This window comes from Actinomycetota bacterium (assembly GCA_041658565.1).
GTDB lineage: Bacteria > Actinomycetota > AC-67 > AC-67 > AC-67 > JBAZZY01.
Genome location: JBAZZY010000011.1, coordinates 1 through 83,371, shown reverse-complemented (window position 1 = coordinate 83,371; position 83,371 = coordinate 1). Strand labels below are relative to the sequence as shown.

General features: G+C 64.2%; 65 protein-coding genes and 1 riboswitch. Of the genes, 34 read left to right on the top strand and 31 right to left on the bottom strand.

Annotated features, from left to right (window positions below):
• Positions 1–308: 308 nt before the first annotated feature.
• Complete coding sequence (locus WDA27_07895; GenBank protein ID MFA5890858.1) at positions 309–794, top strand: cytochrome c3 family protein; 486 nt, start codon at positions 309–311, stop codon at positions 792–794.
• Between the two features lie 66 nt (positions 795–860).
• Complete coding sequence (locus WDA27_07890) at positions 861–1,427, top strand: CocE/NonD family hydrolase C-terminal non-catalytic domain-containing protein (GenBank protein MFA5890857.1); 567 nt, start codon at positions 861–863, stop codon at positions 1,425–1,427.
• Between the two features lie 124 nt (positions 1,428–1,551).
• Here the strand turns inward: WDA27_07890 and WDA27_07885 are convergent, their stop codons facing one another.
• The 5 genes from WDA27_07885 to WDA27_07865 form a co-directional block, all read right to left on the bottom strand.
• Positions 1,552–3,438 carry a CocE/NonD family hydrolase gene (locus WDA27_07885; protein MFA5890856.1) on the bottom strand — a complete coding sequence of 629 codons (1,887 nt, stop codon included), beginning with the start codon at positions 3,436–3,438 and terminating at the stop codon, positions 1,552–1,554.
• A gap of 42 nt (positions 3,439–3,480) precedes the next feature.
• A complete protein-coding gene (locus WDA27_07880; protein ID MFA5890855.1) occupies positions 3,481–5,484 on the bottom strand; it encodes a PKD domain-containing protein in 2,004 nt (667 codons plus the stop codon).
• Positions 5,485–5,576: 92 nt separating this feature from the next.
• Positions 5,577–7,799 carry a neutral/alkaline non-lysosomal ceramidase N-terminal domain-containing protein gene (locus WDA27_07875; GenBank protein MFA5890854.1) on the bottom strand — a complete coding sequence of 741 codons (2,223 nt, stop codon included), beginning with the start codon at positions 7,797–7,799 and terminating at the stop codon, positions 5,577–5,579.
• Positions 7,800–7,908: 109 nt separating this feature from the next.
• Positions 7,909–10,041 carry a hypothetical protein gene (locus WDA27_07870; GenBank protein MFA5890853.1) on the bottom strand — a complete coding sequence of 711 codons (2,133 nt, stop codon included), beginning with the start codon at positions 10,039–10,041 and terminating at the stop codon, positions 7,909–7,911.
• Between the two features lie 244 nt (positions 10,042–10,285).
• On the bottom strand, positions 10,286–10,726 hold the full coding sequence (locus WDA27_07865) for a hypothetical protein (protein ID MFA5890852.1): 441 nt from the start codon (positions 10,724–10,726) through the stop codon (positions 10,286–10,288).
• Between the two features lie 312 nt (positions 10,727–11,038).
• Here WDA27_07865 and WDA27_07860 point away from each other — a divergent pair, with 312 nt between their 5' ends.
• On the top strand, positions 11,039–11,416 hold the full coding sequence (locus WDA27_07860) for a hypothetical protein (GenBank protein ID MFA5890851.1): 378 nt from the start codon (positions 11,039–11,041) through the stop codon (positions 11,414–11,416).
• 158 nt (positions 11,417–11,574) lie between these two features.
• Here the strand turns inward: WDA27_07860 and WDA27_07855 are convergent, their stop codons facing one another.
• The 4 genes from WDA27_07855 to WDA27_07840 are packed head-to-tail and all read right to left on the bottom strand — an operon-like array spanning position 11,575 to position 13,925.
• Positions 11,575–11,907: a DUF433 domain-containing protein gene (locus WDA27_07855; protein ID MFA5890850.1), complete on the bottom strand. Its 333-nt coding sequence runs from the start codon at positions 11,905–11,907 to the stop codon at positions 11,575–11,577.
• Positions 11,908–11,935: 28 nt separating this feature from the next.
• Entirely contained in the window at positions 11,936–13,030 is a 1,095-nt protein-coding gene (locus WDA27_07850) for a HigA family addiction module antitoxin (protein MFA5890849.1), read from the bottom strand.
• A gap of 15 nt (positions 13,031–13,045) precedes the next feature.
• Complete coding sequence (locus WDA27_07845) at positions 13,046–13,345, bottom strand: type II toxin-antitoxin system RelE/ParE family toxin (protein MFA5890848.1); 300 nt, start codon at positions 13,343–13,345, stop codon at positions 13,046–13,048.
• A 40-nt stretch (positions 13,346–13,385) separates the two neighbouring features.
• Entirely contained in the window at positions 13,386–13,925 is a 540-nt protein-coding gene (locus WDA27_07840; protein MFA5890847.1) for an ADP-ribosylglycohydrolase family protein, read from the bottom strand.
• Positions 13,926–13,997: 72 nt separating this feature from the next.
• Between WDA27_07840 and WDA27_07835 the strand changes: the two genes are divergently transcribed.
• Complete coding sequence (locus WDA27_07835) at positions 13,998–14,399, top strand: hypothetical protein (protein ID MFA5890846.1); 402 nt, start codon at positions 13,998–14,000, stop codon at positions 14,397–14,399.
• Positions 14,400–14,588: 189 nt separating this feature from the next.
• Here WDA27_07835 and WDA27_07830 read toward each other — a convergent pair whose 3' ends face one another.
• Positions 14,589–14,849: a hypothetical protein gene (locus tag WDA27_07830; protein ID MFA5890845.1), complete on the bottom strand. Its 261-nt coding sequence runs from the start codon at positions 14,847–14,849 to the stop codon at positions 14,589–14,591.
• Positions 14,850–15,198: 349 nt separating this feature from the next.
• Here WDA27_07830 and WDA27_07825 point away from each other — a divergent pair, with 349 nt between their 5' ends.
• The 7 genes from WDA27_07825 (at position 15,199) to WDA27_07795 (ending at position 29,091) form a co-directional block, all read left to right on the top strand.
• A complete protein-coding gene (locus WDA27_07825) occupies positions 15,199–18,618 on the top strand; it encodes a helicase-related protein (protein ID MFA5890844.1) in 3,420 nt (1,139 codons plus the stop codon).
• Positions 18,590–21,280, top strand: a complete 2,691-nt coding sequence (locus WDA27_07820) for a DUF1156 domain-containing protein (protein MFA5890843.1) — start codon at positions 18,590–18,592, stop codon at positions 21,278–21,280. The genes WDA27_07825 and WDA27_07820 overlap by 29 nt, the downstream gene beginning before the upstream one ends.
• A 1-nt stretch (position 21,281) precedes the next feature.
• Entirely contained in the window at positions 21,282–24,107 is a 2,826-nt protein-coding gene (locus tag WDA27_07815; protein ID MFA5890842.1) for a DUF499 domain-containing protein, read from the top strand.
• A gap of 179 nt (positions 24,108–24,286) precedes the next feature.
• Complete coding sequence (locus WDA27_07810; GenBank protein MFA5890841.1) at positions 24,287–25,504, top strand: hypothetical protein; 1,218 nt, start codon at positions 24,287–24,289, stop codon at positions 25,502–25,504.
• The gene (locus tag WDA27_07805) at positions 25,505–26,110 is read left to right on the top strand and encodes a hypothetical protein (GenBank protein ID MFA5890840.1); all 606 of its coding nucleotides are present in this window, start codon (positions 25,505–25,507) and stop codon (positions 26,108–26,110) included.
• The gene (locus tag WDA27_07800) at positions 26,107–28,248 is read left to right on the top strand and encodes an AAA family ATPase (GenBank protein ID MFA5890839.1); all 2,142 of its coding nucleotides are present in this window, start codon (positions 26,107–26,109) and stop codon (positions 28,246–28,248) included. The genes WDA27_07805 and WDA27_07800 overlap by 4 nt, the downstream gene beginning before the upstream one ends.
• Positions 28,249–28,809: 561 nt before the next feature.
• Entirely contained in the window at positions 28,810–29,091 is a 282-nt protein-coding gene (locus WDA27_07795) for a hypothetical protein (GenBank protein ID MFA5890838.1), read from the top strand.
• Positions 29,092–29,503: 412 nt separating this feature from the next.
• On the opposite strand, the gene WDA27_07790 is transcribed toward WDA27_07795, so the two are convergent.
• The 3 genes from WDA27_07790 to WDA27_07780 form a co-directional block, all read right to left on the bottom strand.
• Positions 29,504–30,706, bottom strand: a complete 1,203-nt coding sequence (locus WDA27_07790; protein ID MFA5890837.1) for a Fic family protein — start codon at positions 30,704–30,706, stop codon at positions 29,504–29,506.
• A 283-nt stretch (positions 30,707–30,989) separates the two neighbouring features.
• Positions 30,990–32,888, bottom strand: a complete 1,899-nt coding sequence (locus WDA27_07785; protein MFA5890836.1) for a CocE/NonD family hydrolase — start codon at positions 32,886–32,888, stop codon at positions 30,990–30,992.
• A gap of 57 nt (positions 32,889–32,945) precedes the next feature.
• Entirely contained in the window at positions 32,946–33,098 is a 153-nt protein-coding gene (locus WDA27_07780; GenBank protein MFA5890835.1) for a hypothetical protein, read from the bottom strand.
• 71 nt (positions 33,099–33,169) lie between these two features.
• Here WDA27_07780 and WDA27_07775 point away from each other — a divergent pair, with 71 nt between their 5' ends.
• From WDA27_07775 to WDA27_07755, 5 genes are all read left to right on the top strand, one after another.
• Positions 33,170–34,249, top strand: coding sequence for a saccharopine dehydrogenase C-terminal domain-containing protein (locus WDA27_07775; protein ID MFA5890834.1), 1,080 nt, complete (start codon positions 33,170–33,172; stop codon positions 34,247–34,249).
• A gap of 3 nt (positions 34,250–34,252) precedes the next feature.
• Positions 34,253–34,363, top strand: a riboswitch (SAM riboswitch).
• Positions 34,364–34,399: 36 nt separating this feature from the next.
• Positions 34,400–34,765 (top strand): hypothetical protein, encoded by a 366-nt coding sequence (locus tag WDA27_07770; GenBank protein MFA5890833.1) that lies wholly within the window; start codon positions 34,400–34,402, stop codon positions 34,763–34,765.
• Entirely contained in the window at positions 34,755–34,997 is a 243-nt protein-coding gene (locus WDA27_07765) for a hypothetical protein (GenBank protein MFA5890832.1), read from the top strand. Before WDA27_07770 ends, WDA27_07765 begins: the two co-directional genes overlap by 11 nt.
• 75 nt (positions 34,998–35,072) lie before the next feature.
• Complete coding sequence (locus WDA27_07760; protein ID MFA5890831.1) at positions 35,073–36,128, top strand: winged helix-turn-helix domain-containing protein; 1,056 nt, start codon at positions 35,073–35,075, stop codon at positions 36,126–36,128.
• Between the two features lie 31 nt (positions 36,129–36,159).
• Positions 36,160–36,888: a nucleotidyl transferase AbiEii/AbiGii toxin family protein gene (locus WDA27_07755; GenBank protein MFA5890830.1), complete on the top strand. Its 729-nt coding sequence runs from the start codon at positions 36,160–36,162 to the stop codon at positions 36,886–36,888.
• Positions 36,889–37,012: 124 nt separating this feature from the next.
• On the opposite strand, the gene WDA27_07750 is transcribed toward WDA27_07755, so the two are convergent.
• Positions 37,013–37,150: a hypothetical protein gene (locus tag WDA27_07750; protein MFA5890829.1), complete on the bottom strand. Its 138-nt coding sequence runs from the start codon at positions 37,148–37,150 to the stop codon at positions 37,013–37,015.
• 39 nt (positions 37,151–37,189) lie between these two features.
• On the opposite strand from WDA27_07750, the gene WDA27_07745 reads away from it, so the two are divergent.
• Together WDA27_07745 and WDA27_07740 are read left to right on the top strand one after the other, a co-directional pair.
• Positions 37,190–37,408 carry a type II toxin-antitoxin system prevent-host-death family antitoxin gene (locus WDA27_07745; GenBank protein MFA5890828.1) on the top strand — a complete coding sequence of 73 codons (219 nt, stop codon included), beginning with the start codon at positions 37,190–37,192 and terminating at the stop codon, positions 37,406–37,408.
• Complete coding sequence (locus WDA27_07740; protein MFA5890827.1) at positions 37,395–37,769, top strand: type II toxin-antitoxin system VapC family toxin; 375 nt, start codon at positions 37,395–37,397, stop codon at positions 37,767–37,769. Before WDA27_07745 ends, WDA27_07740 begins: the two co-directional genes overlap by 14 nt.
• Positions 37,770–37,781: 12 nt before the next feature.
• Here the strand turns inward: WDA27_07740 and WDA27_07735 are convergent, their stop codons facing one another.
• The 3 genes from WDA27_07735 to WDA27_07725 form a co-directional block, all read right to left on the bottom strand.
• Positions 37,782–39,002: a hypothetical protein gene (locus tag WDA27_07735; GenBank protein MFA5890826.1), complete on the bottom strand. Its 1,221-nt coding sequence runs from the start codon at positions 39,000–39,002 to the stop codon at positions 37,782–37,784.
• A gap of 77 nt (positions 39,003–39,079) precedes the next feature.
• The gene (locus tag WDA27_07730) at positions 39,080–40,285 is read right to left on the bottom strand and encodes a Fic family protein (protein MFA5890825.1); all 1,206 of its coding nucleotides are present in this window, start codon (positions 40,283–40,285) and stop codon (positions 39,080–39,082) included.
• A gap of 175 nt (positions 40,286–40,460) precedes the next feature.
• Positions 40,461–41,399 carry a hypothetical protein gene (locus WDA27_07725; protein ID MFA5890824.1) on the bottom strand — a complete coding sequence of 313 codons (939 nt, stop codon included), beginning with the start codon at positions 41,397–41,399 and terminating at the stop codon, positions 40,461–40,463.
• On the opposite strand from WDA27_07725, the gene WDA27_07720 reads away from it, so the two are divergent.
• Positions 41,389–41,679 carry a hypothetical protein gene (locus tag WDA27_07720; protein ID MFA5890823.1) on the top strand — a complete coding sequence of 97 codons (291 nt, stop codon included), beginning with the start codon at positions 41,389–41,391 and terminating at the stop codon, positions 41,677–41,679. The genes WDA27_07725 and WDA27_07720 overlap by 11 nt on opposite strands.
• Before the next feature lie 68 nt (positions 41,680–41,747).
• On the opposite strand, the gene WDA27_07715 is transcribed toward WDA27_07720, so the two are convergent.
• The 4 genes from WDA27_07715 to WDA27_07700 all read right to left on the bottom strand — a co-directional run bounded on the left by WDA27_07715 (position 41,748) and on the right by WDA27_07700 (position 46,417).
• Positions 41,748–43,616 (bottom strand): hypothetical protein, encoded by a 1,869-nt coding sequence (locus WDA27_07715; protein ID MFA5890822.1) that lies wholly within the window; start codon positions 43,614–43,616, stop codon positions 41,748–41,750.
• Positions 43,613–44,938, bottom strand: a complete 1,326-nt coding sequence (locus WDA27_07710) for a hypothetical protein (GenBank protein MFA5890821.1) — start codon at positions 44,936–44,938, stop codon at positions 43,613–43,615. The genes WDA27_07715 and WDA27_07710 overlap by 4 nt, the downstream gene beginning before the upstream one ends.
• Before the next feature lie 90 nt (positions 44,939–45,028).
• Positions 45,029–46,012 carry a hypothetical protein gene (locus WDA27_07705; GenBank protein ID MFA5890820.1) on the bottom strand — a complete coding sequence of 328 codons (984 nt, stop codon included), beginning with the start codon at positions 46,010–46,012 and terminating at the stop codon, positions 45,029–45,031.
• Between the two features lie 219 nt (positions 46,013–46,231).
• Entirely contained in the window at positions 46,232–46,417 is a 186-nt protein-coding gene (locus WDA27_07700) for a hypothetical protein (GenBank protein MFA5890819.1), read from the bottom strand.
• Between the two features lie 361 nt (positions 46,418–46,778).
• On the opposite strand from WDA27_07700, the gene WDA27_07695 reads away from it, so the two are divergent.
• Entirely contained in the window at positions 46,779–54,968 is an 8,190-nt protein-coding gene (locus WDA27_07695) for an Ig-like domain-containing protein (protein MFA5890818.1), read from the top strand.
• A 74-nt stretch (positions 54,969–55,042) separates the two neighbouring features.
• Here the strand turns inward: WDA27_07695 and WDA27_07690 are convergent, their stop codons facing one another.
• From WDA27_07690 to WDA27_07680, 3 genes are all read right to left on the bottom strand, one after another.
• Positions 55,043–55,780: a hypothetical protein gene (locus tag WDA27_07690; GenBank protein ID MFA5890817.1), complete on the bottom strand. Its 738-nt coding sequence runs from the start codon at positions 55,778–55,780 to the stop codon at positions 55,043–55,045.
• A 35-nt stretch (positions 55,781–55,815) separates the two neighbouring features.
• Positions 55,816–56,064: a hypothetical protein gene (locus WDA27_07685; GenBank protein ID MFA5890816.1), complete on the bottom strand. Its 249-nt coding sequence runs from the start codon at positions 56,062–56,064 to the stop codon at positions 55,816–55,818.
• A 208-nt stretch (positions 56,065–56,272) separates the two neighbouring features.
• The gene (locus WDA27_07680) at positions 56,273–59,530 is read right to left on the bottom strand and encodes an FG-GAP-like repeat-containing protein (protein MFA5890815.1); all 3,258 of its coding nucleotides are present in this window, start codon (positions 59,528–59,530) and stop codon (positions 56,273–56,275) included.
• 230 nt (positions 59,531–59,760) lie between these two features.
• Between WDA27_07680 and WDA27_07675 the strand changes: the two genes are divergently transcribed.
• The 7 genes from WDA27_07675 to WDA27_07645 all read left to right on the top strand — a co-directional run bounded on the left by WDA27_07675 (position 59,761) and on the right by WDA27_07645 (position 67,992).
• Positions 59,761–61,590 carry an SEC-C metal-binding domain-containing protein gene (locus WDA27_07675; GenBank protein ID MFA5890814.1) on the top strand — a complete coding sequence of 610 codons (1,830 nt, stop codon included), beginning with the start codon at positions 59,761–59,763 and terminating at the stop codon, positions 61,588–61,590.
• Positions 61,559–61,771, top strand: coding sequence for a hypothetical protein (locus tag WDA27_07670; GenBank protein ID MFA5890813.1), 213 nt, complete (start codon positions 61,559–61,561; stop codon positions 61,769–61,771). Before WDA27_07675 ends, WDA27_07670 begins: the two co-directional genes overlap by 32 nt.
• A 214-nt stretch (positions 61,772–61,985) precedes the next feature.
• Positions 61,986–62,612 carry a TetR/AcrR family transcriptional regulator gene (locus WDA27_07665; protein MFA5890812.1) on the top strand — a complete coding sequence of 209 codons (627 nt, stop codon included), beginning with the start codon at positions 61,986–61,988 and terminating at the stop codon, positions 62,610–62,612.
• On the top strand, positions 62,609–63,907 hold the full coding sequence (locus tag WDA27_07660; GenBank protein ID MFA5890811.1) for an aspartate aminotransferase family protein: 1,299 nt from the start codon (positions 62,609–62,611) through the stop codon (positions 63,905–63,907). The genes WDA27_07665 and WDA27_07660 overlap by 4 nt, the downstream gene beginning before the upstream one ends.
• 36 nt (positions 63,908–63,943) lie before the next feature.
• Positions 63,944–64,303 carry an SCP2 sterol-binding domain-containing protein gene (locus tag WDA27_07655; GenBank protein MFA5890810.1) on the top strand — a complete coding sequence of 120 codons (360 nt, stop codon included), beginning with the start codon at positions 63,944–63,946 and terminating at the stop codon, positions 64,301–64,303.
• Positions 64,303–65,712 carry an APC family permease gene (locus tag WDA27_07650; protein MFA5890809.1) on the top strand — a complete coding sequence of 470 codons (1,410 nt, stop codon included), beginning with the start codon at positions 64,303–64,305 and terminating at the stop codon, positions 65,710–65,712. Before WDA27_07655 ends, WDA27_07650 begins: the two co-directional genes overlap by 1 nt.
• A gap of 87 nt (positions 65,713–65,799) precedes the next feature.
• Positions 65,800–67,992 (top strand): DUF6351 family protein, encoded by a 2,193-nt coding sequence (locus tag WDA27_07645; GenBank protein MFA5890808.1) that lies wholly within the window; start codon positions 65,800–65,802, stop codon positions 67,990–67,992.
• Between the two features lie 87 nt (positions 67,993–68,079).
• Here the strand turns inward: WDA27_07645 and WDA27_07640 are convergent, their stop codons facing one another.
• Positions 68,080–68,445, bottom strand: coding sequence for an SHOCT domain-containing protein (locus tag WDA27_07640; protein MFA5890807.1), 366 nt, complete (start codon positions 68,443–68,445; stop codon positions 68,080–68,082).
• Between the two features lie 34 nt (positions 68,446–68,479).
• Positions 68,480–70,048, bottom strand: a complete 1,569-nt coding sequence (locus tag WDA27_07635; GenBank protein MFA5890806.1) for an aldehyde dehydrogenase family protein — start codon at positions 70,046–70,048, stop codon at positions 68,480–68,482.
• Positions 70,049–70,167: 119 nt separating this feature from the next.
• On the opposite strand from WDA27_07635, the gene WDA27_07630 reads away from it, so the two are divergent.
• Positions 70,168–70,350, top strand: coding sequence for a hypothetical protein (locus WDA27_07630; protein MFA5890805.1), 183 nt, complete (start codon positions 70,168–70,170; stop codon positions 70,348–70,350).
• Between the two features lie 8 nt (positions 70,351–70,358).
• On the opposite strand, the gene WDA27_07625 is transcribed toward WDA27_07630, so the two are convergent.
• From WDA27_07625 to WDA27_07610, 4 genes are all read right to left on the bottom strand, one after another.
• Positions 70,359–71,801: a hypothetical protein gene (locus WDA27_07625; GenBank protein MFA5890804.1), complete on the bottom strand. Its 1,443-nt coding sequence runs from the start codon at positions 71,799–71,801 to the stop codon at positions 70,359–70,361.
• Positions 71,798–74,722 (bottom strand): hypothetical protein, encoded by a 2,925-nt coding sequence (locus tag WDA27_07620; GenBank protein ID MFA5890803.1) that lies wholly within the window; start codon positions 74,720–74,722, stop codon positions 71,798–71,800. The genes WDA27_07625 and WDA27_07620 overlap by 4 nt, the downstream gene beginning before the upstream one ends.
• Before the next feature lie 115 nt (positions 74,723–74,837).
• Positions 74,838–77,189, bottom strand: coding sequence for an APC family permease (locus WDA27_07615; protein MFA5890802.1), 2,352 nt, complete (start codon positions 77,187–77,189; stop codon positions 74,838–74,840).
• The gene (locus WDA27_07610; protein ID MFA5890801.1) at positions 77,186–77,395 is read right to left on the bottom strand and encodes a hypothetical protein; all 210 of its coding nucleotides are present in this window, start codon (positions 77,393–77,395) and stop codon (positions 77,186–77,188) included. Before WDA27_07610 ends, WDA27_07615 begins: the two co-directional genes overlap by 4 nt.
• Before the next feature lie 147 nt (positions 77,396–77,542).
• Between WDA27_07610 and WDA27_07605 the strand changes: the two genes are divergently transcribed.
• From WDA27_07605 to WDA27_07580, 6 genes are all read left to right on the top strand, one after another.
• The gene (locus WDA27_07605) at positions 77,543–78,955 is read left to right on the top strand and encodes an ATP-binding protein (protein MFA5890800.1); all 1,413 of its coding nucleotides are present in this window, start codon (positions 77,543–77,545) and stop codon (positions 78,953–78,955) included.
• 3 nt (positions 78,956–78,958) lie between these two features.
• Positions 78,959–79,648 (top strand): response regulator transcription factor, encoded by a 690-nt coding sequence (locus tag WDA27_07600; protein ID MFA5890799.1) that lies wholly within the window; start codon positions 78,959–78,961, stop codon positions 79,646–79,648.
• A gap of 67 nt (positions 79,649–79,715) precedes the next feature.
• Complete coding sequence (locus tag WDA27_07595) at positions 79,716–81,659, top strand: GMC family oxidoreductase N-terminal domain-containing protein (protein MFA5890798.1); 1,944 nt, start codon at positions 79,716–79,718, stop codon at positions 81,657–81,659.
• 79 nt (positions 81,660–81,738) lie between these two features.
• A complete protein-coding gene (locus WDA27_07590) occupies positions 81,739–82,230 on the top strand; it encodes a hypothetical protein (protein ID MFA5890797.1) in 492 nt (163 codons plus the stop codon).
• A 14-nt stretch (positions 82,231–82,244) separates the two neighbouring features.
• Positions 82,245–82,691, top strand: coding sequence for a hypothetical protein (locus WDA27_07585; GenBank protein ID MFA5890796.1), 447 nt, complete (start codon positions 82,245–82,247; stop codon positions 82,689–82,691).
• A gap of 85 nt (positions 82,692–82,776) precedes the next feature.
• A complete protein-coding gene (locus tag WDA27_07580) occupies positions 82,777–83,067 on the top strand; it encodes a DUF2933 domain-containing protein (protein ID MFA5890795.1) in 291 nt (96 codons plus the stop codon).
• 1 nt (position 83,068) lies between these two features.
• Here the strand turns inward: WDA27_07580 and WDA27_07575 are convergent.
• Positions 83,069–83,371 (bottom strand): cytochrome c biogenesis protein CcdA (locus WDA27_07575; protein MFA5890794.1); only part of this gene is annotated, 303 nt, incomplete at its 5' end.

Genomic DNA, 83,371 nt, shown 5'->3' with positions numbered 1-83,371 from the left:
CTTGAGCACTGGCGTACTCCTTCCTGCCGGTGTTCGAGCACCGGCCTCCGACATCGCTTTCAGTCGAAGGAAGGGTACGCCGCGTCTTTGTTCAAACCACGCATCCACAACTTCCGGTTATATCTCGCGAGGGCTACGGGATATGGACACGTCAGCACACGCTGACCCACGAAGGGCCCCTGAAGCCGAGAAACTGGTCCACGTCGAACAACGCGGACTGTCAGAGCACGTGCCACAGCGCAAACATCGAAGCGCTGCGGGCGCCCATTTCATCCCCTGGGTTCACGAACGCCCTGGGCGAGACCCCGGTGTACGAGGGCAACCAGTACCCGTGGGATCTGTTGAACAACCCAGAGAACACCACGGCGCACGCCACGATGTTCAAGGCGGAGTCGGGCGACACGGCAAGCGAGGGCTGCGGGGTCTGTCACAGCCTTAAGGTCGCAGTCGACCGCGGCTTGCCGGTCACGAGCCACATCGACCCCGTCTCGGGCAAAGAGAAGATCGACGGAGGCGGCATCGTCGGCTGCTCGAGCTGCCACAACTTCAAGTTCATCGCAGCCGCCTCGGCGGGTGACGTTGCCACAGCGACCACCGGCAACCTCCACTCGATCCACGCGACTCTGCTGGGCGCGGAGATCCCGCTCGGCGACGCCGAAGGCGTCGGCAAGACCTCGTGTAACTACTGCCATGACGGAGAGACGGCGGACGAGAAGGGCTCTTGCTGGAACTGCCACCTGTCCGGCCACTGGCCGAAGGCGCAAGGGGCTTACTGGAAGCCGCTACCCCTGTAAGGAAGAAGGAAAGTCGAGAGGGGGGCACAAGCCCACGGCCCCCCTCTCTTCTTTTTTCCCGGTGGGCTGACGCCCAGCCAATCCGGTGCAATCGGCCGTGCTGGGAAGGCAACCTCAACCACGACCGACGCAGAGTTCGTGGTGACGCTCGACGACGTCTCGACGGACGGCTCCTCCCGGCCGCTTGCCACCGGCGCGCTGTTGGGCTCCATGCGAGAGGTCGATGGCTCCCGGAGCTGGGTGGTGGACGGCAAACTCATCGCCCCCTACCACCCGATGACAAAGGCCGCCGAGAAGGCGCTCGTGCCGGGACAGGTCACGCGCTTGGACATCGAGATCCCCGCAACGCTCGCGCGCGTCCGCGCCGGGCACCGGATCCGGATCACGATCTCCGGCTCGCGCGCGCCGTATCTGGTCCCGCCCGCCTACAAGACCGGCGACCTCGCGGGAGGCGTCTACGAAGTCCAGCGGACGGCGATTCACGCGTCGCGCGTGAACATCCCGCTGGTGGACCCGGATGGTCTCGCGACCAGCCCAGTCAACTGGGGAGACTGGCATGGAAAGGATGAGTTCGCCGTGGATCCCGGCATGATCGTCCAGCCGTCGAGGGTTCCGCTCTCGAAGCTCCAGTGAATGGGGTTCGACTCCGAGGCCGGAGCGTATGCGGCCGGCAGAATAGCCACCACCGTCGCGAGAACGGTCGCACCGCCGATTGCACGAAGAGACCTCACAGAGCCGGTCGTCTTCGTGAGACGGCTCACCGTCCCACTCCGCGCGGCGCACCGTCCTTCGCTCCATGTCGCGTTGAGATCGAGGGCTGGGGAAAGTCCGGGATCTGTCCCGGGATGCCGCACTTGACGGCAACCTGCTCTCCGCACGCCACCGGCGGACCAAGATCTGCGGGCGTCGGTACGATCGGCACGAGGAGGTTGGTCGGGTGCTCTGGGTCGTGCGCAACGATCACGAGTCCGGGAGCAGTGCGCGGCTGGTACGTGTCGTAGCCCTCCTGCACGGGAGGTGCCGAGACGATCATCACCACGCGGTGGCCGGGACGGAAGATGTTCTCGATCGGCCAGACCTCGATATCGTAGCGATTGACTTGGCCTGGGGTGACCAGCGCCGTGGTCGTGTTGGTGTGCGGATGCCACGGGCGATACATCACGTCGCCGTCAAAGAACGATCGTTCGGCATCGAGCGCGCGGTGCGAGGCTTTCAGGAAGCCTCGATTGAGCAAGCTCAACGACCCATCGGGCCCTTCGTCGGCGACGCGTACGTAGAACTCGGCATCGGGCGCCGTAAGCGTGGCCCATACCGTCGCAACCAGCGGCCCGGCGACGGCAGTCGACTGCTCGAACGGTGCCGAGCGGTACACGACCTGATCGGGACCGTCTGCCGTCGCAACTTCTTGACCCTGGTAGTGGCCGTTCGGGCTGTCGAGCGACATGACGTCGTACTCATTGCGGTGCGTGCCCGAGAGATATGTGTCGCTGCCGGAGGCAGTGGGCGTGGTAGTGGTGAGCGCACCTTCGTCGTTTGCGTAGTACCGGCGCCACTCGGTCTGCGGCAACGGGAAGTCGTCGCCACCGACCCATCCGGTGTGTGCTGTCCCGCCGGTCACCCGGTGCCCCTCGAAGAAGAAGCGCACGCGGGGTTGAGACTCAATCCCATTGTCGACACCGCGGACGTAGTGGTCGAGCCAGGCCTGACGCGCGGCGAGGATGTCGTGATCACGCAAGAGCCAAAACGAGTTGTGATCGCCGTTCGTCAGCAGCAGTTGCTTGGCGGCCGGCTGCGCCTGCTGGAACATGATCGCCGGCCCCCGAGAGAGCGTTTGCTCGTCCTGGGTTCCTCCGGTGATCTGCAATGGAACCTCGATGTTGCCCACGATGGAACGGATCGCGTGGTTGTGCCACCAAGAGTTGTCCTCGTATCCGAGCTCGCCTTGAACGTACGCCGACTCCTGCGGCTGACCTGCCAGCAGCTCGGGGACAGGGTTTCGTTGGAGCACATGCTGAAGGCAGCGATAGTCGCCCCATTGCGTGTCGTTGTACGTCGCGCCCTGGTGCTCCTGCTGCGGCCGCGAAACGCCAAGCCAGAGGATCGGGAAGCCCGAGTTGGCCACGCCGCCGGGATACACGAGGTCGCGGTAGAGATCGTCCATGACGCCGTCCACCGTCAGAGCGCGAAGGTGTGGTGGGCGTTGCGCAGCGACGAGCAAGCCCATCGTCGCGGAATAGGAGTGGCCGTAGATCCCGACATCCCCGTTGGACCAAGACTGCCGGGCGATCCACTCCACCAGCGTTGCTCCGTCCTGGGCCTGCTGCTCGCTGAACAGCGAGAAGTCGCCGTTCGAACAGCCCGCTCCTCGCACGCCCGCGTGAACCGTGACGTATGAACTCGTGTCGATGAACTGCCCGTAGTACGAAGGTTGACCACCACCGTCGTACCCGTCGTACTCGAAGATCGCGGGCAGTTGCGAACTCCCGTCGTAGCCCTTCGGGAAGTTCACCCAGACGGCAAGTTCGGTACCGTCGGCCATCGCCACGTACTGCTGGCCGCCCGCGGCTGCGGCAGCGGACGATGGGAGCGAGACGAGCGCATACAAAAGAAGAGCAAGAGCCGCAACACGTTGACGAGTCTTCATGGGAACTCCCTAAGTCAAAAGCGGTTCACCAGCGAGGCCGATTCAGTTCGCCCAGTCGTCTGCGGCTTGTGTTCCCGTTCCGTCAGTGACGGTGAGCGTCGCGGAAGGATCGACACCCGCCTCGAACGTGTGCGTCACGACCTCGCCCTCCGCCGTCGCGCCATCGGGGAAGAGCCAACGCATAGCCAGGATGTTGCCGTCGCCGCCTTCCCCCTCCCCGCGCAACTCGAAGGTGTGCGGACCAATCGCCTTCACGTGGATCCTTGCGTCGAGCCGCGGGTGGACGCGCACGACAAGCTCCCATCGCGCTGGGTTGCCCTTTGTGTCCTTCGCGGAGAGTCGCACCGTGTACGTGCCGGGCGCAAAGGTGTGCGTGAAGAGTTGCGGAAGGCCGGTTCCGTCGCCGTCCCGGATCATCGCTGGGGTATCGGCGGTGGTTCCGTCGCCGAAGTCCCAGTGAACGGTGCCGTCCAGCGGGTTGCCGTTCACGACCGCCGGCGCATACATGGCTTGCAGCGTCGTCGTGAACGTGCCATCGGGTCCGGCCGAACCGGCCGGCGGTGATGCGATCCCCTGCAAGGCCGGTCGCAGAATCTGCGTCGGCCGGAAGCGCGCGGGCATTCCGAAGCCCATGTCGGTAATGAAGCCGAGCTTGGAGATGTTAGAGAGCTGCTCGTTGATGACCTGATCCCCCATCTGCGGACCGACGTTGAATAGGGAAGTATCGGTCTGGTAGACCCAGCCGGCCGGATAGGCCCACGACGGATAGAAGTAGCCGAGATCATCTTGGCCCTTGGAAAGACTGACGATCGTTTCGTCGTCGTGCGTCGCGGCCTCCATCGCGAAACGGATTTCGGGGAACGGCTCGCCGGGCATACTCGTGAACACAAGTCCGCCGAGCCGTACTGCGGTAAGCCACGTGCCAAGAACCGGTCCGGTCCGGTACGGCGCTGTGTTGTCGCGATCGAGGGGGTAGATACCGCTCGCGTCGAACAAGGCCTGCTTCTGCTCGTCCGGAAGTGCCCACGCGTCGTTGTAGGCGAGCAAGGCATTGACCACGGGGTTCGTGGCTGGAATCTGAATGAAGGACTCCGCACTTGCGATCGTCGAGTCGGTAATCCAGCGCGCGCCTGCGAGCGCCTGTGTCGCCATGCCGGTCAGCGCGCGCGCGTACCATTCCGTGTTCGCGAAGTGAGCGAGCGTCTTGCCGTTCTCGACCGGCGCTTGCCCACGCCCGAGCGTCGCCGGCCCGACGACTGCCACGCCGCCGAGCTTGGACTCAAGGGCATCGCGCATGTCGCCGTAGATGTCCGCGCTCAACACCTTGGCCGAAGCGCCGAGAACGGTTGCGGGGTGCAGCGGCACGTTCACGAACGACGCGGTTGTCGTGCCGGTTTCGGGGTCGAGCGCGCGCAGCACCGACATTTGCCCGTCCTGCTCCCACCCCGGGAAGTTGTTCTGCGGGATGTCGATCGCGGCCATCTGCTCGACGTCGATCGTGCCCCACTGCAGATACGCGGAGCGCGCGGCAGCGGCCGCATCCACGATCGCGGCAAGCGTCTCGTCGTGCAGCTGCCTCAGGTACGGCAAGGGAACCGGTCCCCAGATCCCCTCCGCAGTCGGCGCTGCGTGGGAATGCGTTCCCTGGATGATGATGTCCGCCTGGGTCATCGCGGGAAGTCCTGCGGCAGTGATCGCGGCGGCTGCTTCGCTGCGGATGTTCGTGAGCCCGAACGGCCCCTCCTGGTACGAGGCAAACATCGCTTGCGAATCGATGACGGCGAAGGCGATCGAGCGCGTGCCATTGGATACATACAAGGCGCGCGCCGACAGCGGATCGTGCACGTCGGTAATCGGCGGCGAGGGATCGGAACCACCGGCGAACGTCGCGACGGTCGGCGTGACCGAACGAACAGCCGCGCCAACCCGAAAGAGCGCAGGTCGCGCGCCTCCAGCGAACCCGGGGGTGGCGTCGGCGACGGCAAGACCGGTGACGGACAAGACGGCCGCAAGCGCGGCAAGTGTAGGGCGCAGGCCTCGACGCATGGTGCTTCGTCCTCCTCCTCGGTTGCTACCCGCCCGGTCTATTCACCGTCGGGGCGGATGATCCTGCTTGGAACTTGCGTCACCACCGTCGCTTAGTTCGAGTTGCCGTCCTCGTCTTCGATGCGCACCAGCCGGAAGCTCACGTCCTCGGGCCCCGTCCACTCACCCGCATAGGAGCCAACTTGCGTCGGCTCCGTGATTGCCACGGGGAGATCCTCGCCGGATACATCATGAACCATCACCGTGCGATCGACGGGTTCGATGCGCGAGACGAACGGGAGACTCAGCGTGTCGATGCCGACACCGTCTCGGATCACGTCCACGATTGCGCGCCCACTCGCGACGCGCGGCACAATGAGCCGGAACCCACCAACCACGTTCGGATACGAGGCCGTCACAGAAAGGCGATGGCGGCCGTCGACACGCTCGGCCTGAACGGCTCCAGGCTCCAGGCACGCGCACGCCGACACCTCGAAGGTCTGCGACACAAGCGTGTACGAAACATCGGCCCCCGAACCCTGGCGGCGACCCTCCACGAATACCCGGTACACGCCCGCCGGGGTGTCGGGGAGCGCCTCCCACACCGCTCTCCAATGATGGTCGCCGGGAGCGGGAGTGGATTGATACAGGAGCAGGTCGCCCGTCCCCTCCCGCGACACCGTCACGAACCCGGTGTCGGTTCGGCGCTGCACCTCGACCTTCGGTATCCACCCCCTGGCAACCTCGGGCGAGGCTCCATTCCATTCGAAGGTGGTCACACCGGGGCGCGCGACCGAGGATGGCTGCGTCACGACGGTCACTTCACCGTCGGGCGGAGGCGCCTCAGTCGAAGCGAGCGGCCCGCCGGCCGCCAGCGCCGCTGTCGCAATCGCGGAGATGAACACCCGATCTGCTTGGGCGGACGGCGGCAACGGAACCTGCTCGATCGGCGTACCCAGTGCGAGCGATCGCACCAAGTCGATCAGATGATGCTGGATGTACGGCCCCGCTTCGCGTCCGTAGAAGCTGAATGTCTCCGCTTCGTATCCGCCCCGGTCGTACTCCTCCGGGGTCGTGAAATAGCCTCCCCAATCGTTGGCGAGACCGAGGACGAACGCCTTGTCGAACCCGAGGTTGCGCGCCGCGGTCTTCAGAGAGATTCCGATATCGCGGATGGGCTCCCCCGGCCACGACATGAACACGGTCGAGGCGGACGCCGTCGAGAGCGTGATGGCCTCGAGCCGCACAGAGGTGGGAATGAGCAGCGACGAGGGACCGGCCGCAGGAACTCGCGGTCCGGCCGGCTGCCACGAGGCGACCGGCGTTCCCGGCGGCGGCACCGGAATGATCTTCGCGGCAACCGCCGCGCGCAGGATCGGCTCGGGGACGAGGCTGCGCGCGACGCGCGTTGCCTCGTGCGCAAACACCCGACCCGTCCACTCCGCCTCGGGGTAGGAATATCGAACATAGATCGGATCCTGATCGCCCTGGGCGCCGTTGAACCACATGGCCAACGGGGAGCCGTTCTCACCGGCAAGACCTTCTTCAACACCCCGCTCGGCGAACGCAACGAAGTCGGCCGAGACGAGCGGGTTGTCGATCAGAACCACCGGGTGGAGGCCGTAATTCATCACGATCGCGATAGGCGCGCCGGTGCGCGCGTCGTCGAATCTCAGCACCCCGAGTTCCGGGTCGATTCGCTCGAGATCGTTGGCATAGGGGCGCGCGCCGAGTTTCTCGCGATTCGTGTAGCGCCGGTTGAGGCCGGGAAGCGTGACATTCCCGGAGCCGACCGCAAGCGTTGCCGGGCGCAAGTTGCGAACAGCCGTGGCGACCGCATCCGCGATGCGGTTCGCGAGGAAGCTGTACTCGCGTGGATCGGACGACCGGTAGAAGGCGCCGTGCGCCGGATGCGGGAACATCCCGTTATTGGACACATGGGTGTGCGTCGCTGCGAGCATGAGGTGGTCTGGGGCGATGCCGAGCGCGGCAACGCGCTGAGCGACGGCCTCGTGCATATCCCCGGTGATGAGAATCGTGTCGGTCCGCACCATGGCGATGCGCTCGGGCCCGTCGATCACGATGGCCTTGGCGTGCGGCGTCGTATGCAGACCCGCGAACCTCGTCGGGTCCGACGGGAGGTCCGGCTGGACCTGACGCAGTCGGTCGCCGCCCACGTGCCAGGTGATGTCTGTCTGCCCCACGCCCACCCGAAGCGTCGGCGCGTCGGAGCGACCCGCCGTCGGGACAAGCATGGGAAGCGCGACTGCGAACAGGAGCAACCCGCTCCGTGAAGCCCGCGCGCGGATGCCTCCGGTCCTGCATGATCTGGTCATCGCAACCCCCTAGCATCACCTTCAGGTCAACATCCTTGCGGTCGGATCCCGTTCACGTGCCGCGTACAACCGGCCGCACGACTCGTGTCCGGCCGGGCTTCATCGTCCGCTATGGGCCCGACCAGCCGTCGAGGTAACACGGCCCCTCTCCGCACACGGCCGGCAGGTAGCCGTCGGGGCTCAGGAACGTCCCGATCGCAAGGTATCCGTCCTCTTGCTCGCTCCAGTCCGGACCATGCGGATCGACGCCGGCGCGGTTGGCGTTGTTGTCCACCGGTGGTGGCGTGGTGCCCTTCGTCCGTCCGCTCTCCGTGCGCAAGGGTCCGATCTCCCCAACCACCATGGCGCTGCCGGCGAACGGATACTCCCCGATGGCCGGGATCCCCCAGTAGGCGTTGACACCGGCCGGGTGACGGCCGGGGTCGGTCGCCGGAACGCGCATCGCGACTCCCAGTGTGCGCGCCATCACATCGGTCGCCCAGTTCGTCACTTGATGATCGCCGAAGGCCGGCGTCATCAGCACGTGATGCTGCGGCGTATTGGGAAGTGGATCGCGTGTGATGTGACCCGCGTATCCGTTGGACTCCCCGCGATCCCACAGCGTCTGGATCAGTGCGAACAGGAGCTGGCGCTCCAGGCGGCTCGGGTACGTGCGGTACATGACCTCGGCGAAGGTGTCAAAGTCCGAGCTGCGCTGCAACAAGGTGGAGTAGTTCATTCCCGGAACGCCCAGGTGCGCGCGCGTGAAGTCCGGCGCAACCGCAGCGAGCGCGCCCCCCACGATGCCGCCCTGGCTCCCGCCGTTGTAGTACAGGTGCGATGTGTCCATCACGCACTCACTGTTCGACTGGAACGCCGTATCGGCGCAGAAGCCGTCCGGGTGGATCATGGCGCGCCCCAGGTACAGGAAGTTCAGCATTCCCTGCTGCATGCGGTCGGCGAGCGTCGAGAACCGGCCGATGTCGGCAAGAACGGACACTCCGTTGGGGACGTCTTCGGACGCCATGCCGGCCCAATCGGTGGCGCAGAACATCAACCCGTACTGCGCCAGGTCGTAGAGCTTGCCGGAGTTGACCTCGTCGGCCGATCCGAACAGTCCGTGACCGTACAAGGATGGGCGGAACCGCGTGCCGGTTGCCGCGTCTTTGGGGATGTTGCACTGGAACGGCGCGGCGGCCATGCTGCCGGGAATGCGTATGGGAAGCGTCGCATCCGGCGTGGTGTAGAGGAACCGCGATCCGGTGGGGCAGCCGGGTTGGTTCAGATAGCACGGGACGAGAATGCGTCCCTCAACATGGCGGTACAGGCGCGCGTCGAGGTCGCCCTGCGCGTCGCAGCTCACCGGCGGCACGTCGACGTCCACCGACGGGGTGCAGGGGAGTTCTTGCGTGACGCTATCGACGACAAACCGCGGTGAAGCACCTTGCACCAGGCCATCCGCGAGGGTCGTGTCCCCGAGCTGCGCGAAGGCGTCGTCGCGGATCGAGAGCATCCGCTCGGTGAGGTTCGTGCCGCTCGCCACCGTGAAGTCCCAGGCGAGATAGAGGTCGTCGCGCTCGATGCTCGCCGCGCCGAGGGTCGCGAACAGCTCGTTGAAATGGGCCTGGCGCGCGCCCGGCCCCGTCCCGTCACGAAAGGCCTTGAACTCCGGCTGCGCGGAAAGGACCGCGTTGTTCGCGTCGCGCAGATCTCGCAGCGCGACGATGTAGCGGTGACCCTCGGCGAAGTTGACCGCCGGTCGAATGATGAGGGTTGTGTCGGCCGGCGAGGGCAGGGTTCCGTCGAGTTCTTCGGAGCGATCGAGCTCCGTCCAGATCGGCCGGCGCTCGCCCGTGGCAGCATCGATCACAACGATCGGCGTCGCGGCGTCCGCGTAGCGGGTCAGATTCAGCAGCGTCACGGGGTTGGTGTTCGCGAAGGCTTCCGGCGTGTCGAGTCCGGGAACCCTGGTCACGATCGGCGTACCGGGGGAGAAGCCGTCGTTGCGGTTGTAGTCCGTAGGGTCGATGGGAACGCCGGCAACGTTGCGTGGCATCTGCGCCGCTGCGAGGTGAAGCCGTACGCCGGTCGGCATCACCGGATCCGGCCTGGTGAAGAAGTCATTCGGCCACGGCATCAAGCACGCAGCGGGGTCGATGGGATCGCAGCCGGCCGCGTCTTCGACGGGGGTCGCGCGCGCGCCGGGAGAACCCGCCGCAACGACCGCAGAAACCAGCAGAGCCAAGCGCAGACGACGACGCACGGTGCCTCCTCCGGGAATGGTCCGGCGAGACTTCGCCGGAGGTGGGGCCTGTTCCTGTTGAGAAACCCCCAACGAAAACGTCCCCGGACTGGTGGATCGGGGTTCCCGCAGGCGACGCGGCGCGTCGAGCGGTGTTCGGAGTTGGAGCGCACGTCGGGTAGGAGCGCCCATTCGTCGAACCAACCGCGAAGGCCACGCCTGAGGAAGACACGGAGAGTCGGCCGTTCAGGTGTTACAGCGTCAATCACTTCACGACGAAGCTGTAGCTGCGCATCTTCTGGTCGTCACGGTTGACGCGGCAGACGACCCGATATCCGCCGCGAGTGGGGAACTGCGTGTTGATGTTGAGCGCGAGCACGGCCCTCTGATCGCTTCCCGGCTTCACCGTCGGCGCCCGGCCGACATTAACTTCGCCCTCTACCTTGGCAAGTTCGAGTTGACCGTCCTCCCCTTCCAGCCGGAGCTCGACGGGGATAGGGCGGTTCGTGTCGTTCCATCCCACTAGGATCGAAACTCCGATCCCGAAGTGGTGCAGGATCGGTTGGTCCGCGGGGGCATTCACGGAGACCTCGTTCCAGCCGACGCCGGTTAGATAGAGAAGTCCGTTGACCGCCTCGGCATGGTTTGCCAGGGCCAGAAATTCGATCTCCATCGCGGCCTCCAGGATTGCTCGCTTGTCTGTCATACGCTAGTATACAACCGTCATACACGAGGTCAAGGGACATGCAGATCGATGGCTGGGACTGGGACGATCACAACCCTCCCACCTCGGCGGCCGAGGCCTCGGAAGGCAGGCGGTCCTTCAGGTGGCGCAGGAGGCACCGAAGTTCAGAGAGAATCTGAAGGGAAGGGCGGCGACTCACCAGATGATCGGTCCCGATAGCGGTGGCGCGATTTGGGTGGTCTGTATCGTGCAGACTCCACGCGAAGGAATCTGGCGAGCGATAACTGGTTGGAGAGCCGAGCCCGAAGACGAGGCTTGGTACCGGAGGCAATCATGAGCAAGACGCGAAAGAAGCCGAGCGCGGAGCAAGAGCTTTACGAACATCGCCGCAACGCGGGCGAGTGGAGCGAAGAAGCATCCGCGATCACCGTGGCCAAGACGACCACGGAAGTCGTCTCGTTCCGCCTATCCACCGCAGAGCTCGATGAACTCGAATCGTCGGCGCGTGTCACCGGCGAATCGCTATCAGCGTTCATACGAAAGGCGATCGCGATCAGGATTCACGGCGAACCCATCGGGCCTGCTGTCCAAATCAGCTTCGGGGCGCAGTCTCTGTATGTGCAGAGTCATGTCGTCACTGGACCGCGGAACATCAACAACGCTGACCTTTTCCCGAGCGAAGCTCCAGGGACAGTCGCCGCCGGCTTCTAAAGCACGCAAGCTCGAAATCCGACGCCGCCACTTAGATCCGCGGCCAACTCGTCGTGCCCGGCACGACGATAGCGATACGTGTACGCACTCGTGACTTCGTGGTGCGACAGATGGTTCCGCAAGGGCGACGGCGTACCTTGATCGAAAAGGACGCGCACTCAGGCCGGGGTGAGGGCGCTACGCGCCGCGTGTTCAAGCACGGCGCGCACCTGGGCAAGAGTCACGCCGGGGAACCATTCGAGAAACCGGCCAACCGGCGCGCCGTCTTCGAGGTTCTCGAAGAGAGCGGCGATGGGAACACGAGTACCTCGGAACACCCATGCGCCACTAACGCGCTCGGCATCACGCTCCACCTCAGGGCACGAAGACCAGTCGATCACGTGACTGACGGTAGCACGGCCTTTCGAGACCTCCCAGGGCGATTCTGCGCGCGCGAAGCGCCAACGCAAGTCCCGGCAGACCGAGCGAAACGGCGCGATCACGCCGGTCACTCGGGGTTCGCACGGAAAGGCGTGTTCATTACCCTGACACCGCCGATGGGTCGAGGTGAAGGTGCGGTCGCACCTTTGGGATAGACCGTCGGAAGTCACTCCACGCCAGGACACCCAACCGCTGAAGGCGCCCGATGACAAAACTCGGATGAACGTTGTGCTCGCGCGCGGCGTTTTGGATCTGCGTCATCGTAGGTTTGGTCGTTCCCATGTCCAGACCATCTGGGAAGATCCACGAGGCAGCCAACTCGTTCGCTGCACCCTCTCGACCTCCGTTGGTCTCCGGCGAAAGATCCTCGTCGAGCTGCACCTCGCCGGGATTCACATGCCCGAGGACGATATGAGCGAGTTCGTGAAGAACCGTGAAGACGAAGCTGTCGAGCCGGTCCCCGCGCGTGGAGAGTCCAACGATTGGGTTTGCTCCCTTCGGAAACAGCGAGACCCCATCAATCTTGCTGCCTTTGAGCGGGAGTTCAACTGCCATTGCAACTCCGCAATCCGCCAGCCAGTTGTCAAGGTCCCCCAGATCAGCGGGGTCGTGGATTCGACCAACTATCTGCAAAGCGAGCCTCTCGATTCCCTTGCGATTGAACGGTTTCATCCCCGTCCGGGAGCCCCGGCGCTTCACTTGAGCGATCCACGCGGTCTGCACGGGGCTGAACGGGTAATCAAGATTGGAGCGTCGCGCCGCGGCCGTGAAGTTCGGCTGCTCGTCGATGCTTGAAAGACCGAGGAAGTCGCAGACCGCATCTTCAAGGGTGTCCAAGTCTTCGGTGTCCGGCAACCATCCGCGCTTCTGCGCCTCTCGCACAGGGATTAGCGAGCGAAGACGAGAGCGACGTGCGATCCGATCGTCGCCGGACAGTCGAGACCTGGCGACGTGGAGTCGGTAGGCGGCCTGCAGGTTCAACCACAGTTCCGCACTCGTGCCCAACGCCTCGCTCAGCGCCACTGCCGTTTCCGCTGTGATCTCCTTCTTTCCGTTAAGGATCTCAGAGACAGCCTGAGCGGGACGGTCGATGATCCGAGCGAATTCGCTCTCGGTCCAACCCCGCTCGTTCAACTCATCCCTCAGGTACTCGCCGGGCGGAAATACCTCAGAAGACCTCGGGATTGCAATCATGTCGGTACCTCCTCCCTAGTGGTAGTCAACGATCTCAACGACAACGATGAGCCTGCCCTGCTCGTCCTCCTTGATCCGCAAGATGAGCCGCCATTGGTCGTTGAGCCGAATGGAACTCTGACCGGTTCTGGACCCAGCCAACTTCTCGAAGTGGAGGGCCTTGTAGTTGCGGAGGTCTCGTTCATCATGAGCTGCGATGAGGAAGTTGACCTTCTTGCGAAACTGCTTCGTGACATCGGGGCCGAGTTTGGGGTCATGGAATGCAGGCTCCTCGTAGAGCCGACGTAAACCGTCGTCCGCGAACTCGACCCGCAACGGCTTGGCATCTCCTCTTCACCCCTAGGGTGAAGCAAGCCTACCAGACCGACGCGTCGAGTTCAAGGGATTGGCGGCTCACGCGACGCCGGGCCATGAAACGGCTCCGTCCTCCATCGCAGCGCGGACGGGAGCACAACGCATCACCGCGCCGTTTCCCGCGCTCTGGCGCCCCGATTCTCCCCACACGATGCGCGCTGCGTCGGATGGTGGCGTCCCCGCGCGCAGTTTGCGGAGAACCTCCGCGGTGAGCGCCCCGATCCCATGACCGTTCTCGTCCTGCCATCGCAGGACGCGTCGAGCCAGCGTGTCGGGCGCCAGGCTCTCCGTCTTCAACGATCGCCTCGGCAAGGACGATCGCCTGTGCGAGGTCGTCGCCCCACGGCTCGTCGCGCAGTGATGAGGCGATCTCGCGCAGACCGTCGGGGTATCGCGCGGCGAGGCGCGCCTTGGTGTCGAACTCCACCGGGACGCCGAGGAGGTTGCCGACGGCCAGGCCGAGCATCGCTCCCTCATGTCGCGCGGCCAGATCCGGCGGAGTGATGCCGGCGTACCGGTCAACGAGTGCTTGCAGCGTCATGCGTCCTCCTCGCCGTCGTCAGGGTATCGACCGCGCGGCGGCGGCGAATCGCCGCGCGCGCGCCTGGTGCCCGTGAACGCGATCAAGAAGGTGGACCTGGCTTTCGATCATGCCGCGATCCTGTCCGACGGTGTTGCTCGCGCGCGCTCGTCGGTCGAGCGCAGCGCGCAGGCGATGGCCTTCCTGAAAGAGCTGTTCCGGTTGTCCGAACTCCGCGAGATCGCCGAAGCGGTGTGGGGACAGACCTTGGATCCTGCGAACTTCAGACAGAAGGTGCCTGGGACGGAAGACTTCGTGCGGTCGGCCGGCAAGCGGGTCGTCCCGTCCGAGACCGGCGGGAGGCCGGCCGAGCTGTATCGCCGGGGGAAGGCGACTGCGTTGCGCCCGCCGATGACGTGGTCGAGGCAGGAAGGGTCGTGGCGACGCGCGGACTGGACTCGCAAACGCAGACCCGTCATCACCATCGAGGCGTAGCCGCGCAGACGTCGGGGCTCGTGAACGAGGCTTTCCGCGCGCGCGAGGGAGAGGGCGATCTCTTGGTGACGCGCGCCGCGAAGCGTTGTGCGTACACGATTTCTTGCGCGCCGGGAAGAAGTGGCCACTCGACGGAAGCATGCAATCGCGACCGCCGTCTCGCCTCCCGGCGAAGGAATCACATCGAGATCAAGGATCATCCGCCTGTGCACATCGGCGCTGCGCGCTGCGACGGGTACGAACCTCCTGCCCCAGGCTGTTTCGCCCGTGCCTTCGAAAACGCAGAATGCCGTCAGGTTCGGCGCGCGTCTCGCGCAGTTCCCCCGTATCGCGGTCAAGCACGGCCACGCTCGGCCTGACCTCATAGAGCGGCGCGAGGACCTTGCGGCTGGTGCACAGGATCCGGTCAAGATGTGGATGGCTCCATGCGCTCGCATCACCCGGATCCATCAAGCCCAGCGTCTCGCGACCCGGCCCACAACGGCCACGCAGCAGATCGGGTCATATTTCATGAACACAAGACGACCGGGACCTCGACCCATTGCGTGCGAGGCGAAGAGCTCGGGCTGCGAGGTCGAAGGCTCTTTCCTCGATGTCGTCCTTGGGTGTTAGCCTGTTGCGAACGGCGTCGAACGCCTTCTGGCCTGCGGGATCGGCTTCTCGGCCCAACTCGCCCAGGTACCTAAGGTAGGCGACCGCGAGCCGAGGTGGGCTTGGGGTCGACATGGCACACTCCTCCCATCGCGGGAAGGGTTGAGGACGATAGCGGGGACCTGGGATTTGTCTAGAACGGGAACAGATGGCAGTTGATCTCGAACGACTTAAGCCGGGCGCGCAGGTCCGCTTCCGAGGGCGCCCGGAAGTCGTATCGCTCATCGCGGTCTCCCCCGGCCCGTACTGGGAGTTCGTCTATAAGGCCGCCTCCGGACTTGGGGGGCTGACGCTCGCGGAGTCTGAGCTCGACGGCATCGAAATCGTCGAGCAGCGAACTGAGCTCCTCTTCGACGGCGACCCCAACGAGTTCCGGCTAGGGATTGAAGCGCATCGAATTCAGATCGCCTTTGCTTACGAGATGGCTGCCCTGGCGGTTTCGAACGTGCAGCCACTGCCGCACCAGCTCGAAGCCGTCTACGACCACTTCCTTCGCGAGCCGCGGCTTCGGTATCTACTCGCCGACGACCCCGGCGCGGGCAAGACGATCATGGCCGGCCTGTACATGAAGGAGTTGATCCTGCGCCGCGCCGGCGACCGGATCTTGATCGTCACGCCAGCTAACCTTCGCCCACAGTGGGCGCGCGAGCTTGCGGACCGATTTCAACTCAACTTCCAGCAACTCGAAGCCGTTCACTTCGACGCTTCCGCCACTGAGAACCCATGGGATCTCTACGACCGCATCATCGTTAGTCGCGATTTCCTTCGCACGGAGCGCGCGCTCGAAGCGTTCGAGTCATCTCAGCGCGATTGGGACCTCGCTGTCATCGATGAGGCGCATGGGTTCACGGCGTACGTGGACGGCAAGGGATTCATCAATCGAAAGAGTCAGCGATATCAGGCCGCAGAGGTGGTTAGTCGCCGAAGCCACCGTCTCGTTCTCATGACCGCAACGCCGCACAAGGGCGATGACGGAAGCTTCTGGGCCTTGCTCAGGCTCTTGGATCTCGACGCGTTTGGCGATCGGTGCCCTAAGAAGGTGGAGATTCCTCCGCGTACCTTCCGCAAGGTACCCAAGGAAGAGATGAAGGACATGTCGGGGAACGATCTCTTCAAGCCCCGGCATCCGCAGACAGTCGCGTACGAGCTTGAGGGTGCGGAGTGGGATCTCTACGAGGCGGTCACGGATTTCGTCTCGACCAAACTGGCGGCGATCCGTGGCGACTCAGGACGGACGACCGCAGGTTTCGCTCTCACAACGATGCAGCGTCGCGTCGCCTCGAGCGTTCGAGCCATCCGCCGCACGCTGGAGCGTCGCATCGAGCGCATCGAAAAAGCCCTTGCCGATCCCGAGGAGTATCTGAAGAAGAAGAAGGTCTTTCAGACTTCAGTTCTTCCCGAAGGTGAAGACATCGAAGACTACGACGAGGAAGACCTATGGAAGTTGGAGGAGAAGGCTCTTGAGGAATGGCTTCCCGATACGATCGCGGAGCTCGAAGCGGAGCGCGAGGCTCTCGGACCGCTGCTGAGTCTTGCAGAAGAGGTTGAAGGGAAGCGTGTTGAACGCAAGTTGACGGAACTCCTTGACGTTGTCCAAACGCAGGGCTTGAAGGAAGATCGACGCAAGCAACTTCTGATCTTCACCGAGCACAAAGACACCCTCGAATATCTCGTCGAGAACTTACAGAAAGACTTCGAAGTCGCAGTTATCCACGGTGGCTTGAAACTCGCGGATCGCATCGCTCAGGAGCGCTACTTCCGCGAGAAGGCACAGATCATGGTCGCCACCGAGGCCGCCGGAGAAGGTATCAACCTTCAGTTCTGCCATTTGATGGTCAACTACGACATCCCCTGGAACCCGAATCGACTCGAGCAGCGCATGGGTCGCATCCACCGGATCGGTCAAACGGAAGACGTGTACATCTTCAACTTGGTCGCCAGCAATACGCGTGAGGGCTACGTCCTCAAGATCCTCCTCGACAAGATGGTGCGCATGGGGTATCTCCTCGGCGACAAGGTCTTCGACGTCATCGGGGGCACCTTCGCCGGCTACAAGTTGCGCGACCTACTTGAAGCGGTTCTTGCTCGAGAGATCACTCGCGAGGAGGCTGCAGAACGGCTCGGTGGAAGCGAGGCCGACCCTGCCTCTCTAGCGCGCGCCCAAGAACTTCTTCAAGATGCGTTGGCGCAGCACCATCTCGACTGGCAGATGGAGCGCGCCCGGCATGCAAGAGCTGAGGAGCGTCGCCTGCCTCCCAGTTACTTCGAGCGGTTCCTGACCGATGCGATTGCATTCGCTGGCGGCAGGGTCTCAAAGAGACTCGACGGAACACTCCGAGTCGAGCGAACTCCCGACATTCTCGTCGCGCAGAGCCGAACAGCCGGTGCCACGCGACAGATCGCTAGCACGTACGAGAGGTTAACGTTCGACAAGTCTCTCGCTCTAAAGCCGCGATTAGAGGACGAGGCCGCCTTGCCTCAGGCTGAGTTGTGTGGGCCCGGCCATCCGCTCTTTGATGCTCTTGTCGACTTCGTGATTCAGCGAACGCAATCGGCCGTGGCGAAAGGAGCTGTTTTCTTCGACCCGGACGCTACGGAACCGTCCGTAATCCGGATGCTGGTCTCGGACGTTATCGATGGAAACGGCGAGGTCGTGCGGCGCAGTCTCACTTCCGCTCGAGTGACCAGGGAGGGTGGTTTCGAGAGAGCTCCGAGCCGGCCCTTATTCGACTACGTCCCTACGACCGAAGAGGTTCGGCCTGCAAGTAATGAAGTGACCACCGCGATCTCGCCGGACGCACCCGAGTTGGTGATGTGGTCGCGCCAACATCTCTTCGAAGACGTCTACCAAGAAACCGCCGAAGAGCGCACGAGAGTCGCATCCATTCAGGAGGACTTCCTTAGGAGATCCTTCAATGCCTTGCTTGCGCAGGCGGAAACGGCTCTGATCGCTGGGGAGGAAGAGGTAGAACGAGGCGTGTCCGGTGCAGAGGGACGACTACGCAAGGTGGAACTGACGAAGGCGCAGCACGAGCTGCGCAGACGGCAGCGATTGGAAGAGGCGGAACGAACAAGGACCGTGAACCGCGGACCTGTTGTGGTCGTCGGTGGAATGCTTCTTCTGCCGCTCCCCCGTGATGGAGAGGTGCAGAAACCAGTTGGCAAGCCCCGCCAAACCGACGACGAGATCGAACGAATCGCCGTTGACGTGTCCATGCGCTACGAGCGGAAGGAACGTCATGCCGACTGCATCAGCGTTGAGGCCGACAACGTCGGATTCGACTTGCTTTCGACGCGCAGCCTAGAGAGACGTTGTATCGAAGTGAAGGGAAGGGCAGGCGTTGCGCGCGTTGAGTTGACTTGGAGCGAGTTCGCGAAGTCGCAGGAACTCGGGGACGACTACTGGCTGTACGTTGTTCTCGACTGCGGCACCCCGTCGCCGCGTCTCTACCGCGTGCAGAATCCTGCGCAGACCCTTGCTGGGGCTTGGCGACCCTCGCTCGATGTCCGGTATCGGGTCGATCCGGAACCCGTCATTGATGCAGCAGAAGGCGGAATTGATGAGTGACCGTCGTCTCATAGAGGAGGCGCTGCCGCTTGCGGTGATAAACACTGAGTCTGCACGCGAGAAGTCTCTTCGTCACGGGCACATCTCGACGATGCACCTGTGGTGGGCGCGGCGTCCTTTGGTCATGAGTCGCGCTGTGGTTTTCGGCACGCTCATGCCGGATCCAGGAGATGCGGTTCGCCGCAAGGAGATACTTGATCTACTCGCCCATGCCTCTTCCTTCGAGGCTTCGGTGAGCCAGGCGCGTATTGACCCACTTCGGAAGCTGCTCGCCGGTGCCTACCCGGATCGACCACCAAAGGTTCTCGACTGCTTCGCTGGCGGCGGCTCCATACCTCTCGAGGCGCTCCGCCTCGGCTGCGAGACTACTGCCGTCGATCTCAATCCGGTGGCTCATCTAATTGAGCGCTGTGTTCTCGAGTATCCGCAGCGTTTCGGACAGATGGACGAGCGCGGCACTAACACTCTCGTGGATGACTTGGTGCGATGGGCGGCGTGGGTGCGAGCTCATGTGGAGCCACAGCTCAAGGGAGTCTTTCCTGCTGACGAGAAAGGGCGTTCACCCGCAATCTACTTCTGGACCCGCACAATGATATGCGCCAACCCTTCCTGCAAGGTCGCGATTCCACTCCTTTCGTCATATTGGCTCGCCCGCAGTTCCCGGCGCTCTTCGTGGGTCGAAGTGGCAGCCAAGCCGGACGAAATCGATTTGATCGTGCGTTCTGATCCCGCGCCCAAAGATGTCGACCTGTCGATCGGGACCGTTAAGGCGAGTTCCGTAACTTGCCCCGCGTGCGGTTCATCGTCGGAAGCCAAGGCCGTCCGCGATTACGGGAAGAGGGTCGGCTTCGGTCGCCGTCTCTATGCCGTCCTAGAAATCGAAGGTCGCGTCCGGACTTATCGGATGCCGCGACCTTCCGAAATTGAAGGCGCGGAGGCGCTGGCACAGGCCCGGCTCGGCGAGCTCAAGGAGACTCCAGATGGTACGAGCGCCCTGCCGGATGAGCCTATGGTGAAGTCGCAGTACCGGCGCTATGGAAACCTTGTTTACGGTATCGACACCTTCCGCGGTTTGTTCAACGATCGCCAGCTCTACGTTCTTGGTTCCCTCTGTCAAGCTGTCCGCGGCGCGCACGAACAGATGATTGCGGAGGGCATGGACGCGGACCGCGCTGTGGCAGTGTCCACTCTTCTCGCGCTTTGTGTAGATCGAACCGCCGACTACAACTCATCTTTCACTAGTTGGCTTCCGACGCTGGAAGCTGTCGCCCATACCTTTCCGAGGCAGGCGATAGCCATGGTTTGGGATTATGTAGAACCGGATCCTTTCGGGGCAGGCTCCGGAAGTTGGGAAGGCGCGGTCCGCTGGATCCGCTTGGCTCTTGAACACTGTTCCTCGACCGGCTCGACTCCGGCGGTAGTGCAGCGCGGCGACGCTCAGCACCTGCCCTTTCCCAACGGCACGTTCGACGCTGTCGTGGTTGATCCCCCCTACTACGACGCAATCCAGTACGGAGACCTCTCCGACTTCTTCTATGTTTGGCTAAAGCGAAGCGTCGGCCACCTGCATCCTGGCGTCTTCGCCGTTCCGTTGACCCCGAAGCAGCAAGAGGTCATAGAAACCCGAGCAGATAAGAAATCGCCAGAATACATTTCCCACGAAGAGTTTGAGACACGGCTCCAGCGTGCTCTCAACGAGATGGCGCGCGTGGTTAAGCCGGACGGCATCGTCTCCATCGTCTTTGCTCACACTGACGTTGCGGCGTGGGAGCGTCTGCTGCGCGCACTCCGAACCGCCGGCCTCGTGGTGTCAACGTCGTGGCCCATGCGCTCCGAGCGTGCGGCGCGCAGTACGGCGCAAATCAGCGCAGTCCTTGGCTCCTCGGTGGTGCTCGTTTGTCGTCCGCAGCAGGCCCACACCGAAGGGTTCTACGACGACATCGTGCGTGCCCTCGAGACGCGCATCGCGGAACGGCTCGATGCGTTCGAGGAGATGGGATTGGTTGGAGCCGACTACTTCGTTTCTGCCATCGGCCCAGCCTTTGAAGTGTTTGCCCAGTATTCAAGAATCGTGCGACTCTCTGGTGAGGAGGTTGACGTCGCAGACTTGATGGTTCTCTCGCGGCAGGCAGTCGCGCGTCACGCCATGAGACGCCTTCTGGGCGCCGACTCATTGACAGGTCTAGACCCTGAGTCGCTCTTCTATTTGACGTGGCGTTGGGCGTATCTGACGGCGTCAATCCCAGCCGATGAAGCGTACAAACTAGAAAGAGCCTTCGATGTCGATCTGAGTCACCTCTCTCGGCCTGGGGGCATCGTGAAGCAGCTTGGTTCGAACTTTTCGGTACTCGGACCTCATGAGAGAAAGAACATAAGAATCGGCCCATCTCCCACTTTGGTTGATGCGCTACACGCGGCATGCCAGCTCTGGGATACAGGTCGTCGAAAGGAACTGGAAGAGCTCTTGGCAGCGACGGGGATGGGCGCTACGCCGACCTTCTGGAGCGCCGCTCGAGCCCTCGCTCAGTGCCTCCCAGAGAGTGAACGAGAGAGAACCATGCTTCTCGGGCTGGAGGGCAACCGTGACAATCTTGCAGAGGCGGCATCGAAGTTGAATACGCGCGTCGAAGAACTCACTCTATTCGATCCGAAGCGAATCTGAGATGGTAGATAGCCTTCCATCGTGGCGGACGGTCGCCCAGCCACAACCCGATATCGCCAACGGTTCTTTCGACGAGTCTCTCTTCGCGGCCGACCTCGGTCTTGTTGATCGCGGTAGAGGACCGGCAGATTACCTCGATCCTATGACGTTCCTCGAGAAGACGTACCTCACAGAGAACCTCTTAGCGACTCTCGGTGAGCTGGCTCGTAGACTCTCCGGCGACTCATCCGCTGCCGGTGTATTTCGCCTGCAGACTGAGTTTGGCGGAGGGAAGACTCACACCCTCCTGGCCGCCTACCATTTGTTCCGGGATCCACAGCGTGTCGCGCAGACCAAGTTCGTGAAGGACTTGACACAACGCCTCGGACTCTCGGATTTGCCCAAGGCCAAGGTCGTTGTTCTAGATGGAAGCGCCATCGTTGCCGGCAAGGCTGAGAAGGCGGCTGATGGGACCAAATTGCATACGTTCCTTGGGCAGCTCGCCTATCGCTTGGGAGGAACCGACGCGTACGCGCCGTACGCCGAGCAAGATCGCGCACTCTTGGGTTCGGGGACGCACGAGTTAGCAGGACTCCTTGAAGCCAACGCTCCTTGTCTGATTCTCCTTGATGAAACGCTCGAGTATCTAAACAAGGCTCTTGAGGTGAAGGCACATGACGGAAGTCTGGCGACGACGACTCTGACGTTCATCAAGGAGCTGTGCACCGCGGTTTCGAACGTCAAAGGTGCTGCGGTGCTTGCCACGCTCACGAGCTCGCATCTGGAAGATTACTCGACGGCGATCGGGCAGGAGATGCAAGAGCGCTTGTCCCTCGTAGTTGGTCGTCAGGAGAACATCGTTACCCCAGTAGAGGGCGACGATATCTTCCCGATTCTTCAGCGACGCCTCTTTGTTTCGATGGGGGACGAGAACGAGCGCAGGCGCGTTGCTAACGCGTACGCGGACTATTACGAATCTCTTGGCGATGCAGTTCCTGGCGCGTTTCGCGAGACGTCCTACCGGGACCGTCTTGTAGCTGCTTACCCGTTCCATCCGGAGCTCGTTGACATCCTGACCAATCGTTGGGGTTCGCTTTCGGGCTTCCAGCGCACCCGTGGTGCACTCCGTACGCTCTCGCACACGGTCAAAGCTCTGTGTCAGCGGAAACACGCGGCGCCGTTGATCCATCCCGGGGATGTACGGCTGGACGACTCTGGCATCAGAGGTGAGGTGCTTCGTTTCGCCGGCGAGAGCTACAAGGCAGCGCTAAACGCTGACATCATTCGGCGTGACGCGAAGGCCCCCGAAGAGGATCGCAGGAGGGGCGGGCAGGTTGACGCGCTCGGAATCGCGACGGGTCTCGCCACGACGGCCTTCTTGAATTCATTTGGCGCCGACAAGGTTCTCGGGGCCTCAGCCGCGCAGATGCTGCTTGGCGTAGGAAGGCCCGGGCTAAGTCGCGGACTGATCGAGGATGTACGCGACGCCCTCGAAGGCGCGCTCTGGTACATGCGACTCGAAGGCGGCCGGTATCGCTTCACGACTGAACCGAATCTCAACAAGGTGGTTATCGAGAGAGAGGGTGCGATCGACGATGAGCGCATCGAAACTCTCCTGCGTGAGGCGATCGCAAGGGTAGCGCCCGGAAGTGCAACCTTGAGGGTGGAGACTCGGGTGGAATCCTCCGCTGACCTACCTGATGATCCGCGGCTAACGGTAGGGATTCTCGATTTCTCGATGCGGATCGGAGGCGACGAGACCTCTGACACATTGCGAGCGGCGCGCGACATTCTGGAGCATCGCGGCTCAGCCTTTCGGGCGAATCGAAACGCGTCGATGCTGGTCGGCGCCGACGCTCCAACGTTGACTAAGGCGCGAGCATCAACGCGAACACTTGCTGCGCTCCGCGATCTGAAGTCCGACAAGCATCGACTCAATCGATTCAATACAGAGCAGCGAGAGCAGCTCGAGAAGCGGCTTGCGACTATGGAGGAAAGGGTCCCACAACAGGTAGCGATGGCATACCGCCATCTGCTGCTTCTGGGCGAGGGAGACAATGGCGGTGCCGCTCTGGATCACATCGATCTTGGACCGGCGAAGGTCGATGTCAAGATCGATCAGCGAGTCCTCGAATACCTTCGAGGGGCCGACCGGATCGTCGAGGAGACACTTGCGCCCGCCGCCTTGCTGGCGGCGCGATTCGGCCTCCTCCCTGAGGGAACTGAAGCTGTAGAGCTCGATACGCTTCTGTCTTATTTCGCGCGATTCCCCCGACTCCCAAAGCTCGCGAGCCCAGCCGTACTACGAAGCTGCCTCGTCGAAGGAGTTCGCAGTGGTCTTTTCGGTCTTGCGAGCGGATCATCTTGGGATGCGCCCGAAGCCATCCTGAGGTTCGAGCGCTCCATCGACCCGACCGAGATTCAGTTTCAGCCCGGAACGTTCCTCGTGCGCGCTTCGGCAATCAGGGAGATGATCAAGGAGCGGGCACCTACCGATGGCGATGCACCGCAGGCTGAGACGACATCCAGTACTCGAACTGGACTCGTAGATACACCTTCGGCGCCTGCCGAGGCCGACAAGAAGGCGAAAGTCGGCGGCCCGGCCTCAATTCGATCGGTGACGATCCGCATCTCGAACGTGCCTGGAACCAAGGCTCGAGAAGTCGTAAAGGTAGCGGTGCTACCGCTGTCCGCGTCGAGCACGGAACTCGCTGTTGACATGGTCATTCGCGCGGATGGAGGTATGGCCGGGATTCCACAAGAGACCCTGAACCTTGTAGTACTGGAAGGGCTTCGACAACTTGGCCTGAGCGACGTCGAAGTCGAATCTATCGAGGACGACGGCTAATGCCGGAGTCGAGCGCTAACTTGCTTCCGACCGAGTTGCTCGCTGCCATCGTCGCCGATGGTGGTGGGCGTGTCGCGCTCGTCCTCGGTGCAGGCTGTTCCTTTGAGCCGCCGACCGTTCTTCCTCTTGCGCGAGACTGCGCTGAAGACGCTCATCGACGGCTTGTGGCGGATTCTGTCTTGACTGAGGGCGAGTGCGCTGACCCGCGCGATCTCTCGGCCGTTGCCGACGCGGTCTTTGCAAAGACAGGCTCCCAGCAGGAAATCGTCCGACGTCTTCCGGTTGTGAAGTTCCAGAATGCAAGCCCGAATGAGGGGCACAAACTCTTGTGCGCGTTGCTTCGAGAACGTGCCATCGGCTCAACGCTTACGCTAAATTTTGATCTCGCCATCAGCCATGGACTTGCTGCGATGGGCGCGGCTGGAGACATCGCCGTCATTTCCTCTCCGACGCAGTTAGCTGACTTAGGTGCGAGCAACGTCATCCATCTGCATGCGGACGCGAATGCATCACCGGAGACATGGATCCTGCGGACGGATCAGCTTGAGACTCTGTGGAGAGATGGCTGGCAGGACCTTGTCACAACGAGAGTGATTACTGCACCTGTAGTCGTCTTCGCCGGCTTGGGTGCTCCCGCCAGCGTTCTGGTTGAGTCTGTGCGAAGGATCCGTGCTGCACTCCCCAGCCACGTGATCATTCACGTAGATCCGGGCGCGTACGGGAGTTCCGAATTCACTTCGGCGATCGACGTGGTAGAGGAACGATACGTGCGGCTCGGCTGGTGTGAATTCATGCGTCGACTCGGTGATCGGGTAGCCGCTGAGCAGTTAAGCGCGCTGGGGAGCGCCGCCGCCAAATTCCTTGCTGAAGAGGAGTGGGAGGATCCCGGCTGTGAGGACTTGGTCACGCTGCTTGCGGCTCTTGGTCTTCTTGGCCTCGGCCAAACTCGCGCCGCTTGGTTCTTGGATCAGGGGGCCTATCTTCCCGCAATGGATCTTGATCTGGAGGCGATGGCCGTACTCATTTACGCGATCGCTCTTACGGCACGTGTAGGACGATGCGACGTCGTTCCACAGCCGAATGGCAATCTGGAATTAAGGCGTGAGTCTCGGCTTATCGGGCACCTAGTCCCTGCTTCAGGACGTGGTACGAAGAGCCGCACGAGGATTGAAGCAGCCTTGCGCAGCCTCGGTAGGCTCGGATCCCGATACGCGTACGAACCGGTCGTCGTATTGATTGCATCATCCCTCGGGGCCGACGCAATTAGTCCGCCCGATGATCTTGTGGCCCAGTCGTCACCCGAGAGCCTGGTCGCGCCCACACGAGAGGCGGTCGTCTTGAGCATTGAGGAGCTCAGAAATGATCCAACTGCCTTGACAGAAGCCTTGGGGGCGTAGATGGCGACTCTAAGTTCGCTTACTTCTGAGACGATCCTTGCGGAGGCCGCGAGGTTATTGGAAGACGGCGGTTACCACGTGTTGCGCGACGCCGAGCCTCTAATCGGAGTTAGTTCCGACCGGGGGCTAGTCGCAGAAGACAAGTACGGAATCGTTACCCTCGTGGTCTTCGGTACGTGGGCGGATCTCTGGCGTGAGTGGACGGATGTTCAGGGAGCGTTGGTGTCGCTCATCTCGGATCGATTCACTCGTGGCGAGGCGAAAGCATGGGAGGGTTACTTGGTTCTTCTCACGGCTGCGCCGATTGGTCCTGATGCTGTCCAGCAAGCGAACTCGATCCGATACGACACGCACCGGGTGCGGAAGCTCGTAGGAACCGGAGAGGACCTGAAGACGCTCAAGGATATCGATAGAGTTCTCCTTCCTCTCATGCCGCTTGGACCGTCAGAGTTGCCTTCGAGCGACGACGGCTCGTTCCTCGCGACTCTTCCGGAGTTGCTGGCCGGACGTGGCGTCAACCGAGGCGCGGCCGACGCACTTGTGCAAGCCTTTCGTTCACGACAGCCTCTGATGGAGAAGCTTCACGAGTATTTGGGGGAAGAATGAGGCTCCTGTCACTTGAGGTTGCGGGCTTCCGCGCATTCCCGAAGCTGGTGAACTTCAATCTCGACGCCGATGCTGTGGTTGTTACCGGGCCAAACGGAACGGGGAAGACCTCACTGTTCGACGCCATCCTCTGGGGGCTGACAGGCAGAATTCGTCGATTCGGAACCCGCGAGAGCGATGTCCTGTCCCTCTATTCGCAGTCGGGTCAGGCGCAGGTCTCGATTGGGTTGCGCGACGCCAGCACGGAGTTGCGGATTAGCCGCACTTTCGATGGGGACCGCTCCCGCGTCGTTGTCGATACCGGGGAACGCACCTTGGAAGGGCCGAGTGCCGATGTGCGGCTCCTCGAGCTTCTCTGGCCGGCAGCGTTGATAACCTCGGATCCCGGGGACGTCTTCGATACGGCGCTCACTCGGAGTGTCTATCTTCAGCAAGATCTCGTGAGGCAGTTTCTCGAAAGCGATCAAGAGGCACGCTTCCAAGTGGTTAGTGAGCTCGTTGGTGCGGGTCGCCTCAACGAATTGCAGCAGGAACTTGAGAGTGCGCGTAACTCGTGGACAAGAGCCCGCACTGAGTTGGAGAAGCGCACACAAGCCGCCGCGAAGTTAGCGGAAAACCTAAAGGCCCGACTTGAGCGACTTGCGGATCAAGACGCCCACACTACGGCCCAGCTGGAGGATAGTTGGTCGAGTTGGTGGCAAGAGATCCAGACCCTGAGGGCGGACGTCGAAGTTCCGCAACTGGGCTCTGGGAGAGCGGCTGGGGCTCTCGCAGAAACATTGCAGCTTCTTCAAGCCGAACGCCGGTCCGTAGAGCGCCGACGTGGCTCTGCCGAATCTCTACTTTCGGAGGTTCAGCAGCGACCGGCTATTTCTCCCGACGAAAGAGTGGAACTGGAATCGTTGCGGAGCCGATTGCTCGGAGTTGAAGAGACAATCATCGCTGCTAACGAACGACTGGCACAAGCACGAGTGGACGCTGCTGAGCGACGTCAACGACAGATCGAGCTACGTGAAGCACAAGAGGAGCTTCGGACACTTGCGAGCCTGGCGTTGAGGCACCTGGATGAGCGTTGTCCTGTATGCCAGCAAGAGTACGACCAGCTCTCTACTCGCGCACGGTTAGAGGAGCTTGCTCATGCGGGACCGGGAGAGCTCACTGATGACCTCGCGTCCGATGCAACGAAAGCGTTGACGTCCGAGGTCCCAACTCTCGAGCGCGACGCAGCGACTATGCGCGCGCGGATCAACCAGTTGGAGTCCGTCGTTAAGCGCATGGAGGAATGGGAAGCCCAGATTGCGAAAGGCGCGACGGATTTGCGGATAGCAACAGAGTTACCCGAAATCGAGAACTCGGCGCGGGAGCTAGTCGCGCAGTGTCAGCAAGCTACCGATGCAATCGCCCGGCTCTATCAATCTGGAGAGCAACTGGCGATCGAACTTGCGCGCGCTAGCGAACTATCCCAGCGCGAGGACTTGAGTACTCAGCTGCTTACCGCAGAGCGCGAATACGAACAGCTTGAGCGAAGACTCGGAGCTCATACGAGAACGCGCGAGTCGGGGTCCGCGATTCTTGAGGCTCTTCGGGACGTCGGTCACGATGCAGTTGCAATGCAGGTGAAACGGATCGAACCGCTGGTCGAGCGGATCTATTCCCGAGTGGATCCTCATCCTGGCTTCACTGAGGTCAAGCTAACGACCGCACTGTACAGAAGGAAGGGTCAGATTAGCGCACGAGTAGGGGATCCCCACGAGTCATTCACCGATCAGGATCCGCTCCCGGTGCTAAGTAGTTCGCAGCTGAACGCGCTAGCTGTTTCAGTGTTTCTCGGTTTGAACCTGGGCGTGCCGGCGCTGCCTCTCCGCGCCGCGCTGCTTGACGATCCACTCCAAAGCCTCGATGACGTGAATTTACTCGGGCTCGTCGACGCATTGCGTAGAACTAAGGGGCTGAGGCAGTTGATCGTGTCGACGCACGATCCGCGCTTTGCGAGCCTACTTGAGAGAAAGCTCCGTCCTGTGGGAGAGAAAGAACGCACCCTGATGATCAAGTTTGAAGACTGGACAAGAGAGGGCCCGACAGTCTCTCAAGCGTCGCTGTCACCCGAACCCATCGACTTTCGAGTCGCCGCAGCCTGAATTGGCCGGAGGATGCTCCCGGGACATCGCGTTGAAGCGGTCTGGGGTCCCGAAGGTAACCCTAGTATCCTCCGGCGTATGGCGTCGCCCTCGGAGAAGAGCGCCAAGAATATGACGGGCCGGCGCTCTGCCGCTTTCGTCTGCCCGATCGGTTACCGCCTGACGCAACGCGCGCGGCGAGGCGTATGTCCGCTCCCCGGTCACGACCTTCGTCCTCTCGTTCGCGAAGACGTCTCTGCTTGCTCGATGCGCGGGCCATTGTCCTTGGCCGACCGCGCTCAATCCATGTGAGCGCGTGCCGCATCGAGCCACGCCGGAACACCGGGGTCCGGTGCCAGCTCAAGCAGCCGCCGAAGCAGACCGAGTCCGTCGTGCTTGCGCAGTCCGAACCTGGCGGCGAGAGCGACGCAATGGCATCGGCCACCGTCCCCGGATCGTCGGTGGCCTGTGGTCCTCAGCCAGGTCGGCAAGAGTCGGACCCGCCAGACGACCGTCGGTCTCCTGACCGTCCAGCTCAAAGAGCAAATACTTAGTACCGAAGTACCAGGGTAGGAGGTAGGGATGGAGCCGCGCCAGACGAGCCATCAGCCCATCAAGGTCTACGAGAGCACCAAGGAGCAGGTCCGGCTTATGGCGGCCGTGTCAAGCCTGAACCAAGCCGAGATCGTGGAGAGCGCCGTGAACGAATACCTCGAGCGCCACGCGGAGGAGTTCGCGCTTGGTTTGAAGCGTGCCCGCGAGGCCCTGTTCCGCGGCAAGCACGACGCGATCGCGTACCTGCTTGATGAGAATGTCGACGACGTTCGTCGCGTCGCTGGATCTGCTCCCGCTGAACCGCGTTAGACGCTCCGCAGGCCAAGTCGCGCCACCTCGAACCAATGCAGCGGCCCCGTTGGCCAATCAGCGGTGAAGTCCCACTCGGCATCGCCGACCGCGCGGTCGAACACAGCAAAGATGGTGTCGCGGAGACGGGCGTTCACACCGCGTCCGTTCACGTCCCGAGTCGAGACCGCGATCCAGATCTCCTCCATCCCTTCCGTGCGGTCGATGTAGATGCGAACGTCAATGCTCTCGGCCAGGACCCCGGCGACTTCGACGGCGGGCTTTCCACGTGCGTTCTCCAGGTGGGCTTCATCGATCCACGTTGCACCGCGCCGTGTCGCAGCCGAGCTACTCGATCAAGAAGCTTCGCGCGCGCGGAATCACCCTGGGAGGTCTCGCGCGTCGAGCTCGCGTGGCTTCGGTGCTTTCGGCATCAGGTTGAGTGGTCCTCATTGTCGGCCGGCGCGATCGCTGGCAGAAAGGCGGCCATCTGATGCGCGCTCGCCCGGTAGTTGTTTCTGCCGACACGCGTGATCAGATCGGCACCCTCCAACCGATTTAGGTCCCTCGAGAGCGTGCGAGGGCCGGTCTGCGCGTACTGGAGGGCGAGGCGCGGGGTGAGGCCGGTGAGCTCGGAGCGCGGAACCGCGCGATCGACGGGCATCGCGAGCACAAGCTCACGCTGACGATCAGACGCCTTCCCCGTTGGGAACCGGGACATCACCTCGTGGACGAAGTTGATCCAGGCGACGCTGAGCTGCTGCATGCGCACTTCGTCGATCTGGCTTCGGATGCCATCGACGAAGCCTTCGATCGCATATGTGATGAACCCGGTGATGTCACCGCCGGACTTGCCGGCCTTATCGAGTTCTCGGTAGTAGCGGTCGCGGGTGAGGTTGTAGTGGTTCGAAAGCAGGTGCGCGGCCGGAAGTGGCACCTTGCCCGACCTCGCGAGGATCAGGAACTCGACGAGTCGGGCCGTTCGACCGTTGCCATCGCCGAAGGGGTGTATCCACGCGATGTAGAGATGGGCCAGGACAGCGCGGACAAGCATGAGCGCGAAGTCGATGTCGCGGTCGGGTGCTTTGAAGTCGGGGCCCTCCAGCCAATCGCCGAGACGATCGAGCAGGTACTCGCAGTCCTCCGAGGGAGCGCCGCGGTAACGACCCACGACGACAGAGTGCGTGCGAACCTCACCGGCGACCGTTGAGTCGTCGAGCTGGTCCTCGAGCCCGACAAGGACCTGGCGGTTGAAGTCGCAGAGCAGCTCGCGTGTCAGCTTTGGGTACTCGCCGTGCTGCACCTGCGCGTCGATCTTCGTGAGCGCGTCCAGGACGTTGCGAACCTCGATCTCCTGGTACCTCCTCGACGGGGGTGCCTCGAAGCTGCCGTCGAGGATCCCCGCCACCTGCTCCTCGGAAAGCGTGTTGCCCTCGATGGCCGTGGTTGCCTGTGCACCCTTGATCAAGGTCACCCGGTAGAAACGCTTGGCGATCTCCGGTTTGAGCGGAGCCCCGGCGAGGTGCTCGCACTTTGAGCGCGCCTCGCCGAGCAACATCCAGAGCCGCGGGTGGACCTCGTTGAGCGCTCTCGCGTTGAACGCGATCCAGGGATGGGACTCCTCGTAGGGGCGCACGTCGACCACCCTACTTAATCGACCCCCTAGAATGTCAACTGAAGTGTCCATTCAGATGTCCACTCACGGAGCCTTCCACCGGCCGACGAGCGGGCGCATCGCCGTCAAGGTCATCAACCACCCCGGGGACGAGGTCACGGAGGTCTCCAAGGTCTGACTCGCGACCGCACCCCGGCGGTGGTGCGGACCGACCGAAGAGAGGCGGCCGACATCACGGACCTCGGGAGCGAGGTCTACGCGCGCCGGGTTCCGACTCCCTCTTAGATGAGGTTTACGCGCCTCGCTAGTTCGCAGTTGCGGTGAATTCGGCTTTCAGGGCCTGCAGGCCGCCCGGGACGAAACCTGCGTACAGATACGTCGGGGTCTCGGGGCCGGTGAGGACTTGCAGGACGCCGCCGGCCACATCCCGCAACGCGGATGTGTTCACCACCGTGTGGGGGAAGTCGCTTGATTTCAGGGTGAGGCGGAGGCGGTGGCCGGGTTGCAGCACGACGGACATCGGGTTGATCTCCATCCACATCTCGTAGGTGATGTCCGGCTCCAGTTTCGAGATCGATTCCTTCGTGAATGGATGCCAGGGCATCACGTACTCGTCCCCGTCCTTGACCGAGCACGCGTCGATGACCGGTGTCGCGCACGGGGTCGTGGTGAGCGCGCGCAGCGATGCCAGTTGCGCCCCGTAGGTGTAGGCGACGGTGGATCCGTCGGGCGCGACGTCGCTCAGGATCGCCACCAGGTTCGCATCGGGTCTGCTCGAGCGAATCCAGGTGCGCATGCTGATCGGCCCGTTGACCACGTAAGGCTCGTCGAACGCGGGCGTCGTGAACGTGATCCCCTCGGCTTCGGCAACGGTGTTGTCGGTGCTGCACGGGATGTCGGGGACCGCGCCGTACAGGTACTGAATCGTGTTGCGAGAACACGCGCCCTGGGTGGGCTGGAACACGATGTTGGTGGAGCCGTCCTCGGTCGGCGCCGCGCGCGACAACGTCCCCTCGCCCAGAGGCATCGCGGATGCGTCCAAGTACCAGCGCTCGTGCTGAATGGCGGCGGGCGGGTCTTGGCGCTGGGCGACGTAGCCGTCGGCTCCGTAGTACCAGCGTTCCACCGGAGGAGAATCCTCGATGCCGTTCTGGATTCCTCTCGCCCACCGGTCAAACCACGCGAGCGCCAGTTCCTCGAGAGTCGGGACGGGACGACCGTGATCGTCCACGGTCCCGGGAGGCACTTCGGCGACGTGGTAGCCGGGCATCATCAACAGTTTCTTTTGCCCGGGCGGCAGGTTCAGCGCGTTGAACAGCAGTGGCTGCGAGCGTTGGAAGATGTCGAGTTCCGCTCCGGCGATGAAGACCGGAACCTTCACGTCACCGATGCGATCCAGAGGCGAACGCAGGTTGTAGAACTCGCCGTCGTAGCCGGAGGCCGCGGTCAAGGACTCGGGATCGCCTTCGCCGAAGACAGCGTCTCGGTCGGTGCCCATGTTGTAGCCAAGCGTGGTGACCGGGATGACCGTCGCGAGTTGAATCGCGTGCGCGGTGGCGGCGTTGATCGCGATCTCGGGGTTGCGCTGCGCGGTGATGAGCGGCTGCACGGTGCTCGGCCCTGCGACGAGTCCCCCGGACCAGGCGCCGAGGAACTCGATGTCCGACGAGCCACCCGACGACAAGATGTCACGGTACGCGTCGGCCATCGGCACGAGCGAGAACACCGCCTTCAACTGCGGGAGATCCTGCTCCTCGGCGGCCATCAGCGCGGTGATGCCCCCGTAACTGATGCCGGCGGTCACGACCGATCCATCGGACCATTCCTCCACTGCGATCCGGCGGACGACGTCGCCGAGATCCTTGCGCTCGCGGGTGTTCAGGACACCCCACATCCCCTCGCTCTGACCGGTGCCGCGCACATCCACGACGACGACCGCGTAGCCGGCCTGTAGAAACGGCTCGCGCTTGAGCGAAGTCGTGGCGACCGAGGCCTCGAACTCATTGGTGCCGTAGGGGCTGAACGTGAGCACGGTGGGGCACGGGCACCGGTCGTAGGGAATCCAGCGATCGGCGAGGAGCCGAACTCCGTCATCCATGGTGTAGACGAAATCGTTCTCGCGTTCGGGCTCGTCGGCTGACGCGACTCCGATCACTTGTGCGACGAGTACTGCAAGGACGATCGAAACCCAGCGACGACCCATGGCCCCTCCTCCGCGTGCTCTCGTGTCCTGGTTCGACGCCGCCGGAGGTGTCCCTGCCTAGGGGTTGGCGCGCTTTGGACCCAGAATGACGAGGGTGATGCCGATCGCGACGAGCGGCGCCCCGATGCTGAAGATCGCCGGGATGCCCACGAGGATCAGGCTGCCCGCGACAACCCAGTAAAGGCGACCCGGCATCCCTTGGCGGCTCATCTGGGTTTGAGTCTATCCACCGCCGCGTCGCGTCTTGCGCGCGCCGCGCGCGGCGAGTTGTATTCGGAGGCATGAACGTTCTCATCCTTGGAGCCGGCGTGCAGGGGCGCGTGGTCGGGGATGCGCTCGCGCGCAGGGGCGCGCGCGTCACGCCGGCCGACATCAATCCCCCGGCCGGAGGTCTCGTGCTGGACGCGCGCGATGCGGTTGCCGTCGAGGAGGCGGCGCGCGGCATGGACGTCGCAGTCACGACGCTTCCCGCGAGCATCGGAACGATCGCGCTCCCGGCCTTGCTCGCGGCGGGGGTTCCGACGGTGGACGTGTCGTTCACGCTCGAGTTGCCGTTTCACCTGGACGCCGACGCGCGCCGCTTGGGCGTTCCCGTCCTTGTTGATTTCGGCGTCGCGCCGGGTCTTTCGCACGTGCTCGCGGCGGCGCTGGTGCGTGAACTCGGCGAGGTCGAATCGCTTCGCATCCTGGTGGGCGGGATGCCGCTGGAGCCTCCAGCCGGCTTTGGCCACGCGGTGTACTTCCATGCGCTGGATCTGCTGGGCGAGTACGTGCGGCCGGCCCGCGTGCGGCGCGCAGGACGCGATGAGGCGCCCGACCCGCTGTCGGAGACGACGCGCTGGAGCGACGAAGAGCTGGGCGAGCTCGACGCGTTCCCGAGCGACGGACTCCGCTCGCTGCTTGCGAGTTTCCCCGGCATCCCGGAGATGGAAGAACTCACGCTGCGGATGCCCGGCCACTTGGACGCGATGGCCGGTCTGCGCGCGAAGGGGTTGCTCGATCCTGCAAACCTCGCGCAGACGGCGCGCGCGCTCGAGCGTCACTTCCCGGGCGCGGATCATCCCGACCACCTCCTGATGGAGGTCCAGGCGCGGCGCGGGGATGAGGCGCGCGCCTTCCGGGTTCACGTGCAGCGCGAGGGCGCGCTCACCGCGATGAGTCGCGCGACCGCATTCACCGCGGCGGCCGGCGCGGTCGTGCTCGCGGAGGGCGCGTTCAGCGAACCCGGCGTACACGCGCCGGAGAACCTCGGGCCGCAGGCTACGGCGCGCCTGCTGGAGGAACTCGCGCGGGATGGGATCCATGTCGCGCGCGCGTCCAAATTGCGGCCGTTGCTGTCACCCCCGCGTGCTACAACATGAGTGGGTCAAGAGAGAGCAGCGCGAAGCCCTCCGGCTCGCTGCTTCGGCAACCGCGCCACCGCGCACGGTGCCTCCGGCGGAAGACCCGGCCCAGACATCGGGCAAGAGCGGGGCTGCCGATCCGAAAGGCGGCCTCAGAAGGAGGCCGTAATGCCGCAGCGCAGCAAGAGAAAGCCCGCTATCTACAGCGACCCCGCAAAGAGGTGCGGGTGGTACGGCCCGGGTCATGAGGTCCATTGGATCCAGGCGAAGAAGAGCTGGGAAGAGCCGGGGCTCGTCGAGGAAGGCGAGATCACTCACATTGAGTCCGGCCTGATCCGCGTTCGCATCGGCTCCGAAGATCGCGAGTATTGGAACCACGACACCGAGTGTCTGAGACGAACCGTTCGGCGCCGCGGCAGACGCGTCGTCGTGCAGGAGCGCTGGAGCCTGCTGAAGGTCCCCTCGACCCGGGGCTACTCTTGCTTCTGCATTGCCAAGTCCGGCTCCCCAAGGGTCGAGTGCAATGGACACTAGGTGCCCGACATGCGGTCGGAATGAACTGATCCCCATCGTCTACGGCCTCCCGCTGGGAGACCTCTTCGAGCGCAGCGAAGCGGGAGAGATCGCGCTCGGTGGGTGCACCGTGTCGCCGGATGCCCCGGCGCAGTTGTGCAAGAACTGCGCCGCACGTGTGGGTCGCCTCGCCCACAACAAGGAGGGCCTCGGCGGTGCGGCATTCCTAAGCATCCATCCGCACACGTCTTGATCGATCCTCCCTGGTGGGGCGGCATTCGCGGCACACTGACTAACCACCCACCTGCGGGACGGGCTATGGTATTCTGTGTTCGTGCATCCCCGAACACCGCACAGCGTGAAAGCCGCGAAGGACCTAGCCGCGGCGCTGTTCGCGCTGGGCTTCAACGAGGTCACGCCGGCCGCGGGCCCGACCCTGAGCGTGCGGGCGGGCGGCACAGACCTGAGCGTCACCGTCGAATTCGCGTCTGCTCCCTCCTCCTCCACCGTCGGGCAACTCGTCGCGTCCGAGCCGGCCCCGGCGCGGCCCGATCGGCTACACGTCCTCGTCTCGGATCGCCTTTCCTCTGCAGCGCGCGCCCGCCTGCGCGAGGGCGGGTGGGGCTGGCTCGATCGTCGGGGCCACTTGCGGCTCTGGGCGCCGGACCACGGAATCCGTATCGAGACCGAGATAGAGCCGCTGCGCGCGCGGCGCGCGCCGGACTACCAAGATCCGTTCGCGACCGGCGTGGGGCTGGACGTCGCGATCGCTCTGCTGATCGAGCCGGATCGCCCCACGTCGGTCAGGGCGCTGTCCCGTTCTTTGGCCCGCTCGGCGAGCGCCGTCTCGGTCAGTCTTCGGCGCCTGCGCGAGGCCTCGCTGGTCACCGAGCGGACCGAACCGCTGATCCCGGAACTGTTCGAGGAACTCTCCCGCTACTGGGCGCCCCGTCGCATTCCACTGGCGCGCGCCCCTCTGCCCGATGATGTCCGGTCGCTCCGACGGATGGAGTTCAACTTCCACGATCCAACGCTGCCGGGCTGGGCTCTCACGGACACTCTCGCGGCTCATCACTATGGGGCGCCGGTCGTTGTCGCAGACACGTATCCGCCGGACTTCTACGTGCCCTCGGACGCAGTGCTGCGAGACGCGACGAGCTATTTCGGTTTGGCCCCGTCTTTCGAGGCGCGTGCGTGCACCGTCGCGGTTCCGCCCGCGCGCGCCGCGGTGACGACGCGGGTCGTTCCGGCGGGCGGCGCAGGCGCCGAACTGCTGCTCGCGCATCCGCTGTTTGTCGCGCTGGAACTCGCGCGCGATCGCGCGCGCGGCCGGGAGATCCTGGATCAATGGACCCCGCCCCCGGAGTTTGCGCGTGTCTGGTGACACCACATTCCTCAGCGATCGAAGCGGGCAGTTGACGCGTCTCGTTCAGGCCATCGATCAACTAGAACACCGAGGCCTGCCGCAACACGCCCTCGTCGGAGGCATCGCCGTGATCGCGCGTCTTCAACAGCCCCACCGCGCGACCGCAGACATCGATGCGGTGTATCTGGGCGACGAGGGAGACGCCGTCCAGATCCTGCTCGCCCATGGCGCGCGCCCTCAAGCAAACGGCGTCATCCTGGCAGGAGGCGAGAAGGTCGACCTGATCTCGGTCGGTGACTATGCGGTGGCAGATCTCCCGGAGAACGCGGGAGAACGCGCGTTTGTCCTCGCGCATCGCTGGGCCCTCGACGGCGCGTCCCGGCTGACACTGGTGGTCACGACCTCCGGCGGTGCCGTCGCCGCCGCAGTGACGACTCCGGTCGCTTCGGTAGCGTCGCTCGTCGCGATGAAACTCGCATCGACACGTGCGCGCAGACGCGGTGCGCAACACAAGCGTGCGAGCGACGTGTTCGATGTCTTCAGACTGCTCAGTGCGCATGACGCGGACGGATCCGTCGCACGCGCGCTGCAATCGGCTCCCGGCGACCTCGCTCCGATCGTTCGCGACCTGGCGAGCGTCGTCCTCGTCGAAGAAGCGGTCCGTTCCGCGCGGTGGCTCCAGGCCGCCGGTGACCCGCAAATGCAAGACGTCACCGCGGAAGACCTCCGCCGTGTCGGCACGCCCTTGCGGAACAACTTGGGCACCGCAACCCCTTAGACGCGCTGCGCGACGTGCGCGGCGACCGGCGACCGTCAGTGCTTACCTGTACGGCATACAGGCTGTATGGCATACCCGTTCTGTGTCCGACACCTTCCTGAACAGGGACCGTGTTGACGACGTCCTACCCGCCGAAGCGATGGTCGTCACCGCAAAGGATCTGTACGACGCCTGAGGACTTGTTGTCCGGCAGACGCAAACGCTTGCGCGAGACCTCGGCCATCGCCGAGTGGCACGTCACACTCGAAAGACCTCCGGTCATGCAGTAGTCATCTCTAGTGACTAGTGCTATCTTCTGACTATGAAGCAGATGCCGGCAGCCAAGTTCAAGGAGCACTGCCTGGCCATCCTCGACGAGGTTGACGAGGAAGGCCTCATCATCACCAAGCGCGGCAAGCCCGTGGCCAAGCTGATCCCGATTCGCGCGACCTCCGCCGAGATGATCGGAGCGTTGAAGGGCAAGCTGAGGATCACGGGGGACATCCTTTCGACCGGCACCCACTGGCATGCTCAATCTTGATACGCACATCCTGCTCTACGCGGTGACGGACGCCCTGACGCCGACGGAAAGCAAGCTCCTGCGCGGCGCACCCTGGTCGATCTCAGCGATCGTGCTGTGGGAGATCGCGAAGCTCGCCCAACTCGGACGCATCGAGGTTGATCTTGACGACCGGCACGTCGCGCGGACCCTGGCAGGAGTCCACGTGTGGCCCATCACGGCGGACATTGCCAAGATGAGCACCCGGCTCGACGTTCGCGGCGACCCGGCGGACGAGTTGATCGCGGCGACGAGCATCGTCCACGGAGTTCCACTGCTCACCAGGGATCGCGTACTGCGGCGGTCGAAGAAGATCCCGTTCGCCCATGTCCACGCGCGCTGAGCGCGCGCGCCCTCACAGCCCGAGGTCCCTTCCCAAGATCCTCCTGACGAACCCGCCCGGCGGCTCCGCGGCGACGAGGGCGCGGATGCGCTCGCGAGTCTCGGCAACACTCCCCTGCTTCTGCGCGGCCTCCAACGTTTCGGAGTACGCGGCCAAGACGTCGACGCCGGTGATCTCGTAGCCGTAGCCCTGCACGAGCCAGTGGAGCGCGAGCAGGCCGGCGCCGACGGCAAATGCCGGCTGTTTTTCGGCCAGATCTCTCGCGGCGCGCGTGAGAGTCCTCGGATCGCAGGGCGCGCGGCTTGCCAGAGCCAAAGCCTCGTCGTACAGCCCCACTTCCTTAGCGGAGGCGAACCACTTGCCCTCGTCCCCAGGCGTTGTCTTGACCAGGTCGGCGAGGATGTCGGCTGCCTGCTTGTGCGGGTACTTCTTCGCGACCGCGCGAAAGGTCGCCAGGTACGTGCCGCGCTTCACCGAGAGGCCGTAGCGCTCGTACGCCTCGTCCGCGAGACCCGACGACAGCAGGATCTCCTCGCATGCGGCGTCGATCTCCTCGTCGGACGCCCACGGGCTACGACATGCCTCGGCATACCGCAGCGCCTCAGACTTCTTCCCCATGGCGACGAGCGCATCCACGGCCCACCGCTTGTAGGGCCAGATCGTGTCGGCCGTGAGAAGACCGACGATCTCGGTGTAGCGCTCCGCGAAGAACAGCGCGCTCAGGCACGCCGAGGTCCCTTGAAAGAACGCGCGTCCGGTCTTATCGGGGACGAGCGCCGCGCGCGTCAATGCGAAAAGACGGTCCGCCCATGCGGACGCGACCTCCTTCGATGCGCACAGCTCGCCCCAGTGGTCAGTCAAGCTCTCGATGTAGGGCATCTCGTCCGCCTCATGCGCCGCCCACAGCCGCTCGAGCCATTTCTCGCGCGTCGCGAGGTCGGCCGGCGCGCGCGCGATGATCGACACGAGTTCTGTGATCGCGTTGCTGACCGCGGTGCCGATCGCACCCGAGGATCCGTCGACCTGCTCCAGCGCGGGCGACACGCGTTCGAGGAAGATCACCGCGCCCTCGGCGGCGAGCACCGGGTTCGCGCGCGCCACCTTCTTGATCTCAGCGACCGCCTGCTTCACGCGCGCGATGGCAGGCTGCGACTTCCAGCCGAAAGCGTTGCGCCGGAATCTCGGCTTGAACTCCCACTTGTGAGGTTCGGTCTTCAGCGTCGCGCGACCCATCTGCAAGTCTCCCGCCCAGCAATCTCTTGGTCGAATTCGGAGACCGGATGATGGCACGGTTTCGCAGCCGCGCGCGATCAGGCCCGTCGTGCTGGACCTCGCCCGGCGTCCATCTCGGCGACGAGGTCGAAGAGCCCGTCGGCCTCCCACGCGCGATTTCTGGGTGAATCCGAAACAGGTTTGAGAACACCCACATCGGCCAGCTCCCTCATGGCATTGTTGACCGCCGGCTTCGTCCGTCGAGTGGTTGCGACGCCGACCGCAACGGTAATCACGGGGTGGCCGGGAAGGACATCGATGATCGCCCATGCTGCGGCATCCGAACGGGGCGACGACGGTAGATTGCGAAGCCTGCGTCGCCACTCCTCCTGCAACGCGGCCACCGACTCAATGTAACCGCTCGCCATGACGGCGGCTTGGCCGGCGGCACTCGCGAAAACCTCGAGCCACCCAGCGAGATCGTCGTTCCGAAAGAGCGCCAGGCCATCGATGTACCGCCGCTTGTTTCGCGCGAACACGACGCTGATCGGGGGGACAAACGAATGTGCGATCCCGCGCCGCCGCAAGATCACCTGGACCAGCGCGCGCCCCGTCCGTCCATTCCCGTCCTCGAAGGGATGGACGGTCTCGAACTGAGCGTGCGCGAGGGCGGCCTGAACCAGAGGCGGCAGATCCTCGCGGTTGCAGAACGAGCACAGGTCGTTCATGAGGCGGGGAACTTCCACATATGGAGGCGGGACGAAGTCTGCCCCGCACGGGTTGTAGTTGTTGCCTCCGATCCAGTTCTGCTCACGGCGCAGTTGTCCCGCCGTCGTGCGATTCGGCGCGCGCTCGAGAAGCACGCGGTGGATCCCCGTGAGGTTGTCCGTGCGGAGCTTCCGTGCAGAGGCGGCGGTCTCGATGGCGAACTGCGTCGCGTCGATATTGGCGATGATTTCGGCCGCCTCGGGACCCACGGTCCGGCCGGCGTCCTGGGCGACCTCGGCCCGGGCGAGCGCGCGCGCGTCGACCTGCATCCCCTCGACCTTGGATGAGGCGATCGACTCAGTTCGCAACAGCAGGCGGGCCAGCGGGAAGAGCGCGGGCACGGCCTTGGCGTTCAATCTGCCGATCAGCCCCTCAGCGTCGGAGATCACGGCCGCCACCTCGGATGGAATCGCCGGAGCGAGACCGGCAAGAGGATCCGGAATGAAGGCGTCGTACCGGCAGGCCCGCCGGTAGCGCGGGGGCGCATACAGGGCGGGGTCATACCTCCACGAGGCACGGACGAGGGTCCCTCGCATCCTTAACCACAATCCTCTGCTAGTAAAGGCTAGCTCGCATCCTTAATCAGTCCGAGCCTATACCGGCGCGCGCTCTTAGTAAAGACTAGGTTGCATTCTTTACCACCGCTCGGTCGGGCTTGAGATCCTCGCCTCGAAGAAGGCGGACGGGCGCATGGCTCGGGCGTCGAACGCGTCAGGCCGCGCGCCCCACGAAGAACCTGGCTGTGCCGCGCGGTCCCGCGATGGAGCCGTCGGCGGAATTCGGGCTCGCTTTCGTCATCACCAAGGAGCCCATCCGGAGCGAGTTCCCGGTGATCGCCCCCGTAAGTCCGGTGGAATAGGGAGAACTGCCCTCCGCGCTGCACGTCTCCATGTTCACCTGAGGATCGTCCATCTCCAGAGTCCCGCTTGCCTGCGCGCCGGTCTGGCGAACGCGAACGGTGACGGCTCCACCGGAAGGACATGAATGCCCCTCAATGCTGATCGTTCCCGTCCATCGTCCCGACCAGACGCCGTTGAAGTCGACGATGCAGTTCCCGCTGCCCGCATCCTCGACATACCCTGCGGGACAGGCTCCATGTTTCGGGAACAGGTTGGACAGCTTGATGAACTGAGGCTCGATGGTTGGGTTCTTGCCGTCCTTCCAGTTGGTGTCAGCGGCCGCCACCTGCTGGGCTCCTTGACGATAGACGAGGTCTTCGACTCTCTTGTTCAACTTCCCGGCGAGCCAACCCTGCGGATCGCGAACCGCCTCCAGGAACTCCTTCCACGCAGTCAACGACTTCGTGAGCGCAGTTTCCCTGCGGAACTCGGCGAGTTGACCGTCGCCGGTAGCCCTCAACGCGGCCACGAAAGTCATCTCACCCAACGCGGCGCTCTTCGCGGATTGGTTGCCGGCCAGCAGTTTCTGGAACGCGCGCAAGACCTTTGGATCGGATTCGATGACCTTGAGCGTCCGGTTGAGATCGCGCTGCCACGCGAGCAAGTGCTCAAGATCCACGACAACCGGCTCCTGCGAGAGGCGCAGAAGTGCGTTGAACTGCGCGCGCGCCGTTCGCGTCGGCGCCTCCGACACGTACATGCCCGTGCCTACCACTCCTGCCACGACAACGATCGCGACGATGAAAGCCATGACCCGCTTCGACCTTCGCGACGGCCCGGATTCGGTCGCAGAGACGACCGGGACGGGAACAATCGGCGGGGATTCGACCTGCACGATCCGCGGCACGGGGGCTCCACAGGTCGCACAGAACCGCGCATTCCGACCGAGGGGTGCCGAGCACGCCGCGCAGCGAAACGGGATTCCCGGCGCCGGCGCGCCGCACTTCGTGCAGAACTTGGCACTATCGCTTCCCGGCGTACCGCAGCGCGCGCACTGCATGACGCACCTCCCCGTCGATCCGGATTATTGAGACTGAGATCGACGGCGTCAAGCAATCGCCCGAGGAATGAATTACCCCGGCCGTGGAATGACAGCCGGTTACAGTCGGGAACTGGTGCCGGTGAAGGGGCCGGCTCCGATTGAGTTGCCTGCTCGATCGGTCTCGCGCGCCGCGGGTGGAGTGTAGGACGGGGTCGAGGCCACAATGGATGAGTTCGTGGTCCCGGTGGCCTTGGCGCCGAGGTGGACCGAGATCGTCTTGGCCGTCGGGTTCCAAGTAAACGTGGACGCGTTCGAGCCGTTGCCGGAGAAGGTTGCGGTTGCGGACACGTAGTTCGCATTAAGCGCGACAGAACCGAAGTTGATCGAGCATCCGCTGGATGCAGTCACGCCGGACAGGATGTCGCTCGAGCCGCTGTTGGTGATCGTCACGGTGACCACCCCGTTTCCACTTACCGACTTGGATGTTCCGTCGTTCGCCCAAGTCGAGCAGAAGGTCGAGGCGTCCATCACTTCGCTGTAGGTCACGACGATGTCGTCGCCCTTGTCCGCGGTGCCGAGCGTGCCGCCGTTGGCGAGGGTCACGTTGGTGACCGTCGGAGCAATCACGTCCCACGTCACTGCGTTGTCGGTCGACGTGGACGCCGTGTTCGAATTCCCTGCTGCATCTCGCGCAGCGCCGGCGCCCACAGAAGCGATGACCGTTCCGCTGGTGCTCATGCCGGTCACAGCGACGTTGTAGGTGGTGCCCGAGCCGGTCACGGTTGCGGTCTTAGCTCCGCCTGCGGTGCCCGTGACGGTCACGTCACCGGTGGCGAAGTCCGTCGTGGCTTCACCGAACACGACGGTGAAGTTGATCGGGCCGGTGTTGGTTGGGTCGACCTGCGCAGTTGCTTGGTTGATCGTGACGCCCGGCGCGGTCGTGTCAACCACCCATGTGTAGGAGGCTGCGGATCCCGTGTTTCCCACGCCGTCGACTGCGCGCACCGAGAACGTATGCGAGCCTTCCGACAAGCCGGAGAATGTCTTCGGTGTCGCACAGGTCGTATAACTGCCATGCTCGAACCGGCACTCCGCTCTGCCGACACCCGAACTCACGCCACCCGCGATCGGGTCGTCGGTCGCGAAGCCGAAGCTTGCGCTCGTTTCGGACGTTGGATTTGCCGGTGCGGAAGTGATAGATGCAGTGGGCGCGGTTCGATCGATCGTGAACGATTGGCCCACGGTGAAGTCCCCGTTGCCCGCGCCCGTTCCGCCGAGCTTGTTGCCGGCGGCATCCACGATGGAGTCGTCGTCGGTTACGTCGAGGCGGATCGTCCCGTCACCGCTGCCCGTTCGAAGCTTCACGTCGTAGACGGCGGAGGGTCCGGCGGACACAGTATCAGTTGACGTTCCGGTGATCGTCCCAGTCGTTGTGCGCGCAAGATCGGCAGCATCGACCCCGGACACCGGCTCTGAGAACGTCACGCGGAACGTGACGTCGGGCGTCTGTGTCGGGTCGGCTTCACCGGGCGCGCGCTCGATGGAACTTACGGTCGGCGGGATGGAGTCCGTCACAACGTTGACCGAATCACTAGTCCCCTGCGACGTCCACGAACGGTACGACGCAGTGACCCGATACAGATAGTCCCCTGCCGTATCAAGAACATCGTCACACGTTGTCGCCGTCAAGGACCCGGCGCACATGCCGCTCGTCGCCGACCACGTCGAGCCGGCATTCGCGCTGCGCGCCACCGCGTAAGTGATTGGCGCGCTGTCTCCCGCAGGCCCGAAAACCGCGGTCCATACGACGTGCGCGCTTGCCGTCGCGGGACTGGTCGCCGTCACGCTCGGCGCGGGAATGGTGCCGACCGTCGAATCGCCCGATCCCGTGCCCAAGGAGCGGTTGTACCCAGACGCCATCTGAGCAGCTCCAGTCACCACCAGCGCGGCGAACGGCAGGATCACCCACGTACGGCGGAGGTTCATTTGGTGGCACTCCCCTTGTACGAAAGGCCGAAGTGCGCGCCCTTGCAGGCATCCTGATTGGTCGGGAGGTTCCGCAGCCTGATCCGCGGGCGGTCCGTTCCCGTCATCGCCACCGAACCGCCACGAGGAACGACGACGGGATGTGTCGCGCTCAGCGGTGCCTGCTCGATTTCAATGTTGGTCGAGGCGAGGCAACTCGCGGGTGATGACACCACGGTAACCGTCAAGGACGTAACAGAGATGGCAAAGTTGTGTGGATTCGTAAGCGTAATCTCGAGCCAGCGCCACACTCCTGGGTAAAGTTCGTCGTACCCGAACCTGCTTTCCGTTCCCCCGGGAATGATGCCGAAGATCTTCTTGCTCGTGTCCACCTTCCACGAGTAGTTCGCGTTTTGCGAGAGGTTTCCCGCTGCGTCGGCGGCCCGCACAGCGAACTGGTGCGTTCCGAAATTGCTTGAGTCGACCGTGAAAGCAAACGGACTTACGCACGGATTCCACGAGCCCGCCTCGATCTTGCAGTGAAAAGCGACTCCGTCCTCCGACGACGTCCACACGAATCCGGCGTCGGCACTTGAATCCGGATCATCGGGATGCTCGGTAATGACGGGTGTGGGCGGCGGCAGTTTGTCGATGGAGTAGGACTGACCCGCGCGATTCCCGTTCCCGACGCCCACGCCTCCGAGCGCATTGCGAGCGCGATCGACGATGGAATCGTCATCCACAAGGTTGAGCGCAAGCGTTCCCGAGCCTGTCCCGGTGCTCGCCGAGACGTTGTAGGCGGCACCCGATCCCGACACCGAGGTTACCGATGCGGTGCCGCCGAGACCTGTTCTCTCAATCCGGAAGTCGGAGGCGTCGACGCCGATGACGTTCTCATCGAAGGTCACCGTCCACGACACCGAACCGGCGTTCGTCGGCGTCGCGCCCGTACGATTCACCAAGAGCGCACGCGGCGCTGTTGTGTCGATCGTCCATGAGTACGTGGAAGGCGCGGTAGTGGTCGAGCCCGACACCGATCGCACTTGGAACGAATGACCACCCGATGCGAGCGGTCCGGAATAGGTCTTCGTGCTCGGCGACGAAGACCCGCAAGCCGCGAACGTCGCGCCGTCGAGCGCGCACTGGAACGACGACGGGGTCTTCTTGGTCGTGAAGGTGAATGCGGCCGCGGTGTTGTTCGTCGGATCGGCCGGGGCCGACGTGATTGTCGGAACTTCCGGCGTCTGTGCGACAAGCGCGCCTCCGACGGAACCAAGCACGAGCATCAGCAGGAAGATCGCGCTTGCCCGCGCGACCCACCGCTTAGCCCTGGCTCGACTCATGAGAGCACCGTTTCCGTTCGCCGAAGTTCGGCCTGGAGTGGGGAGGGTTCCGCGCCTCCCCACTCACAGTTGCCGCCGAAGCGCATGTGTCTAGATGCCAGAGTTGTCGACGACTAAGTGCAGCGTGACCGTCGCACCCTTGCACGCATCCTGGTTTGTTCCGGACTCGTCCGTCATCGACAGCGTCCCACCGTTACCCGTGCCGGCGCCCGCGCCGGTTGAGAACGTGTCGCTCGCCGCAATGTGCTCACCCGGCGATGCGGCAAGTTCGGATCCCGAGTAAGAGAACCACGTCGAGTCGCAACCGACGTCGGACGTCGTAATCCCAGTGCCGCCGCCGTAAGTCGAGTCGGCAACAACTCTGTGAACGTTCACCGCGCTGTTGGGCGAGTCATTGGTGACGTCGAAGGCCACATCGACCGTCGCGCCCGGGTAGAGCGTGCCGTCCGAGGCCGGTCCTCCAGAGAATGCAACGCCGTCAACAGTGACGCCGTCGTCGGTCCCGGCAGACGCGTCACCGGAGCCTGTTCCGTTGGCCGTCCAGTAGGCGTATGCAGCGCCTGCAACGATGAGCACGAGAACCAGAGCCCCCGCGATTGGTGCCAGCTTCCGCTTCATGTCCCTTCCCTCCCAGTCGGGTCCATTGAGGACCGCATTCCCGTGCAAGGCCAGTGAATGGTCATGCTTGATTAGACGGTAGGGGGCGCCGGGTGTCGGCACATGAGCCTGTGAACTTGAGTACGTGGCGACGCCCGTCACTTTCTTCCTAGGACCAAAGTCCCAGGAATGCGCGCGCTGGTTCTTCGACGTGGCGCGCGCGGCCTTCGGGCGCTTCGGCAGGTGGCGGAGTCCCATCCAAGCAAGTGCTGCAATGTGGCTCGATACGTCCTCAATGGAAGGCTTCCGGACGTCGGTCCACCACTGCCCGACGAAGGTCACCATCCCGACGAGTGCGCGCGCGTAGATCGGAGCAGCCTTCGCGCCGGCGTTTCCCGGATCCGAATACCTCCTCGCCGCAGGCTGCGCGCCGGTTCTTGTAGGCGCCGGGACGACCGTCTTCGGCCGGCTCGGCAAGATCGGCCTGCGACCGGCCCCCGCGGCAGCGGACCTGTGGCGGAGTTACTCATCCCTCGGCGACCCCGAGGCGCGCGCCGCCTTCATCCACACCGAGACGCCCCCGACAGGTTCGCCGCCCTGGTCTCAGACTTCATCGAGTCCACCGCGCCTGCCGCAATCACTCCCGTTCAATTGCGCGCGCGCATGAGTTCCTCAGTGTGAGACAGGCCCTTTGTTTCACTCCTGATCGCCCAAGGTTCGATCCAAGTAGTCGGCGGCGGCTTCCAGCACTTCGTCTCGTCCGGCGCGCACGCCCTCGATCGTCGGCCGGCGCAGATCCCCGCCGATGGCGCCGGGAGACTCGCATTCGACGTCGACCTCGGCCCACCGCACGCCGATGAGGAGTTCACGCCGCAGGCCCAAGCCGCCCAATCGGTAGCCGGAAACAAGTACTTCACGACGGTGAGTGTGGCAATCACCGCGATCAACCCGTAGGCCGGCTCCGCAGCCCTTCAAGCCCCGGCTGCGGGTTCACGACGCATGGGGTCGGATTCATTAACTGGCAAAACCTTCCCAATCGGCTTGTCTTACGAACAAAAACCGACATGATCCGAACCCCTCCAAAGGAATAGAGGGGGGTCGGGAAGAAATCGTACCGTCGTGGAATATGCGGACGACCAGGAGAAACGGTTGTGCGCTTGTGTCATTTTCTGGGCAACGCCGTCGATCATGGCGGCCGAGCGGGGGTAAGGCCGTGAGTCACCAAGCGAGCGGGAGAAAAGCCGTGAGTCGTCAATCCAACATGTCCAAGTGGTTTAGAGGCCTCAAGGCCCAGTTGCCGCGAAGGAACCGGTCTTTGGCCGGACTCGCCTTGATCGTCGCGTTTGCTTTCGCGCTGCCACAGCTCGCCTCGGCGGCGACAACTGTCGTCCAGCCCAACAGCATGGGCGGATGGACGATCATCAACGAGGACTTGAACACGGCCAACCCGGCTCCACAGGGCACGTTTGTGAACGGCCCCAAGACACCGCCGCTCGGCGTCGGGAGCTTCCGCCAAGTTGCTCAGACGGGCGACAAACAGGGCCTCGGAACGAACGCACACAACGGCCTCGCTCTCTCCTCAATCAGCGCTCTCTCCTACTCGACCTACACGACCGCGGGGGGACCATCCTCTCTCACCGGCGTGCTGAAGTTCGATGTGGACAAGACCGGCGACGGCACCGTGGACACGATTCTCGTGTTTGAGCCGTACGAGCAGCACGGATTCAACAGCTCCTTGCCCGCAACACGGACCGGCGAGTGGCAGACGTGGGAAACGATGCAGGGCGGCTGGTGGTCGAAGAACGACGGCGGCGTCACCGGCCCGAGGAAGACCCTTGCCCAGTGGGCCGCGGACTTCGGCCCGAACGCCAAGATCGCCTCAGCGGGCCAAGCCCTTCGCATTGAGGCTGGCTCGACGGGCAGCTCGTGGCCGAACTTCGATGGAAACATCGACAACGTCATCGTCAACGGCACGACCTACGACTTCGAGGCGCTCGCAGAGGTCGTGTGGCCGGGTGAGACGAACGGTTGGACGGTCGTGAACCAGGACCTGAACGCCGCCAACGGAAACGCCCCGAGCGGTTCGTTCGTCAATGGCCCCGCGGCCCCACCGGCCGGCTACGGCAGCTTCCGCCAGTTGGCCAAGTCGGGAGACAAGACGGGTCTCGCGACGATGGCCTACAGCGGCGCTTCGCTTGCGAGCCTCAACCCGCTCTCGTACTCCACGTACGTCACTTCAAGCCCCACCACCGCGCTCACTCCCGCCCTCAAACTTGAGATCGACAAGGACGGAAACGGCACTGCCGACACGACTCTTAGCTTCGAACCGTACGAACAGCACATCTACCAGGCCGGCATCCCTACGGTTCAGACAGGAACGTGGCAGACCTGGAATGCGGCGGCCGGCGTCTGGTCATCAACAAAGGACGTCGGTCAGGCCGGTCCGCGCCAAACCCTCGCGGAATGGAACACGCAGTTCGGCGGGGCCGCGCAGATCGCGACCCTAACGCAAACCGGAGTGATGCTCGAGGTGGGTTCAACCGGCGCCTCTTGGCCGGACGTGGACGTCAACTTCGACAAGGTCACGATCGGCGCCACCACGTACGACATGGAGGCCTACGTCCCGGTCGTCAACTGCGACAACACAACCAACGACATCCTGGCCGTCCAGTCGGACATCGACGGAGTCCCCGGCCCAGGAGCGACGATCAGCCTCGCCGGAACGTGCGACTTCTCGGCCGCGCCGGCTCACGGCGGTGACGTTACGAGCAACCCGAACACCGCAGTGCTGATCGGAACCGGCAACCCCATCAATGGTCTCACCATCGAGTCGGCCGGCGACCCGCAGCCCGCCACGATTCTCGGCTCGGGAACTCAGACCGCGTTCCTCGTCGGTCCCGGCAACAACGACGTGACGATCCGCGGATTGACGTTCACGAACGTTGGGCGCGCGGTCGTCGCCATCAACACGGAAGGCACCACAATTGGCGCGCCCGGCGGGGTTCCGAGCGAGGACGGAAACCGCATCATCGGCATGGCAACGACAGACAGTGCCGTCCTGGGTCTCGCAAACGACCGTGACCGTGACAACGTCGCGGACCAAACCGTCACGATCAAGTATGGGAGCGCGGGAACGCCCAGGAACTTCGCCATTCCCCTCAACGGCCCCGGTAGCTCACTCGCCAACTTCAGCGTCCTCGGCAACTACATCTCGTTCAACCCCCCGGGGGTTCCCAACGGGACAACCGAGGTCATCGCGGTCGACGTGCGTCAGCGCGCGTATCGGATCGTCGACGGCGTGGATATCAAGAACAACGCCATTGGGTACTTCGCGTATGACTTCCCCTCGACGAACCAGAATGCGATCAAGATCCACAGCTTGACCCCCGGCGACAACTCGAACGACTACTACATAAAGAACGTTGCGATCAGCGGAAACAACCTGGGACGCCTTGAGGAAATCGCATCCCTGAGCAATGACGCCGCCGACGTCCACGCGGCCGGACGCCTCGGGATCAACCTCATCGGTGTGAACGGATTCTCGATCGAGGGCAACGGCGTACGCACCCGCATCAGTTCTACGGGCGCCCCGATGCCCGGCGGCGGCATCGTCGTCAGCGACTCGGCCAACGGCCGGATCGAAAGCAACGGCATCATCGTGATCGCATCTCCGGACACAGAGAACTCCGACCTCGGTGCGATCGGCGTCGTAGACGACATGGGCAAGCTCTTCGCCGGCAGCGCCAAGCCGCAAGCGAGCCGTAGCATCGTGGTGCGCGACAACACCATCGGACCCGTCGGCCAGCCGGTTCCGAACCTGGGCGCGCAACGTGGTCTCGTGCTGAACGGCTCGTCCGACGTGAGCGCGTACCTAAACAACTTCAAGTACACGTCGGCAGACGCCGTGAACATCGCAGCGACCGTCCAGGGCCCCGGCGGTCTCGACAGCCCCGGCATCCAGACGCTCGCGAAGACGGTCACCGCCAGCACCGTGTGCGGCAACAAGCTCGACGGCGTTGAGGACAATGCGTCCGAAGTCAGCTTCGGGTCCGACGGTTCTGCCAACTACTTCCCAAGCGGCGGCACATTCCCGGGCAACAACGAATGCGCGGCTCCACCGGCATCGCTGTCCACGTCGCCCGCAAACGGCGCGCAAGTGAAGACGAGCAACGCTGGATCGACAACCGCCACCTACGACCGCGACCTTCAGTCGCCGCCCGATTCGGACTTCCTCTTGAAGGACAAGACGGGGACACCGGTTTCCGGATCCGTTGCGCTAAGCGGACCGACCTCGGTAAGCGGCGGGAAGCGCTCCATCTCCTTCACCCCGGATGAGCCTCTGACGGAGGCGGCCAGCCCTTATACGGCCCGGGTAACGGCTATGACGGCGGGGTCGGGAGCGACGACGACCGAGTTCTCCTTCACGATCGACAACCAGGCTCCCGCAGCGCCGACAATCGCAACGCCGGCAGAGGGGTCCTTGACGAAGGCGCAACCGGTCCACGTGACCGGATCCGCCGAGCTTGGCTCAACGGTCTCGATCTTCGAGGGGACAACGCTTCTTGCCGGCGGCCCCGCGTCGGACGGCTCGTATGACGTCCAACTGCCCTTCGGGATCGAAAACGACGTGGCGCACATCATCACCGCCACGGCGACGGACTCCGCCGGGAACCAGAGCCCGGCCTCCGGCGCTCGGTCGTTCCGGCACGACAGTAAGGCGCCGGACGCCCCAGCAATCACGTCTCCGATTGAGGGCGCCATCATCGGCCTGAACACGTTCACACTGGTCGGAACGGCAGCCGAACCCGGCACGATTGTGCTGTACGAAGGCGCGAACGAAGTCGGACAAGCCACCACGGCGTCAACGGACTGGAGCCTCACGCTTTACGACGTGAGCGACGGCTCGCACACGTATACGGCGAAGGAGCTCGACGACGCAACGAACACCTCTGCTGCGTCGAACGCGCGCACCGTCGTCGTCGATACGACCGCTCCAGGCGCACCGACCGTGTCTGTATCTCCGACGCCGATCAACGCCGAGCACGACAACAACCTGACGGTTTCGGGTTCGGCCGAGAAGGGCTCCGCAATCTCCATCGGGATCGACGACTCCGACCCGCTTACGGCCCCGAAGACCGGCACCACGACGGCCGATGGGACGACGGGTGCGTACTCCCTCGGGGCCCTCGACGTCAGCGGACTCGATGACGGCCCCCTGACAGTCACGGTCGAATCAAAGGACACCGCAGAGAACAAGACCACGACCACGATCTCGGTCGACAAAGACGCAACGGCGCCCGACGCGCCGACGGTGCAAATCGCCCCGGACCCTGTCAACAACACCAATAAGGGTGCGGTCACGGTCAGCGGAACGGGCGAGGAACTCGCAGTCGCGCACATCCTCGTGACGAGCAGCGCCGGGACCACAAAGGTCGAGGCTGAGACATCCGTCGACTCGCTGGGCAACTACTCCGCCACGGTGGATGTCACCAGCCTGGCCGACGGAACCCTAACGGCAGACGTCAAACTGACCGACGCATTCGGGAACCAAGGGGCGCCGGGAACCAAGACTGCGACCAAGGACATCGTCGCGCCAAGTGCTCCTCCGACGATCTCCAACCCTGCCGCAAACGAGATCGTGGCATCGACAACGCTCACCGTCTCGGGAGCAGCCGAGCCGAGCGCGACCGTCGAAGTCAGCGACGAGAAAGACCAGTCAAGTCTCGGAACCGCCACCGCGAACGCCGCGGGGAACTGGTCAAAGAGCGTGACGATGGCGCCCGGCGACGGACGGCGGAAGATCGGCGCGCGCCAGACCGATGCGGCCGGAAACCCCGGCACCGCATCGACGAGCGTCACCTTCGTAGTCGACACCGAAGCGCCCAGCATCGTGTCGACGAGTCCCGCCGACGGGGTCTACGTCCCCTCAGCCGCGACCGTCGAGGCGACCTACTCGGAAGAACTCAAGAGCGGCACGATGCAGGTCCGCAACCGCCTCAACACACTCATTGGCGGCACTGTGGCCATCAATGGATCCACAGTCGTCTTCACGCCATCGGGCGGCGGTTCTCTGCCGGAAAGCGGAAGCCCGTATGCGGCTAAGACAACGGGAACCGACTACGCCAACAGGATGTCGGCCGTCAAGGAATTCGCTTTCGGCGTGAGCGCGACGCCGACCGCCGTGACGATGGTGACCGATCCGGTGAACGCCGCCAACCAGGGGACAACCTCGGCAAGCGGCACCGCTCCGTCTGGAGTAACGGTCAGCGTTGTTGCCACCGACGGCACAACGACTACCCCAACCAAGGCTGCCACAGCCACCGGCACGGACTGGTCTGTGGACAACCTGGACGTGTCGGGGCTTGCCGACGGCGTGATCGCCTACGTCGCGACAGCCACCGACCCAGCGGGGAACACCGTCACCGCGTCCAAGACTGCGACCAAGGACGCGACGATTGCGCTGGTTCTTTCGAGCGTCACCGATCCGGTGAACTCTGCGAACAAGGCCTCGACTTCGGCTGAGGGCACCACCGAAGCCGGAGCAACGGTTAGCGTCGTTGCCACCGACGGCACGACGACGACTCCGGCAAAGGCCGCCACGGTCACCGGCACGGACTGGTTGGTCGAAGACCTGGACGTGTCGGCGCTTGCCGACGGCGAAATCACCTATCGCGCAACGGCCTCCGACGCCGCAGGCAACATCGCGGTGGCGTCTAAGAAGGCCGCCAAGGACACGGTCGCACCTGCCGGCACGGTCGAGATCGTCGACTCGGACAACTTCATGAACGCCGCCGAGACCGCGGCCGGGTCGCTTCCCGCAAACTGGTCGGGCACGACGGGTGAGTCTGCGACCATCTGGTTCGAGGACTCCGAAGGCCACACCCCGGCCGCGAACTGCGGCCCGTGGGAGAACGTGGCCGCGAGCGGATCGGGCTCCGTGAACGGCGCCTGCGCGTCGGAGCTGCCCGAAGGAGCCTTCGCGTTCAAGGGACAGTGGAAAGACGCGGCCGGAAACGTCTCGACGATCGCCTCCGCCGGGCACATCAAGGACACTTCTGACCCCACTGTTGCGGTGACAACGGTCACCGATCCGGTGAACTCCGCGAACAAGGCCTCGACTTCGGCCAGTGGAACGACCGAAGTCGGAGCGACAGTCAGCGTCGTTGCCACCGACGGCACGACCACAACCCCGGCCAAGGCCGCTGTGGTCACCGGAACGGGTTGGTCGGCTACCGGCATCGACGTGTCGGCACTTGCCGACGGCGAGATCACCTACCGCGCAACGGCCACCGATGCCGCGGGCAACACCGCAGTGGCATCCAAGAAGACCGCCAAGGACACCTCTGACCCGGCGGTTGCGGTGACGAACGTCACCGATCCGGTGAACTCTGCGAACAAGGCCTCGACTTCGGCCAGTGGAACGACCGAAGCCGGAGCGACGGTTAGCGTCGTTGCCACCGACGGAACGACGACGACTCCGGCCAAGGTCGCGACGGTCGCCGGAACGGGTTGGTCGGCTACCGGCATCGACGTGTCGGGCTTGTCCAACGGAACCATTACGTATCGCTCGACGGCCACCGACGCCGCAGGCAACACCGCGGTGGCGACTAAGACCGCGACCAAGGACACCGCCACCCCGGCGGTTGCAGTGACAACGGTCACCGATCCGGTGAACTCCGCGAACAAGGCCTCGACTTCGGCCAGTGGAACGACTGAAGCCGGAGCGACGGTCAGCGTCGTTGCCACCGACGGCACGACCACGACCCCGGCCAAGGCCGCCACGGTCACCGGTACCACGTGGTCGGTCTCGGGGATCGATGTATCCAGCTTGGCCGACGGACCGATCACCTATCGCGCAACGGCCACCGATGCGGTGGGCAACACTGCTACTGCATCCAAGACCGCGACGAAGGACATCGCCGCAGTGCTCCTTCTTTCCAAGGTCACCGATCCGGTGAACTCCTGGAACAAGGCCGACACCTCGGCTGAGGGCACAACCGAAGCCGGAGCAACCGTCACCGTCGTTGCCACCGACGGCACGACCACGACCCCGGCCAAGGCCGCTACGGTCACCGGAACCACGTGGTCGGTCTCGGGCATCGATGTGTCCGGACTTAGCGACGGCGAGATCACCTATCGCGCAACGGCCACCGACGCCGCAGGCAACACTGCGGTGGCGTCCAAGAAGGCCGCCAAGGACACTGTCGCGCCGACCGCGCCGACCATCGCTCGCCCGGCGGCCGACGCCGTGCTCCTATCGTCGTCCGTGACGATCGAAGGAACGGCCGAGAGCGGTTCCGAGGTCAGCATCTACGAGGGACTAGACCGCCTCGGCGTGACGACGGCGACAGGCGGAACGTGGTCCGTGGTCCTGCCGTTCGCGGACGGCTCGCACACGATCTCGGTGATTGCGGGCGATGTCGCCGGCAACTTCAGTCCGACATCGACCCGGACATTCTCGGTCGTGACCCACGCTCCATCGGCTCCGGTGATCACGTCGCCGGCAGAGGATGCGGCCCTTCCCGATGACAGTGTCACAATCGCCGGAACCGCGTCTCCGGGATCGACGCTGACGGTGAAGGAGGGAACGACGACGCTCGGCACCCCGCCCGTCGATTCGTCGGGGAACTGGTCGCTGACGCAGACCTTCGAGGAGGGTTCGCACACAATCACGGCAACTGCATCCAACCCGGTTGGGTCAAGTCCCGCCACCTCGCGAACGTTCAATGTGGACTTGACCGCTCCCGACGCCCCGGACGTCACATCGCCGGTCGAAGGTGCCCACCTCACGACGCCTTCAGTGACCGTTGAGGGCACCGCGGAGGAGGACGCCGTCGTCACGATCAAGGAAGGCACCGCGACGCTCGGAACCACCGGTGCCGACTCTGCCGGGAAGTGGGCGTTCACCCAGCAGTTCACCGAGGGAGCACACGCGATCTCGGTGACCGCCACCGACGCCGCAGGAAACGTCGGCGAGGCCGTCGTGCGGAACTTCGCGATCGACTCGACGGCACCGGCGGCCGGATTCACGACCGAGAACGGCGCGCTCTACTTGCCGGGTTCGGATGTGATTGTCGAGGGGACCGCGCAAGATGCAGTCGGAATCGCCGACGTCACGGTCGACTTCATCGATGCGACCGGGACCGTAACAACGGTGACTGCGGTGCTGTCTGCGCCGACCGGTACTTCCGTCCCGTGGACGGCTCAGGCAACGGGTTTGCTGTCAGGCCCATACACCGTGAATGCGACGGCCACCGACACGTTCGGTAACAAGGGAACGGTCTCGTCGATCACGATCGTGGTCATCTCCTCTCCGCTGGAGGGCAGCAGCGCAGGTCTCCGCGGGGTCCCGGGAAAGAGCAGCGCATCCCAGCGGCAAGCAGTCGGGCCGGTGACGGAGTCGGCGGGCAGAACTTCGATCCGCCTCCCGTAGGCAGAGGCAACGAAGACCGACAAACGGCACGCATAGCGTGCCGTTTGTCGTTGCGGCCGTCGGTAACCGAACACTCACAGTTGGATTGCCTGGGGCGGCTCCTCTGAGATGTCGCTGATCCTGCGACGGGCGACGGCGGTCTCCACCGGCGCCTTCAGCTTCGTAGTCAGCACGATGCTCGCAGCGAGGATCCAGCCCAGCGCGCCGACGAACGGCACCAGGGCGGGGACGACGTCGCCGAGCCCCATCGTTCCGCTCTCGTAGAAGATCGAGATAGGCCCGATCATGCTCAACATCACAGGGACCACGCCCGCCAGGGCCATCCATCTCGGCACGATTCCCGTCCGCAAAGCGACCAGCGATGCCGCACCGATTCCGAGCGCGAACGCGAAGCCCGCGAGCGCAAACGCCACGTTGCTGAGCTGCCATAGCGCCAGCGTCACGCCGGGATCGACCGTCTCGGCTACACGGTTAGCAAGCGTGATGGTCAGCCCGCATCCCGCAAGCATGCCCAAAAGCGCGGAAGCCCCTCCCGCGAAGGCGATGCCCGACACGCGACCGGTACCTCCCTCCGCGCGCCGCAAGGTGCTGCGCAAACTGCCGAAGAACCACAACGCCGCCACGACCCCGAACGCCATCACAAACGACTGCGCGAGCAGCATCGTGCGGTTGTCGAGAATGAACGTTCGAATCAGTTGCGCGTCGGCACCGGAAGATGGATAAGACGTGACCAGGCCCCCTGCTACAACCAAGAGCGCCACGGCTCCTATCCCCGATGCGACTCCCACTTGCTCACGTCGCCAGTAGTCCATCGCAACCTCCCTTTCGATCCGCGTTGAGGCACCTGCTATCGAGTGATCGACTCCTCCGACACCGGAATGACCTCGGAAGTGCAGTGCGCCGCTCCGGGATCCAAGAGCTTCTGCACATCGTTGATCCGCTCCGCCTCGACCAGGTAGTAGACCGTGTGGTGGGGGAAGTCCCCCAGCACCCGCTCAAGCTTCACCGGCGCGCCCGGGTCGTAGAGGGTCTTGGAGCCACCACGCTCCTTCGGGCAGTGCGCAGGCGTATGGACCTGCCTCACGAGGAACTGCATCGACCGCCCCCTTTCTTCGCGCTCCAAGAGCGCCACGGTCTTGACACAAGTCTGCTGCCCAGGCGGGTGGACCTGAATAGCCTGATCACGTCATATGGACGGCACGAAACGGCGCGCGCGAGCGACTGCGGGGAGCAACCCTACGAAATCGCGCGCGCAATCGCGGACGACCCGGGGCCCGACCGACGACAGCTCCGTGCCCGAGAACTCAGTCTGCGGAGTAGTGCCCCGTGTTCGCCGGGTCCGCGCGCCAGCTCGCCCACTCAAGTCCGCTCGTGAGCCCCGGCGTTCTCCAGACAAACAAGTAGCCTTCGCGCGCGGTGAGAACGACTTCCACGAGTCCGTCGCCGTTCAAGTCGCCGACCGACGGGCCCCACAACGCCCACCCCGACGTGAACTTCGGGAACCCGGGCGCCTGCTTGCCCAGCCGGCTCCACGCGTGAAACGCGCTGCTGTCGGCGGCGCCGAGGATCTCGGGTTTCCCGTCGCCGGTCACATCCGCGATCGCCGGTGAGCCGAGGAAGTTCAAGCCCTGCTGCCACGCTGGGAACCCGGGATGCGGCGCACCGCCGACGGCATCGAACGCGCGCATCGCGTTGCGAATCGGCATGCCGCCGCCGGGAAGCAAAAGCGCGCCGCCCGTGGACGCGGCATTGCTCGCCGACTCCGCATAGGAGAGCACTCCGCCGAAGCGTCCAAAGGCTCCGCTCGTCGTGAAGGAAACCGGTGCGTCCACCGGCACCTGGCGCTCTGTAACCGTAAGCGGCGACTGCCCTCCGACCACGTCGGCCGTCGGATTCGGAATCGTCCCGTACGCGCCGCGAGTCCTACCGGAACCGTCCAACAGCCAGGTCGGCGAAAACATCAAGCTCACCGCGACTTCGTCCCGGCCGTCTCCTTCAACGTCGGCGGCCACCACCGAGGAGGCGCCTTCGGTGATGAACTCCTGCGCGCTTCCGTAGAAGACAAAGAGCTGGTCGATCTCCACTGGCCACCCTTGCACCGGCTCTCCGTTCGCGTGCCATGCGTACACGTGCGCGACCCCGGCCGGCTGCAGGTCCTTGTCGAGCGTGTGGAAATACTGGCTCCGAATCACGACCTCGGGCGGACCGGCTCCGTCGAGATTCGCGATCGCAGGAGTCGAGCTGAGCTTCTGATCGTTCACGAAGATGTCTCGCCCGAGAGGTGCCGCGTGATCGGGGTGCACGACCTTGACCGGCCAGCCCGGCAGATCGGCGCCGTCGCCCGTCCATGCGTGCATAAAGCCGTCCCACCCGGCCTGGATGATCTCCTTCGCGGAATCGCCGTTCAGGTCCGCGAGTACCGGAGAGGAGAACGCTCCCTGTATCGGCAAGCGCGTGAAGGCAAGGTTCGGGCGAGGTATTGCCGGCCTGGTGACATCTTTGTCGAGCGCACGAGGCCAACCGGGCGCGCGCGCGCCCGTCGCCTCCCAGACATACGTCTTGCCGTTCGTCGACGTCGCCACGACTTCGACGGCTCCATCGCCGTCCACGTCCCCGACGGCGATGCTGTTCGGCACCGGCTCGTTGCCGACGACAACGTCCCCGGACGCGGCTGCGCCTCTCAGTGGAGCAAGCGCATCGGTCTTGACCGGCCAACCGCTGATGTCATTCCCGGTGCGGAAGTCCAGCGCGTGCACAACGCCGTCACTGTCGGCGAACACGATCTCCTTGCGGCCATCGCTGTTCAAGTCCATCAACGCCGGCTGCCCTTCGCCGCCCGCACCGATGCGCTTCGGGAACCCCGACAGCGCGGCCGGGTCGTGGTGCACCGCGATCGTTCTGCGGTCCTCTCCGAGACGATCTTCATCGTCCCAGGCGCGCAACCTCAGCGTCACGGTGAACTGCTCGCTGGACTCGAGCGCCTTGGTCTTCGAGAGCTTGAATGCGGCCTTCCAGAACGACTTCGGGATGTCCGACATCGACAGCGTCGCGCTCACAGATCCCGCGCCCTCGCCGACGCCCTTGCCGAGCGTGAAGAAGGATTCGGGCTCCGCGCCGATTCCTGCCTCGATGGCCCACCGGAAGGACTCCGCCCGGCTTGCATCCACGACGCCGGTCACTTCCACACTCGACTCCTGTTTGGGGTCGAACAACGAGAACCAACGTGGGGACTCGATCGAGGCGACCGGAGGTATGTCGCCACGACTGATCGCGTCCAAAGCTTTGTGAACGTTGGGCCTTCCGTAGCCGTACTGCACGTCCCACCCAGGCTTCCCCGGCCAGGAAAGCGACGCGTCGTCCACGTCGGAGGAGGACTCTCTAAGAACCTGGGCTGCCTCCAACCCCGTCAAAGGCCTTGCGATCAGCCCCTGCGCGGCGGCTTCGCGTCCGTATGACATGACCAATCCGAGAACGCCGCCCGCGACACCCGAGACCTCCGACGTCGTGCCCTTGATGGACGAGAACGAGAACATGTTGTGGGTTCCCCACGACGAGAACCCCGAGCGCGCGCGGAATGTCGTGATCGATCGGTCGGTCAGAGGGTTCGTCGGCGCACCCGCGATGTCGGTCACCACCGAGTTCCCGGGGATCGAATGCGGATGCCACATCCCGCCCTGGTGGTCGGTGGAATCGAAGTCGTTGGAGGACTCGACTAGAACGCTCCCCGAGTGCGCGATGTGCTCGGCGGCCTGGGTGAGGAACGAGGAATACCCCATCGCGGCGGTCTCCGAGACCACCACGTCGGCCCCTTGGTCGGTCGCGTAGATCCACGCGCGCGCCAGGTCGTCGGAACGATCGAGCGCCTCGGCTCCGCCCTTGATCGGCATGAGAGTGCACAGCGGGCACGGCGACGCTCCGCCGATCCCGTTGTTCGTCAATGCAGCCGCGCGCCCCATCTGAGCGTTCGGGTGCGTGTAGGCGGAGTCCACCGTTCCGGGATCGTTTTGGTCGTTGTAGAAGTCCCATCCGGAGATGTCGTCGACGTAACCGTTACCGTCGTCGTCTGCGCCATTCGAGCACGCGACGATCACATCCTCCGCATCGACGAACCCGTTGCCGTTCGCCTCGGGGACCGCCGGGAAGTCGAGCGCGTTAAACCACGGGTCGCCGTTGTCCTGGTAACCAGCCATGCAGTTGCCGAGTTCATCGCGGTTTAGGTAGACCTTGTCCGCGATCTCCTTGACGTTGTCGGCGTGCCAGTTGATCCCGCCCTCGACGTAGGCGATCACCGTATCCGGCGTTCCGATCGAGAAGTCGCGCCACGCGCGATCGACCGACATGCCGGCCGCGTTCTCCGGGTCCTTCGCGAGCGGCGCGCCCTTGGGCATGAACGAGTAGAGGTACCACTGCTCGGAATTCACCCCGTACTGCTCGGGAGCCTCCTCCGCCTGGTCGTAGAGCGGGTCGTTCGGCGGCCCAAGGGGAAACGTGTTCTCAGCGTGTGCCGCCCCGAACAGACTTCCGATGATTGCGAGAACAACAAGAACCACCCGAACGCGCATGCGACTCCTCCCAGCGCTACCTCACCCTGTTTGCGGATAGGTTCCATCGGCGTTCGCCGTATTCCTGCACGCCGCGCGCGTTCTTTGCGACCTCCTGTGGTCGACGACATGATCGCGGAGCGTCCGGTCACGCCGGAGAAGGTCCGCGCGTCCGCGGCGCTCGCCCTTGGGCGCAAACAGGCCGCCGGGGCGCGAACCCGACCCGGGAATGGAGTCGTACACTTCCGGGCATGGGAAAGGGAAGACGTAAGGAACAGCGCAAAGCGCGCGCGGCCGAGCGGCCCAACCGCGCGATGCGCAGGGCCGTGCTCGCGGAGGCCAAGCTGCAGGCGCGCGAAACAATGGATCGGATCGCCGACCGGGAAACCCCGGTGGAAGAGGCTGCCGCTCTCGTCATAGAGCACGCGTCTTCGACGACCATGGCGAAGTGGCTTCACATGCGCGTCGGCCCGGAACAGGCAAACGTGATCGCGCGCGCGGCGCTCGATGCGAAGCCGGACGACTTTTCAGTACTGATGCTTGCATCCGACGTTGCGCTTTTCAGCGGCGATCTCGCGCGCGCGGACGAACTCGGCACGGCCGCGCTCGCGCTGAGTCCGAACGGCGACACGACGATTCGCCATGTCGCCGGCATACGCGTCGACCGCGGGCGCTTCGCGTCCGCCCTCGAGTTGGTCCAACCGTTGTGCCGGGCGAATCCGCTCGACGAGGAAGCCCTTGACCTTCAACAAGAGGCCTACGAAGGAATCGACAACGCGACGTGCTTGGCGACCGATCCGTGTCCGTGCGAGTCGGGCAAGACTTACGAGTCGTGTTGCGCCGATCCGGACGCGGCCGCAATCGAACGATTCGAGACGGCTGCGTTCGAGGACCCGGTGTTCGACGCCTTAGCCGACTACTGGATGCAACCCCGCTTCGCCGGCATCCGCGCGCAGGCCTGTGAGGACTGGTACGGAGCTGCCGACGCAGACCAGTGGCCGGCCGCGCAAACCCCGAACATGCCGCTGTTGATGGAGCACGCGTGGCGAACGCACTCCGTGAGAAGCCCCGGGATCGACGACGATGAAGACTGCATCCTTGGGGAGTTCATCCGCGATCCCGAGACGCCGCCCGATCTCGCCGCGCGCGCGCGTCAACGGTTCGACGCGATGCACTGGGGGCTCTGGCAAATCGCGAATCCCTCGAGTTGTCCCGGAGTTGCATTGGTCGATCTCCTGACCTCCACCAAGATCTACGCGGCATGCAGTGAACCCGGCCTGCGACGCTGGAGCGTTCTTCTCGGTCCGGTATTCCCAGACCGGGGTTTCTGGCGCACCGGATTCTGCGTGGAACTCTCACCCCAAGAGGCCGAGGCGCTGGTTCCTTGCATCTACGAGATGGTCAACCTCACGACCGCGGCGCTGGCGCGCGAGCGGGGCAAGCGAAAGCCACCGCCCGAACTTGGATACGACCCGATGCACCCGCTCACCATCACGGCGGATCTGGAGGACGAACCAAGCCCCGTCGCCGACTTCTTCAGCGCGATCATCGGCGCCGGGTTTGCGGACCTCATCGACCAAATCGAGGAATGGCGTTCACGGCCGCTCTCGATCGCCAACACCGACGGAGACCCGTTGGAGTTCATCAATGCGCGGATCCGCATCACGAATCCGCAAGCGGTGCGCGCGCAACTCGTCGTGCGCGAGGACTTCCGCGCCCACCGCGACGGCGAACTCGAGTGGCTCGGAAGGGCGCTAACGCCCGGCGAAGCCGCGGGTTCTCGCGCGGAAGTGCGCGCGCGGTTCGGCCCCGGTGTCGGCAACGACGAAGAAGAGTCGCGCTACACGCGCGCGCGCTTCTCAATTGACGACGACGTCATCTCCGTCGAGATCAACTCGCGCGCGACTGGAACGGCTGCTCGTCGTCTTGCGAGACGCGGGTGGCAATCCACACGTCGAGGACGAGACGCGGTTCGATCCCGCTATGGACTTGCCCGTGCCGTCGGAAGCGCTCCCGAACGCCGAAGACCAAGGCCCGTCACAGGAATCGGTGGATGCGTGGGCACAAGCCTGGATCCATGAGCACGTCCCGGCCCTGGGGGGACTTACCCCGCGCGAGGCCGTCGATGATCCGCAGGCGATCTTCATGCTGGAGATGCTCCTGCGGCAATTCGAATACCGCGAGGACGGCAACCTGAAAGCAGGGCGCGCGTCGGCCAACATCTCCGCGATTCGCGAAGCGCTGCGACCGACAGACACGTAGAAGCCCCTCGAGGGGAACTCAATCAAACGCTTGGCTTCGACCGTCTCCCGGGGAAATCCACGGCACTGAGAAGGATCAACTTCTGCGGACGTTCTCGCAAAACCGAGCATTCTCCTTGACGCGCGCCCAACCCGGTTCTATCGTCACATGTCAATCAGGTGATTGGGTGATCCGTCCGGTTTAACCGGAGGGCCACTCGGACGGGGAGACCTCGATGCCTCAAGTCGCAGGCTCGGAGGACCGGCGCGCGCAGATCGTCGCTGCCGCCTTGCGCGTGCTCGCGCGCGAGGGGCTGGCGGGTGCGACGACGCGGCGAATCGCCGCGGAAGCCGGAGTCAACGTCGCAACGCTGAACTACCACTTCGGCGGCAAGGACGAACTGCTGGCGTCGGTCCTGGAGGAAACAACCCGCATGTTCGCGACTGCGGTGCGGCGCGCGATCCGCACCGACTCGGGTCTTCGCGCCGCACTCGAGCACGGACTTGCGGCGTTGTGGCAAGTCGTCGAAGCGACGCCGGACCTGCAACTCCTTCAATACGAACTGACGGCGTACGCGCTCCGCCATCGCGGGTCCGAGTGGCTCGCGCGGCAGCAGTATGAGTCCTACCGTGGCGTAACCGAAGCGCTTCTCACCGAAGCGTGCCGCGAGGCCGGCGAATCGTGCGCGATTCCGGTCGGAGAACTCGCTTCGATCCTTCTTGCAGGCCTCGACGGTCTGATCATCCAGTTCGTCGTCGACCGCGACAGCGCGCGCGCGGCCGGCGGTTTGCGTCGCCTCACCGAGGCGGTCACCACTCTCGCCGATCCGCAACCGGCACCCAGACAGGAGGCGGCATCATGACGAAGGACCACGACGAAGTCCTCGCGACCTTCTCCGAACTGATCAACCCGATGAAGGTGCGCACATTGCGCACCGCCGGACTCGACGTGGTCGAGGACACGCGCGACGGCGTCTACGTCACCGACCTTCGCGGAAGGCGATTCATCGACTGCTTCACCGGCGCCGGCTCGTTCAACGTAGGACGCCGCAACCCGGTCATCGTTGCGGCACTCGAGAAGGCACTTCACGAGGAGGGCGCGGACCTCGGCAACTTCCCGCTGATGTCGGCGGCGAAAGCAGACCTCGCGCGCAGACTCGCCGAGATCACGCCGGGCGACCTCGACTGCGTGATGTACGGAACCGGCGGCGGCGAGGCAATCGACTTCGCCATCAAACTGGCGCGCGGGTACACGTTGCGTCCGGGCATCGTCACGACGAATCGCGCCTATCACGGTCACACCGGGTTCGCGCTCAGCGCGATCGGACGCGACGCGTACCAGGCGCCGTTCGGCCCGCTGATGCCCGGCTTCGTGCGCATCGACTTCGGCGATCTAGATCAAGCCGATGCGGCGATCGACGACACCACTGCCGCGATCATCGTGGAGCCGATTCAAGGTGAGGGCGGAATCAACATCTCGCCTCCCGGCTACCTAGAAGGCTTGCGCCGGATCTGCGACGAGCGCGGCGTGATGCTCATCCTCGACGAGATCCAGACGGGTATGGGTCGCACGGGCACCATGTTTGCGTGCCGGCAGTTCGGCGTCGTTCCAGACATCATGACACTCGGCAAGTCACTCGGCGGCGGCCTGTATCCGATCAGCGCCACGCTTTTCCGGCGTCCGCTGCTGGACTTCGTCTACGCCAACCCCTTCATCCACCTCAGCACGTTCGGAGGCGCAGACTTGGGTTGCAGGGTGGCGCTGGCGACGATCGACTACATCCTCGAGAACGATCTCCCGGCGCGCGCCGCCGAGATGGGCGCGCGCTTCGAAGCAGGCTTCGAGAAACTGATGGCGAGCTTCCCGGAAATGCTCACCGGCATCCGGCGCCTCGGACTCATGATCGGCCTGCAGTTCACCGACGACAGCCTGGGTCCACGCATGAGCAAACAACTCAGCGAGAACGGCGTGATCGCGGTCTACACCGGCAACCAGCCATCGGTAATGCGACTGATGCCGCCGCTGATCATCCAGCCCGAAGAGGTCGATGCCGTACTGGAAGCGTTCGACCGTTCGCTGACCGCGATCAAAACGGGACCCATCGAAGACGCGAACACTCAACCGCAACGCGCGCGACGCCGTCCGGTGCGCGCCTGACTGAAACGTAGACATCCAAGCGGAGGACGACCGGATATGGCGACCCAGGAAGAGATTCGCGAAGCGCTCGACGACTACCAGAAGACCTGCAACGAAAACGAACGCCTGCGCCGCATGCAGCGCGACTGGTCCAAGCTCATCCACTTCGACGCCCTCGATGCGGATGCCAAGTTCACGATGACCGTGGTTGCCGGAGAGATCACGCAGATCGAGGACGGTCTCCAGAGAACGCCCGACATCGTCGTTCGCGCAACGAGCGAGGATTTCGCCGACATGTTCTGGGGAGACCTCAACCCGAGCCAGAAGTATCTCCAAGGCGAGATCAAGGTCCAGGGTTCCCAGGAAGACGTCCTGCGTCTGGACGCGATTACGTCGATCATCTGGCCGGACGCCTGATGACCACGCAACTGCGTCGCGGGATCGGCCTGCGCACGGTCGTCAGCACCTCGACCGGACTCTCGATGGCCGCCATCAACTACCTCGCGGTGGCCGGACTCGTCGTCTTCGTTGCTGGAGATCAGGCGTGGATCGCCATCGCAGTCGCCGGCCTGCTGGCCTTGATCGCGTGGGCCTTCTACGGAGAGCTAAACGGTCTGTTCCCTACGGCGGCAGCCATTCGCCTGTTCATGGCGCGTTCTATGGACGATCGAGTTGCGCTGTCGGTGACGTTCACCTACATGGCTACCCTCATCCTGGTCATCGCTGCCGACGCATTCATTATCGGTAGCGCGGTTGCTCACGTTCTCGGCCAGCCGGCGTGGGCCGCCGCGATCTACATCGCCGCACTGCTCGGCCTGGCGACATGGAGCAACCTGCGCGGAATCCGCGTTGCCGGCGGCTTGCAAGACGTCGCTACGTTCACGGTGCTATCGGTCACCACTTTGATCGCCGTGTTGGGAATCGTCCGGTCGGCGTCCGGTACGCACCACATCGCCAGCCAACTGAACTCAAATCACAGCATGATCACTGCGATTGCGCTTGGAGTGTTTCTCTACAGCGCGTTCGAATGGGTCACGGCCAACGCTGAGGAAGTTCGGCGCCCTGGAGACATTCCGCGCGGCATGCTGATCTCCCTGGGCATTCTTTGCGCAGTCTGCGCGGTTCTGTCGGTCGCAATGAGCAGACTGCTCAGCGGTGCGGAACTGCGGTCCGCGTATCCGCAGGTCTACCTTGGGAGCGCAGTTCTCGGACGGGCGGGCATTGGGATCATGCTCGGCGTCACCGTCCTTACTGCCATCAACACCTTCAACGGCGGTTTCCTCACGGCGTCTCGCTTTATGTACGCGGCCGCGCGCGAGGGCAATCTGCCGCGCGCGTTCTCTCGCTTGAACGACAACGCGGTTCCGTGGGTCCCCGTCGTGTGTCTCGCGGTCGGGTCCACCGTCGTCGCGCTCATGGTTGCCGCAACCTCGAGTTGGGAAGTGCTCGTGGCTACGGGCGCCGCACTGGAAGCCGGGATCTATACGGTGGCTGGTTACTGCGTGCTCACACTGCGCAAGCGCCAACCCGACGCCGACCGGCCGTTCCGCATCCGCGGCGGCCGAACCCTGGCGGTCGTCGGCATGGCGATCTTCGGAACTCTCGCTCTTGCGGCAAGCGTGACAGTCGGCAACTCGACGAACCCTACGCCGCTGGCGATCATCGCAGTGACGGGAGCGTTCTCGACCGCGTACGTGTTGCGCGTCATTCCTCGTTTGCGCGCGGCTGAGGCCGAGAGACTCGCGGCGGCCGGCGGGCGCCAACGGCGACGTCCGGTGCGCGCAGAGAGCGCCGTCGCCGCCGCGCTCCCGGAAGAGAGCGCCTGAACTCAGATCCCTCTGGACACAACGTATTCTTCCCAAATAGGGTGAATGGGATCGGTCGGGAGCCGAGCGTTGAAATCGGGAGGGGTCATGTCCAGCATCCACAAAGCAAACAGGCACGTCCGCGCACAGGTGCGGGGACGCCCGGCGCGGCTCTTGCTCGCGGTGGTCGCGGTGGTCGCAGCGTTCGCGCCGATCATCTCGCGCGCGCAGGACACCGACTTAACGATCGAGGTCATCTCGAACCGCGCAGACCTGATCTCTGCCGGTGACGCCCTCGTAGCGATCGCCCTCCCCGAAGGCGTGGAATCCACCAATGTCAGGGTGGATCTGAACGGCGCCGACGTCACGAACGATTTCGCCGTGCGCGCGAACGGACGCTTCGCCGCGCGCCTGAGTGACCTTGCAATCGGCGACAACGAAGTGACCGCGACGCTCCCCGACGGATCCGGCGCGCGCCTGGTGATCACCAATCACCCCAACGGCGGCCCGATCTTTTCGGGACCGCAGGTCATGCCGTGGGTGTGCCAGGCAGGCGCGGTCGACGTGCAGTGCAATGCTCCCGAAACTTACGAATTCTTCTACATGCCATCCGGGGTCGGCGGCGTCTCGGGCGGAACCGCCGGCTACTCCGCCGGCGGGTTCCAGTCCTACGACAAAGACAACCCGCCGTCGCCCGACCAGATCGCGCAGACCACAACCGATCAAGGCGTCACCGTCCCCTACATCGTGCGCGTCGAGACCGGATACCAAAACCGCGACCAGTACGCGATCGCCGTGCTTTACAACCCTGCCGGAGATTGGCAGCCGTGGGAACCGCAATCGCAGTGGAACCACAAGGTGCTGATCCCCCACGGAGCCAGTTGCGGCATCGACCACAAGACGGGGACCGCGCCTGACGTCCTTGACGACGCGGCGCTGTCGCGCGGATTCGCGGTCATGTCCACGGCACTCAACAACGCCGGGCACAACTGCAACGTCGTGACTCAAGCCGAGTCCATGGTGATGGCGAAAGAGCGCATCGTCGAGCAGTACGGTGAGATCCGCTACACAATCGGAACGGGGTGCTCGGGCGGCTCGCTCGCACAGCAACAAGTCGCAAACGCCTACCCGGGCATATACCAAGGCATCCTGCCGCAGTGCAGTTTCCCCGACGCGTGGTCCACCGGCCAGCAGCTCGTCGACTACCACCTGATCCGCGCTTACGTCGAGCATCCAGATCGCTGGAGTCCCGGCGTCGTTTGGACTCCCGCCGAGATCGCGGCGATCGAAGGCCACCCCAACCACGTGAACTCGATCATCCTGGACTCGCTGTATTTCACGGCGCTCGGCGACCCAACCAACCCATGCGCGGGCGTGACCGATGCGGAGCGATACGACCCCGAGACCAATCCCGGCGGTGTGCGGTGCACGCTTGCCGACTACACGATCAACATCCTCGGCGCGCGCGGAAGTGACGGCTTCGCCGGACGTCCGCTCGACAACGTCGGCATCCAATACGGACTCGACGCGCTGAAGAAGGGACTGATCAGCCAGGCCCAGTTCGTGGACCTGAACGCACGCATCGGCGGCGCAGACATCGACGCCGTGTGGGTACCTGAGCGAGTCGCAGCCGATCGGCCCGCGCTTGCCAACGCTTACCGAAGCGGCGGAATCAACGAAGCCAACAATCTGAATCAGGTTGCGATCATCGATCTGCGCGGCCCGGACCCAGGGGCTTTCCACGACGCCTACCGCGCTTTCGCGGTGCGCGCGCGCCTGGAGCGCGAACACGGCACCTACGCAAACCAGGTCATCTGGGAAGGCACCGTGCCGCTCCTCGGCGATGTCCAGTACACAACCCAGGGTCTGGTCGCGATGGACCGCTGGCTGGCCGCAGTTGAACAAGACACCAGCGGCCTCTCGCTTGCGGAGAAGATCATCAAAGACAAGCCCGCCGACATCCACGACCAGTGCAGTACCGGACTTGGGCAGAAGGCCACCGACGAGACCTGCCCACTCATCGTGCAGCTCTACACAACGCCGCGGATGGTCGCCGGCGAGGGAATCTCGACCGACCAGAACAAGTGCCAGTTGAAGCCGCACCGCCGTTCGGACTACTTGCCCGTCGAGTTCACCCAAGCGCAGTGGACGCAACTGGAGACCGCGTTCCCAACCGGCGTGTGCGACTGGAGCAAGCCCGGAGTGGACCAACAGGACACGATTCCCTGGATGACCTACAACGACGTCGTCGGAGGAGCACCTCTCGGCGACACGCCGGCGTCGGTGCCGTTTAGCGGGTAGCGCGCCGCCGCGAACTCTTCGGCGAGGCGGCGCGCGCCGGTGGCGGGGAACGCGGCGAGCCCCCGCCACCGGTTGTTCAGGCGCGCGCTACGGGGCGGCCGGGCCGCCGAGATCTTGAACCACCTGCAAGAACTCCTCGCGGGAGATCTCGCCGCGCGCGTAACGCATGCGCGCGTGCTCCAGGGCCCCGTCGCTCCGCAAAGCGGGTGGCGGCGGCGGCGGAAGAACGGCGGCAGACGCCGGGCGAGACTTGCTGCGCGCGTTCGCGACCATCCACACAAGGACACCTACGAATGCCGCGATGAGCACGACCATCAAGACGACCCACAAAGTGTCCGGGCCGCCCCACGCGTCGTGGTGAGGCATCTGTCTTGGATACCGGTCCCACACAGTAATCAACTCCTTTTGCCCGCTTCCCTGGTACTCATTCAACACCGCGAGTCTGGGAACCACCTGTGAGCGAGCTTAGGACGGTGTGTGGAAACGCTTAGATTTTGGCCCGAATTGCGCGCAAAGCGTTGGTGCCGATCTCGCGCAGCGCCTTCGCCTTAACGGCCAAGCGCGGATCACCAATCAACTCCGCAACGCCGCGCAACGTTTTGTTGGTCGCCTCGTCATAGGGGTACCACCACAACTTCTTCATGTTCAGCATGCTGCGCGAGGCGCTGACGGGTACCGCGAACTCACGCAAACCGAGCGGGCCGTTCAGCCGGCCGTAGCCGGACTCGCCGACGCCGCCCCACGTTCCCCATGGAACGCCGGCGCCCGCGCCGTGGTCGTTGATGCTGACGCCGCCGGCGCGCAACTGCGAGCGGATCCGCACGCCGCGCTTGGCGTCGCGCGTCCACACCGACGCCGTCAAGTTGAAGCCTTCGCCGTTCGCGCGACGCACTGCTTCGTCGTCGTCGGCAACCCGCACGATCGACACCACCGGTCCGAAGGTCTCCTCGCGGAAGATGTCCATGTCTGCGGAACGGCCCGCGATAATCGTCGGCGCGAACCATCGCGAACCATCGGGCGCGCGCACCGCGCCGTTGGGTCCCCCCGCCAACAGGCGCGCGCCCTTACTGATCGCGTCGTCCACGTGACGCCGAACAACGTCGAGTTGGCGCGCGATAGTCAGCGGTCCGATGTCGGAATCCGCAACGCCCGTGCGAACCTTGCCGAGCTTTTCCACCAGCAGCCGCTCGAACTCGTCGGCCACCGACTCGGCGACATAGATACGCTCGATGGCGCAGCAAGTCTGCCCGGCGTTGAGGAACGACCCCCACAGCACGCCCGAGGACGCAAGATCGAGATTTGCGTCGTCGCACACGAGCGTCGCGTCCTGGCCGCCCAACTCCATCACAACGGGGGTCAGGTGGCGCGCGGCGGCCTCCGCGATGCGCCGCCCCGTGCCGCCCGAACCGATGAAGCAGATCTTGTCGCAGGGAGCGTCCACCAATGCGGCGCCGACATCTCCCCCGCCCTGCACGATGGTCGCCACGCCCGGCGGCAGCGGAGCCAGCACCTCGCGGATCAACTCGCCAACCGCGGGCGTCATCTCCGACGGCTTCAGCACCACGGTATTGCCGGCGAGCAGCGCCGGCGTGATCGCCATGAAACTCAAGAACATCGGGTAGTTCCACGGCGTGATGCACCCGACAACACCGAATGGCCGCCACTCGATCTTTGACTCCGACCCAAACGCCAGACCGAGCGCGCGCCCGGTGCTGCGCGCGCGCAACGCCTTCGGCGCGATGCGGCCCAGGTACGCCAGCGTCAGCATGCTCGGCAGGACGTCGTGCGTGAGCGCCTCAGCGCGCGGCTTGCCGTTTTCCTCGGCAACCGTTTCGAGGATCTCGTCCATACTTGCGGCAATTCGGTAGCGGACTTGGTTAAGCAGTTCCGCGCGCGCGCGTACCGGAAGCGCGGCCCATGCCGGAGCGGCCTCGCGCGCGTGCGCCACCGCCGCCCTGACATCCTCGGGCGTGTTCGCCGGGATCCGCGTCCGCTCTTTCCCCGTGGCGGGGTTGAACGAGACGAGCGTGGCTTCCTGCGTGACGGGTTGCTCCATTGGGAGATCTCCTTCGGGGTGGCCGCGGCCCTCGCGCGCCCCCCCAAGAGTACGGCAAGCCCGCACACCGCTTCCATCCGCCTCTGGTCCGCTCCCGATCGGCGACCTACGATAAGGACATGGAACTCTCACTGATCGCCGAGGAGGCCGCGCTGCTTCAGCGGGTCCTCACGGAGTACGTCTCGGATCTCCACAGGGAGATCGCCGGAACCGACAGCTACGAGTTCCGCCAGGGGCTAAAGCGCGACGAAGAGGTTCTGAAGAAGTTGCTCGACCACCTGACGGTACCCGCTAGCCGCTGACCGCTGCCTCAGGGCAGTTCCGGCGGCGGAGCCAGGCCGTCGGTTGCCGTCAGCGCCGAGCACCGCTCCAATTTCGGCTCCACTTGGAACCCGAGTCCCCCTGCGATATCTCGCAATGTGCACGACACGTGCTCACCAATCGTCGGGCTTACCGACAGCGCCCAGTTGTCGTTGCCGAACGCCGGATACAGCGCGCCGTTCTGCGCCGGCGTCGGAACGCCCTCGAGTGGAGAAATCAGGTACCCGACCTGATCGTTGGTAAGCCCGAAGATGAAGTGTTCGGAGGCAGTAACGCCACGTGACAGTGCGAAGCTGATCTCCGGGTATGCCTCCCCGGGAGTGCCGCCAAACAGGACGTCGCCCACCCGAATGGCCGACACATGCGTCCCCATGACCGCACCGGTCGCCCAGGGGTGCATCACAGAACGATCGATCGAGGCCTCGATGACGTTCGCCGGGTGCTGGCTGTTCATTGGAACGTACGCCGCATACAAGATCGGCGCGGTCAGCGGCTCGCGAATGAACGTTAGCCCTGCGGCAACACCCGGTGTTTCAATCCTCGTTGCCGACGCCATTGCCCGGTCTGCCAACCCGTCCACGAAGACGAGGAACTCATCGAACTCATCTTCATCGAAACGCGCTCCGATGCCGCCGAGCGCGCCCACCATGCCCAGGGCCACGCCACCGTGCTCCACGGCGTAGTTGTTCGCCAGCGTGCCGGTCCAGTCCCCCGAAGCGAGACTCTCCTCGTCCAGTACCGACGCGTGCGGCGAGAAGTTGATGAGCGTGGCGATGACGGTTTCGTCTGCGCGCCGAGCCTGGAAGACGCGAAGTTCGCGGTCGATCTGATCCAGGACACCGCCGGTCCCGTCCCAGTGGTTCTTGAGTTCGTCCGGGTTGCTGGGTTCGTACGTCGCGGCACCGACGTACAACTCCGCAGGCTCCAGCGAGCGGTTCGCTTCGTAGATCGCCTGGATCAGTCCGGTCGCGAGTTTGCGAAGGTACTCGGGGTCTACTCCACCCCAAATGCCTTCGACGTCGGGACTGGAGTGCGAATGGTCCGACGTGATCATGATCGACGAAGACGGAATCCCGGTTGCCTGGGACGCCGCGAGACGAACGTCGTAGGCCCCGGCCGGACCGAACTCATCCTTGTACTTAGCGAACAGCCCGATGTTCGACGACGTGGCAATCGCGACCTTGCTCCCGCCGGACTCGATGACGATGGCGCGCGCGTACAACGTTTCGCGCTCGCCGGTTGCAGGACGCGAGCACCCGATCCCGAAGCCGCCGAGACACACGCGCTGGGTGGCGAGGTCCACCAGTTTGGACGGAGAAACATCCACGGCAGCCGCGCCGACTCGGAAGTCCGCAGAAGCCGGCGCAGGAATGGCGTACATGGCCGGCAGAGCCATCAACACGACGGCAAGCACCAGAGTGATTCGCTTCATCCGACAACCTCCACACGCTGACCGTTGGTCTCTCCATACGTATCCACGATGCCGCCGGGTTCTACCGACGCGCGCTCGCCCGGACTCAGTTCTGCATGCGCCACCCACCATCCGGTTTCCGGATCAAACTCGGCCGGCACGGACTCACTCACGCCGTCCGCGCGCGCAACCGTCACCGTCGCCGAAGCCACCGCGGCGGTATCCGCCCACGGCCGGAAGCTGCACTGCGGGCAGTACTGCTGGTGGCGCGCCGGATCGGCCAGTCCGTACGTAAACAGCCGGCGCTCGTTGCGAATGAACGGGAAACGGCTCTCATACGAATCCGGGTAGTCGACGGGGCCGACGACGTAGGTATTGGGGGTTCCAAAGGCGTGGGTGCCGACAGGCCCCACGCGGAACGAAACGTCGCCACCGGGCTCCACGCGCAGATCCTCAACCGTGATGCCGGCCCAAGGGCGCACACGGAACGACTCGCTCTCCAGGTGATACGGCTCGACGCGCGACGGTGCGCCCGACCGGCGAACCCCGTCGATCACGAAGCGGTACGCCCCCTCGGGCGTAACGCCGGGGCGACCCCCGGGGCGCTCGAGATCGGACACGAACGCCTCGAACGATGCCGTCCACGTCCACGCGAACTCCCCGGCTCGCCACGCCGGAAGTTCGGCGGGAACCGGGGAGTCCACCATGACCTGGACCTCGCCCGTTTGGTCTCCCCACTGCTCCCAGCGATTATCCACGAGCCTCTCTACCCGCACGTTGGGAAGATCGTCGTAGCTCGATCCACCGATCCAACGCACACTCGCGGCGTCGAAACGGCGAACGTCGATCGGCTGCTCGACGACTCCAACGACACCACCGTCGGCGGGCAACGATGCCTCATATGCGGCAGTGAAGGCGGCCGACAGCTCTCCAAGATGCTGCGCGAGCAGATCGGCCCGGACGCCCTCGGCCTGGTACGCAAGATCCAGTGGCGAGAGCGCAAGGTCGTCTCCCCCGTTCAACGACGCGGCCATGCGCGCCAGCCTGGTCGCCAGGAAATCGGAGCCGTGCGGCCCGAGGCCCGAGAGCGCCTTGCGGTAGTGGTCGTGCGACCGGTACTCGCGGTACGAGGGGATGTACCCCCAGTAGTCGTTTGCCATCCCCACCGCGATCGGAAGCCGAAAACCGTTCTCGGCCAGTTCCTCGCGGGTGAAGTTCCCCTTGATCTGAGCCGGATCCACCGGCTCGGAATCCGCGTACGGCGCGTACTCGGGGTCGTCCCACCCGTCGGCGTCGTTGTGTATCTGCGCGCGCATCGTTCGATACGCCACATCGGTCACCGGAGGAAGCGACGTCTGCGGTTTCCGTGGATCCGGACATGTCCAGCGAGTATCCGCGCCCTGCGTGCACGGCTGCACGGTCGTCCAGTCCCACCCTTCCCAGAGGTTGTCTTCGATCAGGTCGAGCCGGCTCTCGATGTTGAGAACCTGATCCGTGAACTGCTCGGCCGGAGCGAAGGTGATACCAATGTCGCCGAGTCGCATCGCTTGCAGATGCACGGCGATCGTCTCCTCGACACCGGTGAAGGCGGTTGCGCCGTAGCTGGAGGGAATAGGAACCCCGGCGGCGCGCGCTTCGTCGTACAACGTTGAAAGATCCACCGGCGACGCGTCCATGACCGGATGAGTCGCGTCGCCAAAGGGAAACTCGCAGTCGGGAAGTCCCGCAACGGGCACTCCCGGATCTCCTCTAAAGGCCCTTGCAGTGTTGCAGTTCGACACACCCGGGTAGGGGCGCGTCGTCGGCGGTGCGACGCGAACCGAAACCGCCGCCACTTCGAAGTCCTCGCGCAGCGGCGCGAACAAGTTCGGCATCTCCGCGGATCCCTCTCCCCGAGACCAACGCTCGATGTTTGCTCGAGTCTGCGCAACGCGATCCGCCAACAGGCGCGCGGCTCGCTCGAGCTGGCCGAACTTCATGTCCTGAAATTCCCTGCGAGCCTCGGGAGGATGCACCCGCGTGTCCTTGTGGGGACCGGACGTGCCTGTCTCCCGCTGAGACCAAAGCGTGACTCCACCAATCTCGCGATCGGTGACCCGGTACAACGCATGGGTGATGTCGCCGTTGAGCAGCCCGTCGCCAAAAACCCACTCCGGGTGCAGCCCCATGATGAGCCACGTCGCCAGCGGTCGCGGCGATCCGGGATCCGAAAGATCATCGAAACTCACGACCGTGATCCGGCCGGCTGTGAACGACCACGGCTGACCGGCCGGCGTCCCATCATCGCCGACCTGCGGGCCGTAGGAGTGACTCGAGATCTCGTTAAACGGAACGGTGGCTCCACCGACACGCACCGGCACAAGATTGCCTGATGCCTCAATCACCGCTTGCGACATCTTCTGTGCCATGTACTCGAAGAACCGCACATCGAAGACGTCCTCGAAGACCCACAGTCCCCACGAGGGCGACGAGTAGTAAGGCGACGAGTGACTATGCGACGCCGTCACCGCGAGGTTCTCCGGCGTAATCCCCACGTAGGCGCCGTCGATCAGGCCGAGCGAAACGTCGCGATCGTGTTGTTGAAGCAACCCGGCGACGCGACGCGTCAACAGATCCTGCGGCAAGTAAAGGTCGTGGGTGATGATTGCGACGCGCTTGCCTTCGGAATCCTCCACAACAAGCGCGCGCGTCGTGCTCCGCGAAGCGAGCCCGTATGAGGACGCCTTCCAAGTGGAATGACCGTACGGGTCAACCGGCACATCGGGTCCGGGAACCGATCGCGCATCTGCGTACTGCCCTTGGGACGCCCCCAGGTGCCAACTCGCGTCCACGACGGCTACGCCTGCGCGCGCGTGCCCTGATCCAAAACCCGGCGCGCCCGGACTCGCCGTCGGGGCGATGACCGCCAGCGCAAGAACGAAAACGGCAACAGTTCGTTTCATGCATATTTGTTCGCTGACGCTACGACATCTCCTGCTTTGCCCGATCTTCGGCGGCCTGTCCGGCAGGAGCCACGGACCCAACAGGGCCGACGTGCAGACGCGGAGCGCGCGTGTCTCAGTCCAGGTGGTAGGGAACGCTCGAGACGACAACCCCGGGCTCAAACAGCAGCGCGACGCGCAGGGCGAGGGCCGTTTGGTTGTGCAGGAAGCCGTGCCACCATCGGCCGACGATGAACTCCGGGATGACTACCGACACCACCAAGCCCGGGCGTTCCGCGCGCAATCTTCGGACGTAGCGCACTAGGGATTCGGATACATCTCGGAAAGGCGCGTCGATGATCTCAAGCGGAACGTCGACTCCCCAACGGTTCCACTCCTCCATCACTCGCGCAGTTTCGCTCGGATCAATGTTGAAGCTCACCGCAGTCAGGCCCGCCGGCCTCAGCGACTGCGCGTAGGCGATGCTGCGCAGCGTTGCGTTGTGTACCGCCGACGCGAGAACGATCGCTTCGACCCGCGAAGGAGCGACCGGCCGCAGCGGGGCGGACGTAGCGGACGTCGCGCCGTGGTCACGCAACAGCGGCACATCCGTCACCACGACCCCGGGCAAAGCGCGCAGGGTTGATTCGCTGAACAGCGTTCTCCACCGGCCGATAAGTTGACGCCAGCCTGTTCGAATCGTTTCGGGCACAACGATGGTGATGAACTCGTCCTCGGCGAAGGCCCGTGACTTCACGTAGCGCCGGATCATTTCCGGCAGCCCCTTCCCCTCTGAGGGAACGACATCCAACGGCGTTCCCGAGCAGGACGCGCTCCAGTCCGCGACAACTTTGGCGGAAGTCTGATCTGTGCCGACGTGCAGACCTCGCACCTCCCGCGGACGAAGGGCGCGCGCATACCCGACCGCGCGCAAAGTTGCCTCGTCAACGTTTTCGACCAACACGATCGCCCTGGTTGCCGCAACGGCGCGGGGCCGGTCTTCCAGCACCCTCAACTGACGCCCAACAGACCGGTAGTGGGAGTGAATCCCCTTGAACCCCAGCACGATGAACGGGATCGCGACGACGACGACCCATGCACCGTGAGTGAACTTCGTCGTCGCGACCACGATAAGCACCAATCCGGTTGCCACGGCCCCCACTGTGTTCAGTGCCGCGCGGCGACGCCATCCGGTTGGTTCACGAAGACGACGCCAGTGCACAACCATGCCGATCTGTGACAACGTGAAGCTCGTAAACACCCCGACCACGTAGAGCTGAATGATTCGCGTGACGTCTGCGTGATAGATCCACACCAAGAGTGAAGCCATTCCCGAAAGCACGATGATTCCGTTCGAGAAGACCAGCCTGTCCCCGCGGTTGATGAACTGACGAGGCATGTACCGGTCTCGCGCGAGGATCGACGACAGTCGCGGGAAGTCCTGATAGGCCGTATTGGCGGCCAAGACCAAGATCAGCGCCGTCGCTACCTGCACGATGCCGAAACCCAACCCCGAACCGAACACCGCAAACGCGATCTGCGCCACCACCGAGCGATCCTCCGACGGATGCACTCCAATCCGGTGCGCCAGGTAGGTGAGCCCGACGAACATGGTGACGGACAAGACTCCGAGGATCGCCAGCGTCGTTGCGGCGTTGTGTGCCTGTTCCTTGGGGCGACCGCCTTGAAACGCCGGAACCCCGTTGGCAATCGCCTCAACACCGGTGAGCGCCGTTGAACCGGATGAGAACGCGCGCAGGACGAGGAAGAGGGTCAGCCCTTGGGTAACATGCAACGCCTCAGGCGCGGCCGCAACCGGACAAGTTCCCACGGTGCATCGAGCCAAGCCCACGCCGATCAGCGTAAGACTCGAAATCACGAAGGCGTAGGTGGGGATCGCGAACACAAACCCCGACTCCCTAGCCCCCCGGAGGTTCGCCACGGTGATGCAGGCGATGAACGCCAACGAAACCGCCACACGGTGATCCAGCAACTCCGGCACCAGCGACGCCAATGCGAACGCGCCCGCGGCGATGCTCACCGCGACGGTAAGAACGTAGTCGGTCAGTAACGACGCCGCCGCAACCAGTCCGGGGATCTCGCCGAGGTTTTCCTTGGCGACGATGTACGCGCCGCCGCCGCTCGGGTACGCGCGCACCGTTTGCCGGTATGAGATGACCACGATGGTCAGGACCGTCGCCACCGCCGCCGCGATCGGCAACGACCACTTGAGACTCCCCGACCCCGCAAGCGCGAGTACCAGCAAGATTTCCTCGGTCGCGTACGCATTCGAAGAAAGTGCGTCGGACGCGAACACCGGCAACGCCAGGATCTTTGGGAGGAGGTGGTGCCCGGCCTCTTCAGTCGCAATCGGCTTGCCCAGCAGCAATCGCTTCGCGACCGCCCCGAAACCGGTCCGACCGGCGACGAGACGCCGTCCAAGGGCCCTGCCGTCGCTGTGCCGGGAAGTGCCGACATCGGTCTTCATCGGGCCGCCCGCCGACCCGATGCCTTCACCTTCGCTGGGTCCGGTCCGCGCGCCGGCCCCATTCTTTCGATAATTTCGTCGATCAACTCGGCCGGCTGCGACGCCCTCTTCCACTCTCGCCAAACGAGGTACGACCGGAGCACGGGGCCGAAGAGCATGCCGACGATGATCCCTACGACGATTCCTGCAACGAATCCGTCCGTCATGACAATCGTGCCTCCTACGATCATTCTCGGGAGCAAGCCGTTGCGCGCGCGTAAGGGATTAGCCGTACGCCGTAAGGAAGTTGTGAGGATCAAATCCCCGTCCGACTTGTGCAGTCGCCCGGACGGGGACAGACTCAGGCTGAGACCATGAGCTCCTCAGCGGAACGCCCCGGCGGCGAACTCGGAAGGATCCCGCGCGCCCTGCTGCCGGTGCTGGCGACCGGAGCCATCACTGCGCTCGCACTGCTCCCCGGAGAGATCTCGCCCACAGTCGCAGCCCTTGCTTATGTGCTTGCAGTGATGCTCTCGGCGCCCGCCGGGATATGGGCAGGACTGGCTGCATCGCTCCTAGCTTTCCTCGGACTCAATTTCTTCTTCACGCCCCCTCGCCTGACTTTCAGCGTCGCTAAGTCCGAGGACTTCGTCGCTCTGCTCGTATTCCTGGTTGTCTCGGCAGTCGTCGGCGCGCTGATCTCAACCGCGTTGGGGCAACGGGCGCGCGCCGAACGCCGCGAGCGAGAAGCGCGCTTGCTGCATCACTTGTCCGGCCGCCTACTGTCGGGGGAACCGCCGCGCGCGGTTCTGCGCAGTTTCGCGGAGGCGATCACGGACCTGCTCGGTCTCTTGCGGTGCGAGGTGTCGACTGATTCGGACTCCTCCCCGCTGGTCGTTCAGCCCAAGGGATCGATCGACACCGAGGGACAAGCCGAGGAGTTCTCAATGACTTCCGGCGCTTTGGAAGTCGGACGGATCACGATCACCTCGCGCGCGGGGTTGAGTCAGGAAGAGCGCGAGGTCATCCGCTCTTTCGCGACGCAAATGGCACTGGCGTTGGAGCGGATGAGACTCGCCGACGAGGCGCGCCGGGCTCACGTCGAGGCCGAAGAGAGCAACCTGCGCGCGGCCTTGTTCTCCTCGGTCACCCACGACCTGCGCACACCACTCGCATCCATCACCGCGGCGGTCACAAGCCTGCAGGACGAACAGACAAGCTTCAGCGACACAGATCGCAGCGAATTGCTGGCCACTATTCGCCACGAAGCCGAGCGCTTGAATCGTTTGGTGGGAAACCTCATGGATCTCGCGAGGATTCGCGCGGGCGCGCTCGTTCCGACCAAGTCGCCCGCTGCAATTGTAGATGTGATCGAAGGCGTCGTGGCAAGGCTGCAACCGATGCTGTCGCCTCATGAGATCCTCCTGCGCGTGCGGGAGGACATCCCGGATGTTCCCATGGACGTCCTGCAGATCGATCAGGTCCTAACCAACTTGCTGGAGAACGCGGCCAAGTTCTCTCCCCCAGGCTCACGCATTACCGTCGCTGCCGCCGAATGGCACGACACCCTCGAGGTTCGAGTGGCCGACACGGGTCCGGGGATTCCGCCGGAGCAACGTTCGACCGCATTCGACGCTTTCGTGCGCGGCAAGGAACCGGGTTCCGGCACCGGCCTCGGCCTTTCCATCGCGCGCGCGATCGTCGTCGCGCACGGAGGTCAAATCCGCATCGAAGGAACCCCCGGCGGCGGAACTACAGTCATCTTCAACTTGCCTTCCGGAGGTTGACATATGCCCGCGACTCGCATTCTCGTCGTCGATGACGACCCGCAGATCTTGCGGGCCGTGGGAACGAGCCTGCGCGCGCGCGGCTACGAAGTCCTCACCGCCGGCAACGGGGAAACGGCCCTAGCAACCCTTGCGAGTACGGATGTCGATCTGCTTGTTCTCGATCTTGGGTTGCCGGGCATCGATGGGCACGAGGTCATCCGGCGGATGCGCTCGTGGACGAAAGTGCCCGTAATAGTGCTGAGCGTTCGCGAGTCGCAAGAAGACAAGATCTCCGCTCTGGACGCCGGAGCAGACGACTTCGTCGTGAAACCGTTCGCGATGGAGGAGTTGCTCGCGCGGGTGCGCGCGACTCAGCGACGCGCCGGCGGCGAGGACCTGCCCGCAGTCCTTCACTTCGGCGAACTCGAAGTCGATTTGAGCAGGCAACTGGTATTGCTGAGCGGGATATCCGTTGAACTCACTCCGACGGAGTACCGCCTCCTGGAAGCCATGGTCACCAACCCGGGAAAACTGCTGACTCACCAGTGGTTGCTGCGCAAGGTGTGGGGATCCGGGTACGGCAGCGAAACCCTCCGGGTCTTCGTTCGCCAGCTGCGGCAGAAGCTCGGTGATGATCCGGCGCGCGCCCGATGGATCATCACGCTGCCCGGAATGGGTTACCGCTGGCGCGCCGAACCCGACCGCGAGTGACCGTTTCTTGTTTCGTGGGCGGCTGGGGCGCTAACGTTCCGCGGAACTCGCTAACGGGGAGACGAGCATGGGACGAACACTGACTCGGCTGGAGTTCCGCGCGCTCGAAGCTATCGCCGACGCGCTCGTCCCCGAGGGCGGCGCCATCCCCCAGAGTGCCTCGGAACTCAATCTGGCCGCCGACATCGACGACATGTTGTCGCGCTTTAGCCCTACTGCGCGCAGACTCGTGCGCGCGATGATCGCCGGCGTCGAAGTTGCGCCGTTGCTCTCCGCCCACCCCCGCCTGCTGCACTCGATGTCGCCGGACGCGCGCGACCAATGGCTGGCTTCAAACCGTAAGGGCCGCAAGGCGCGCGCGATCAAGGAGGCCCTCGGAGGCGTTCGCACGCTGGTTGCGATCGCCTACGCAAGCCACCCGGACATCAGTGCGGCGATCGGTTACCGGGAAGAGCCGCTGCTGCCGCTTGACTGGAGCACCGTCCCGGCGGCCGTGAATCTCGATGTCGTTCAGTACCCCGACGTGCGATCTCAGACCATCGACGCCGACGTCGCGATCATCGGGACCGGCGCGGGGGGGGCGGTCGCCGCCGAGACGCTGGCGCGCGCCGGGCTGCGCGTCGTGCTGCTCGAAGAAGGCGGTGCTTACAACCGCGAGAACTTCCGTGGACGGCGCGCGATCGACCGCGCGATCGACCTGTACCGCGACCAAGCCATGACCGGAACGATCGGAGCGCCGGCGATCCAGTTGCCTCTGGGCCGCGTCGTCGGCGGAACTACCGTGGTGAACTCCGGAACGTGCCATCGCACACCCGCCGGCGTCCTGGACGAATGGTCGAAGTCCGGACTTCCCGACGTGACGCCCGAGGATATGGAACCGTGGTTCGACGTGGTCGAGGATGTCATCGGCGTTCAGCCGATACCGGACGGCGCGGCAGGCATGAACGCCGAAGTTCTGCGCCGCGGCGCGGCCGAACTGGGGCTCTCGGGCGGACCGATCCGACGCAACGCGCGCGGATGCCACGGTCACGGTCCGTGCAACTTCGGGTGCCCGGTGGACGCCAAGCAAGCAATGCACGTGTCGTACCTGCCGCGCGCCGTCGCAAACGGTGCCGTGATCTACGCACACGTGCGCGCGCGCAAAGTCTGGATCGAGAACGAGCGCGCGGTCGGCGTCATTGCGGAAGTTCGCGACCCCGACACCGACAAGCGCCGCGGGACGTTGCGCGTGCGGGCGCGCGCCACCGTCGTGGCCGCCGGAGCGGTGCACACGCCGGCACTGTTGCTGCGCCAGGGGATCGCCGACTCGTCCGGCCAACTCGGCCGGAACTTCGTAATCCACCCCGGCGCCGGCGTCACAGCACTGTTCGATGAGGACTTGCGCGCGTGGCGTGGCGCAGTACAGGGCTACTTCGTCGATCACAAGATCGACGAAGGCATCTTGCTTGAGTCCACGTTCCCGCCGCCTGGGATCACGTACTCGGCAAGCTCGATCCCGGGAACCGGTGCCGAGTACAAGGAGTTGTTCGCTCAGTACCCAAACATGGCTTCCGTCGGCTCGATCATCAGCGACGGTCCGAACGGACACATCCGTCCGCTCGGGAACCAAGCGCTGATGCGCTACAACCTCTCGCGCGAGGACACCGCGAAAGTGGTAGAGGCCATCGCGTTCACGTCCGACATCTTCTTCGCCGCCGGCGCAAGGACCGTCTTCCCAATGTTGCCGGGATTGCCGACGATCCATTCGCGTGAAGACGTGTCGAAGATCCGCGAAGGCCACTGGCGTCGTTCGGACCTGAAGTTGTCGGCGTACCACCCGATGGGAACGGCGCGCGCCGGCGCAGACCCGCGCACATCTGTGACCGACCCATGGGGGAAGGTGTGGGACGTGCCCGGTTTGTGGATCTTGGACGGATCGATCATGCCGTCCTCGACTCGGGTGAACCCACAGGTGACGATCATGGCCATGGTCGCGCGCAACGCCGCGCGCCTCGCGGACTCCCTGACGTAGCCGACCCCGCGCCGTCTTCATCCCCGGCACGTCGATCTTCACAGCGTCTTCATCCGCGCCTCGTAGGGTTCCTCACGACATGGACGAATCCGCCACCGCCGACGAGTCGGCCGCCCGTGCGCGCCATATGACGCCCACGCGGTCACACTTGCGCAGCGTTCGCATGGGCGTCATCGGCGCCGCGGCGCTCGCAGCCTTCTACGCAGGCGTCGTCGGCGCGGCATCGGGTTCGCTCGATCATCTCGTGCGGCAGACGCGAGAAGACTGGTACTTCCTCACGCCGATCATCGCCGGGTTCGGGCTCCAGGTCGGCCTGATGGCCGAACTTCGGCGGCGGCGTTCAATGGGGCGCGCGGTCGCGGCCGCAGGGACAACGGGCGCCGGATCGTCGGCAGTCGGGATGATCGCGTGTTGCGCGCATCACATCGCCGACCTCGCCCCGTTCGCGGGAGCAACGGGAGCCGCAGCGTTCCTAACCGACTACCGGATTGCTTTCATGCTCGGCGGCATCGGAGCGAACGCCGTCGGCGTGACGGTGGCCGCCGGACGACTGCGCCGAATCCGGCATTGAAAGAGGACCCGAGAATGGATGCGACCGAGATCAAGCCGGATACAAGGGCGAAACGATGGATCGTCGCTGTTGCCGTCGGCGCCGTCCTCCTCGTCACGCTCGCGGTCGCGGTGGCTCTGCGGAGTCGCACGAACAAGCAGGCAACCGCCGCGTCGCTCCCGACGAGAACCGTGTCCGTCGGCTCGATCGAGATCGAGGTGCGACCACGTCAACTCGACACCTCCGGCATTCGATTTCAGGTGGAACTGACAACGCACAGCGGGAATCTCGGCATGACACCGCGGGGCCGACTGGAGATTGCAGGTCTCGCGTGGGCAGGCGGGACATGGACGGGTGATCCGCCCGGTGGCCACCACCGCTCCGGAGTCCTTGCGTTCTCGCGTGGAGGCCCCACGAACGGAATCCTCACGCTGACCCTCGAGGGCTTTGCGGAGCCCGTGGTATTGAACTGGGAGATCTAGAGGAGCTTGTCCAAGACCCTGGAGTCTTCATTCCGCCCTTACATGTTGCGTCTACGGTGAGGGCAGACAGATAGATGGAGGGGCGATGGCTGCAAACCAAGTGAACCGACGCAAGGTGCAGTTGGCGGTTGTGGGGCTCGGTGCCGTCGCGATCGCGGTTGGACTCTTCGAAGTGCGACTGAGTACCGTCCTTTCGCTCGGGCTACTCCTCCTGTGTCCGCTCATGATGATGAGCATGCACGGCGGCATGGGAAGGCACGGCGGGACGAAGAATGACGACCGGGCGCCGGGCAACCAGCCGGACACAGCACACTCGGGGAACGGGGCCGGGCCGACCTGTCATCGTTCGGTTCGAAACCAAGGGACCGACAAGTGATCTAGATGGGCGGCCAGCCTCGGTTGGAGACCCAGCGGATGAGCGGGATGAACATCTGCTCCCATCGACCGGTCACCAGCAGCGTGCCCATGCCCAGCAGAACTACGCCGCCGACGCGCTCGATTGCCGACCGCCTCCTGCGCAGGAATCGGAACGCCCGTCCCGTCCCAGTCGATCCCAGCGCCAGCAGCAGGAACGGAACTCCCATTCCCAGCGAGTAGACGAACAGCAGCAGCGCCCCCTTCCAGACGGTCTGAACAGTCGCGGCAGTCGCAAGGATCCCGCCGAGTACGGGTCCGACCGC

Coding starts and splice junctions, on each gene's coding strand:
- WDA27_07885 (MFA5890856.1), bottom strand. CDS start 3,438: ATGAAGACTCGTCAACGTGTTGCGGCTCTTGCTCTTCTTTTGTATGCG.
- WDA27_07880 (MFA5890855.1), bottom strand. CDS start 5,484: ATGCGTCGAGGCCTGCGCCCTACACTTGCCGCGCTTGCGGCCGTCTTG.
- WDA27_07875 (MFA5890854.1), bottom strand. CDS start 7,799: ATGACCAGATCATGCAGGACCGGAGGCATCCGCGCGCGGGCTTCACGG.
- WDA27_07865 (MFA5890852.1), bottom strand. CDS start 10,726: ATGACAGACAAGCGAGCAATCCTGGAGGCCGCGATGGAGATCGAATTT.
- WDA27_07860 (MFA5890851.1), top strand. CDS start 11,039: ATGAGCAAGACGCGAAAGAAGCCGAGCGCGGAGCAAGAGCTTTACGAA.
- WDA27_07850 (MFA5890849.1), bottom strand. CDS start 13,030: ATGATTGCAATCCCGAGGTCTTCTGAGGTATTTCCGCCCGGCGAGTAC.
- WDA27_07840 (MFA5890847.1), bottom strand. CDS start 13,925: ATGACGCTGCAAGCACTCGTTGACCGGTACGCCGGCATCACTCCGCCG.
- WDA27_07830 (MFA5890845.1), bottom strand. CDS start 14,849: ATGGATCCGGGTGATGCGAGCGCATGGAGCCATCCACATCTTGACCGG.
- WDA27_07825 (MFA5890844.1), top strand. CDS start 15,199: ATGGCAGTTGATCTCGAACGACTTAAGCCGGGCGCGCAGGTCCGCTTC.
- WDA27_07820 (MFA5890843.1), top strand. CDS start 18,590: ATGCAGCAGAAGGCGGAATTGATGAGTGACCGTCGTCTCATAGAGGAG.
- WDA27_07815 (MFA5890842.1), top strand. CDS start 21,282: ATGGTAGATAGCCTTCCATCGTGGCGGACGGTCGCCCAGCCACAACCC.
- WDA27_07805 (MFA5890840.1), top strand. CDS start 25,505: ATGGCGACTCTAAGTTCGCTTACTTCTGAGACGATCCTTGCGGAGGCC.
- WDA27_07800 (MFA5890839.1), top strand. CDS start 26,107: ATGAGGCTCCTGTCACTTGAGGTTGCGGGCTTCCGCGCATTCCCGAAG.
- WDA27_07795 (MFA5890838.1), top strand. CDS start 28,810: ATGGAGCCGCGCCAGACGAGCCATCAGCCCATCAAGGTCTACGAGAGC.
- WDA27_07785 (MFA5890836.1), bottom strand. CDS start 32,888: ATGGGTCGTCGCTGGGTTTCGATCGTCCTTGCAGTACTCGTCGCACAA.
- WDA27_07780 (MFA5890835.1), bottom strand. CDS start 33,098: ATGAGCCGCCAAGGGATGCCGGGTCGCCTTTACTGGGTTGTCGCGGGC.
- WDA27_07775 (MFA5890834.1), top strand. CDS start 33,170: ATGAACGTTCTCATCCTTGGAGCCGGCGTGCAGGGGCGCGTGGTCGGG.
- WDA27_07770 (MFA5890833.1), top strand. CDS start 34,400: ATGCCGCAGCGCAGCAAGAGAAAGCCCGCTATCTACAGCGACCCCGCA.
- WDA27_07765 (MFA5890832.1), top strand. CDS start 34,755: ATGGACACTAGGTGCCCGACATGCGGTCGGAATGAACTGATCCCCATC.
- WDA27_07750 (MFA5890829.1), bottom strand. CDS start 37,150: ATGACCGGAGGTCTTTCGAGTGTGACGTGCCACTCGGCGATGGCCGAG.
- WDA27_07745 (MFA5890828.1), top strand. CDS start 37,190: ATGAAGCAGATGCCGGCAGCCAAGTTCAAGGAGCACTGCCTGGCCATC.
- WDA27_07740 (MFA5890827.1), top strand. CDS start 37,395: ATGCTCAATCTTGATACGCACATCCTGCTCTACGCGGTGACGGACGCC.
- WDA27_07735 (MFA5890826.1), bottom strand. CDS start 39,002: ATGGGTCGCGCGACGCTGAAGACCGAACCTCACAAGTGGGAGTTCAAG.
- WDA27_07730 (MFA5890825.1), bottom strand. CDS start 40,285: ATGCGAGGGACCCTCGTCCGTGCCTCGTGGAGGTATGACCCCGCCCTG.
- WDA27_07720 (MFA5890823.1), top strand. CDS start 41,389: ATGAAAGCCATGACCCGCTTCGACCTTCGCGACGGCCCGGATTCGGTC.
- WDA27_07725 (MFA5890824.1), bottom strand. CDS start 41,399: ATGGCTTTCATCGTCGCGATCGTTGTCGTGGCAGGAGTGGTAGGCACG.
- WDA27_07715 (MFA5890822.1), bottom strand. CDS start 43,616: ATGAACCTCCGCCGTACGTGGGTGATCCTGCCGTTCGCCGCGCTGGTG.
- WDA27_07710 (MFA5890821.1), bottom strand. CDS start 44,938: ATGAGTCGAGCCAGGGCTAAGCGGTGGGTCGCGCGGGCAAGCGCGATC.
- WDA27_07690 (MFA5890817.1), bottom strand. CDS start 55,780: ATGGACTACTGGCGACGTGAGCAAGTGGGAGTCGCATCGGGGATAGGA.
- WDA27_07685 (MFA5890816.1), bottom strand. CDS start 56,064: ATGCAGTTCCTCGTGAGGCAGGTCCATACGCCTGCGCACTGCCCGAAG.
- WDA27_07680 (MFA5890815.1), bottom strand. CDS start 59,530: ATGCGCGTTCGGGTGGTTCTTGTTGTTCTCGCAATCATCGGAAGTCTG.
- WDA27_07675 (MFA5890814.1), top strand. CDS start 59,761: ATGGGAAAGGGAAGACGTAAGGAACAGCGCAAAGCGCGCGCGGCCGAG.
- WDA27_07665 (MFA5890812.1), top strand. CDS start 61,986: ATGCCTCAAGTCGCAGGCTCGGAGGACCGGCGCGCGCAGATCGTCGCT.
- WDA27_07660 (MFA5890811.1), top strand. CDS start 62,609: ATGACGAAGGACCACGACGAAGTCCTCGCGACCTTCTCCGAACTGATC.
- WDA27_07655 (MFA5890810.1), top strand. CDS start 63,944: ATGGCGACCCAGGAAGAGATTCGCGAAGCGCTCGACGACTACCAGAAG.
- WDA27_07650 (MFA5890809.1), top strand. CDS start 64,303: ATGACCACGCAACTGCGTCGCGGGATCGGCCTGCGCACGGTCGTCAGC.
- WDA27_07645 (MFA5890808.1), top strand. CDS start 65,800: ATGTCCAGCATCCACAAAGCAAACAGGCACGTCCGCGCACAGGTGCGG.
- WDA27_07635 (MFA5890806.1), bottom strand. CDS start 70,048: ATGGAGCAACCCGTCACGCAGGAAGCCACGCTCGTCTCGTTCAACCCC.
- WDA27_07630 (MFA5890805.1), top strand. CDS start 70,168: ATGGAACTCTCACTGATCGCCGAGGAGGCCGCGCTGCTTCAGCGGGTC.
- WDA27_07625 (MFA5890804.1), bottom strand. CDS start 71,801: ATGAAGCGAATCACTCTGGTGCTTGCCGTCGTGTTGATGGCTCTGCCG.
- WDA27_07620 (MFA5890803.1), bottom strand. CDS start 74,722: ATGAAACGAACTGTTGCCGTTTTCGTTCTTGCGCTGGCGGTCATCGCC.
- WDA27_07615 (MFA5890802.1), bottom strand. CDS start 77,189: ATGAAGACCGATGTCGGCACTTCCCGGCACAGCGACGGCAGGGCCCTT.
- WDA27_07610 (MFA5890801.1), bottom strand. CDS start 77,395: ATGACGGACGGATTCGTTGCAGGAATCGTCGTAGGGATCATCGTCGGC.
- WDA27_07605 (MFA5890800.1), top strand. CDS start 77,543: ATGAGCTCCTCAGCGGAACGCCCCGGCGGCGAACTCGGAAGGATCCCG.
- WDA27_07600 (MFA5890799.1), top strand. CDS start 78,959: ATGCCCGCGACTCGCATTCTCGTCGTCGATGACGACCCGCAGATCTTG.
- WDA27_07595 (MFA5890798.1), top strand. CDS start 79,716: ATGGGACGAACACTGACTCGGCTGGAGTTCCGCGCGCTCGAAGCTATC.
- WDA27_07590 (MFA5890797.1), top strand. CDS start 81,739: ATGGACGAATCCGCCACCGCCGACGAGTCGGCCGCCCGTGCGCGCCAT.
- WDA27_07585 (MFA5890796.1), top strand. CDS start 82,245: ATGGATGCGACCGAGATCAAGCCGGATACAAGGGCGAAACGATGGATC.
- WDA27_07580 (MFA5890795.1), top strand. CDS start 82,777: ATGGCTGCAAACCAAGTGAACCGACGCAAGGTGCAGTTGGCGGTTGTG.